The following is an 83,511-nucleotide window of genomic DNA, read 5'->3' as shown; positions in this document are numbered from 1 at the left end:
GCCCCGCACCGGCCGGGACCCCAAGCCCACGGCAACACGCCCCGAAAGCACTCACAGGCGAAAACCGAGTTGACCGACCCAAACCGACCAGGTGGCGACCACTTGGGGGTCAACAAGATCCGCGCCAGCACTGGGAAGGAGGGCCCTTATATATAGAACCGATCAAACCGATCATTTAACTACTACTACATAGGGGCCCTCTTAGTTTCCCCATGTCTGCTCTTTCTCTCCTATAGGGGTACCTCCCACTGGTCGGTTTGGTGGCCACATGCCCAAAACCCGCGCCAACACTGGGATGTAGCCGATTCAGGGCCGTGTCCACCGGTCGGTCCGTGTGGGTCATTTGAGACGATTCCGACCAAAAACGGGCGAAAATCGCTGTTCTTTCGATCAAAGCTGCCGCCGCCGAAAAATTCTGTACTCGCTACTCGCGCGCCAGGATGCGGTGGTTTGTCTCGCTACGGCCTTTGGAGTGCTGACCAGAGACAGCATCCAAGTGTTCGTACCGGCGCGGCCCGCTTCGAGACTTGGGAACCGACGAACCGTCCAGCTGCGGCATCGAAGGCCTGCGTCCAAAGGCTCTACACCGAACTCGTGGAGAAGAAGACCGCGGTCGTTTCACCATCGTCGATTCCAGAGCACGTGAGGAGGACCCAACTCGGTGCGTTTGAACTCCAAGCCTCGGGCTTGTCTTGCTCGGTCAACACCCGCCCGCTAGCTTGGCTCCATCGGCGATGTTGTGTGCCTGCTGCGCCAATTCCTCCGCCTTGGTCGGGGCTGAGCTCAAGGTCGCTGCGCCTTCGTCGAGGGCAGTCCGGCCATCCGAAGCGGCGGATGCGATGGCTGCGTCCGTCGCCACGCTAACTTGACCGCTCGGACTGTATCCAGGGTCGGCCGCTAACGCATTGGCTAGCGCGTCCTTACCCGCGGCGATGGCCGCGAGATCCTTTGAAAGGTTTTCCCGGTCCGTGGTCAGGCTCTGGAGATCTCTCGATACGGTGTCCGCGTCCCGGCCGACGGCAGCCGCGTCGCGGTCTGCGGCACTGGCATCGCGGCACGTGGCCCCGTACTGCCCTGCCGATGTGCCGGCTTCATTTTTTACTGTGTCGGCTTGCGTCTGGACGGCACTCACATCTTTTTGCGCTGACACGAGGTCCGAGGCGATGGTCTTGTCGTCACCGCGCACGGTCCTCGCATCGCCCTCAGCAGCACCAACCGCGGCTGTGAGCCGAGCGGCAGCCTGATCGACCGCGTGGTCTGCGTTCGACTTGGCCGCTGCCTGGGCGGCCTGGGCTGCGACTGCACTTGCCGCATCCACCGAAGCCTTGACCTGGTTGGCATGGTTGGTGGAGGCCTGACCCTGCAAAGTGGTGACTGCCTGGTTGTAGTCCGTTGCCGCGGCCGGCTTCATCGTCAGCGCACGCAAGGTTCCGTCGTTCAGTGGCAGTGAGAGCACAAGGTTGTCGCCTTGGATTCTGGCGGCAATGTTTGAAGACGACCCGAACAGCCCAGTGAAGGATAGCGTTGCGCTGTCACCGTCAATGGTTCCGGTGAAAGCTCCGTTGGACGTGGTCGCTGTTTCTGCGGCGCTGTTGGCCATGGCAACGATTGCCAGCGAGCCTTTCACGGTTGACGAGGTGCGGGTCCACTGGAGGAACATCGCCGTCACGGAATCCGTGTACTCCCAGCCTCCCTGGGGGTTCCTGTTCGGATCCTGCACAGTGGTTGCCGAGGTCGTTGAACCAGCCAAAGTAGGAACGACCGCTGCCACCCCAACCAGAACGGCGACTCCGAGAGCCGCGATGAGGACCACCCCGGCCCTGGTGAGGGTGGTGGGTCGACGAAGAACCCGGCCAGGCGGCGGCAGGAGCAGTCCTTGCGGTTCCAAGACGGAGAAGGCCGCGACCGCTTCCTGTTCGCCTTCAGCCGTTGACGGGAAATCAGCTATGCGCCTGCGCCAGAACCAGGTCTGCCTCCAGATACGGATCCTGCTGGCATCGCTGCCCATGATGTGGTGTGCTCCTGTGTAAGCAATCACCACGTCGTCACGTGTCCCCACGACACCACCCGTTCCAAGGTCAAGAAGGCAGCTGCCTCTGCGAACGGTCCATTGACGACCGGTCGACGCCTGATGTTATCGCGACGGATCGGCGCCGGACAGATTCGCGGCCTTGTGACGACAAAATGATCTGCGGGCAACGACGTAAGTTCTGCCGCAGACATGAGGCCCACGACCGAGCCTTTCGTGTCCAAGGCCTCCACCCACACCTTCATCAAGTATTGGCCAGAGTCCGACTGCTCTCCACCTCGGTCGGTTTCCATGGCCGGGGCGCTGCTGTTTCATTTCCGGCAGCGTTACGCTGACGCCATGAAGAACCGGACGCTGCCAGGACTGCTGCTTCTGATGCTGCTCCCGGCGTTGGTGCTCACAGCGTCCGGCTGCACCCCGGAAGTCTGTCCCGCCGTCGGCTTCGTCAACCTGGGGCCGGTCGAACTTGACCTCTCCGGACTCCCGGCCGGCACCAAGGTGTCCGCCTGCTTTGGAGTCAAGGACCGCTGCGACCCGGTGGCGGTCACCCGGGACAGCAACGGCCGGTGGATGGTTCCCCAGACGCCGCCGTTCGCCCAGCCGGATAACGCTGCGGTGCCTGTTCCCCGGATCCGCGTTGTCGCTGCCAAACCGGACCGTTCCATATCGGATCATCTGTACGAGATCGAACACACCGCGCCGCGCGGCGGCTGCGACAACTCCTATGACCTGATCCCGGTGAAGGTCCAATGATCCGAACAGCTCCATCCGCCAACTCCAAGTTTTCTCCAAGTCCACATTTGGACTTGGAGAACCGCGGTGGCTCCCCACCCTCGCGACTCACCAAACTGCCCGTCCCTCGCGCCGCCGCAGGCGGTGCGGTGTGCCGGCGATAGCCGTGTCTGCTGGTGGTCGTGTGTCGGCGAAGCCGAATGTAGGCATATTAAGAGGACTCGGGGCTTCGCCCCTGGCCCCTTCGCTTCACGGTCCGTCCACCGTGACGAGGGGCTGAATGTTTCTCTCCGTGAAGAGAACCTTCATGTTTCCTTGCGGCTGCGCCGCGGGCACCCGCTTCGCGGGCGCTGCGCGCTGCGCGCGCGGACGCCTGCGTGGCCAGCCGGGGTGCTTTTCTCCGGCCGCGGGCCTGTTCCTGGTTCGCTGCGCTCACTGCGTCGCCGGTCCGCTGGTGCGTGTCGGTGGCTGGTTGTGTTGACTCGGACGCTGCGCGTCCTTGATCGTCGCGTTCCTCTCATCGCTGGCTCTGCGTTCATTCGTTCCGGTGGCTCGCGGCTGCGCCGCGGGTGCGGGGGCCTCACCGGCGGTGTCTTGTCTTCTGGGCGGTGGCCCCGGCGGCGGGCGGGGACCGTCTCGGTGGCTTCTTGTGGGTCGGTCCGCTGGCGTCTCGCTTGGCTGGCAGGGCTTCGCCCTGGGGGAGCTGACTGGCCGCTGTTGCTGTCTGCTGGCGGTCCGCAAACTAGCGGCTGCGCCGCAGACGGCTTCATGATCCCGGGTAGCTGTCCGCTGACCGGGCCGCTGACGAATCGGTGACCTTGATGATGCGCCGGCGGTACGCGACAACAACCAGCTGCCTGGATGTTTACCGGCGCGAAGCGCCTGCCCTTGACAGCACCAACTCTCATGAAGAAGCCGCAGCTTCCCGGCGCGAAGCGCCTCCCCCTTCGACGCGCCCTGGTCAACCAGCAGGACCAAGCCAGCCAGCCGCAGACCGCCCCCGGCAGGGACATGCAGCCCAAAGGTTGGTGACATGCACGCAGCGTCCGCCAACGGCGTTAACGGCCCGCCGCAGGCGCGCACCACAGGACAGACAAGCGACGTTGTCTCCACCCACGGCACGGCCGCCGGCAGGCGTTAAAGGCCCGCCGCAGGCGCCACCCAGACCACACCAATCACATTGGTCACAACATCTGCCGACGCTGACCGATTTGGCATCCAGCCGCACACTGTAAGGATGGACAGGCTAGCCACGTTGAAGCCTGCAAAATGCCTGCCCCGAAACCACTAGTTGGAGAGGGGAGAAGAGGGCGCGGGACCTAAAACCGGGTTTCCGGTGTTAAGGGCCGTTTTTCCAGCATTTTCCGGGCTGCCCGATGCCCCGAATCGCCCATCTGGGGTTTGTGGGGCCGCCACCCCGAAATCTGCGCATGTTCACGGGCATGGAGAAGCTGATTTACCGTCTTGCGCGCGCCGGCGGCATCGAAACAAACCCCACAACCTACACTCAACGGGCCGGGACGTTCGCGTCCGCTGTCGCCAACACCGGCACTGCGACCCTGCTGACCCGCCGCGACGGAACCGGGCTGAACGGGTACCTGATCCTGCCGGGCAACGCCGCCGGGCACAAGGCCGAAATCCACCTCGCCCACACCGTCGGAGCGAAGCAAAAATGAGTCAGCCGTACACAGGATGGGTTTCCCGATTTGTTGTTGCCCTCTGTGAACCACTGCTCGATACCGAGGCGCGGCAGGAGATCGACGACCAGATCATCTCGCTGATCGCTGCCCGGCCCCAGTGGTGCGCCGCCTGGATTTCCGGTTTCCTCTCCGACATCGTCCGTTCCCTGGCCCCCGAGGATCCGTGGCGGAACCTCACCGTTTCCAAGGACAAGGCACTGCTGCCGGACGGCACCCCGTTCGGGTCCTGGGTGGACGCCACTGACCTGGTCCACGCCTCCACGATGGACAAGCGTTCGGACCTCGGTCTCGCCGCCCTGGTCAACCCCTTGGCTGACGAGTCCGCTACCTTGCTTGCGATCGCGGCGCAAGGCTGGCATCCGACACTGCACTGGCTCGAATCGAACCTGGTCCTCTCTGCGGAGCTGGACATCGAGCAGGCCCGGAACTATTTCAAGATCGCTGTGTCCGCGCTGCGCTGGGCCATTCACAGGCGCCGGCTCTTCCAAGGCATGGAAGACCAGTTCGTGCCCGTCACCGGTGACGCCTGGATCAACCGGGCCGAGCTGATCGTCGCCGGCAAGCCATGGGACGAGTCACGGACAGCACGCTACCTGCACAGCAATACGATCGAGGCCGGCAACTACAAGCAGCTCACCGGCAAGTAAACCGGTGAGCGGGGCTCCCGCGAATATGGGGTCCATGGGGCCCCAGACCTACCGCCGTGATCGTCGCCGTCGACGCGACGCTACCTGACGACCCCGACCAACACCACTCGGCCTACAGCTCCCGTGAGGCGGACGCCGGGCGATAGTTGATCGAGTGTAAACGCTGGCACCCTCGCATGGGCGAGATCGGCCTTTCAGAAGGCCCGCAACCTCGTCCCGAAGCCCCACCGGAACGCCCAGGGTCACGACTACCTGCTCCGCATCCGGCATGACCCAGCCGGATCGAAGTCGGGCTGCAACGGGATCTACTACCGCGCGGAAGACGTGCGTCTGATGGCCTACCCGGTTGCCTACACCCACGGCCAATTTCCTATGAGAGGCTGCAGGTACCCATTGCGTCCGACGACAACCCCAGCTTCACCCGGATCTTCTGGGATGCAACATGCGCGGTCTCCGGCGCGTTTGGGGACAGCCATCTGTTGTATGAGGCAACGAACTCAGTAGCCGTGGTCGCCTCCGCCAAGGCTGCAACCGGGCTTAGGTCCTCTGCATACAATCCGTCCACGAACGCCGTCACGTCCGCCTGAACGGTCTCCGGCCAATGAGCATCCTTGCTTGTCAGCTTGTCTATGGCTTCGTGGTAGCTGTCACGCAAGACGGCAGCCTTCGCCTTAGAAGACGGAAAATCGAACGGTTTCGCTTCGGCGACTTTCGAGAGGTCGTCGGTGACGGCATTGGTCTTGCAGACGACCGACAGATAGTAAGCCCCGGCGGCTTGATTACTCATCGCAGTCGAGGTGGGGGTTGGCGTCGGCGTTGGACTTGCTTGTGTTGCCGGGCTCGAGGTGACGGCAGCTGCTGATTGTCCTGCAGCCGGCGCCGCGCAGGCTGAAGCACTAAAGCAGAGACATACGGCAGCCACGACGGCAAGTCTTTTCAAGATTCCTCCACACGATTCGGGAGGCTCTTCGTAGTGCCTCGCTTGAGAATCATCCACCATGATGGGCATGTTTTGCGGCAACGAGCAGGAACGGTTTCATCTCCCCGCTTTCACCAACGGCAGTTCGTCCGAAGTAGCCCGGGGACATCGGTTTACGCTTCATGGTCCAGTCGCGTGGTTCGGCCATCCCCGCCAAGCCGAAATCTGTCTGTGACGGCCAAGCAGGGCACCTTTGCGCTTCTCCATGGCGGTAACACCCGACGGCAACTCCGGTGCGGCAGCAGCATTACTCCGGCCAACGGCCCGCGCGTCTCCGCCTACCCGAGTCCCCAAGCCAGTTGCGAAACACGGGTCAACGGGATTCGCCAGCTGCGGGGCGACGCACGCGGCCGCCAGATTGCTGGACCGCCTTGGTCTGGTTCCGAAGCCTCGCCCGAACACTTTCGCCCGGGCAGTTCACATCCCGCAGATCGATCCGAAGACCGGAAGGATCCTGAAGCCATGAGCCCACGTGCGTTCGACCTGGTCGGCACCATAACGGACGCGGCTGAGGTATTTCCGCGTCTCGAGGCGCTGGAGAAGATGGCCCAGACCCTGGAGGACGCCGGTTACGCCGACGCTGCCGTCGAAACACGTGAGTTCCAAGCCGAAGTGAAGGCCTTCGCCGATCTCACCAAGACACGTCTCAACCGGCTCCGCGGCGTCTGGTTTGCGGTCGAGATGACCGATGGAACCGGCACTCCACCTGCTGAACGCCGGACCAAGGAGGACGCTGCCGTCGATGCCTACCGGAACCTAGAAAGTGAAAGCTGAGCCCGCAGGGCGGGCAGCCGGCTCCTGTGATCCTACGATCAGAGCCACCTGACGATGTCGATGGCAACTGGGTAGCCAAGCTCTTCCAGACAGGCCAGCACAGTGCCCGGCTCACGCGACAGAAAATACCAAGGCGGACCACTGACCGGGATGATCCTGATGGCGTCGTGAGCGGCTAACCGGGTGCCGACGCGCTCGATCTTGGCGACCTCGGCCCGTTGCAGGGTCCATGGCCCGAAGAACCTCCCCAAGCCGTACGCGACGCTGAAGTTGAGAGCTTCGGGAGTGGGACTGAGCACCAGCATCCTGAACACCGGATGGACGGAAAGACCGCCCCAAATCGTCCCTTTGGAGCGCACTGTCCCGCCACCGTCGAAGTGCTCCTCCTCAAGGAACACCTCGGGCACTGGCCGCTCTTTCCTGAGCGAAGTGAAGGCCACGGCAACACCGACCAGGGCGAGCACCACCCCCGAGATGATGAATTGCATCCGGGACGGGGTCGCCGCTGCGGAAAAGACGGCCACAACCAGAAGGAACAGCTGCAGCGGGGTCGTTCTTATCGACGAGATCCCCCTGGTCCGGCGATACATGTTCAATGAGACCCCTGGCTTCTGGATGGTTAGCGCCAACCCTAAGGCGAAGCCGTCGTTCTGCATAGCCCGTCGGGGCCCCTCCGCGGTTCGGGCTTTTGACATATTCGCCCAAGGTTCACCAACGGTCGGCGCCGGGGAGCTTTCCTGTGTTTGCCCCACACATAGGGTCCATGGAACCCTTCCGTATCATCACGACCCCCGAAGATCTCGCCGCACTGAGCATCGACTCGATCGTCTCTGCGCCGCGCCTGCCGTCCTGTGCGTATCGCAAAGCGTGGGCTGGAATGACACCCAACGATGGAGGCAGCGACATCTACGTCGGGCTCGGGTCCACTCGCGAGTGGAACATCAACGAGACCTGGACGATCCTGACCATGCACTGTCGCGCCGACGCCCCCGAAGCGTGGGTGCTGTGGGATGCCGCGGCAACCGCGCCCGAGCCGTTGATGCCGAGCTCGTGGACGACCATCATTCCGGGCCGCAGCCCGGTCAAGAAGGCGCACACCGGCCTGGGCTACGCGAAAGCAGCGATCTCCCACCAGATGTACGGCGGCGTGGCCAGCGTGGACATGTCAATCCAGGAGTTGAACCCCGTCACGGGCAAGTTCGAAACCCTTTTCAGCATCCCTAAGGGGACCTTCAAGTCCCAGCTGCCCTGGTAGCGGAAAGAAGCCATGCAACCATCCCGCAGTGTCTGCTCCGAAGCGGACCTCGAAGCCGTCGCCACCAACTCGCTCGTCTGCCCGGCCCACTCCTTGACGACCATCTTCGAGAAAGCGGCATCCAACGAATGGGTCGAGCCCGGATCCGAGGAGACCTACACGACTTCCGCTGTCTGGGAGTTCATGACCGGCGCCTACGAACACCTCGTCCTCGATGAGGACCGCGAAGCGTGGGTGCTCATTGATGCCGCCGCCCCCAAGCTGGTGCGACCGCCCCGCCCCGAGTCCTCCCCTGACTACGCCACCAGGGTTTCGAACCGCACACCGGAGATCGTCACCCACGCGACCCTGGACGATGCGCGTGCCGCGATCGAGGAAGCTATCGGCGACGGTGTCACGGTCGGACCCACCAACATCTGGTGCCGTCAGCGGGATCAATGGTTTTTGTCTCCGATGACCTACATTGAGCCCGGCACTCCGGCGGCTGAGCTGCCCTGGACGCGCAATCCGAACCCCACAGCGGGCTGAGAGCCAAAAAACAAGTCGCCACATCATCCAGCTCGCAACCTGGGCGCCGAGCGATTTTGCTTCCACTGGTCGATATTCAGTTTTCGTCATGACTATTCGCCGCGAATTGTCATGCCCCGAGCAGATCCGTCAAAAATCCAACATTTCGTATGTCAATTTGGTCGTCGCCGAGTGGACATCCATTTCCTGTGGATCAGGCGTGCTGGCCGCGGTGGCTGGTCCGGTTGGAGTGGACGTCCGAAGTGCGGCAAAGCACGTGAAATTGCTTCCTCGGGTTGCTGGCGCGCTAGGGTTTGCAGCAGACAGGGTGGCATGGGCGACTTCATTCAATGACTGGCTGAATCGCCCCAATTGGGGAAGGGGATAGCAGATGAGTGAAACTCGACAACGAAGCGAACTCCGTTCCTGGCTACGCCTTTCACCGCTCGGCCTCTTCCTGATGCTCACTGCAGCCCTCAGGATTCTCGCGCAAACTTCTGCAAATCCTGATCGGGCGAGTCAAAACCTACTCATCTTCTCGACAGTTGTCCTCTGGACGGGTTGCCTCATGGTACTCGTGACGTGGACATTCTCACTCATGAAGCTTCGTGCCCGACGCCTCGTCATGCGGCTGCCGTTGGCTCACAAAGGGACTGCTTTCATCGCGAGAGTAGACTCGACGTTTCTGCGTGCACTTACACCCTATTCGACAAACGGGGAGCCTGTTTCAATCGCCCTCGCAAACCCGATCATTTTGATCTCAGCAAGCGGAATCTCTATTTGGAAGGGTGTCATAGCTCCCGTCGAAGTGGCTTCGGTACCTCGTGAATCGGTCGGACCAACGACGTTGCTGCAACGCCGACACTTAGGCAGGACAAGTTATCAACTCGAGACCCCTTTGCTCAATGAAGGCCCAGACCGATCACTGACGTGGCGGATCCAATCTCTCGGGTTAGTTGGTCTACAACCAGCGGGGATCAAAGCGAACGAAAAAGCGATCCGGACGCTGGAAGATCCACGGCCATCGTTTTAACCAGATCACCACCGCCACCGACGCGCCGGGCACCGCCACCACATACAGCTACGACAGTGCGGTCAACCAGCTGAGCGTCGCCATCCCGTTGACCGGCACCTCGTAGACCGCGACGACCAGCTCCGCGCACACCGACAACACCCATCCACATGTAACCTTTGGATTCTCGTCGCCTGTTAACTGCCCAGGCGATCCCGGTGCTCATCTGGTCGATAAGCTCCGCGAGGAGGACTCGCGCCGCCTCGCAGCGGGGCTTCCCGCCGAAGAGCTCGGCTATCCGGTACGGCATCAAAAGTAGGTAGCTCCCCGTCAGCACTGCCTCCCCCGGGTGAGCGCTCTTATGTTCGCCGTACACATGGGTTGCATGTCTGAGATCAAGCTGAAGCCGGTGACCCCCGGCAAACTAAACAAGCCGGCCTGGTACCGGACACGCACCGCCGAACTCGGACCGGACCGCAAAACCGGCGAAGGGTCGGCCTCCCTGACCAGCGCCGACGTCTACCTCGATGGTGAACGCATCGGTTCCGTCACGGGAACGCTCAAGCCCAACAGCACTGTCCGCGACTGGATCCCGGACCGGATCGGTGCCGGAATCAAGCAGCACGGCACGACCCGGTTCAACGCCGTCGACGCCCTGGTCCGAACCCATCTGACCGACCTCCAGCAGCACCCGATCGCCCATCTGTCCGCGGCCTAGGTATCCGTTCCGGAAGCCCTCTGCTATCCACTCAAAAGCAGTGCGGGCACAGTGCGGGCATAAGTCAGGCATGGATCTGGCATGAACCGGGTTTTCTGAGTATGCTTGGGACTTCGAGAGGAAGGTGAGGAAGATGTCGATTGCACCAGGAGGACCGAGGCATCGGGCCCAGTCCCTCTTTATGGAGACCTCCGAGGTGGTACAGGAACTCTGCGATGTCTTGACTTCCAAGCTCGTTGCGTCCCTCGCCGGCGTTCAGGATCCTGGCCAGGTCCGCAAATGGGCCCGGGGCGTCCTGGAACCGACCCAGCCTGCCCAGCAGCGTCTCCGGTTCGCCCATGACATCTTGAGTGAAATCGAAGGCGCCCAAGGGAAGAAGGTCGCCCAGGCATGGGCCCTTTCCATTAACCCCCGCCTCGGATACGAGTCCCCCATCAAGGCGATTCGCGAAGACCGGTTCCAGGAAACGGCGGCCGCCGCCAAGGCGCTGCTGGAAGACGCCTACGACGGATGAACCGACGACAATGCGCTCTGACGGGCCTCTCCATCATCGAGGGGCCCGTCGCCATGTACCGGGTCTCCGTCTGTAAGCCGGGGCGCGGCCCGCTGAACCCGAGAGAGCGTCCTGACGACCCGGTAGTTGACCGAAGGGACTGGAACCGGTTCGACACCCCGGGCCTGACCATCTACGGCGCCGACCAACGAGCCACCGCCTTCACCGAGTCCTTGGCGTTCAAGGCCCCCTCCGCGCAGGACTACTCCGGCCTCGCTGAAGAAGCGCGCTTCCTCGGTGTTGAACTCCCCGAGCTCCTCGACGACCTGCGTCTAGCCGGCTTGCCCGTCGACGGCATGGACCCGGACTGGCGGCTGGACCGGGAAATCTACCGGCTCGATTTCCCGACCCAGCCGTGGATCGACCTGACCCACCCCGACTCGGTCGTCGCCATCAAAGCCTCCGGCATTGCCGCAGCCGACCGGATGACAGTGGCCGACCTCACCGGGGATGACCGGGCGGTCACGACTTCGGTTGCACAGTGGATCAGGGCCCAGCGACTCGACGACGGCAGCCGGCCTGCCGGGTTGAGGTACCCGTCCAAGTTCGGTTTCTCCGACAATGACTTCTGCTACGCCGCCTTCATTGACGAACCGAACAATGGCTGCACGTGCAACGGAACGGAATTCTCGACGAATGACCCCGACCTAATCGAGGCAATCCGACGCACCGGAGTCCAAGTCAGCTGATCGGATCAGCCATCGAACCCCGGCGACGGGGAGCCTCCCCGTCCCTTCCGCACACATGAAGTCCATCAGACCCCGACCCTGAAGGACTCCTCGAGAAAGTCGTCTCTGGTCTCAAGGAACTCTCCGAGCTTCCGAAGTTCATAGGCGTACTGGCTGGCTGTTTCCGGTTCGAGATCCATGTTCCCTTCCCGGATGTACTCGGCCAGAAGACCGCTCGGGCGTAACTGATCGTCCAGAAGGACAGGTTGCTTGTCCTCAATGCCCAGCTTCTCTATCCGATGCCGACTAAGCCACGTGCCGTCAGGGAGAGGCCACTGCGCCGCCCCAGTGAGGTCTGCTTTGAAGATCCTCAGTGCGGGCTTCGAGGCGTTCGAAGAGGTCATGCCCAGAGCGTAGGGAGACCCTCTGACAATCTAGATGAGACAGGGCCGGTGTTCGCAGAAACGGATCATATGCGCGGAACGTCGGGCACCCAGGCATTGTCCGAAGCTTCTTCTGCCAGCGGGGATTCGCTGTTGGACGAGGAGTACCAGCTTTCTGCTGCCCGAACCCAAGACCCTGGGTAGATAGCAGGGTTCTGCAGGACGCGCTCTGTAACCCTTGCGTCCGCCGGCGACTCCACGTACCCGAGGCTGACCAGGCAATCCGGCCCCAAATTGGCCAAGGCTCCCAAAAGCGTCTCGTTACACGACCGAAGCAGACGGTCAGTGACCGCACGGGCGACACTCCAATGGTGAGGCGCCGACGATGACATGCCTAGGAGTTGCCCGTCCGTCAATGGTTCCAGTGGATCACGCCCCTCGTGCTCGGCTGCAAAATGAGAAACGACGAGCGCCAGCCGGTCTGTGTGCCGGGCCGCGGCGGCCAGGGCACTGCTCCCAAGCCGTCGCGGGATACGCGTTGCCCCGAGCCGGCTTGTTGACATGGCAAATGCATCAAAATCGTCGGACGATGCTGCGTCCAGAACCGCTGCAGCCTTGGCCATGTGTTCCAGCACGATGTCTTCCGTCGCTGTGGCCAGAAGGGCAAAAGCCCATGTCCTCCTCGAAAGCGAATCCTGGTACCGCTCGAAAGTGGTCTGCCACCAGTCTGCCGGCTGTCCCCTGCGGAGGTGCATGACGAGGGTGCCATAGTCTGTGACGGGGCCGAACGGTTGGCCCTCCTTATCGACTGATCCCTCCGCTCTCGTCGTCTGAGTCGCAGCGCCAATAATGGCTATGTCTGCTGCCAGCCAACATGGCCCGTGCAGCCGTGCCAGTTCTCGCGCTGCGTTCTGCCAGGGCTCCGTCGTGCCCTTTTGCCCCATCGACTGGGATCGCGCCGCCTGCTGGAGACGCTTGTATCCAGCATCCGCTTCGACGAGAGCCTTAAATACCTCCGACCGCGAGGACCGTTCCGGTTCGTTCGTCCAAAAATGGCCCGATGCAAAGGCGTACCCTTCCCGGCCCGCCTCAGCCAGCCGGATGAACCAAAAGGGCCGCATGCTGCGGAGCAGATTGCCAGCGTGGGTAGAGCTGGTTGTCTCCACTTCAGAACACCAGCCGTCAAGGACGGAGCGGAGCAGTTTGTTGTCCTGGGCGGTTCCCTTAGCAGGCGACGCCCCCGCCAGCATTGCCGATCGACAAGCGTTCGCGTCGATGAGCTGAAGGCGGTCGGTGGCAGGAGGAGTAATCTTCGGAACTCCGAACCTCCCGCCAAGGGCAAGCCAGGCAGACTCTAGTGGAGTACCCAGAGCAGCCGTAGCTCTGGTTAGCCACCACTCCGCAAACTCTTTGCCGCTGATAAGGGAATGCTGTCGTAGCATGTCGACCCGGGCTGAAGACATAACGGCGTCCGGTGCCCGTTCAATGTCAGTGAGCAGGGCCCGCTTCAGTTCATCCCTTCCAGAGGCGGCTGCTAAACGCGGAAGAACGTTGCTGCTTTCCCTCTGATTTGTGGCCAGCCTTACGGTGAGATCGTCGGTCAGTAGTCTCGCAACATCGCGTTGAACGGCTGTTTTGTTAGTGAATATTCCGTCACTCAGTATCGTCCACACTGCTACACGTTCCTGCAAAGGATGCCGGGCCTCGGCCAGGGCCTCGTCAAACCCGTATCTAAGGCTTGCAAGCTCATTTGGATTGGCGAAGCCGGCGTAGAACCTAGCTGTGTTCAGCCAGTAGTTCCTCTTGATTAGCTGCCGTAGGACGTCGGATTTCGATAGCGGCTCCTTACTATCGTCCCCAGCCCACTCGGCGAGGAATCTTGCTGCAAAGTATTCGCGGACAGGCTGCACCGCAAACTCAAAGGTTCCCTCGGACTTGCTGGTTAGTGCCCAAAAACGGTCTGTCACTGCCTGAAAGAGTTCTCCAGCACGCTCAACGGGCCCACCAGTTCGACGGAAGTATAAGTAGAGCGTGTCTTGGATCGCCTGCAGCGTCATTCGGTCAGCCCCGCGCTTCCCCTCCACCCCAGATTGCATATGCCACCCTAGGAAAGACGTTACCTCGATGACGTGGGGAACATGATCGCGTTGGATCTGCTGCCTGCTCACCTCCCTGTCCATGAAGGTGTCCATGTAATCGGAGTAAAGCGGTGTTCTGCTGATGGGTACGGCATCACCTTTTCTGCTGATCAGGAACAGCAGAATGGTCAATTGCATCGGGTTGTCAGCGAGTTGAGCTACATGATCGTAGGTCGTCCGCTCTTCGAATGTTCGTCTGAGTTTTGTCAGCGCCATTCCACGTATGCCATTTAAATCGGCCCAGCGGTTCACGAACTGACGCTGCAGAGTGACGTCCAGAGGGCACAGCTCAAGAGTTTGAAAAATCTCTTTGTCCGGCTCAGGAAGACTCGACGCATTGGGCCTTGCCGTAACCAGAATTTGAAAACGTCTCTTTGCTTCTGAGCGACCCATCCGTAGGGAGAATCGGTTAATCTCTTCAACCACGATTTTGCGAAGCCGCGGATCGGCGACCTCATCGAGACCGTCGAACACCAGAAGGCTTGGGTACCTATCCAGAAGACTTTGCAGGCGCTCCACCGTTACCTGTCGACCGCCACTGTGAAAAGTGCATAGCAAAACAAGGAACAGCTCCAGGGAACGGTGGTCCTTGCGACGGTCACGGGGCTTACGGTCCAGGTCCTCCTCGCCAAACGGGTCCCGTCCCGAAAGCCACATTGCATAGTCTGTGAGATCCAGGCGCAATGGAAGCTTCGGGTCTATTACCGTCGGCAAATCAGTCGCTGTTGCCGCAAGGTCCGGGGCAATTGCGGCTCGGTGGCTCTGGCAGAGGTACTGGCCCAGAGTAGACTTTCCCTGCCCTGGAACACCAAGGAGATAAGTTAAGGGAAACAGGGAATTGAGCATGTAGCTGACCGCACCGGTATTCTCGCTTACCCCCTCGTGGTCCGCGTAGAAACGCTCCTTTGAAGACCCCGGCTGCTGAATTCGCTTCGCTTTCACATCTATGAAGAGCTCAGTGATGTCCACCCGATCCATGTCGAGCTGCGAGAATTTGATTTTCGAGTCGTCTCCCCACTGCGAAGCTATTACCTTGAGAATCGTCTCACGCATCTCGTGAGCTGCCCCCTCCGCGCGGGCCGCGAATATGAGGTAGCGGATAGCCTCAGATCCCGCCAGCATCTCCTGGTACGACCACTTAATGGAGTCCGGAGCTGCATCGACTTCGGCGTCGATGTCTGCCTGCCACCAGCACTCAACAGGAATCCCGAATTCCTTCGTCAACTCATCCAGGGACACCTGCAGTTTTTGCATACTTCCGGTGTCGTTCCCGGTCGTCGTCCCCGCCACAGAGGTCATCAGGATGTAGCGAGAGATTCTCTTTTCGCGCACCAGTTTTTGGATCTTTTCCCGTTCGCCATCGATGGCGGACTTCAACCAAGTGTGAGGATTCTGCTGCACTTTGCTGGACCACTTGACTTGGTAAACGACGCTGCCATTCGAGATCGCATCGATACCGCCATCCGACATGCCGACGGGAAAGCACTGAACGGGGTCGTATTTGAGGCGAAGCAGAGCGCCGCAAAGTTGCTGGAAGGCCCCTTCGCTGAGCCGCGAGTACAAATACTTGAATGAGTTGCCTGGCTGCTCCGAGGCCGCCCGTTTAGTCCGCGGGGACCCCGGTTGAGGCTGCCGTTTTGGACTCCTGTTTGATGGGCGGGGGCCACCAGGCCTCGGTGCTACAGCGAATGGATTTGACGCCGGTCGCGGCCTGGGAAAGTTGCCTGAGTCCATGGGGACCAAATTGCCGTATTTCGAGCCGAACCTATCCTCACGCCGTACTCTGCATGAGACATCGGCTAGACCTTCGCAGAACGGAGGCTGTGGAGGGATCGATGCCGTCAATGAGGGACCGCAGCCCGATCCCGCGTTCCTGCATCTCCGCGACTGTATTGAGGACATCGATCAGGGAGCGGCCCAGGCGGTCGATCCGGTAGACGAGGATGGTATCCCCTTCGCGGGCGTAGCCCAGGAGCTTGCTCAGCGCCGGCCGTTCGCGTGCCGATTTCGTTCCGGATAGCTGGTCGAAGTAGATGCGCTCCTCCTTGACGCCGGCTTCGAGGAGCGCGTCGAATTGCATCTGGCCGTGCTGGTCGGTGGTCGACGTCCGGGCATATCCGAGTAGAAGTCCCATGCCCCGATGCTAGATCCGGGGGTGTGTCATTTTCCCTCGAGGGTTCGTGAGACAGCACAAGTGAGACAGACTTGGTGAGACACTTTTTGCCGGTATTTGGCTGGGTTCGGGTGGTTGAGAGCACGTTGCACCAAGCTAGAGTCTGTGAGACCTTAGTGTCGTCTCGCAGACATTCTTGGCGTACTCGGGTTTTGATCAGATAGAGATTTCATTACCGTGAGCTACTCCGACCAAGTCCTGATCGAAACGGAGAATAGCAACGCTTTGATCTGCTTGTATTCCTCCGAGTTGACGTAGTCGCGAGCTTCCTGCTCCGTCGCGAATCCATGCTGGGAATAGAGCCCCACAAAGACCCCATTCGTTGCACTCAGCAGGCTCGCGCCGACGCCTGCTTCCCCTTGGGCAGAGGGGCTGGCGGGTTGTTCGTCTGAGAGAAGCAGGTCGACACCGTAATTCATACCGGAGGGCAGCCCCAGGCCGCTGTAGAGCATGGCGACAAACGCGGTGTGGAAACCAGGCCCCTCCCCGGGAATGCCAGGAATGGTGACAGGGGTATTTTCTAGATATTGAACGAGGGCGGCGCCGCCGGCACCTTCTCTGTCAGAGCGGAAGTCGAACGTGACTTCCTCCTTCCCTTGGGGATTCAGGAAAGTTAGAGAGTCATCCGTGGTGCGCCCAAAACGCACCAGTGATGGTGTCCAGCCGTGAGGGTACCGCAGGCTGATTGACGCGCGCAACGGAGATAGTGTGGGCGCCCCTGGTTGGAGCAGGTATCCCGTGTGGAAGGTTCCGGAGTAAAGGTCTGTCGTCAATGGACCAAGAAAATCTTTGAGGGCTTGATCGCTAGGCTGGAATTCGAACTGCCGTGCAATGGGATCCAGTAACAGGTCGGTGAGCGCGTCGGCGACGGGAGCCAATACTTGGACGGCTGCGTAGATCTGCGCCCATACCAGGATGCCTTTTGCCACTCGATGAGCCGTATTCGCGATCTCGGTGAGGGTTGACGCAGGATTTCTGGTCGCCCAGTACTTCGCAGCTGCCTGAGCCACGGAATCGCTTTGGCCAGCAAGACAGGATGCGAGTGTTCCCATTAGCGCCGGGAGTTCAGAGACTACGGAGTTTACCGACGTGCTGGAGAGCGCCAGATCTCCTCCGGACGTATAGATGTCTGACGCGCACTGGGTCACGGCCGTTGTCGCCGTGACGAGGGAAAGCGCAGGAACTGCCGAAGCATCGCTCGATACCGCGTTGTAGAGCAGCCCGGCAAGAATGTACGGAACAGTTGTGTCAACCTCAATGAGCGGCTTGGTTCGATTCGAGTGCCAGAAGTTGAGCAAGTCCGACTTGTTGAAGCGGAACGCGAACTCACCGGTCGGCTGGATGAAGTACGTGTCCTGATTTGGAATCAGCGCGTCGGGACCGCTCAGCACCATCGTCGCCCACGTTTCGGGGGTGACACCTTGCCACAGGTCGCTCTGCGCCCAGACTGGCTTGATCGCTGTTGTGATGGAAGCCGCCGCGCCGCGGTTCAGCTTGAGCCGAATTTCCAGGTTGTCCGGGTTGGCGGGGTCAGACGTCGCGCACCAGAGTACGGGTCCGTTGATGTCGTTGTAGAACTGGACGGAGTTGTCATCCCACGTTGGCGGCGGACTCGGGCAGTCGGGCGCGGTCGTCCGGGCACCGATGAGTTTTCCGATTGTGTTGCTCACGATGTCGAAGAGACCGTAGGTGGAAAAGTGTGCCAGCTTTGCGCTGACGGTCTTTCGGTCCGAAGACAGAGAACTTGCCAAGGGAATCCAAGCGAGGTTGCGGGTGTCCCAGCTGGCGATGAACGCAGCTTTCTCGTTCGGCACGGCTTGGTCAAATGTGAACGTCAGCATGGCGCCGGCCGAGGGGAACGTGCCGGTCCGCATTTCGAGGTCCACGACCTTGTCCAAGGACGATTGGGGAGGGGCAGCGGCCGCCATGTCTGGAGTCTCGGGATGGTTCGTCGTTCCGGCGGAAAGTCCGGAACTTCCGGGAAAGCTCACCTGGGCCTCGGACTGGCTAGAAAGTGTTCCGGTGCTCGCGGCAGGTTTCTGCGGAGGAGACGCGGTGCAGGCCGTTAGCGCCGCCATGCTGACCACCGTTATCAGGCAAACAAGGCACATCCATCGACGGCCAAAGCACCGGATCCCCGCCAGGCGTGAAAACCGGCCGGGAAGCCTGTTGCTTCGGCTGTTCATGAGCACGGACGTGCAGATTGGTCCGGAGGTGTCGTATTGTCCAGGACTTTGACATATGCCTCATCGGCATATCGTGAAGCGGCGACGCATGCCTGCCCCAGCGTCTCGAACGGTCCTCCGTACACTGCGTAGATCATCGTTCCGGATGCGGACATGCGGTTAAGCGACGAGCAACTGCCAAGTGTTAGAAGGTATTTGGATCCGGGGTGGCTCGCCAAGTTGGCTTGGACGTCCTGGGCGTAGCTGGCAGGAACCACGGACGAGTGATAGATCACGATGAACTTTCCTGTGCAGTCGACGGGCCGCAACGGCGAGGTAATGCCCAGGTCTCCGGGTTGAACAACCGGAGCAGTAGACGTTTGCTGAACAGCCGGGGGTGTAGCTGTTGTTGTAGGGACGGTGGGCTGGACCGGCACCTGCTGTGTGGGGGTCGACTGCGGTATTGAGTTAGTCGCTTGCGGAGCCGCCGCCTGAACTGTGGTTTGCGGCGGGGTTCTGTCCGAGCCCGCGCCCATGGCGATGCCTAATAGGAGGAGCGCAAACGCGGCCCCGGCAGCGATCAGTCCACGAGATTTCCGGCTCATCCGGGAAAAGCTGAAGGCGCGCTTTTGCGGACCGTCCTGCGGCGGCCTCTTGCCCTTTGCATAGTCGAAGTAGTCGTCAACCTTGTTGAAATCAAGTTTCGGCTCACCGGAGTCGTAGCGTTGTCTTCCTACAGATTCAGTGAGTGCCTGCCGCCGGGCTTGATAGAAGGGAAGGTCCTCCGGATTTGTAGGTGCGTACAGACCTGAAGTCGCCGGCTGCGGGTAAGTGGCAGCCTTAGGTGACGGACCGTAGCCATTGGTGAATGGTTGGCTGTCCGTGCAACAGAAGACAAATATCACAACGTCACCGACCAGCGGGACGGCTCTGATAAGCAGCCACCAGCCCGACCGGCCGACGTCATGTAGCCGGCGGACCGACACCGCCAGAAGCGGCAATATACACCCCAGCATGAAGGCGGTGGCAAGGAACCTGATGATCTCCCAACCGGTGATTGAGAACAGAACACCCCAAGCCATCAGGGCAAGGAAGAAGGCGAGGCCCGAGAACCAGTACTCTGACCGTCTGGCTCGACCGGAGAAGGTGGCATATTTGGAAAGACAGGCAGAAACGGCCTCCAGAAATGTCATTTTCGTTCCTCCAAAAGAAAAGCGGTATCCAAGTTCGAGACCGATGCGTGCAACCCAGCGTTATCGGGATACCGGCTTTTTGTGGCTTGGCATGTTGTGGCCCAGGACTTTTGATCTGAAGGTGGCTGGTTCTAGCTGGTCGGCCGTTGTGGGATGCCGTAGGGGTGCGTTCTGGTCAGTGCGCAACCCAGAGGAACCATCCAGGAATCGCCATAGTGATGGGACTGTGAGGACGGTGCCTCATATTGATGTTGAAGCTGGATCCATTTATCGGACTGGTTGTCCTTCAGATGAGCAAAACGCTGGATCCGATCGGCACTTGCGTTTTTCGTCCAAAGGCCTGCAAGTTCCAAGGCCGCAAGGGGACCGTAAGTCGTTACGGATACTCTCAGAAGACGGTCTGGCAACTGAAGCACTGTCGCAGTGATGGTTGACGGACTCGAGAACGTTGGCCGCGAATTTGCCCCAGTTATCAACGTTAATAGGTGTAGATGTCGGATCTGTCCTGCAAGTACTTTGCCAGCCCTTTGGGTTCGAGCGTGCAGCTCGCTTAATCCAACAAGCGCGGCCCCCGTGATGCCGCCGAGAAGTATCAGTGACCCGTCCGCACGTGTGAATTTGGGTATTACATACACCATCCGTTCCGTGGTCAGAATCAGCTCTGCAGGGTCCGGCGATTGCCACATCGTGTTCCATTGCTCGGCACCGCTCGCGGCCTTCGCGTCCTCAGCCGCGATACTTGCGGCCGCGCCCGACCAAACAATCTGTTCCCCACCGGCAAGTTCAAGATGCCCGTCGATGCCAAAGCGCGGTACGACGTCAGGATCGTTGCTTGATGATCCGAAGAGACACAGGTCAATCATCTGTCTGCGCTCGTTGTCGTCAACCGGATTCCCGCTGATGCTCCGAGCGACTCGGTTTGCCAGGTTCCACAGTTCCCGACCGGCGCTTTTATCGCTCCCCTCCTGAAGCTTCTTCTTCGCGACAAGCTGCATGAACCCGGCGATGACTTTGTCCGTTGCGGTCGGCGCAACAAAGACGGCTTGGTAGGTTACTAGCGTGCGACGCCCGATTGCCTGAAAGGTCATGGTGCCCGAGCAGCCGTTGTCTCCAAGCCAAGCGAGGGACCGGGGTGCGTCCACTGTTGTCCAAGTGCATTTAACCCTGAGGCCTTCATCTTGAAGCCAGAACTCTCCCCCAAGGGCGGGCGGGGCTTGCACGAGGATGGTGTCCCATTCTTGAAGCCACCTGAGTTTGCCAGCTTCCACCCAGACGAGCGTGGGATCCGCCTCGATCTCGCGGGTGGCGTGTGCCGTCATCGAAATCATTCGGTGCTCCCCAAAAGCTCAGGCGGACAACTGCTGCCCCAGACCATACCGAGAGGATGACTGGCCGGCGCGAGTATTGGATACTTGGGTTTTCTGCTGATGGCAGGACGGGATGAAGTAGTTACCGGTGGAAACGTAGTTACCGGCCATTACCCGTGCTGGGATGCATGCGTGTAGACGGCAAGGGCAACGAGCTGACCGCCGCCGAGATGGCAAGCACCGGGGAATACACCGCAAATTATGGGTCCCCCATCTATCTCACAGACAGAGGCCCTATGCCCTCCCTGGACACGAAGGGTGATCTGCCACTGGCCATGGCCGAGACAATGCTTCGAATCCTCGTTGAGGAAGTCGAGGCACGCGGCATCACCGCCTATCTGACCACTCCTCCGCTGGGCTCCGAGTCAACGGAAGGGTGCCCGGAATGGGAGGGCTCTGAGGCGGGACTCGCAAGACTGGCTTTTGAAAGAGCCAATGTTGACCCGGACTGGTCATGAGGCAGATGTGGCGGCTACGTCGTTTTCCGGACTGGATAGCCGAGACGGTCCAGGCACTCCAAGACGCCATACGTGTGTTCGGTATAGAACGTCCACGGCATGTTTCCTTCCGCGAGGATGTTCACGCTCAAAGGGTCTCTGGCTTCACGCGCCGGAAGTTCAGGGTGGTCCGTAGCGTGCCTTGGGTCTGGTCTACGAGTTCCCAGCCGCCCTCTTTCTGGGTCTTGGCAATCGAGCGGTTCTCCATGCCGCGCATGGTCTGGACTGACTTGTACTCGTACTTAATGTCGTCCGACATGCGGCCCCCGACTCTTTATCTGAAGCGCCCTGGGTCTGATGGACATTCGTGTTATCCGTGCCCACCGCCAGTTCGCAGTTGGCTTGACCAGCATAGAACGTGTTCTCGCGCGCTTCGGGCGGGACTCGCCGAGCTGGCCTAGGCGCTGTATAACCGCCAGCAGAGAACCTCAGTCGGTAGCAGCCCCCGTGTATCGGCCCGCTTAAACCTCCAGCCAGCCCCGCCACGATCAGCGCTCGAAACGCGCCGGACAATGCGATCCCGAACTGAGCTTGGCAAAAATAGAAGGTTCAATCCACATGTCCACACCTGACCCGGCGGCTGCCCTGGTACCGGCACCCATCAAGCTTGCGGTCATGAACTCTTTGGCACGTAACCCAAAAACAGCGATGAAAAGGCCTCAAAGACTGGACCTGCGCATACACTTTCCGACATGCCGGTCTTCGATACTTCATTCGACTACAAATCCGACAAGCCTGCGAAGGCCAAACCCGACGCGGACAGGGACAGCCGGAGGCTACGGTCGGACCATGAGCTGCTGTGGACCAAGAAGCTGCGCTCTGGTGTCCTTTTCGCCCCGACCGCGCCGTCGGTTCGTCGGGACGGTTACCTCATCTTTACTGACACTTCTGGGGCAAGGCATTGGTATGGCAGCGACGCCATCACCGGTTCCTACACCATGTGGTTGAGGCCGCAGGCTCTGGTCAACGCTATCGCGGGGCTGAACGAGGACCAGCGGTCCCGCTACCTTGACCCGGCGTACACCATCGGCAGTTCGATGATTTGGCCCGTCAGGTCGAAGGACCGACCGACCATGAACCAAGCGCGAGGCTTCGGTTCCTCCGGTCGGCTGATTGGTGACCGCATGGACCTCACCCTTGAGTGCATCCGGCGTCACTACGCCGGAGAGCCAGAGAGCCCCCTCGCCAGTGTCCTCAACGCCTATGCGGACTTCTTCGCGCTCTTCGACGGGTTCGCAGAGTTCGTGGACTTCTTCCACCTGCAAGACCTCGTGACGCTCGACTATGACGAGGTCCGGTTCTACCTACCGTTCGACAATTTCGAACGTCTGGGGACGCCGGCCACAACCGATGAGTACGTGACGTACCGGGAGGCCACGCTGGAATTCATCGCGGGACGGCAGCACCGGATGGCCAAGTGGGTCATGGAGCACCACCCCGAGATCGAGGTCAGCGAGTAGCGCCATAGAGGTTCCGCCGATAAGCCACGGACGGCGTGCGGGCCGGATGTCCCAGGTGCGGGTGGTCCAGGCCTGGTCGGTGATGGTCGCGTACGCCAAAGCGCCGAACGAGTCAGGGTTCGAGCCTCAGATGAGTGCGTCCAGCTTCTCCCAGAACGCGGTGCGCAAGCCTTTGCGGACCGCTTGCAGGTCGGTCTTGTATTCGCCGATCCGCTGTGCGCAGTCTTTCAGGAGAACCCGGTCGATCTCCACGGGAAGGATGGGCCTGTCGGCGAGCAGTTCGTTCAGTTCGCCTTGGGTGACTGAGCCGTACCAGCTTGCCGCGACGCTCTCGCCGCCTGAATCGGGAACATCCGACACTTCGCAGGTCGTTCGGAAGTCCGAGGGGCGGCTTAGCATCTGAAGTATGCCAAATGCCGCACGCTCGGAATTGCTGTCTGACCGCGACCTCACACTGATGAGGCAGATCGTCGTCGGCATTGCGCCCATGGCGGAGGATTTGACGCACCTGTCAGTCGGGAGGGCTCCCGGGAACGGCTCGGTGGCCGCTCAGTTTTTGGAGGACACGGTGAATCAGCCGACTTCGGGAGGCAGTACGCACGTCCGCCACGCTCACCTCGCGATCGGCCTCTACGCCTTCGCTGCACTCGACCACATGCGGGCGTTCGTGCCGCTGCTCAAGACCAGGCGTCACATCATGCCGCTGGCAACCTTGACCCGAGGCTCGGTGGAGGCATTCGGCAAGGCAAACTACCTCCTTGCTGCCGAATCAGCCGGTGACCTCATTCGCAGGCACGCGGGTATGGCAACCCTCGAACTGGGCAATTCGGTGAAGCACAGCGAGTTCGCCTACTACGACGGAACGAAGGCGGACGGCAAAGATCACCTCCAAAAGGTAAACGACCTGGTGGTTCAACTGGGCCTCGACCAGCCGGACCGGGTAGGCCTGACGGCACTTGCCTCGGATTTGCTCAGCGAAAGTTCTCCCGGGGCGCCCGGCCGAGCATTTTACTCACAGCTCTCCGGGGTAGCACACGGGGAGACTGCCGGGGTCGCGATGTTCATCGAATCCGACCTAAATGAAGGGCTCGAGTTTGTTCACAGGCGAGATGTTCTTCTCCCATACGCGGGGATGCTCTTCTCCACTTGCAGGCTCGTCCTGGACAAGATGATCGACCATTTCGGAGTCGAGAAGGGGCACAGAAATCGCTGGCACGGTGTCACGGAGCGAGCCGAGCCTTGGATCATTGAGCTGCGCGACTCAGACCCAAACTTATAGGCCTCGCCTCCAAGCCGGTAGACCGTGGACCTCGTCACCCCCTAGAGGGCGCCGTCGCAGGCAGCGGAGCGCGAGTAGCTACTGGGGTTGCTAAGCACCTGGTGAAGGATCTCGACGGGCACGGCATATTTGCTGCCGTCGGCCGCGTAGGCGACCCCAACGAGCTGGCCGCTGTCGTTGATGACCGGGCTGCCGGAGCTGCCATGTTCGATCGGGGCGTCGTTGACCAGCATCGGCAAGGCCGACCAACCAACAGGGTCAGGTGCGTAGCCGAGGACTTTTCCGTGAGTGGTTGTCAGCGGCCCGCCGAGCGGAAATCCGACAACGGTGACCTTTGTGCCAGCTCCGGGGTTCGTTGGCGCCAAGGGGATGGTGGCAGGGAGTGCTTCTTTTGTCCAAACCAGTGCCAGGTCGGCGATGACGACCGCTCCGGTGGTGGCGACGTCGATGTCGTGCCCGTCGAAGGTGCTGACCTGCAGAAGGGCCGCGCCGCCGATCACGTGCCGGTTTGTCACGAAGACATGATCCGAGATGGCAAAGCCGGATCCGCTGGACACTCCCCCGCATCCGAGATTGCGCACTCGCAATGCCGCCCGCTCAAAGTCGGTGAACCCTGCCGGCGCAACAGATTCAGTGCTGTGCGTCGGCAGAACGGTGCTCGCGCCGTTTTCCGACTGGCTGCTTGAAGCTGCGCCCGGGCCAGGCGGAGGAGGGGTCAGCCCGCATCCGGCCAATACGAGGCAGGAGAATACCAAGCACCCGAGTATGAGGGCTTTTGGCGGCCGAGCTGGCATCAGCTTGTCAGCTTTCTGGAAAGCGCGTCGCTGTCCGCGCGGGCCTTATTGCAGTCGGTGTCCGCTTGACGGGCCGAGTTCAAGGCCGCAGCGTAGTCACTTGGCCGGTAGTTGGCCAGGTAAGAGCTGAAGATCTGCTGATCTCTGATGCAGGTATCCATCTCCCGGGTAACCTGTTGCGACATCGCGAGGAATGTGGCAAAGAGCGCAGCCTGGTCTCCGGCTTGGGCTTTCTCGTTTGATAAGGACCTTATTCGATCCGAGGCTGTGTTGTATTGGGTGGTCATGTCGCCGAGCTTGGTTTGCAGATCTCCGGCCTGCGTTTTGAGATCGTCGCGCTCCTTCGTCATGGCTGCCAGATCCCGGGCAGACTTGCTGGCGGTAGTCCGCCACTCCTGCGCGGAGTTATTGGAATAAGCGAAACCTACGGCCAGACCTCCGGCGATGAGAACCAGGATGACAGCCAACACAATGAAGGGCCAGATCCGGACGGGCCGGCGGAAGTCCGGTGCCGGGTGAACCGGCCACTCGTGCAGCTCGTCCAATGTTGACCCTCTTCATCCTGATTCGCTCTGGGCACAGGCTACACCGGGCGGAACACTATTTCCGCTGCGATGCACAGCGACATGCGGGGTAGACTCCCGGTTGGGGGCGCGCGGGGACGGCCTCCAGCGAGCGCGAGGGGGACGCCACATGGGCCAAGAAATACAGTCGCAGACCGACGAGTCCGAAGCAGAGCGGCTCGACATGCGGCCATCGCGGACAGCCGACGCGCCCGTCCTCACCCGCCACGGTGCGATGAGATCACGTCATTGGCGCTTCTGGTTGGGGCTCTTCGAGTTGCTCTCGGGATTGCTCACCGGTCAGGTCACCGTCACGAGCGCTGCGACCGGTATCGGACACTTACGGGACATGGCTGCTTCAGGGGTAGAACCCCCGGCAGAATGGATCGCCTACCTCTTCGCCGTTACCTTGGGCTTCGGCGCGGTATCTATCGCGGGCATTGTGATCGGGATCTGGAACCTCGCCGCCCTGAAAAGAACAGCCCGATCGCCACTGATCGCCGCCATCGTGGTCTCCGTGGCGTCAATCGTGCTGACAATGGTCTTCATCGACGGGCCCCTGTTTGATCCGGTGAAAATCGCTTGGTCCACGCTGCACGCAGTAGTCAGCCTCTGGACTGCCGGCATCCTTCGGCTCAAGAAAATACCAGCCCAGTAGAGCCAGGGTCGGCAATGGGACCTGACAAAGTTCGGTTCACGCTCATGGTCTGCCGCATACTTTCTTCAGCTGGCGGGAGTTCGATCGACGGTCGTGGATGCTTCCCCAGTACGATTCATCTATGGTCAACGCATGGACGTCTGTAGTGAGGCTACCCACCGAACTTCCCTTGTTGCCAGCCGCCCTGGGGGCGCAGTTCGAAGGAAGCGTCGACTCGGGGCGTTTCAAACTTCATCTACCCCTATTGAATGCCGAACAACCCCTTCCCGCACAGCCCTTGCTCGATCCCCTGGGAAGCCCGTTTACACAAACGCACGGCGGTCCCCGGGCATGGGGACACGGCGAGAGTTCGATGCCCGCATCAGTCGTTGAACCGGTAATCGGGAGGGTGTCGACAGTAGTCCTTGAAATTAATTCCGAAATTAGCCCGAACGAATTACAGGACTTCGCAGAAACCTTTGGGCAAGAATTCAACCACTGGTACGGCACCGCCATCTCTTGGATTGAGCTTTGGAACGACCTGAACCTAACAAACCTCCAGGAGTCCTATCCCGGCACGGCAGGCACGGTTGGCGCACCGGACGCCAGCGGTATCGCAACCGGATGGTCACCTGTTGAGAGAATGTATGTAACCCGGCTACCCGTGCAATCAGGGAAGAGACCCTAGCCCTCGCATTCGAGAAAGCCACCGCCGATGAACATCCCCCGGCTGAGTGGCTGCTCTACCTTCAGGGGGCCAAGACATTTGACGACAGACTGGCGATCATAGAGGCCGCGACCTCCGCTGAGGTTGCATTAACCGGGGCCATCCACCAGCGGTTGGCTCAACTGACGGCTGAAGCACGCGAACTCATCGTCGAGAACGCAAATGGTCTGTATGGAATGGTCAAGTTGCTGCAAAAGGTGGACGCCAAAAAGGACGGCCCCACGCTCGATAAGGTCGGCAAACAACCAGTAAAGCCGCGCAACAAGGCAGTTCACGCGGGGTGGCAGGATGCGGAGAAGTTTTCCCTGTTCCGTCGCCGGTCTTCATTAATGACAACCGTTGGGTTCAACCCCACAAACCCAGCAAACCCCACCTCCACGGTCGGCGGACTCCCTGCTGGAAGGACGTAGGCTTTGGAGCATGCTGGAGATCGAGCCCGGGGCGAAAGTCGTCGAAAGTACCTGCAACCATTGCGGGCAGCCAATGACCCGCGTGACGGGCTTCGTTTACCGGGACGGCGACGCCCACGCCGTCTTCTACGCCTCCTGCTACCACCACGACGGCGAACACGAAGTCTGGATCGACGCAGTGTTCTCCCCAACCTGGGACGAGGACGCCGACGACCGTTTCACCTTCGGCTGCCGAGTCGGTCCCATCGACGGCCAGGACGAACCGGCCGCCTCGCTCGTTGCCGCCGCCGCCGCTTGGGACGAATCCCCGCCGTTCGGCCACAAACTCTCACGCGACGAGGCACTCGTCCACCCCCGGCTCTGCGAGTTTTGGGAGCTGGTCGACCATCTCCTCATTCACAATGTTGTCGTCTCGACCCACATGTACGGAAGCGGAGCGGGGCTGGACATGATTGGGGACAGGAAGGCGTTGCCGGATGCCTGATTTGCAGACCATGGCCGAAGCTGCCGTCACCGACCTGAGCGAAGCGGTACGGACAGGTCTTGACGAAAACGACGGCGGTTTCGGGTGGTGGTCCGACTACAACATCAAACCGGGGGACAGATTCGACCTCTCGGACTACCTTGTCGGTGTCATCGAGGGCGTCCGCACGCATCTGCGTGTTGCGGACACCTACATGAGCGAACACCGGCATGAGCGAACACCGGCAAGAGCGAGCGAACGACGAGTTCCGGCTCAGGGCCTGGTCCCGAGCGAACCCGCGGGAACCAGTCTGGCGCGGCACGGCTCTGCCTGATACCGAGAGACGCGACGACCTCATGTCCGCTTATGTCTACGGGTTCTTCAACGCCGCCAGTTCCGTTCTGGACACCCTCGCCGGAACAGTGATCGGCGTCGCCGGCCTGAACCTCCCATTGGTCCGCGCAGATCTGTCCATGTTCGTCCCCATCACCTCAGATCCCGGCTACCCGACCGGGAAACGCTTGGTCAAGGCCCTGGCAGAAGACACGGGAGGACGGGAAGCCCAGTTAGTCCTGGTGCGGGCCTTCCGAACCTCGTTGCAGCGGGCAGGCCCGGCTGACTGGCACCGGTGGCTGAACCAGAAGCGCTCAACTCGCCCACCGGGGCGGTCGCCTGAAGATGGTCACCTTTGACCGCGAACCAGGAAGCCTGGACCGGCGCCGGAACATCGTCTTTGAACGCGATCCTGACCTGACCACGACCCAAAGTTTCCGAAGCCCGGACCTAGGCGTCATGTGGCTCCGCGAGGACCAAGAGACCACGATGAACGGCATCCTCGGCTCCCTTCAGGCTTCCGTCATTGGAACCCTCGCCCCGTCCCGGCTTCTATGGGACCGACGCCGAAACAATCCGGATTTGATTGCCCAGCCGGCAACACAATGGTCCGGACCAAGCAAAGCACTCAAGTTTCCCGGATACGACCCCCGCCCTGATCTCTTCAACAAGGTCGCGGCAATGGTAGTGCACCCGACAGTCGGAACCAGACTGTCGGCCTCGCAGGTGCTGCAGAACCCTTAGACAACAAATTCTCCAACTAACCATTCCATGCCGCGCATTCCGGTCGTGGTTCCGGTGAGCGGAGGTCCCTGTAGTCCGCCGAATCCACTGCCTTCCACCAAGAGATATTTTGTTTTCGTCAAGCCGATTCGCTGCATATTGTCATGCATCCAGGAATCCGTCAAAAATCCAGTTTTTCGTAAGTCAATTTGATATTCAGACCGACAGGAGCCTCCCCCGTCCCGCAAAGACGGGTAACGGTCCCTCTTGTCATCAACGATTCAAGGTCCGACTATCACCTTGGACCCAGTGTTGGGCCCGGTCTTTGCTGGGGTACACCGGATGTATGGGGAGTCAGCATGCGTGCTGTTCGGGTGGTTCTGTGCGGTCTTTTGAGCCTGGCCTTGCTGATTGCCGGTTTCACCCCTCCTGCTACGGCCGCCACGACGGCAACGATGAATGCATCAATCGCATTGCCCGCTCAGTCCGCACCGAAGGGTGTGCCAGCTGTCGTCGCGCCGGCCCGCGCTGATGTGAAAGCCACACAGACCGGCGGCAGAGTGGCACTCACCCCCGAACCCCTGTCCGGCAAGACACAAGCCAGTCCTTTGATGGTCCCGGCGTCATTCAGTTCGGGAGGCTGGTCGGTGACCCTTGTCTTTACCACGGGTGCCGATGGCCGCCTGGTAGCCACCTCGAGCAAGGATGTCGGTCCATCTCCCTACTATCTCCGGATCTACGACACGGTCACGGCTGGGGCGGTCGCAACCTGTGGGGGAGGAACAACATGTTCGGCTCCCCCGGGCTCTGGCGCCGGCCATGCCTTCGTCGCGACAATCTCATCGGGCATGGGTTCCTACCCTCCATCGGGGATAGTTGCGTCCTCGGATCCGGTTACCCCACCTCCATGGTCAATCACGCTAACCCAGTCCGAGACAACCCCCGCTGTCACGTTGACAGCGAGCTGGAACTATACGCTGACAAACACGCCTTATTACGTGCGCATCTATGATTCATCAACCGGATCACCTGTAGGCGTATGCGGCACCGGCACGCAGTGCACAGCCACGCCTGTCCCTTCCCCCGGCAGCCACTATGTGGCCTTCGCCGGCGATCCGGGATCCGGGTACCCCCCACCGTCGTACTTTGCAATCTCAAACGTCGTCACCCCGCCGCCATGGACGGTGGCGCTGTCGGTTTCCTCTACTCAGGCCACGGCTGCCGCGAACTATGACGTCGGTCCCACATCAGTTGCCATCCAAATTTATGACATCGACTCCGGATCTCGGGTCGGGGCCTGCTTCGGTGGCGCAATCTGCAACCAAACCATGTCGACTGCCGGGCACCGTTATATCGCGGCCGTCGGAAGCTATAGCTACACTTTTCCCCCGGCAACCGTGTGGGCGGTGTCAACTCAGGTGGGTTCGTCAGGTCCCACCGCACCATACGAAACGGCAGGAGGTTCCAATCCGGCTGAGATCCATTGCCCTCAGTGTGCTGCAGGTGATCCGGTGAACACTTCGAACGGGGAGTTCTTCGAAAACGCGACCGATGTTTCCGTTGCTGGCCGGGGTCCCGGTCTGGCCTTGAGTCGGACGTATTCATCCCAGCGCGCGCCCTTCGACGGCCCCCTGGGCTTCGGGTGGTCATTCGACTACAACATGTCCTTGGTTGTCAATTCCTCGGGGACGGTCGATGTCCATCAGGAGAACGGCTCGATGGTGACCCTCACCCCTGACTCGAACGGAATCTACCACGCGCCGGCACGCGTTGTGGCGTCCTTGGTCCACAATCAGGACGGGACGTGGACTTACACCCGACGCGCTAAGGACATCTTCACCTTCACGTCCGCCGGGCAGCTGAGCTCGCTCAGCGACCTGAACGGCAACACCACGACCTTGGCCCGCAACACGTCCGGGCAACTGACCACGGCCACGGACGGCGCCGGCCGGACCCTTAGTTTCGTCTACAACACCGGGGGCAGGATCGCGACCGTCACCGACCCTTCAGGACGGGTCTTCGCCTACCAGTACGACAGCGCCGGGAGGCTGACCTCCTCCACGGCCCCCGGCGGGGCTGTGACGGCGTACGGCTACGACGCCTCCAATCTCGTCACCTCTGTCACCGACCCCCGCGGCACAGCCACAGTCAACACCTACGACCAAGCGCACCGGGTCACCAAACAAACAACACCGGCAGGAGACCTCCTCCTCTCCTACGGGGTCGACGGCTCCGACGCCCAGACAACCATCACCTCCCCCGGCGGGCGTATCACCAAGGAAACCTACCGCTCCGGGCAGATGATCAAACGAATCAACGGCGCCGGCAGCGCCCAGCAGGCCACCTGGCTTTATGCCTATGACCAGAACACCTTCGGAACAACCAGCGTGACCGACCCGATCGGCCACGTCACCACCGCCACCTACGACGGCTCCGGGAACAGACTCACGACCACGGACCCTGCCAACCACCAGCAGTCCTGGACCTTCAACACGCTGAACCAGGTCACCACCGCAACCGACGCCGCAGGAACCGTCACCACCTACACCTACGACACCGCAGGCAACGCTCTGTCGGCATCCACCCCGCTGACGGGCACCTCCCAAACGGCCACCACCAGTTACGCCCACACCGACAGCACCCACCCCGGCGACGTTACCGCGATCACGGACCCTGCCGGGCACACGACCACCCTCACCCATTCCTCAACCGGTGCCGTGGCATCCAGCACGGACCCGCTGGGGAACACAACCTCGTTCACTTATGACGTTCTCGGTCGGCGCTTGACGGCCGTCAGCCCGCGTGGCAGCACCTCCACGAACAGCTACGACACCTCCGGGCATCTGGCCACAGTCACAGACCCGCTGAACCATACCACCAGCTACAACTACGATGCCGACGGGAACCTGACCGCCGTAACCGACGCCAATGGGCACGCCACCGTCACCGCCTACGACACCCTCAACCGCCCCACCACCGTGACCAACCCCGACAGCAGCGTCGCCACCGCCGCCTACGATGCCGACGGGCACCGAACCAGCCAGACCGACCCGTCAGGCCACGCAAACAGCTACACCTATGACGCACTGAGCCAGTTGACGTCGTCGACCGACCCGCTCAACAGGACCACGAGCTACGCCTACGACGCAGTCGGGCACCCTGTCACCGTGACTGACCCGGCGGGGCGCACCACGACGTACACATATGACTCTGCCGGGAACCGCACCGGGACCAGCTATTCCGGTGGCACCACGTCGAACGCCAGCCGCACGTACAGCGCCACCGGGCAACGAGTCACTATGACGGATGGTTCGGGCACCACGACCAACACCTTTGATTCCCTGAGTAGGCTCACCGCCTCCACCAACGGCGCCGGACAGGCCACCGGGTACACCTACGACCTCGCCGGACACCTCACCGCACTGATCTACCCGAATGGTCAAACCGTGACCCGAACATACGACGCCTCCGGGCGCCTCACCGGGCTGACGGACTGGCTCGGCCATACCACCACGTTCACGCCGGACGCGGACGGCAATATCACCTCTACTGTCTACGGAAACGGCATCACCGCGGCCTCAACTATCGACGCAGCCGGCCAACTCAGCGCTGTCACCGACACCGCTCCAGGAAACCTATCCCTGGCGTCGTTCAACTACACCCGCAACAACGATGGCAGTCTCGCAACAACAGCAACCACTGGAATCACCCAGTCAGCGGAAAGCTACAGTTACACCAGCCGCGAGCAGTTGGCCACAATCAATTCCAGCCCGTATACGTATGATGCCGCCGGAAACCCCACAGCCTTCGCTAACGGGGCAACCCTGACTTACAACGCCGCCAGTCAAGCCACTATCTACACACTGTCCGGAACCACTACCGCAATCACCTACGACACCCAGGGCAACCGGCTCACAGGCCCTGCCCCCGGTGGCGCTGGTGCCTCTTACACCTGGGACCAAGCCAATAGACTCACCGCCGCCAACGGAACCAACTACGCCTACAACGCCGACGGCCTCCGTACCGCCCGGACCCCCGCAACAGGCCCGGCACAGCATTACGCTTGGGACACCAGGGCCAGGGTTCCGTTGATGCTCACCGACGGAACCACCAGCTACCTCTACGACGACGCCGGCAACCCCGTCGAACACATCGACGTCACCGGATCCACCCTCTACTATCAGCACGACCAATACGGATCCACCAGACTCCTCACCGACGGAACAGGCACCGCAGCTGCGACCTACACTTACGACCCATACGGCAACCTCACCACCAAAACCGGAACGGCCGACACGCCCCTGCGCTGGAACGGTCAAGCCCAGGACACCGACACCGGCCTCTACTACCTCCGCGCCCGCTACTACGACCCGGTGACGGCGCAATTCCTTTGCGTTGATCCGATCCTGCGCGAAACCCAGACCCCATATTCATTCGGCGGAGGAAACCCACTAGTTCACGGTGATCCACTTGGCTTGGACTGGCAAAATGACACCGCGAACGTCCTTGACGGTGTTGCATTTGGTGCAACTCTTGTCGGCGGCGCCGCGAATCTCGCAACGTTTGGCTGCATACTCGCTGCAGACGCCTATTGCGCCAGCGTTGCGGCCGCCGTCGGCGACTTGACCTCCTACGTATCACTGGGAGCAGATGTAAGTAGGATGATGCTGAGAGGCAAACCAGAACCAGACATAATAGCCCTCGACGTAGTGTCACTATTCACAATGGGAGGAGGACAGGCGGTCAGCAGCGCCTACAGATTCGCTAAGCTCGACCGGGCCAGCCGTAAAATGCTCACGGCCGGCATCAATTTCTTCGGCGGAGTTGCCGGTATTGGAGGCGTGGCGCAAACCTATACGCAATGGCTCTCGGGTGAGCGGGAAAAACAGCCCGGTGAATGGGTGTATTGTCCGCTTCGCGATGGACCGGCAGGATCAGGAGGACCGCTGGCATGACCACCAGACGAGCACCCAAGCCAACGACCAGCAGGAACACGTGGCAAGCCATGTACTCGATGTTCGGGCCGTTTGCGGTCGCCAACTTCATATTGTTCCTCGTCCTAATTCTGTACGTCGTATTCCAACCCAAAGCCAGCGATCCGAGCACGTATTGGGCTATCGCATTAATGGCGGTCTTGATGCTAGTGGCTGGGGGCCTGATGGTGAATGGAATGCTTCGACTGAAGCTGGTCCGCAAATCGCACAAAGAGGACCGGCAACGCATCGCCGCTGGGCTTCCGTTGGAACCCGAACGCGACGATGACTGAAAACCCAGGTGATCCATACGTCTTTAGAGGTGGCTTGTCGATCCCCGGTCGGTTCAGGATCCGAGGACCGTACGTCATACTCACCATGAGTGCCTCGCAGCTTGAGTTTCGACCCAGATCCCGTTGGTGGGCGCACCGCTTCGGCCCTTGCGGCTCGAGCGTTCCGCCGTCCGCGAGATCTATCCGGGGCGTCCTCATTTCATCTTTTCCTGGACGCCCGTGAACTTCCTCGCCAAGGAGAACATACCGTGGACATTTCTGGCCGAATGGCCGGAGGGCGTCCTTGGAGCCGCGGAAGAGCTCGGCTACCCGGTCCGATATAAGGACCAGATCCGGTGACGGCGCCTTCACCGACGAATAGCCTCCGCCACGACGGCTAAGTGCAGGACATTCGCGGCCTGGGCCGCTATTGCCTCGCTCAAGAGGTACCCATTCACCGAACCGTGAGAACACGAAACTCACATCCTCCGGCGCTGCAGCCAGCACGGTCTGCCGCCGGGTAGGGTTGCTTTTCGGTACTCCGCTCCAAGGGCCGGGCAGCACTCGTGTCTAGGAATTCGCGCCTTCAGGTGGGACGGGAGCGAGTTCGGCAATCGTGGAAAGAGATATACCGTGAATGAAGTCCAAGCAGTAGCACACCGGATGCTGATCGCCGGACACAGGTCGCGTATTCGCTGCATTGTGGGCCTGGGCATCGGTCTTCTCATCGCGGTGTTGGGGGGCATCGCGACCTCGCCCTTCGTGTTCTGGTTCGGCGGGATCTTCGCGGTGATTTCCGGAATCATGTTTGGGCGAGCGAACGGCCGCATCCGACAGGCCGAGCTTGAGGTCGCCAAAGCAAAGCAAGACAGCCTCAGCTGACTCTCAGGGCGAACACCTAAGGAAACCGCCAGATTTGGGTCTCTAATCGAGGTGTCTGCTGGCTTGAGTAAACGAAGATCCTTAACCGACCTTCTGACCATCCCTGAGCATTTCACTTTTGCCGACGTGCCGACACTCAACGGCATGGGATTCATCTACATGGTCATGGCCGTGCTTTGGCTTTGCATGGCGGTCTTTGCAATGTAGACGTCGATGGCCGGACCCGTGCGGAACGTCATTCGTCATGCCTGCGCGCCACCCCAGCCCAGACACCTACTTCTATGTCAGGCTGTCGTCGTCCGGCTCCACCTCGAGGGCGATCGACTGGTCATGGCCGAGGTTGTTCAGAATCGTCAAGATGATTGCGGCGAGCAGAAGGACCGGTGGCCATTAACCGAGCGGGCTACCTGTGAACGAAATGAATGACGTGACGTCCGTCCGGCATCAGAGTAGGTAGTTCGCTTTCAAGGCTCCGACACACCCGTGGATTCCCGGCCTGCAGGCATGCTTCCACGCCATATCGTAGGCTCGCCTGACATCATTCCAGGAGAAAGAACAGACCTCATGAGCAGTGTTCCTCCACCTCCCGAAAAGCGCTGGCCGTCCGACGCTCCGCAGATACCTAATCCATACGCGCCAGTCCAGCCACGCGCTCCGTTCAGCAAGGCGGCAATAGCGGGTTTCATCATCAGCTGCGTCGGGCTTTTCGTCTTTGCCATGGTGGGCCCGCTCGGGACCGCCATCTCAGGCCTTGGCTTCCGGCGGGCCAGAGAGCGCGGGTTGCGTGGTCGCGGGCTCGCCATCGCGGGCATGATCATCGGTGTCGCCGATTTTGCGTTCTATCTCATCGCCCGGGACCTCCTTCATCCGTGATGCACAGCTGGCCAGGTGGCCCTATTTGCCCGCACCCTGCCCGCAGGGTTTGTGTACCCGTGGCCAGTCCTTCGGCTGCATGAAGTCCACGAAGCTCTGTGAGGTCGCCGAAGGCGTTGAGACCCGGGGCGAGTAGGCTGCCCGGCGCGCCGGGCGCTGCGAAGTTCAGGCAACAGGATAGAAAAGATGGGCGGGAGTTACCGGCTTCCGCCCGTCGTCCCCTTTCCGGAGGACGGACTTCCGAGCCGCTGAACACTTGAGGGTCATGAACTTCCGCAATCGCCTCGCCCTGCCCGCCGCGTTCCTCTTTGCTGCATTGGTCCTCGCCGGATGTCAGCAGGGAACCCACCCCGCCGATGCGATGACCAAGGCCGCGTCGCCGGCCGTTCCCCAGGCAGTGGCGCCCGTTCCCGGGGGCGCCCCCTCGGGTGCAGCGGCTGCAGCCGTGAGGTCCATCCACTCCCCCGGCATGGTCGCTACCGACGAGCAGCTTGCTGCCGGACAGTGTTCCGCCAAAGTGGTCGACGCCGCCACGGGCGAGTACCTGCCGGACCCGGCCTGCACTCCCGGGGCAACAGATCCCGCGGTTACCCAAGAGAACCTCGATTCGACGATCTGCATGAGCGGCTATACGGCCACGGTGCGCCCGCCCGCTTCGAATACGGACAAGGTGAAGGCCGAGAGCCTGCGCGAATACGGCCAGACTGCCGCGAAGACCACGGAATACGACCATCTCATCAGCCTTGAGCTCGGCGGCACCAACTCCGTGTCGAATCTGTGGCCTGAGAACCATCGGGAATTCTTCAAAGGTGTTCCGTCAAGGACAGATTGGAAATTGGCTGTGAGATGCCATTCGCACGGTGAAGACGTCGTTTGACTGGACTCAAGCCATGGCTCCAGTGGATTGCACCCAAGGCTTATTGAGAGGAAAAGCTGGGTGAATGCCCATATGGCTTGCATCAGATGCAATAACTGAATCAGCCTTAGCCCTTGGCATGGACTTGACTTCTTGCGTTTAATGCACGATCGTGCATCGTATGCAAGATGTTTTGAGGTTGGATGCGCTCGATAGTGCATTGCTTGCCGCGACGGCCCGAGAGACCCGTAAGCTACTGTCGGCCGGGGCCCTGCTGCTGCGGCCGGAGGAGACTGTCCTTGAATCGTGTCTGGGTGGTTGGATCATGCAAATGGAGTCGCGGAATCTGACGCAGAAATGGATCGATCACTCCTATAGGACAGTTGTGCGGTTCTCGCGGTACACCAACGATTACCCCTGGAACTGGGGGCCAGGAGATCTGGAGAGTTGGTCATCGGAATTGTTGGGACGTCTGAGGCCCAAAACAGTACGCGGGATGCAGAACCATGTCGGCCGCTTCCTTGACTACATGACCGATCCCGCCTACGGATGGGCTGCCGTCTGCGAGCACTATTTTGGCACGCACCCGGTGCAGATCTGTTCGGACTGGAACACGGTGGGCCAGCACGCGTTCGGCGATGACCCCCGGCCGCGGCCATTTACCAGGGACGAGCTAAGCCGCTTCTTTGACTTCTGCGACTCCCGCGTTGAGAAAGCACGGAAGGAAGGAACAAAGGGGGCGCTGGCAGCTGCCAGAGACTCGGCGATGTTCAAGGTCCAGTACGCATGGGGACTGCGCCGCCGGGAAGTGTGCCGGCTTGAGGTGGCCAGCGTCTCGGAGAACCCGAGACAACCGCAGTTCGGCAGCATCGGGATACTGGACGTGCGCTGGGGCAAAGGCAGCAAAGGGCGTGGTCCCAAGCAACGGACGGTCCTCACAGTCATGCCTTGGTCCGCGAGGGTACTCGCCCAATACATCGAGCTCGTTCGGCCCTGTTACCGCCCGGGACCTGAACTATGGGTCTCCGAACGCGGGCGGCGTATATCGGAGACCTCATATAACGACAGATTCGCGGAGTACCGCGACGAGCTCGGCCTTGATCCCGAGCTGGTCCCGCACGGTCTCCGCCGGGCTTACGTCACGCACCTACTCGAAGACGGTTGGGATCTGCGGTTCGTCCAGACACAGGTCGGTCACGCCCACGCCAGCACCACGACTGCGTACTCCCACGTCAGCAACGACTTCATGGCCAGTACTCTGAATAGCGCACTCATGGACGGTGCACCTGAGGGCCTGTGGAAGACCGGAGGAACGCTATGACACTCGAACGACGACCGACCGCCAAAGGCCGCCCGCCTGCCACGCGCCCGGCCGGATTTCACTGGAAACTGGCGCAGCTGGTAGAGGACCGAGGCATTAAAGCAAGCGTCGAACTTGGCCCTCTGTTGGCGCAACGAGGCATCGTGCTCTCCGACGCGCAGGTCTATCGGCTCATCCATCACACCCCGGAGCGACTAAGCCTGAAGGCCCTCTCCGCATTGTGCGACATCTTCGGATGCACCCCGAATGACCTCATTGTGCCGTTTGTTGAGGGCATCAGTCAGCTTCGCCCCGCCGCCGGAGACCCCGCCCGGAGAAAGAAAGTTGTCCCGGCCGCAGGACGACAATCGGACTTGCCGGATTCATTCGCGCCCGAAAAGGCCGACCTCAGCCACACCAGGAAACCGCGGTGACCACGAAATACACCCCGCCTGAACACCCCTGCGGGCATTGCGGCCGAATCGGTTTGATCAGTCGCCATGACACCGCGCCGAACGGGGACCAGATCCCGGTCTGCGCAGGGTGCTACCAGCGCCCTCAAGGGAATTGCGCAACTTGCGGCATGAGCGGTGCCCTCTTCGGCACCATGGAAAGGGTCCCGCTACTCTGTGGCCGGTGCTGGCACGGCATCACTGGTCAGTGTGCGTCGTGCGGCACGAACGGTGTTCTGGTGCAGAATGCAGGTGGACCACCGAGGTTGTGCTCTTCGTGTTGGCGCTCTCGGCCCTGTGGATACTGCGGCCAGGACCGCAGACCGCATGCCTTTGAGAACAGTCTCGAAGGACAGATCCGAATCTGCCAGAAATGCTATACCCGCCCCCGAGGGACATGTTCTCAATGCCGGTCCGAAGGAGCCCTTTACGGACAAATCCTCGGGGTGCCGCCTGTCTGCGGTTTCTGCTGGCACGCCGTCGAAGGCACATGCTCCTCGTGCGGAGTTCATGACTTCCTGGTCCCGACCGGCGACGACCTCCCCGGGAGCTGCTTTACTTGCCACCGCCGCCCGGGCCGCGCGTGCGGTAGCTGCCTCAGCGAGGGCCGCCGAATTAAGCGCATCCGGCAGGGAGAGGAGCCGGATCTTTGCGACCGGTGCTGGAGGGGGCCAATACAGACTTGCAGTATGTGCGGCCTACCCAGACGGTGTCCGACCGGCCAGAAGAGCGGCAATCCTGTCTGCGCGATCTGCGTTCCGCGGAGACCTCAGCCGTGCGGAGACTGCTCTCGAGAGGAGATGCCATACGCCGTCATCGGACGCGTGATCCTGTGCTGGCGCTGCCATCGCAACCGGAGCGCGCCAACAGAGAGCGCGTCAGCACTCGATGCGCATGGCGGTCCAGAACGGCGGGCCTACGATCTCCGCCGGCCCGCAGGGTGGAAACGGGACTACGGTTGCCACACCTGCGGGGCGACCTCGACCCGCTACCTTTACGGCCGTTGCGGTCCATGCGTCATCGGTGCCATATTTGATCATTTCACCCCGGATTCGGAAGCGGCCACGAAGCTCGATCCCCTGCGAGAGGCCCTCCTGATCGGACCACGTCCGTGGACCGTCGTCGACTGGCTCAAGAACAACCCCGAACTGCTGATCGGCATGGGCACCGGGACGATACCCATTGACCATGCGGCCTTGGACGCACTGCCCACCAGCCGCACCACCGAGACCATCCGGGGCAGGCTTGTCGCCACAGGCTGCCTCCCCAAACGCAACAACTACGCTGCCGCCTTCGAGAATTGGCTGCCGCCATTCCTCGCAAAGGTAGAGCCAGCTCCGCACCGACTTGTCCTCCAGGAGTACAGCATGTGGCGCTTGCTTCCTCGCATGCGACAGCCCAAAGACAGCCGACCGCAGACATACTCGACATTTCAGCTCGCTAAAAGCCGCGTCCGTGCAGCCCTTCGCTTCCTTGACTGGCTCACCACAGACGAACTCACCCTCCCAAACGCGTCCCAAGTACACGTTGACGAATTCCTTGCCACAAATCCACAACTTATCCCAACTCTCGAACCCTTCATCCTTTGGGCCTCCCAGAGCCGAAGGAGCCCCAAGCTCGAGTGCAAGTACAATCGAAACCGGCTCCCGAAGTCGGTCATGAACACCGAGCAACGTTGGGCCCTACTGGGCCGCTTCCTGCAGGACGAAACACTGGACCTTGCCGACAGGACCATGGGCGCCCTGGTCCTCACCTACGCCCTGCCGCTGACCACTGTCCTGAGCATTCGGGCCGAGGATCTGACCATCGACAACTCCAACCCCGAGCAAATGAACATCACCCTGCGCGTCCGCTCAGGTGAGCTGCAGATCGCGCCCGGTCTCGACAGGCTCCTGGCCAAGCAGCTGAGCAACAACGTTCCCCGCATTGGCCCTGCCATCGTGACAGGCACGTGGCTATTCCCCGGAGCCAAGGCAGGAGAGCCACTCAGCCAAGCACGTGCCGCCAAAAGACTACGGGAGCTTGGACTCCACCCCGGCCCAGGGAGATATCGGGCTCTCCTACACCTGGCCGCTCGAGTTGAAGCCCCTCTCCTCGCGCAGGCCCTGGGTATCAGCGCGGCAACGGCAGTCCGATGGGCCGAACTAGCGGGGCGTCCATACAGCGGCTACGTGTCCGCCATCAGCCGTTAGGCGGCAAGTCGCAGTCATAGAGGTCCGCTCGCGCCTCTCAGCGGCAGCCGCTTCCTTCCCAAGCGCTGCATCGGGCCGTCGGCTTAGGGCTTGGTGGTCGAATGGCAGCTACCGGACTTGCGGAGCTGAAGCGAGCTCCAAGGCCTGGCTTCCTGTAATGGTTCCTGCGAGAAAAGACATCCTTCGCGGGGGTGGTGCCCAAAGCCAGGGGATATCCGTGTGAGCATTACTCCATGACAGGAACAGTTGGGGAAACAGACGCTTGGCTGAGTGATGATCCGATCGATGCAGACAGCCCTGATCAGGACCTGCTAGGCAGAAACAGCTTCGCAGCGTCTTCCGTAGCTATGCTTAACCGCCTCAGAGCACAGAGTGATTCTTCAGTTGTGGCGTTGATCGGGCCATGGGGCGCAGGGAAATCCAGTGTCCTGAACATGATTCGAAGCGGACTGACCGAGGAGAACGATGGCGCGGGTGACAACTGGATCGCGGTCGACTTCAATCCCTGGAATTACCAGGACCTGCCGTCCCTTCAATCTGGGTTCTTCACTGAACTCCAGGCCGCCCTACCACCCGGATCTGCCTGGTCGAAGGCGCGTGATTCTCTCGCGAAAATAGGGCGGAGAGTGGCCCCGGTGGGGACCTTGGGCTCCCTAATCGGCCTTGACGCATCGAAGATCATCGAAACTGCGGCTAACTTGATCGCAGGAGACGAGAGTCTATCTGCTGCCCGCCGGGAGGCAGAGGAGGCTCTCCGAGTTGCCGGACGCCCCGTCCTCATGATCGTCGACGACCTGGACCGGCTGGCGCCGGAGGAACTCTTGCTCGTGTTCAAACTCATCCGTCTTACCGGACGGCTGCCTCACATTTACTACCTTGTCTCCTACGACGAAGACACTCTTCTCGACGCTCTAAGCCGTACCGGACTGGTCGGCAAAGAAGATGCTAGAAGAGCCGTCGACTACCTTGAAAAAATTGTCCAGGTTCGCCTCGATCTTCCGCCACTGCGGGAGCACCAAATATCTACTTGGGTCGACAGCGCGTTGAACGGGTTCGCAAAGCGGTTTCAAGTCAGCCTAGGTGCCGAGGACACCACCCGTTTCGGCCGCGCCTATCATGGCCACATTCGAGAGAGGCTCAACACTCCTCGATCCATCAAACGCTACTTCAGTCAGGTGGAAGCATTATTCGAGCCCGTGAAAAGCGAGGTAGACGCCGTCGACTTCCTGCTGATCACGTGGTTACGAACCGCCGAACCTCTCGTCTATGAACTCATCTCGGCCAGAAGGGCGGAGCTACTGGGAACTAGTTCGGCTTGGAATGTCCAGTCCATGCTTCAAAAAGAAGGGCCGGCACAAAAGAAGGAACTATGGCGCGAGCGGCTGGAAGCGGCCCGGGTGACTAAGGCGAACCTGGCTGGCGTCGCTGACGTTCTAAGCCAGCTTTTCCCACGGTTCGAGGACGCCTGGCAACAGATTACTCCGGACAGCCGATCACGTAGCGCAACTCCTGGGCGTGTGGCGCACCCTGACTACTTCGATCGTTTCTTCGCCTTCGGAGTTCCTCCTGAGGACATCCCGGACGCCGTGGTTGAACTAGCCTTCCACCAGATTGCTTCCCAATCTGAGGGTCCGGAGAGATGCCGCGTCGAGGCCGAGTTCGCTACGAAGACATCGATGATTGTCGGTAAGATCGAAAGCCTTGCCGACATTCATAAGGCAAATCTTCCATCGCTTCTTGGATGGTTCACACACAGATACCACGAATTGGACGATGAACTTTCGTTTATCACTCCCCGCCACCACGTTCGATGGGCAACGCAACGCATTTTTCTCAATCTAGAAAGTGCTGAGGCTCTGGCTGCAATCGAGGCAGCCTCGGAAGTGGACGAGGGCCTGTCCCTAGCGGCGAACTGGATGAACGCGGCATCCAAGGAAGAGCAATTCAATCAGACGGCAGCTTCGTCCCGGGCACCCGCCCGGGAACGGTTTGTCCAACTTATCAAAAAGGCCTTGGACGACCATCGCGATACGAGCCCATTGGAGATACCCGACCATATCTGGCATCTACTGTGGGAATGGCGCAGATTGGAGGAGGCAGAAGCTGGAAGGTGGCTCCGTTCAATCGTTGACGAGGGCACTTGGCCCGTCCTCGACGTCGTCGCCCGACTTGTCGGTGCGCAGGCTCCGTTGGGCGTGCCTAATCCTGTTTGGACCTTGGATGCCCTTGATGTTGAAGCAGTTGACGACCTGATTGGACTGGACTTCGCCTTCAACTCCCTAACTGCTGACTTAGATCGATGCGACGGGCCTCCCCCGGCGCCGCGCACGGTCATAGCGACACCAGAATCACGCCGAACCTTCGCATTAGCTGTCCTGCGGCAAGAGCGTGACCGGCGTGCGTTAGGTCCGTCAAACGGATGATCGATATGGCCAGCCTGCTTGACGAGCGGAATAGCGAAAGAGCAGGTCGGCCTCCGCTTCAAGCGTGATTGCAGTGTCACGTCTCTTGAACAAGGGGTATTCAGTCGCCAGCCCGCTTCGCTCGTACCCACAATTCGCTCGCCGGACTAAGGCTGGGAGCCCGCTTCAACTCCGGAGGGAGGAACAACAAGCCGGTAGTAGCCTTCAACTCAACCGGCGCAGAGTCTTTCTTCATTCAGCGGTCCCAAAGGCAGTAGCGATGGCCTCTATGTTCGCCGACGACCTCGTGGGCTTCGCCGTGCCTCAGTAACCGCGGATGGCGAGAGGCTCAATGCGCAGCGGCAGTCTGCCCGGCCATACAAGCACACCATTTCCTTCTCGGGAGTACTCCATGTCGAGGACATCCACCCTAGTAGTGGTTCCGTCACGGTGGGGCACCCGGTGGGTGCTTCGTTGGTGCCAGTGCCCGCAGAAAAGATGCGGCACGGCGAGCGTGTTGACAACCTCGCCGATGAGGAGGCGGGTTCTTTCCGCCTTTGAGCCCAGCTCGGCCCCGACTTCAAAATGGCTCTTAAGAGAGACTCCCGATGGTGCGTCGTGGGTGATGAGGATGTCCAATGGCCCGCCGGCTATGAGCGTTCTTGCTTCTTCCGGTGTGGGTTCCTCATCGGCCCACCAGTCTTTGCCTTCGGTCCGGTGCTCGTAGTCCACGCTGAAGGCCCCGCCTAGGGCGCCGACGACGAGGCCGTCGACCTGCGTGCGGCCACCCCGCGGCAACACGCGGATGTTGGAGCGCACGAACGCTGTCCCGTCCGCGTCGACGGGAAGTTCGTTAAGGGTCTTCCAGTTGTCGTGGTTCCCCCCGGAAACAACAAGGTTGGCCCCGAGGCCGACAAGGTATCTGTTCAGATTGTCCTCGTAGCGTCCGCGCTTCCGCCCGGGCCAGTCCAAGCCGAAGTCGCCGACGTGGAACATCGTGATTGCACCTTCGCGGGCCGCGGACCGGATTGCGGTCAGCGCCCACCCCGCGTTCCCGTGCCAGTCACCGAAAATTGCGATCGGTCTTGGATCCAACATTTAACCAGCATACGGACGCCGGTCTGGATTGCCTCAGGTGTGGCTAGGACAGCGCCTCTCAGGCATTGGGTTGCTTGGGGTCGCGGCGCCACGTTTAAGCCGGACAGGAGAATGGCGAAACCCAAGCGGCCCGATGTTCAACCGATGCGGTGGAAAGAACGTCTGGGTTGCATGGACGACGATGCCCCGGGGGGGCGATCTTCCTTGGGCTCGCGAGGAAACCGATGGGGCGACCCGGTGGGGGTTCTGCGACCACGGCATCATGACGGGCAGCGAATCGCAACTGATCACAGGACTCCGGGCTCGTCACGGAAATACGTGAAGAAGCTCGTCCCGGATGCTTGCGGGAAGGGCCGAGAAAGCCCGCCGCTGGCTGACAACCTGTGCGGTGCTCATCTCGGCCCTGATGCCCTTAGTGGTCAGAATTATTGACCACTACTGGCGTTAGTGACGCTCCACATCCGAAGGGTCGATTGGTTAGGAGGCCGGTCGGCCCTTCTACATCACATACTAAACGGCGTGCAGCTCCCGGCCAAGAGCAGGCGTGAGTTGAAGACCCAGGAAAACCCGAGTCGGCACGTCATCGTTGCCGCGGGATGAACCCCACGCCCAGACGAGCAAAAGGCTCGACGGGCCGCGTTACATGCTCTCCAGATCCCGGACATGGACCCAAATGCCCAGGCGGGAGAACTCAGCCGGGGTGCCGGACTTGATTCTGGCCAGCCACCGCCCCGTGGCGTTCGGCAGGACAGTGACAACCCATTCCTCCGCCAAGGGTTTCGGTTGGGTCCAGGGAGGCTTAGAGATTCCGAGTCGATCGCATTCGCGGCCAATGACCGCGGCAAGCAGGGTGTCCCACCGCAGGGATCCGGTGGAGCCCGGAGCTATCAGGAAATCCTCATGATTCGATGGTGACGTCTGACGGAAGTCGGCGATGGCGGTGACCATGGTCCGGAAGGCGAAATCAACGTCGCCGTTCGCCAACTCGCGACTGATGATCTCGGCAGTCCTCCGCGAGCTCAGCCGGTGTTCGTCCGTCATGGCCATGATCACACGATAACCAAGACCGACCCCCGTCCGCAGTATGGAGTCCCCATTTGTAGCCGCTGCGGTTGCGGCGCGGGATTAGCCAGGACTCCGGCATCTTTACAGCATTTCGCCCGATGAGGTCTCGGATTCCGGTGCCGGAGGCGCGACCTGAATGTGCCGGAGGTCATCCGTCGTCTCGTCGGTGAGGTTCTTTACGTCGCGTTCATAGTCCGCGTCGACGGTGGCCCGGATGCGATGCACGTTGTCCCTGGTCAGGAATGGCTTTTCCTCCACTGATCTTCCCTCCCTTCATCGGAATATGCCTCGTCTAATGATCCGAAGCTGCCCAGGGGCAAATGGTGGGGACCATCACTGTTGGTGAGATGGTCCAGGGGCCCGCGGGCCTGGACGGAATGTCGCGAATCCCTGAAGCCGCGGCAGCAAATATCCGGAGTCATTGGGACGAACATCCGGCCTGCCATTGCATGGTTATCCCGGCCGCCGGAGGTATCGACGACAGCGTCTTCCATGGCGACTAGCCTAGACCCGATCACTGGTGGGTTGCTTCCGGGCTCCCGCGGTCCGGCTTTGTTCCACCGAACGCCATCGCAGCTGATAGGTCAATTGTGCAAAGGTGCTTTGCACAATTGGCGACCGCTGTCGGGGTTCTCAGTGATGACATTGGTGTGTGGAGTTTTCCAATCAGCGAAGGCTGCCCTGCGGATGCCGTCCCTCGGGGGCGGGATGGCTACGACACTTCCACCGACCAACTGCTTCTCCACACGATCCAGCGCGAGGAAGCTTTCGGGGCCTTCCGTTCAACCTGTGTACCTGTGCCCGAACGTTCCCTGATCGACCATCTGCGCACCGACGCCTTTGACCGGATGCTCCGGCAGATGGCGACAAAGCTCACCACGGTAGGTGCCGAGGCCGTATGGCTCTGGCACGGATCACGCGTAAGGATCTCGTGGACAGCTTCAGACACTCCATCGGGCAGTACACCGCGGAGTATCGTGGTGCGCATGGAAGCCGTGACGAGGGAAATAAGCACCCGCGGGCTTCGAAGCCACCTGGCCGACGTGGTGGGACGGGTCAGCTACGGAGGTGAGCGAATCGGCGTGACCCGCAACGGCCGTTTGGTCGCCGTCGTGATCAGCGTCGGCGATGCCGAGGCGCTGGAGACGTACGAGACCGCCCAGGACACCGCCGCAGCCAAGGCTTGGGTTGAGGCCGGTCGGCCCTCGCGCCCGGCCGGTGAGCTAAGGAAGGAGCTTGGCATTTGAGCCAGCGAGCCTTCACACCGTACCGGGCGCTGACACCGCCAACGTCATTGAGGCAATGGCCGCATCGGGCAGACCGTCCAGGCCCGGAGTGAACGGCTGGCAGCGTTCATCCGGTGCGGCAATTTCAGCCGCCGCTGCCCTCACTTTGATGGGCGGATCCACTCCTGTCGCTGTTGGACCTTTTATACGCCTTTATACCTTTCATACCTTTTATATTCTTTATACTTCCGGGGCCCTTGACGGCGAGTGAAAGCAAGCCTCATGGACGATCGCCCGGGCGGAAACGATCCCGGGCCAATCGACAGGTGCGCCGCTAGGGGTTGCGCCGGTAACGCTTCTTTACGCCACGAGCCTGAGTGGTCGTTCGCCCAGCTGGACGGCGATTTCCTGCCCCCAGGATGCAGTGAGGCGGTCTTCTTCCATGCCGTCTCCGAAGACCACGAGTTGGTCGGAGGCCACGGTGATCCGCAAGGTCTCGCCCGCCTCCAGGGCACCTTCGGTCAGGGAGACTCCCGTGATCGGGGAGGGCCAGGCTTCGCGGACGAACCACGCGAGCCGGGGATCCGCCGGGGCGGGCAAGGTGCGTCCTCCGCGTTCGAGGGCGATGGACGCGCACCAGCCCGTGGCGCCCGTTCCGGTGGAGACGATCAGCCCGGAGGAGGACTGGCGTTCTGTCTGGCCGTCCGGGGTCGTGAGCCGGTACCGGGCCGATTGGTGCGAGGCGTGGCCGATGAAGATCTCGTTGAGTCCGGAGAGTTCCTGGCCGTCGTCGAGCCGTGCCGTCACGGTGGACAGTTCCTGGCAGGGCAGTTGCTTCACGGGGCCGGCCGGGGCGGCGTCCTGTATCAGTTTCGCTGCTGCGTCGGGGGTGTGCCGGACCAGGACACCCGGGATGATCCCCGGCTCCGGGTTGATTCCGATCACCGGCTGGCCGTTGAGGTATTTGGCCGTGTTGGCCACGAGCCCGTCCTGGCCGACGACGGCGATGATGTCCTCGGCGGTGAACAGGAAGCGGCTGAGGTCCGCCCGTTCAACGTCGGCGTGTCGCCATTCGGCGGGGACCGCGGTGCGGGTGGTTGCCAGGGCCGTAGTGGACCGGTCGTGGTGGTATTGGACTTCCTGGATGGTGCGGCCTCTGGTGCGGAGGAAGAATTCGGCTTGACCGCGGGTGGCGTGCCGGTCCAGGAGTTCCTGCAGTTCGGTGCGCCGGTGGACGATGACGAGGCGGGGGTTGGCCACGGCGGGAGCCTACTTCCCGGCCCGGCCGGTGGTGCCGGCCGCCGTCCCGGCCGCGGCGGGGACAGCGCTGCTTGCCGGGCTCTGGATTAGTCCGGCGAGGGCGCCGCTGAGCAGGTCGGGGGTGATGGTGAGGTTGCCGATGTTGGGCAGGGATCCGGCTGCCTCGCGCAGGGCCAGCGCGAGCAGGGTGGCTTGTTCCATGCCCCGGTAGACCTCCATGGTGGCTGCCTCGCGTGCGGCGTTTGCCTCGCCCACGAGGCGGATCTGGTTGGCTTCGGCGGAGGCGTTGATGCCTTGGCGTTCAGCGGAGGCCTGGGCCTGGATGAGGCTTGCGGCGGCCTTTTCCTCGGCTTCCCGCCGTGCGTTGGCGCCTTCCTGGGCGACGAGGTGTTCCCGGCGGGTGGCGAGTTCGATCTGGCTGGCCATTTCGTTTTCGGAGATGGTCCGTTCGCGCTCGACGGCGACGGCCCGGCGTTCGTACACGGCCCGGTCTGCTTCGGCCTGGAGCTGTTCGCGGACCGGCGTCTGGAGGGCCCGTTCGACGTCGGACTCCGGCCGGACCGCCAGGACCTGCACGCCGAGGATCTCGATGCCGGTGGACGCCAGCCGGGCGTCCACCCGGAGGGCGTCGGTCAGGACGGTGCGGAGCTGGCTGACGCCGCGCTCGAGAGCCTGGGCGAGGGTGGTGGTGGCGATCTGGTCGATGGCGTGGCTCTGGCACAACTGGCCGATGATCGTGGCGACCTGCTCCTTTCCGGTCGCCTGCACCGTGCCAGCTGAGGGGTCGGCGGGTTGGACGGCGAAGTCGAGCCGGGTGGACACGGCGACGGGGTCGATGAAGCGGTAGGTCACGTTGGCCTGGACGCTCACATCCTGGTGGTCGCGGGTGATGGCGTGGAAGAGCGTGGGCAGTTCCTGATCATCGACGGGAATCTCGCTGAGCACAGAGTTCACCGGCCGGTACCAGAACGCCTGGCCCACCCCCTGGTGCCTGACGGCGCCTTTTTGCAGGTGCACGACGTAGCCGGTGGGGCTGCCCAGGAAGTGGCTGATCCAGGGGTAGCGCGTGATGCTGGCCATGGGACTCTCCTAACCATTCAAAATGTTATCGTCAGTCTGACGATAACAAGACGATAGGCTCGCCTCCGAGTTATTGTCAAGGTGACGATAACTACCTAGGATGGGGTCATGCCTAAGTCCTACCCGGCGCCCGCCCGCTTCCCGGTGACCGTCGACGTCATCGCCCTTACCGTCTCCGAGGACGTCCTGAAGGTGCTGCTGATCACCCGTCTCATCAAGCCCTTCCGTGGCGCACTCGCCCTGCCGGGCGGGTTCGTGCTGGCCGGAGAGGACCTGCTGACGGCGGCGGGACGTGAACTGGCGGAGGAAACCGGTGTCGAGCAGATCCCGGGCCATCTAGAGCAACTGGGGAGTTATGGTCCGCAGGGGCGGGACCCGCGCGGGGACGTGCTCACCGTGGCGCACCTGCTCCTCGCACCCAACTTCCCCGTTTTGTCCGCCGGGAGCGACGCCGAACACGCCGCCTGGTACCCTGTGAGCCAGGTTCTGGATGGTGAATTTCAGCTCGCTTTCGACCACGAGCGCATCCTTGCCGACGCCCTGGAACGGGCGAAATCAAAGCTCGAGTACTCGCCCCTCGGGGCGGCGTTCTGTGGCGAGGAATTCACCATCGCCCAGCTCCGCGCCGTGTATGAAGCCGTATGGGGGACGCGCCTGGACCCCCGGAACTTCCACCGCAAAGCCACCGGAACCCCAGGTTTCCTCGAAAATACCGGAAGGATGACGACGGGCGATGCAAGCCGTCCGGCGACGCTCTACCGGGTGGCACCCGCAGCGCGTCCTTCGGTGGGTCAGCCAGTACGGGCCGTGCTCAATCCGCCACTAATGCGGCCTCCGGGTGACGCCGAGTTCAGTCTTCCTTGAACACTATCGAGCATTGTCGGCGGCAAGCCCAATGTGTCAGGACCGGAAGCTTCCCGTCACTAGAGCCTCGATGGCTTGACGACCTAAAACTAGCGTCGGGCACTTCAGGCTGGACGGAGCAATGGGAAATCAGCGTCTCGGCAACATCTCCAACACGGCCGAACAAACCGCCGATCCACGACCCCGATGAAGAGGGCCTTGGCGAAAAAGACCCAGAGGAAAGCCCGGACGGATTGATTTCCGGACGTGCTTACGCAAAAGGGCTGGAAGGACCCCTGCCAAAAAGGAGAGAGACGAGCCCTGGCGATCTCCCCTTTTCGAGATCGAGGCGTACTTCGGCTCGGGACGGCCCAAGGCGATCCCCCGCAGCAGCGCAGGTATGAATTGCCGCCGCGGATTCGTCTGGTCACGTCAGTCTACGGGCGCCGAAAAAGTCCTCTGCTATGACGTCGCCGTTGCGAAATGCGTGGGGAGATCGCCCAAGCCGGGCTCAGGGCGGAGGAAGCCTTGAGCGCAGGGATCCCGGAATGGCCGGCGGATTTGGGGACAAGGCCACGGACGGGCGGCCTTGGAACGTCGGGGGGACGAAGCGTCCATTGTGGCCAGCCGACCCGGACGGGTTGCGCCAAATGCAAGAACTCGCAGTGGCTGACTCCTGCCCGACAATCGGCGGGGACCTGACTAGTCCATGAATACGACGCCGTGTCTCTCAAGTCACGCCTGTGTGAAATGGCCACGAGGTCCTGCAGAGTCGCGTCAGTCGAGCAGGATGTGCGCGGATGGTACCGACTTCCTCGGCTTGAGGTAAGTTCCATTCAAGCGTTGTAGTTTCCGGGGCGTGCATCACCCGGGTGCCAGACCACGGGCGATGCACGTCTCAGAAGGCCACGGACAGTCCGCGGTTGACCGCTGTTGTCAGCGGGCTGCGGTGCCCTCTGTGTAGTCGTCGTCGCTTTGGACCCAGGAGAACAGCCTGCGGAGCTCGCGGCCGGTGGCCTCGATCGGGTGTGACTCGGCTTTCTTGCGCAGAGCTTCGAACTCCGGGGCGCCGGCGTCCTGGTCGTCGATGAAGCGCGTAGCGAATACGCCGTTCTTGATGTCGGCGAGAACGGCCTTCATGTTTTCCTTGACGTTCGGTGTGATGATGCGGGGGCCGGAGAGATAGTCGCCGTACTCGGCGGTGTCGGACACGCTCCAGCGCTGTTTCGCGATGCCGCCTTCGACCATCAGGTCAACGATCAGCTTGAGCTCGTGCAAGACCTCGAAGTAGGCGATTTCCGGCTTGTACCCGGCCTCGGTCAGGGTCTCGAAGCCATATTGGATCAGTTGGGCGGTTCCGCCGCAAAGTACTACTTGCTCGCCGAAGAGATCCGTTTCGGTCTCTTCGGCGAACGTGGTCTCAATGACTCCCGCGCGGGTGCCGCCGATTGCTTTGGCGTATGAAAGGGCCAGGTCACGGGCGTTGCCGGAGGCGTTTTGCTCGACTGCGATCAGGTCGGGCACACCGCGGCCCGCTTCGAATTCGCGGCGCACGATGTGTCCCGGGCCTTTTGGGGCGACCAGGGCGACGTCGACGTCGGATGGCGGCTGGATGTAGCCGTAGCGGATGTTGAAGCCATGAGCGAAGAACAGGGCATCGCCGGCCTTCAGGTTCGGAGCAATGTCATCTGCGTAGACGAAGCGTTGGACCTGGTCGGGGACGAGGATCATGATGACGTCCGCCTCGGCAGCGGCGTCGGCCACGGTGAGGACCCTCAGTCCTTCCGCTTCAGCCTTGGATTTGGATTTGGAGCTTTCTTTGAGGCCGACGCGGACGTCCACACCGGAGTCGCGAAGGTTCAAGGCGTGGGCGTGGCCTTGGGAACCGTAGCCGATGACGGCCACCTTGCGGCCGTGGATGATCGAGAGGTCGGTGTCCTCGTCGTAGAACAATTTGCTCATGGTCGGCTTCCTACTGTGATTGTGGTCGGGGCGGGTCTGGCCGCTGGCGGGTATGGAGTCGGAGTGACCGGATCCTTCGTGGCTGAGGTGTTTCGGTCGTATTCGCGTACGTAGTCGACGCAGAAACCGATGACGCGTTGTACCCAGATTTTGCCCATGTCCGTTGATGATTCGCTGAAGTCTCCGGTGACTCCGGTTGGGCAGATTTCGGAGAAGTCCCAGAAGATTTCTCCGGGCAGGTCGTTCGGGGGGATGAGGGCCTGGGTGTAGCTGGATGGTTGCCACCCTCCGAGCTTTGTCAGTGCGGGCGTGGGGAGGCGGTCGAGTCTGACTTCGTCGGGGAAGAGCTCCATCATGGCCGACATTTCCGGTTCTGCGCCGTGTCCGTAGACCTTGTCCGGGTTCTTGTAGGCGTCCCTCATGAGGGAATAGCCGAGACCCCACGGGTAGAGCCTTCCGACAGGCGTACCGAACCGGTCCCGGAGAATGTATGCCGCCTCCGCGGTGGCCCCGAGATTTCCGCCGTTGCCGTCCACCAACACGAGTCGTTTGAATCCGTGGCGGGCGAGTTCGGACCCGATGGAAACAACCACATCCGTCAACAATCCTTGAGGAAGGCTGATGGTGCCTGCGTAGCCTCGCAGGTTGTGTGAGTGGCCGTAGGGAATGGTCGGGGCAACAACGGCTCCTGTTGCGGAGGAGATTTGCCGTGCGACATAGTCGGCGATGAGAGCGTCTTCGTCCAACGGGAGGTGCGGACCGTGCTGTTCAATGGCTCCGATTGGCAGCAGGACCACAGGGTTTTCCTTGGCTGCTTCAGCTGCTTCGGTCCAGCTCATTGCCCCGAGCAGGCGAGGTCCATCCGGGCCGGGGCGTTCCGTGACCAGGCGGGAAGGCGATGGAGTCATTTGCCGTGCCCTTCCAGGAAGAAGCGGCGGTGTTCGAGGACGGGAACCACTCTTCGTACTTCCGCGAGCCGTTCTGCCGACAACAGGTGGGTAGCCAGTCCGGGCTGCGGTCCGGCGTCGGCCTTGACGACGCCGGCGGGGTCCACGATGACCGACCGGCCTACGCAGACGGGGCCGGTTTGTCCGGCAGCGGCTACGTAGACGGTGTTTTCGATTGCCCGCGCCCGGAGGAGGGTTGACCAGTGTTCTTCCTTCAGCGGCCCGGCAACCCAGGCCGCGGGTATCACGATCACTTCCGTACCGACGTCGACGAGCCTGCGGGCGGACTCAGGGAACCTGAGGTCGTAGCAGGTCATGAGCCCGAAGGTTGTGCCACCGATGGAGAAAGTGGTTGGTCCGTCCAGTTCCCCGGCCTGCACTGAATCGGACTCCCGGTAGCCGAAGGCGTCGTAGAGGTGGATCTTGCGGTAGGTACCCTGCAGCGCCCCGTCCGGATTCACTACCAGGACGGTGTTGTGGACCTTGCGTGTGGCGTGGATGCTTTCGGTCATGCCGGCGACCACCCACAGACGGTTGGTCCGGGCGGCCGCCTGAAGGAAGCGGGTGAATTCGCCGTCGAGGTCTTCGGAGAACGGGTAGAGATCCACTGAGGAATCGGGGTGGCTGTACATGGCGTTTTCCGGCAGGACAACGAGGTCGGATCCTTCGGACGCTGCTTCGGCGATGAGGGCCGCGATGTTTTTGCGGTTCTGGGCTTTGTCGGTGCCGGCGCTGAATTGCGCGACTGCTACTTTCGGGGACATGTTCATTCTTTCGGAAGAGGGGTTCGCTAGCGCAGGACTCGACGAAGGCCAACGAGCCGTTCCACTACGATCACGATGACGATGCTCAAGACGATCAGCATGGTCGAGACGGCGGCGAGGAGTGGGTCGGTCCTGGTTTGTACGTAGTCGAACATTGCGATGGGCAGCGTCTTGACCCTGCTGGACACCAGGAACAGGCTCACGACGGCCTCATCGAAGGTGAGCAGGAAGGCCAGGACAAATCCCGACAACACTCCGGGGAGTATCAGGGGCAGTGTCACCGTGCGAAAGACGACGGCGGGCGACGCTCCCAGCGTTTGGGCTGCTTCTTCGCACCGTGCGTCCATCGTCGTCAGGCTCAGCAAGGTAGTCCGGATAACGTAAGGGATGACCAGGCCTGCGTTGGCAAGAATCAGGCCCTGGTACGTTCCCTTGAGCCCCAGCGGACTGAAGACGAGCAACAGGCCGAGCCCGACGACGATCGCGGGGACGAGCAGTGGTGCCAGGAAGATGCTTTCAACCGCCTGGCGTCCGCGGAACTTGCCGCGTGACAGGGCCACCGCGGCCGGTATGGAAACCGCGGCCGAAAGGACGGATGAGCCCGTGGCGACCAAAACGCTGACTTGCAGGGCACTTGCGAAGCCTCCGCCGTTGGCGAACAGGGCCTGGTACCACTTCAGGCTCCATCTGCTGGGCGGAAATTGAAGGAAATCGTCGGCGGAGAACGAAATGATGACCGTGATGATGATGGGGGCCAGCAGAAACAGGAACAGCAGTGTGACACCGAGGCGGACAGGCCACCGGCCAAGGACACTTGTTGTCATGAGGAACGGCTCCAATCCAAGCGGTTCATGATGCGCTGGTAGCCCACCAGCACGCCGGCAAAGAGGGTCATGAGAATAAAGGAAATAGCGGCAGCCAGCGGCCAGTTCAATGAGTTCACAGCCTGATCGAAGATCTCGGTGGCCATGGTAAAGACCCTTCCCCCACCCACGAGCGCCGGGGTGACGAAGGAGCTGATAGTCAGGACGAAGACCAGCAGGCATCCCGTAAGGATCCCGGGCAAGGTGAGGGGCAGGACCACGCGGAAGAAGGTGCGGACAGGACTTCCTCCCAATGTCGCCGATGCCTCCATTGCGGTGTCGTTGAGCCTGGAAGAACCCGTGACAACGCTGAGGATCATGTAGGGCATGAGGATCTCAACCAGGGCGATGATGACACCTACCTCGTTGTTCGCGAGCTTGATTGGTTCGGAGATAACGCCGGTCCCCAAAAGTACTTCGTTGACGATGCCTTGGTCCCCGAGAATGGCCATCCAGCCGAAGGTACGGACCACTGCGCTGGTCAGAAGCGGAGCCAGGGCGAGCACCAGAAGGGCGCTCTTCCACCGGGATTGTGTGCGGAGAAGAAAGAGCGCAAGCGGGAATCCAAGGATGAAAGCCCCGGCCGTCACCGCGACACCAAGGTACAGGGTTCGTCCGATGAGGCCCAGGTTGAACGTGCTGTTGAAGAATCCGGCGTAGGAATCAAACGCGAAGCCGTCATGAATGATGCCCCCGGCCTCGGACTGATTGAAGGACATTCTCAGCAGCCAAGCGAGCGGGACCCCGAAGATGACACCGATGAGAAGCAGGCCGGGAGCGAGCTTCAAGGTTGTTGACCAGATTGGGGCCAGCCCGCGGGAGGCCCTACCCGGAGCGGCCACGACGGGCCGGTTCAGTTCCTTAGTAGACATGGTCTGCAGCCACTCCGAGGTGCGGGGACAGGACCCGGTTGGCGATCGTCACATCCGGGAGGGGAGTTCCTTCGTCCAGCTTGCGGATGAGGATGTTCTCTTTGGCATCGGATTCGAGCGCCTCGTCGATGATGATTTCGGCGTCCGATGCCGGGAGTGCGAGCACTCCGTTGTCGTCCGCGAGGATGATGTCGCCGGCGCAGACTGCCACGCCGCCGATGCTGACCGGGACGTTGACCCCGCCCTGGTTCACGCCAATAAGCTTTGTCGTGAGCACGCTTGTTCCCCGTGCGAAGACTGGGAGTCCGATACGGGCGACTTCGTTGAGATCAGTCATAACACCGTCAATAACGATGGCGGACCCTCCCGCGACTTTGACCGCATGGGCGACGACCTCCCCGACCGGCGCGTGCCTGCGGTCACCGCCTGTGGAAACGACCAGTACGTCGCCCGGTTCAAGGAGGGCTACTGCCCTGTGCATGAGGGACGAATCCAGCCCGGGGATCTGGACAGTTACTGCCCGTCCCAGAATCTTGCTGCCGGGAAGGTGCGACCGGATTTCGGGTTCCACGAAACCGCGTTCGTGGAAATGGCCAAGGGTCGGGTAACTGACTCGCGCCAATTTTGACTTCAGCTCCGGGGTGATCTGTGCGCCATTCGGGCGTTCGATGATTGGCATGGGGAATTCCTCGTTCTGTTCTCGGGGCCGTTGTCAGGCGGCGATGAAGTGGACGTTGTCGGTGGCTGCCGTCACTGCAGCCACCGAACCGACTGCGAGGGTCGGCGAACCGTCTGCCCGCATCTGAACCTTCAGGAGGTTTTGTCCGGTCTGGATTTCGTACTGGATGGTGTCGCCGAAATAGGTTGCCGAACGCACATCTCCCCTGATGCCGTCAGGAGAATCCGAGGCGCTGCGTGCCTTCAGCTGGTGCGGCCGGATCATCGCCGTGGAAGTGCCGGCGGGCTCTCCGGAGATACGGGGGACGCTGAGGTGGCCCGCTCCGGGCACCTCGATCAGATGCCGCCCGGCACTACTGGATACGCGGACTCTGTCGATCAGATTGGCTTGGCCCACGAACTCGGCGACGAAACGCGTGGCGGGGCGTTCAAAGATGTCGCTCGGCGTGCCGAACTGCTCTAGAACACCCTCGGACATGACGGCGATCTTGTCCGCCATGGTCAGCGCCTCGTCCTGGTCGTGGGTCACGAAAACCGAGGTGATGCCCATCTTGCGTTGAATGCTCCGGATCTCTGTGCGCATGGCGTCCCGGAGCTTGGCGTCAAGGTTGGACAAGGGCTCATCCATCAGGAAAAGCTGGGGATTTACGACAATTGCCCGGGCCAGCGCGACGCGCTGTTGCTGGCCGCCGGACAGCGCGGTCACCCTCCTGTCGGCCAGGTGACCCAACCTGACCAGGTCGAGCACGTTCTGCACTCGAAGCGCGATTTCCGTTTTCGGAACGTGTCGCATCTTCAGCCCGTAGGCCACGTTCGACTTCACGTCCAGGTGAGGAAACAGCGCGTAGTTTTGAAAGACCATGCCGATGGAGCGCTTGTGCACCGGCGTCTTGGTGATGTCTTTGCCCTGTACGTGAATGGAACCCGAGGTCGGCTCAATAAGCCCGGCAATCATGCGCAGGGTTGTTGTCTTGCCGCATCCGGACGGTCCAAGGAGAGCGAGGAAATCGCCCTCATCGACTTTGAGCGACACGCGGTCGACGGCGGCCACGGGGGTGTTCCTGTACTTCTTTGTCAGGGCACTGATGCTCAGGTAGCCCGCCCGGGTGTCAGGGTTTTCAGAAGTCATTACTTTGCCGCCACAACTTCGGTCTTGAGCCGGGTGGCCCAGGAATCGCGCTGCTTGACCACGACATCCCAGTCAAGAGGAATGACACGGGAGGATTTGGCGGGGTCAGCGGCCGGAATCTTCGCAAGGAGGTCGGCCGGGAGCTGGACCTTCGTGTTGGTCGGAGCATAGGCCATGAGTTTGGCGAAGCTGCCCTGAGCTTCGGTGCCAAGAGCGTAGTTGATGAAGGCAGCCGCGGCCTTGGGGTTAGGCGACCCTTTCACCTGGTTGAGGGTGTTGACCTGCAGGACGGTCCCTTCCTTGGGCAGGACAGCTTTCATGGCACCGTTGGATTGGTCGGCGAAGAGCTGCGATCGGGCATTCCAGCCCACCCCGTAGGACGCGCTCCCGTTCTGCACCATGGTGTACGGGTCAGGCTGCGGATTCCACGTCTCCACGCGGGACGAAAGTTTGGCCAGCTTGGCAATTCCCTGATCGACCGACTTCTTGTAGTCGCCGCCCTCCATCTGGGTGGTGATGACGGTGAGCCCCACCGTGCTGGTCAAATCAGGCGGTCCGATGATGGCGGTCTTGCCGTTGGCCGCCGGGTCTTCCCAGAGGGCGTTCCACGACTCGGGTGCGCTCTTCACGGCCTTGGTGTTATACATCAGCGCGACGCTGTCGAACGTGACGCCAGCGCCGAAGTCTCCATTGATGCGGGCCTTCGGATCGAGGTCTTTCAGGTTGGGAACGGCTGCGGGGTCCAGCGCCTGGAAGATCCCTTCGGCGTTGGCCGTGCGCGCGACCGCCAGATCCAAAAGCGATACATCGACGCTGGGATTGTTCTTATCGGCCCGAAGGGCCGCGAGTGATTCGGCGCTGGTGCGGGCCTGGACAAAGGAGATCTTCAGATTCGGGTGAAGCTTCTCAAATGGCTCCACGACGGACTTGACGTAGTTGTCCTGGAACACACCCGGATAGACGCTGAACACCAGCTCACCGGAAACATCGTCTCCGTTCGCCGGCTGGGTGGATGCAGATCCGCCGCAGGCCGTGAGAGCCAGGGCTGGCAGTGCGAGCAAGGCGGCGCCCTTGAAGAGACGCCATCTGGGTGAAGTCAATTTGTGCTCCTGTGGGTAAAAGTTGGGTTGACTGAAACTGCCCGAATTCGTGGAGTTTTGTGGAATTTATTGTCTAACTGTGGACACCTGCGTGTCAAGGGTTACATCCTTGTGTGACTTCGGCCATGCTCCAACGGATGCCCGTCACTGCCTCAAAGCGGCGGTCACTTCGCACTCACACCACGGAAATCAGGCGGTGACAAGGCGACGGCTTCATCTACGGATCCTGCACAGAGAGCCGGCATTCCCCATCGCCGCATTGCCGATTCCGACGCAAAAAGCGCCCATAATCCACACGAATCGGTCATTACTAGTCAAATCTGGGCGTTTCGGGCTTGCGGGACACACTTGCTGTGGACATACTGATTGACATGAACCCACGGAAACCCTCGGAAACGGGCAACAATGCTAGTTGCTGAAAGACATCGTCGGATCGTGTACAAGCTCCATGGCACCGGAGTAGTCAGCACAGAGGATCTGGCCCAGTCATTGTCTGTCTCCAACGAGACGATTCGACGGGATCTTGCCGTATTGGAAAAGCGTGGCCTGCTATCGCGCGTCCACGGGGGTGCGACATCTCCTCTTCCTCTGCCGCCTGGGGAGGAGCCACCATTTGCTGAACGCGCCAACGTGGCAAGCGAGGCGAAGGAAAGAATCGGCAAAGCCGCTGCCTTGCTGCTTGAGCCGGGGCAGTTCGTAGTCCTGGACGTCGGAACAACCGCGCTCAGCGTGGCGAGGGCAATTCCCAGCGATTTTCGCGGCACAGTAGCGACCAATTCACTCCTGGTGGCCATTGAACTATCGAACCATCCAAACTTGGTGGTCCACGTGGCCGGGGGCCGGCTGCGGGGCGGAGATATGGCGCTCTCCAACTCCAATGCCCAAAACTTTTTCAGAGACCTGCACCCGGACATCGCTTTCCTTGGATCCGGTGGAATCGACGCAGAGGCTGGACTAACCGACTACTACCTTGAAGAAGCAGCTGCCCGGAAAGTCATCATTCAAAATTCCGCTGTTTCGTATGTCTTGGCGGACTCATCAAAATTTGGACGGGTAGCACGTCACCGCGTCGCGGGACTCCAGGAGCTCACCGGGCTAATCACCGACTCCGAACCACCGGCCACTATCCGTGAAGCACTCGAAAAGAGCGGCGGCGTAACGATCATCGCGTAACTCTCTACACCCGACGTGCACGCGCTCCTTCTTCGCCGCGTCCCACCGCATGTCTTTGATCTGCACCGAGACCCCGAATATCTTGCGCAGCCGGTCGAGATGCTTCGCGATCGCCAGGGCATCGTCGCGGTCCAGCACCCCGTCGTCGTACCACGCCATGATGGCCGGGTCCCCGGCCACCAGGTGCGGATCATGGTGGGAGTTCTTCGTCTTGTTGGCATCCGACGATGCCAGGTAAACCATGAGCCACCCATGCGCGAACCGCGGGTGATGTTCGGAATCATCGGGTACATCAGCCCGTCAATCGCGTCATCGATCCGCATGGCCACGGAACGCAGGTGCTTCAGCGCTTCGCGGGCTCGGCCGGGAACTCGCTCGTGGCGTTAGCCTGCCGTGCAAGCTGGTTGATGTTGTTCGAGGAACGGGCCAACAAATCGTGAAGGGACATCAGTTCCGCAGCAATCGCACGGCGTTCCGTCGGCGAATCAGAATGCACCGACGGAACGCCGAAGAAACCGGGACCATCTCCCGCTCAGCCATGGCCACCATCGCCGCTTCCTCCTCAACGGTGACCCACACGTCACGGCGCTTCTTCGTCCCCGCCGGGGTGTTCTCACGGCGCCGCCGCGAGAGCCCGAAAGCCCGCCCCAATATTGACGGTCGTCAGACAATAGCCACTGCTCCGCCCCTGGACAATCAAGGGGCGCGATCTCCGACTGCGGAGTTGCACTAGCGGGTCACACACTGGACTTACACGCCGCCGGCGGCGCCAAACGCAGGCGAAGAAGCGCGACGGCGGAAATGAGGAACCACGCGATATTCGTGACCACAGAGGGCCATGCTTCGTGGAACGCGCCGTTGACAATGAAGGCGCAAGCGCCGAGTAGATTTGCCGTCTGGAAGCGTCTGCCGGCCTTCAACCAACCCATGGAAACGGTCAGGTGTGCACTGAGTATTGCAGCCGCTCCTGCCCAGCCGGCGACTTCCCACAGCAGTTCCACGGTGTCCTTTCAGAAGTGATCCCCAGCTGTTAGCGCTCGGAAGTATTGTCAAACTTGGATGGGTACAAAATGAACACAACGTTCGTTCACGCGGCCCGCCATGTCTCTCTTCGACATCCACGCCACGGTCCCGTATCCCGGCGCCTCGGGTGGATGCCCAACTGTTCCCCACCCCGCCTGAACAACCCGACCGAGTGAGAATCGGGCCCCTGGATTTCGGATCAAGAACCGCCGCAACTCCCAAGTGGTCAACTGCTGGGCCGTCTCACCAATCCACTGCGATGTACTTGGCCTCGGTGAACTCCAGCATGCCGTGGTGGGCGCCTTCGCGCCCCAGGCCCGATTGTTTGACGCCACCAAACGGTGCGGCCGGGTCGGATACCAGGCCGCGGTTGACGGCGACCATACCGCTTTCAAGTTTCTCGGCTACCCGCAGCCCGTTGGCTAGATCACCGCTGTACACGTAGGCGCTCAGCCCGTACTCTGTATCGTTGGCCGCGGCGATCGCGTCAGCGGTGTCCTCGAACGGGATCAGGGCGGCCACCGGCCCGAAGATCTCTTCGCTGACCAGCCGGGACTCGCGCGGAACGTTGGCGAGAACCGTTGGCAGGCAGTAGGAGCCGGCGCGTTCAGGAGCAGAGCCGCCGACCAGCAGCTGCGCGCCACGGTCGCACGCGTCGTCGATGAGGTCGATGACCTTGTTGACGCTCGGATGGTCCACGAGCGGGCCGCACTGGGTCTGGTCGTCGGTACCCGGCCCCACCACCAGGCTGGCGAACCGGTCTGCGATCATTCTGGCGAACCGGTCGTGCAACGACGAGTGCACGTAAATGCGGTTGGCTGCAGTGCAGGCCTGGCCGCCGTTGCGCATCTTGGCCACCATCACGCCCTCAAGTGCCTTGTCCAGATCGGCGTCGGCCAACACAATGAATGGCGCGTTGCCACCCAGCTCCATCGAGCATTTGATCACCTGGTCGGCGGCCTCGTGCAGCAACACCCTCCCGACCTCGGTAGATCCGGTGAAGGACAACTTGCGCACCCGAGGATCGTGCAGCAGTTTGTTGACCACCAGCGAGGTGCTGCTCGTAGTGATGACATTGACCACGCCGCCGGGTACCCCGGCTTCGGCCAGGATCTCGGCGATCGCATAGGCGGTCAGCGGGGTCGCGGTAGCCGGTTTGAGTACCGTCGTGCACCCGGCGGCCAGGGCGGGGGCGATCTTGCGGGTGGCCATGGCGGCTGGGAAGTTCCAGGGCGTCACCAGCAGGCATACACCGATCGGTTGGTGCTGCACAATGATCCGATTCGCTCCGGCGGGAGCCAGTGAAACCTCTCCGAGAATCCGAACCGCTTCCTCGGAATACCAGCGGAAGAACTCGGCCGCATAGCCGATCTCGCTACGGGCGTCGGCTATCGACTTGCCGTTCTCCAACGAGATCAGATACGCGAGTTCCTCAGCGCGCTCGGTCATCAGCTCGAACGCACGACGCAGGATCTCGGCGCGCTGCCGCGGCGGCACCGCCGACCAGGATTCCAGTACGCCCGCGGCGGCATCTACGGCGGAGGCGGCGTCCTCGGGAGACGCATCGGCAACGGTGGTGATCACCGTGTCGTCGGACGGATTGACCACGTCGATGCGCTTGGCCCGGCCGCCGGGCAGCCAGGAGCCACCGATGAAGAGGTCGTTGTGGTAAAGGGTTTCGGTGATGGCCAAAGGTTCTCCTAGTTCTTGTCGGGCCTGGAATCAGGCATCGTGCGGTCGCCCCGGAAAGCGTTCGTCATGATGGTGAGCATCGCGGCCTGATCGAGCTGTCGGGGGTTGTTGTCGACCAGCCGTTTGGCCAATAGCCCCTGCTCGGCGATCGCCGGCAGGTCTCCTTCCTTCACGCCAAGCTCGGCGATCGTCGGCACCGCGAGCCCATCGACGATGGCGTCTAGCGCTTCGATCGCCGACACGGCGTCAGTCCAGTAGTCAACACCGGAGGCAACGCCGAGCGAGGCGCCGATGGCGGCGAATTCACTGACCCGGGCCGGAAGGTTGTAGCGGGTCACGTACGGCAGCAGCGCGCCCACGCCGAATCCGTGTGGTGTGTGAGTGGCGGCCCCGATCGGGTACTGCAGGGCGTGTGCCGCCGACGTCCCACCAGTGCCTATCGCCACACCGCCGAGGAAGGACGCGAGCATCACGTCGCGGCGTGCATCGCCGTTCGACGGCTCCAGCTGGGCGGTCAACAGACTTCGCCCCATCAGCGAAAGCCCTTCCAAGGCAGCGGAATCGCTAAACATCGATTTCCCGATGAAGACCCGTTCCGAGCTAAGCTCTGCGGTCGGCGTGCGTCTCACAGCGGTGTACGACTCGACCAGGTGCACGACGGCATCGATTCCGGATGCGGCGGTGAGCGCCGCTGGGCACGAGTACGTTAGCTCGGGATCGCAAATAGCTGCTTGCGGCACAAGATGCGGGCTCGAGATGCCGACCTTCATGGCTCGATTCGGATCGGCGATGACGGCCACAGGCGTGGCCTCCGAACCCGTGCCCGCGGTCGTCGGGACGGCGATGACCGGCAGTATGGGACCAGGCACGGCGTTTTCTCCGTAGTAGTCGGAAGGCTGGCCGCCGTGGGACAGCAGTAGTGCCACGACCTTCGCCATGTCGATGCAGCTGCCGCCACCGAACCCGATCACCGCGTCGATCGGAGTATGGGCCAGACCAGCGACGCATTCGACCACCCCCGGCAGCGGAAGCTCGGGTTCCGTCCGGTCGAAAACGTGCACGGATACGCCAGCGGCGTTGAGGCTGACGGTAAGTTCGGCGAGTTCGGGCGATGTCCCAAGCCGGGCGTCCGTGCAGATCAGCGCATTGCGCCCGTAACCGGCCGTGATGGAGCCGAGCGCTCGGCGCTGGCCGGCACCGAACAAGACGGTTCGCGGTAGGCGCAACAGTCCGCAGGACGTTCCGGACGTATCGGGGCCGATACCCGCTCCGTGTGGAGAGTCTATGGTCGCGGTGAAGTTCATGTGGTGCCTTTCGTGTCAAAAGTTCAGCGGCAGCGTGCAGATCTCATCCCAGAGGGCACCGGGCAGCGCGATGCCCTCTGTAGCGGCGCGGTCGCGGCGGACATCCGAGGAATCCCCGGGAGCCCGAACGGGGTTAGCCGGATCGACCGGCGGCGATGTGCGCACGGCAGCCAGGTATTCAGAAACCGCATCCCCGAAACCGGCTTCGGCCACGATAAACACATCACCCTTATTGGACGGGTGGATCGAGTCGAGCGTGCCGACGACGTCGCGACCCAGTGCAGCCCCGGTGAGTGCAGTGACCAGCACCTCAAATGCAAGCCCTAAGCCATAGCCTTTGGCGCCGCCGAACGGGGCGATCGATCCACGCTTGGCGCGCTCGGCGTCGACGGTTTCCTCACCGTCCTCGTCGAGGGCCCAACCCGGTTCCAGCTGCGCTTTGCGGTTGGCGTGGTCGTGGATCTTGCCCATCGACACCAGTGAGGTGGCCATGTCGAACACCAGGGCCCGCGGTTGCGCCGGCACTCCGATCGCAATCGGGTTGGACCCGACCATTGCGATCCGCCCGCCGTAGGGGTGCATAAGCGCCTCGCTGGTGGTCATCGCGATACACACCTGGCCACGGTCCGCAATTTTTCGGGCATACCACGCCAGCATGCCCAGATGGTTGCACGAATGCACAGCAGCCGCCGCCACGCCCGCACTGTTCGAGCAACGCTCCGAAATTACTTCCAGGGCATGGACTCCCACCACGGGGCCGAGACCGTTCTGGCCGTCGACTGACGCCAGCGCATCCCCGCGCCAATTAATCCGTCCGGTGGCAACCGGGTCAGCGACCCGGTTGCGGATCCGGTCGATTACCCTCGGCAGGCGCAAGAGACCGTGGGACGGCAGCCCTCGGGCCTCCGCGTCGATGAGCAGATCGGCCTGCAGGTGTGCGTTCTCCGCGGGAACCCCCACCGCAAGCAGCGCCTGTACCGCGGCCTGCATCGCGTCGTCGAGACTGACCCGTACAGATTCAATTGCAATCAAGTTTCTCCTCGCCTTCCACTAGGAGGCCGGGACGAGGGGTTCTCCCGTCGCCCCGGCCTCTGCCACTTAGCTCAATCAAATGCCTTTACGGAGCCGACGCCTCGACCGTCTAAGATGCTCTTTCATGCGTGCTCGCGCTCCCTTGGCCTCGATGGCGCCATGACGGCAGAACGTTTATTGAGCGCCTCTTCGCCCGAGATTGGCTCCCGAGGTTACGGAATTCCGGCTCTTCCACCCTTGAACCGAACCTGTCACCTCACCGTCCCGCCGGATCCTCTCCGCTTAGCTGGGCGCTGAGCAAGGTGCCGCCCTCCCACCGGCTAGCGCCCTGCTGGTAGTAGGCACCCACGATCTCGTCTACGGAAAGCGCGGCAAGCTCATCCACCGGGGACTCGAATAGACGCAGCTCGGCATCAGCAGCCCACGGACGGCCGCTCTCCAGCTCGACCTCACTGTGTACGACGAGCTCGTCGAGGCTGTCGGGCCCACCCATTTCAATGGACCTGAGCAAGCGGCTGTGCAGCAATGGTCGACTAGTTACCGACGGGCCGCGGTCAACCTGCTCGCGCAAAGTGAATCGGGCCTCTGCCAGTCGATGGTCGGCGACGGCCAGGCTTGCGCCGAAGCGACCACCCGGCTCCACGCGCGGCGCCGGCCCAAACGGGAACGGTCGGGTCATGCGGACCGAACCAATCTTCTTCGGATACCCCATGTGAATGCCGCGACCGAGGGAGAAATCGCGGGTTACCCAAACGTAGGCGATCCGCGTGTAGAGAACCCCCCGATACCGTGCCTTGACTGCTAGCAAAGCCTCCCCGTACTGGGACCGGATCGGGTCGAGCAGTTCTTCCCCTCCTTCAGAGCAGGACTGGACATCGGTGAAGACCATTGCCACAAGACCGGGGTCGTCCTCATCCAAGGCCAACTGCTCGGGCAGCAAAGCACGAACATTGTCGGGATTTGTACGGTACTCTACAGTCGCCGCGGTGGCTGAGTAATACCAAGGCGGCGCGGGGATCAGACTCGCACGTCCCTTCGGAGAACGCGGAAATAGAAAGCCATTGGGCTCGGTCATGATGGGTTCCTCTTTCAGGTGGTGCGCTGCCGCTGTGTCAGGAGGGGCAGCGCAATCATGTTGTCAATTGCTTCGGCGGTCGGCGCTTACTCGCTGACCAGTTCCTTGGTCCGGCCTTGGGCGGCATTAAAAAGTGGTGTGTCGGGGGTTCCCGTGGTCCGCAGAGTGATGACGTTCTGGGCTTGGATGCGGACGTATTCGGCATGGCTCCGTTCAGAGAGGAATGCCACGTGGGGGGTCACGAGGATCTTGGGGTGGCCGATGAGTGGATGTCCCTGTGGTGCAGGCTCGGTTTCGAGGACGTCCAGGGCGGCACCCCGGAGGTGGCCGCTGTCGATGGCGTCCCGCAGGGCGGAGCTGTCGACAAGTTTTCCCCTGCTGACGTTGACCAGGACACTGCCGGGACGCATCGTGGCTAGTGCTTCGGCGTCGATGAGGTGGTGGGTGGCCTCGGTGAGTGGGACGTGGAGCGAGACGACTGTCGATGTGCTGAGAACCTCTTGGAGGCTCGTGCGCCGTATCCCGTCACGTTCGAGGCTGGCGGTGGTCTGGGCTGTTTCGGGCAGATATGGATCGTAGGCGATGACTTCGCCGAACAAAGGGCTGGCGATCGCGCCGACGCGGCTTCCGATTCTCCCGAGTCCGATGAGCCCGAGGCGCTGTTCGCTCAGCCGAGGAATAGCAGCCTCAGGCCGGGCCAGCCAGTCTCCCCGGGTGACATTGTCGTGGAAAAAGGGCAATTCCCGAACCATGCTGAGGGCCATAGCTAGGGCGTGGGTTGCGACTTCTTCAGCCGAGACTCCGGGAAGCGCGGTAACCCATATCCCTCGCTCTCGGGCCGCGTTGATGTCGACCTGGTCGGTGCCCATGGAGCAGAGGGAGATGATCTTCAGATCCGGCAGGGCGTCCATCATCGCGGCGGTCAGGCGGGCGTAGCTGATCAGGAGGGCTTCGGCTCCTTGGGCTCCTTGGATGATCTTTTCGGGGTCTTCGGTCGCGAGGTATTCGACCCGGTAGCCGTTCTCCTCGAGGAGGGCGACGCCCGCGGAGAATTCCATGTCCTCCAGGTCTGTGTAAACCGCCAGAGGGCGTGTATCAATGGACATGGCTGAGGAATCTCCTAGTGCGCTCGTGTTGGGGGTTGTCGAAGAATTCGTCGGGGGGCGCCGCTTCAACGATGACGCCCTCGTCGAAGAGGGTGACTTCGTCCGCCACCCGGCGTGCGAAGCTGACCTCGTGGGTCACGACGATCATCGTCATACCGTCGTGGGCGAGGTCTTCCATAACTTTGAGTACCTCGCCGACAAGCTCGGGATCGAGAGCCGAGGTCGGTTCGTCGAAGAGGAGGACGGCCGGGTTCATGACGAGCGCGCGGGCGATCGCGACGCGCTGCTGTTGCCCTCCCGAAAGCTCCGACGGGTAGTGCCCGGCACGGTGCTCGAGGCCTACGCGGTCGAGCATGGCCATCGCGAGTTCTTCGGCCTCCTTGTGGTGGACGGCCTTGACGGCAGTGAGGCTGAGCGCGACATTGCGCACCGCGCTCAGATGCGGGAAGAGGTTGAACCGTTGGAACACCGTCCCGATCGACTGCCGCTCGCGGGCGAGGACCCGTTCGGGCTGGGCGTGACCGCGGGCGTTGGGACCTCCGATGGGATTGCCATCCAGCAGGATGCTGCCGCTGTCTGCCGGCTCGAGCAGCGCCATGAGCCGGAGCATCGTCGATTTGCCCGAGCCGGACGGGCCGAGCACTGCTTTGACCTGCCCCCGGCCGATGCTGAAATCAACGCTCTTGAGCACGGACTGGCCGTGATAGGCCTTGGCCAGCTCTCGGACCTCGAGCAAAGGACCACGAGAAGTGGTGGCACTCATGCGTTCGCTCCTTTCTTGACGGTTTCCTCGACCGCGGGCTTGCCCACCCGTTCCTCAACCGCAGGCTTGCCCACCCGGGCGGGGGCCTTCCGCGACGTCCAGAGAAACTTCTTCTCGGCGGCACCCTGGATGAGGGTTAGGACCGAGACGATGATCAGGTAGTAGACGATGGCGACCGTGTAGTACTCGGCGTAGCGGAACGTGACGTTGACCGCAATTTGGGCCGTGGTGAGCAGTTCTTGGAGTGAGATCACGGAGGCCAGCGAGGATAGCTTTATGAGTCCGATGAACTCGTTTCCTGTCGGAGGGAGCGCGATGCGCACGACCTGCGGGAGGATGACCTTGGTCATCACCTTGGACGGGGACATCCCGAGAGCCCTTGCCGCAAGGTACTGCCCCTCATCGACGCTCAGGAGCGCCGAGCGGATGATTTCGGCCATGAACGCAGCCTCGACGATGCCGAGACCGACGAACGCCGCGAGGAACGGCGAGAACCACTCCTGGCGCAGTACCGGGAAGAGTTGCGGCAACGCATTCCAGATGATGAGCAGCACAAGGAGGGCCGGGATCGCCCGGAATAACCAGATGTACGCCGACGCGGCGGCTTGCGCCCACCGCTTGCCCGAGGTCTTCCCGAGGGCCAGCGTGAAGCCGATGAGCGTGGCGAGGATAAGGGAGAGCACCCCGACACCGACGGAAAGCAGGGCGCCCTTGGCGAAGTCGGGGCTTGTGAGCTGTTGGAGGAGTATTCCGACGTCGAATTCCATGGTATTTCTCCTTCTGGGCCAGCGTCAGCCGACGTCAACCATGGACTTGTCGAGCTTGTACTGCTCGGCGATCTTGGCAAGGGTCCCGTCCGCGCGCAGGGCCTTGATGGCCTCGGCTACGGGCGCCGTAAGCGTGTCGCCCTTGCGGGTGTACATGCCGGTATTGATGTCCTGCGGGTAGCCGCCGCGGACTGCCACGAGCTTGCCTTGGTTCTGTGACGCTATGTATGCGGCGTCAACGTCAGTTTCGACGAGCGCGTCCGCCCTGCCGTTGAGCACGGAGAGGACGCTCTCGGAAACCTTGGGGTACTCAAGGAGCTTGGGTGCGGCTTTGCCCAATGCCGCACAATCAGGTGCAAGAGACTTGACCCTCCCAGCATTCGCGGTTGAGGCCTGGGCGGTTACGGACAGTCCGCAAAGATCGGTGGGCTTCGTGAACTCATTCTGCTTGGCTGTGCTCGTGACGATCATGGGGCCGGTTTTCGTCACAGCAGCGGCGTCGAACGTGGCGAGGCGGGTCTCATTGATGTATAGGCCGCTGAGGAGGACATCGCAGCGCTTGCCTTGAAGGCCAGGCAGGAGGCCGTCGAACGCGCTCACCGCAAACTTAGCCTCAAGGCCCCAACGCTTGGCAAGGGCGCGCGAGACGTCGGCGTCAAAGCCAATGACGTCACCGCTCGAGCCGTTCTCGTAGTAGTCCATCGGTGGAGACTCCGGGTCTGTGCAGACTGTGAGCTTGCCCGCCTCGATCAGCCCGGAAGGAGCGGTTCCCCCGGACGAAACCGATGACGCCGTGGACGGGCCAGAACACCCAGCTAGGGCAATGAGGGTCGCGGCAGCTGCACCCGCGACGACGGAAAGAGGTAAACGCATTGTGGACTCCAATTGAGGGGGCTCGAACAGCGAGCCGAGAACGTTGGGCCGAAGTGGCGATAATCACACGATAGCGGGACCAACCCACTCGAGCAAGCAGTTTTCCAGTATTTATGTTTATAAACTGCATATATGACTCCAAAATGAGGACTAAGGATCAAAATCATCACTGATTGGTGCCATCCAATGCAGTCCTGCATATACTGGGTAAGAACCAAAGGAGGACCGTGACTAACGAGACCATCGACGAGGGCATTTTCCTTGCACTTCAGCAGGACGGCCGCGCTTCTTTCAGCGACCTTGCCCGGCGGCTGGGTATCCCGCGGGCGGTGGTTGCCGCCAGATTCGGAGAGCTGACCGCCTTCGGTGGCCTCAGGATCGCAGCCGCCGTGCACCCTCGCGTGCTTGGGTTCGATGCAATGGCCCGGCTCGCCGTCGAAACTTCACTCCCCACAGCGGAAGTAGCCGCGCCAATCAAGGACATGGGCGGCTGTCACTTCCTGTCCCTCGCGACCGGCCGCGCCGGCATAGTCGCAGAGTTCACACTTCCTTCCATCGCGGACCTCTACGAACGGATCGATCAGATCCGACGACTGCCAGGGGTCGAAAGAGTCGACACCCATATTTACCGCGAAATTGCCAAGAGCCAGCTCATCAGCACCGCTCCCCCCGCACCAGGCATCACGATCGATCAGACGGACCTCGGACTCATCGCGATCCTCCAGGAGGACGGCCGAGCCGGATTCAACGCGCTCGGAAACGCTGTCGGGCTTTCAACCAACGGTGCGCGTACCCGCGTCATGCGCCTGATCAGCTCGAACGTCATTCGCATCGCTGCCACCAGGCTGCGCACCGGCTCCCTCGCGGTAGGGTTCGGAATCAGGACATCCGGGCTACACGACGACGCTGTCGCCTTCTTCTCAGCACTTCCGGGAGCCGAATTCGTCGCCACATGCATCGGACGGTACGACTTCATAGCCACCGTCGTACTCGAAACAGCCTCCCAGTCGCTCAACGTGCGCGACGACGCTTTGCGCCTCCCGTCCGTGCGCTCGGTCGATTCGTGGGTGCACACATCCATCATCCATGAGCGCTACGAGCGCACCTTCGAGCCCCAGACCCAGAGTGATACCACTCTGACCGACGGCCAGCACGCATGACCAAACCCGGACGATCAACCCTCCGCCGCGCTGCCACCTGGCCATCCTCTCCGCCGTTCTTGGCCCCTCGCTGGGAGCCATCCGTGCCAGTCTGAGGTGGATGCCGTCCCATCCCTTGCTTGCCCAGTTCGGCAGGACCGACCAGGGAACGCCGTCGGGGGCGTACACATCCAGTCGTACCTGTCACCCGCCCTGTTGCCATCCGCAACGTCCCGGTTACTTGCGTCTTTCGTGTGTCTCCCCGTAGGGGACATCTCCGCTGACAGTGACGGTGTAGCTGGTGTAGCTGTGCTGGGTGACGAGGATTCCGTGGCGGTACTCCTTCATGGCGTGTTCGCGGGCGATCTCGACTGCGGTGTTCAAGTCATTTTCGATGCTGTCCGGGTCGTGTGCACTGATTTCCAGGACGAGGTCCGAGTGGTGCTTGATCATGAGGTCTCTTTCTCTGCGGTTGTCGGGTTCACCGTGGGCAAAATCTGCCGTTTCGGCGAAGCGCGAGCCGGCTCAACGTGGTCATTTGTGGCACTCCGCCCGTCCCACGGTCCCGCAATCGACGTCAACCGTCGCCCTCACGGTTGCGGTTGGGAAGTCAGGGCGGAAGCCGCCAGAGATAGGTCGCTGGCCGAGTCCGTATGGAAGGTAGCGCAACCATATGGAACACCGGCTGATTTCAGACGACTCAATTTGGCAGGCCCCACGTTTTGTGTCTTCCATGTCGCCGCATGGTTATGGAATTCGATTTCGGAAGCGAGAAGCGGTGAGCCCTTTCAGGGCCAGCGCGACGAGCCTGCGGTTCGCATTCGCCCTGAGACGGCTTTGCGGGTGAGCGGCGAGGGAAAGAAGGAACAACGGTGCAACCCTGAGGAGGCGCCCGGGTGGCGTGCCAGACGGCGGCTGACCAGGGAGGCCATGGTGTCTCCCTTGGTCAGCACGCTGTCCAGCTCGAAGAGGGTGATGTCAACCATCACTCTCGTCACGGATTCGTCTATTGCAGGATGGCGTCTGCTTCGATTTCGACCAGTAAGTCGTCGGCGGCGAGGGCGCCGACCTCAACCACAGCTGTCACGGGACGGATGTCGCCGAAGATTTGACCGTGGACGGCGCCGACGGCGTCGAAGTCTTCGATGTTGGTCAGATAGATCCTGGTACGGACGACGTCCGCGAACGAGCCGCCGGCCTCGATGAGGGCGGTTTCGATGCGGTCGAAGATTTCGCGGGCCTGGGCGGCAGCGTCGTTTCCGCCGACTGCTCCGTTGCTGGAGCCCGCGGTGGTTCCGGCTACGACGATCTGGTTTCCGACGCGGACTGCGCGGGAGTAGCCGAGGATTGGTTCGCGGGCGGATCCGGACGAGATGTTCTGGCGCTGGTTCATGCTTTCTCCTGATTGAGGGTTTGCCCGGCGGGCGCCGGACATGGTCCAGCCGTGCCCCCACGAGTGGGGCACGGCGCCGGCGAGGGCCGGTGGCTAGTTGGCGAGGCCGATGGTGACGGCGCCGTCGTTCCAGTTGATCTGGCTGAGGAGGCTGGACGGGACGCGGAAAACCCGGCCGGGTGCTGCGGGCCACCAAAGCCGCTTTCGGGCAATGACGGTGCCGTTTTGGCGCAGGACTACTTCGGGGAACGGGACGTACGTATCGCTCCAGAGCAGAAGCCGACGGCGGGGCGGTGCGGGGTCGTGCTGGCGCAGAAGGGCTGGCGCCACCCACCTGAACGGGGCATCGGCCGTGAGACTTAGCGGTGCGCCGGCTGGCCGGTCGCCCCTGAGGTAGTTGACGACGTGCTCGGCTACGGCCGCGCCGTCGAGGGCCGCGACGTCGGCGGTATCCACCGGGTGCAGCATGTTGCCGATGGCAAAGATGCCGGGTTTGTTGGTCCGCAGTGCCGCGTCCACGACGGGTGATTTGCTGACCGGGTCGATGTCGACGCCGGCCGCCCGGGCGAGTTCGTTGTCCGGGATCCAGTCGCCGGTGAGGATGACGGTGTCGCAGTCGACGATCCGTCGTTCGCCGGTGTCGATGTTCTCGATCTCCACACCTTGGACGTTCGGTTTTCCGATGATCCGTGTGACCCTTGTTCGTGTGGCCACTTTGGTGCCGAAGAACAGCTTCCCCGGTCCGCTGAATAGCCGGTAGGCGTCGGCCTTCGGGTATTCGGTGGTCATCAATACCGTCTTGCACTTGACGTGCTTGAGGCTCATGGCAGCTGACCAGCTGACCAGTTCGGCACCGACGATGACAGCCCGTTGGCCGACCTTGCCGTGCTTAAGGTGGACGATGTTCTGCAGGTGCCCGGTGGTGTAAATGCCCTTGCCACGGTCCCCTGGAATGAGCCGGGCGGGGCGGGGCCGTTCCCTGGCGCCGGTGGCGAGAATGACTACCTTCGCATCGACCCGCACCCGGCCGTCAGGCATCGTGACGTTGACGGACCGCTCACCTGCCCAGTCCGTGACCGTGGCGTTGGTGAGGATCTTCGCGCCGGCGGCGGTGGCCTGCTCCCGCAGGATCCGGGCGTATTTGGGGCCGTCGATGAACTTGCCCATGTCACGGATTCCGTAGCCAGGGTGGTCGCTGTGCCGCGGGATGCCGCCAGCGACACCTTCCCGTTCAAGGACGAGGACTTCGCCGCTCACCCGCGGAGCCAGTTCGGCTGCAGCCCGCAGCCCGGACGGTCCGGCGCCGATGATCAGGACGGTCGGGGTCAGGACCGTTCCGTTGGTGCTCACTTGGTGACCTCCATGCTGGCAACCTTTGCCTTCGGGTTAACGGGGACATTGGCGCTCTTGCCGCGGGATTCGAGCAGCTCGGTTACTTCCGCGCCGCAGAAGAAGCCCTGACACCGGCCGTTCTGGGCGCGGGTCCGGCGACGGAGTCCGTCCAGTGTGCACGGCGGGATCGGGGAACTGAAGGCGTCGCGGATTTCACCGGCGGTGACACGTTCGCAGAAGCACACGATCTTCCCGTACGCAGGATCTTCCGCGATCCTCGCTGCGTCCTGATAGGGGCGGATGAAAGCTTCGCCGATGTTGGGCATGTGCGGTGGTTCGGGCAAGTTGTCCCGCTCCACCAGCTGGATGGCGCCTGATGCCCTGAGGAGTTCGTCGACGTACTCGGCAACGGCGATGCCGGAGGTCAGGCCGGTGGATCGGATGCCGCCGGCGATCACGTACCGCTGTTCGGTGTCGACTTCGATGAGGTAGTCGGGGTAATCGCTGGCTGCGCGAAGTCCGGCGTAGGTGGCCGTCACTTCTTCTTCGAGGAGTTTGGGCATGATCTTTTCCCCCTTGCCCTTCAGGAAGGCGAAGCCGCGCTCGGACGTTCCCGTGTCGGTGCGGTCCTTGAGGTCCTCGGCTGTGGGGCCCAGCATCACGTTGCCGTAAATCGTGGGGCTAACCAGCACACCCTTGCCCAATGCCGTTGGCACCGGGAGCACGATCTTGTCCACGAGGGGCCGTGCCTGCTTGTCGTACACCAGCAGCTCGCCGCGTCGGGGGGTCAGGTGGATGCGGTCGTAGCCGAAGAGCTGGTCGATCGTGTCCCCGCCCAGTCCGGCGGCGTTGATGACCCAGCGGGCGCTGATCCGGTCGATGCTTGTGTAAAGGTGCGTGACGCCGTCGACCCGCTCGATGCTCACGACGCGGCGTCGGAGCAGGAGCTCCGTTCCGCGCTGGACGGCGTCGGTGGCCAGGGCAAGGTTGGTAGTCCAGGTGCAGATGATGGACTCGTCCGGGACGGAGAGCCCGGCCAGGGCGCCCTCGCCCAGGTGAGGCAGAATCCGGTAGATTTCCGCCGCGTCGATGATCTCGGTCTTGGCGTATCCGTTTTGCTCGGCCTTTACCTTCAGTCCGGGCAGGGCGTCGCGCTGCTCGTCGTCCCACGCCACAAGGATGGCGCCGGTGTGTTCGACCGGAATTCCTGTCTGCTTGGCGTAGTCGGAGAGCAAGTGGTACCCCTCGTGCACCATCCTCGACTCAAGGGTTCCGGGCTTTGCGTCGAATCCTGTGTGCAGGATCGCGGTGTTGGCCTTGCTCGTCCCGTCCCCCACGTCTTCGCGTGCGTCGAGGAGCGCGACGCTGAGCCGGTACCCGGCCAGCTTCCGTGCGATTGCTGAGCCCACGATGCCGGCGCCGATCACGGCGACATCGTAGGTTTTGCTGTGGGTGTTGCTCATATGGGTGTTCTCCTTCGTCACCGGGTTGCCTCGACGGCGGTTGCCCACCGCGCGCGGAACTCGGCTGCTTGGTCTGCCGACCACTTCGGTTCATAGACAGTGCTGGGGCTCCAGGGAACGACGGCGTCCTGGAGCGGGAGGGATGGTTCAAGGGCCACTCTGGCCAGGGCTGCCGCGCCCAATGGCGTGGCGTGCTGGGAGGGGTACACGTCGATTTCCATCTGCATGAGATCGGCGACTGCCTGCATCAGAACACGGCTTTGCGTCAGCCCGCCGTCGGCCCGCAGCCGCTGGAGTGGCTGGCCGATGTCTGAAGCGACGAGGGAGCCCAGCTCGGCGACTTGCGCGGCGATACCCTGCAGGACAGCGAGCACGATGTGTTCCGGCCCGGTGGACAGGGTCATTCCCGTGAGGGAGGCTTTGGCTTCCGGGCTCCACCATGGGGCGGCCAGGCCGGCGAAAGCAGGGACGCTGAGCACGCCGCCGGAGTCGGTGGCGGCTACGACGTCGAGCTCTGAGGCTGACTTGATGAAGCCCATTCCTTGGAGCCACCTGACGGCCGACGCTGCGGTGTACACCTGCCCGTCAAAGCAGTAGGTGGGTTTGTCTTTGACAGTCCAGGCGACCGACGCGGCGAGCCCGGCCGTCGAGCGTGTTGCCGACGTTCCGGTGTTCGCCAGCAGGAACGCCCCCGTGCCGAAGGTGCACTTCGCTTCGCCGGCTTCGAGGCAATTCTCGGCCAGGAGGGCCGCCTGCTGATCCACAATGAGACCGCCGACGGCCATCATCCCGCCGAAGGCACTCGTTGAGCCTGCGATCGCGTCGGACGGCAGAATCCTGGGGAGCTTTTCGTCGCCGAGTTCGAACAAATCCAGCAGTTCATGATCCCATTCCGTACTGTCCAGACTGGTCGTGAGGGACCGGCTGGCTGTGCTGACGTCGGTGACGAATTCCCCGGTCAGCTGGTGGATAAGCCAGCTGTCGGAGGTGGTCACCACACCGTCCCGGGTGACGTTCTTCCGGATCCAGGCCTGTTTGGGGGCAGAGAAGTACGGGTCGAGGACGAGTCCGGTGCGGCTTGCGAATTCGTCCCGATGGTCAGCGAGGCCGGCGCAGATGCTTTCGGCGCGCCGATCCTGCCACACGATCATGTTGGATAGGGGCTTGCCCGTCGCCGGGTCCCAAGCCAGGACGGTTTCGCCTTGGTTGGCGATGGTGACGATATCGATCAAAGCACCGGACTGCGCGACGGCAGCCCTTCCGGTTTCGAGGACGGAATCGAGCAGTTCCTGTGGGTCCTGCTCGACGCCGCTGCCGGGCAGGTAGTGCGGCCGGACTGCTTGTTCGGCCAGGCCTTGGATTTTGCCGCCGCCGTCGACGACGACGGCTTTGGTTCCGGACGTGCCCTGGTCGATGGATAGAACGGTGGTCACTTGCGATGGGCCCTTTCGGAATGTTTGACGTCGGCGTCCAGCTCGGCATCGATCGAGTGCAGATCGGGCATGGCGAGTCCGGACGGACCGCCCCGGCGGATCAGCAGGAAGACCAGGTAGACAGCACCGATGGCCACCATGATGGCCACGTACAGCCAAGAGTTGATGAAGGATGCATCCCTGAAAACAGACAGCATGAAGATCAACCACACGGCGGCGAGGATGATGACTGGTACCTCGAACTTGCCCAAGGTGAATCCCTTGCTCGAGGGAAGGCTCTTGCGCTTGACGATATACAGAAGGACCGTAGCCGCATAGATGACCGCGGGCAGCAGGGTCGCGGCACCGAAGAGGCTGAAAAGCGCGTCGGTCTGGAAGGCGAAGAGGCCCAGGATCAGCTCACCAAGAACAAACATGAGCCCGGTTGCCGCCGTCGGGGTCCCGAAACGCGGTGACACCTTGCGCCACACCGCGTGGCCCGGGAAGCGGTCGTCGCGGGACATGGCCCACACGAGCCGGACTCCGGTCATGAGGATCACCATGCCGCAGGCAAAGATTGCGACGACGACCATCACCAGCAGCGCGGTGCCTACGACCGGTCCGAGAACACGGTTGATGACGTCGGCAACGGGAGTTCCGGACCCTGCCAGGGTTGCGGGATCGCCGGCCAGCATGGTGATCGCCAGGAGGAAGAGGAAGCCCAGGATGCCGGAAGCGAGCACGGCTTGCCACATGGCGCGGGGCACCACCCTGGCAGGGTCCTTGGTTTCTTCGGCGAGGTTGGCGGCGGATTCGAATCCCACGATCGTGAACGCGCCCAGCAAAGTCCCCATCATCCAAGGCCCTACGTGGAGCAAGGACCCGACACTGAAGTAATCCTGCGCCGGGAGGGAACCCGTGGAGAACAGATTGCCCACGTTCAGTTCCTTGGCCACTGCGCCGACGACGATGAGCAGCACGACAAGCATGATCATGCCGATGAGTTCGGCCGAGACGGCGAAGTTGTTCACCCTCTCTGTCCACCGCGTGGAAAACGCAACCAACACGGCCTGCAGGGCCAGCACAATGCTGGTGATCAGCCAGGCGTTCGCAGGGGTTCCCTCGTAGCCGAGGAGAACAGGCAGGACCGTTGACGCGATGGTGTAGTCGACCGCGACCACCACGATTGCGAGGAACGTGAAGGAGATCCAGCCCATGATCCAACCCAGCACCGGGTTGGCCAAGCGCGACATCCACTGGTACGAGTAGCCGGTCACCGGGATGCGGGCGGCCAACGAACCGAAGATCAGCGCGACCATGAGTTGACCGACCGTGACGATCGGCCAGGTCCAGATACCCGCCGGCCCGGAGCTGTTGAGGACCGCGCCATAGGTAGTGAAAATACCCGTGGCTATGGAAACGAACGCGAAAGCGACAGCAAAAGAGGCGAATTTGCCCGTTCCGCGCTTCATTTCCTGCTTGTAGCCGTACTCTTCCACGTCTGTATCCGTGCCCGGCACGATACTGCCTGCCGCTAAGGGGTTGTGTGTCATTGGAGCGAATGTCCTTCGATGAGTGCCCGCCGGAGCGTCGTTGCTGGGTCAGGCCGGGCGCGGGGTGTTGGTTCGTTGGAAATTGGTTGTTCCGTGGTGCCTCATGTTCATGGCGACATGACAGCGGCCGGGTACGGCCTACGGGGCGGGGGACCCACGTGCATTGGAATCGCATCCATCCGTTCTGTGGATTTATGCGGATTCATAAGGAAAAGTATGGATCTGCGAGACCCGTGCGTCAAGGGGTAATTGTTGCGGGCGTCGCAATCGCTCAGCTTTTCCTTAGTTTTATGCGGATCTGTGGCAAAAATCGACCACACACATGTCCACATAATTCCACGATTGCCTCCTCGAAATCCGAACGAAGAGCGCAAGCGAGCGACCCTTGGAGGCTTACTTCTTCCCGGGCGGAGGGTCTTGGGTGAGGCCTAACATTTGCTCGGCTTAAACACAGATACCCCGCACTTTCGTACGGGGCATCTTCATGTGCAGTCGGAGCGGGCCCGGATCGGCCGGATTCGAGTGGCCGCGGGGTCGGCCGGAACTATTCGGAGAACTCCCCCGGGCTGCCGCCCTGGAAGACTTCAAGTCCTGCGTCTTTCAGAGCCTTGATGCGGGCACTACTGGCCTTGCTATCGGTGACTACCCCTCGAATTTCGTCCAGGTCGCAGACATGTCGGACAGCAACGCGTCCCAGCTTGTCGCCGACAGCCAGGACGTAGGTCTTCGCGGACTTTTCAATCATCAGTTGCTTGATTGCCACGTCCTCAGATGAATAGTCGGTGAGGCCTGCCCGGACATCCAGTCCTCCGGCGCCCAGGAATGCCCAGTTAGCGTTGAAGCTTCGGACCTGGGCAAGGGCGTCCGGGCCGTATGTTGTCATCTCCCCAGCGCGCACACGACCGCCAAGCACATACAGTTCGACCTGCGGACGGTCACTGAGGATGGATCCCACCACCAGGCTATTAGTGATGACGATTCCGTGGAACGTTGGGGAGAGTGCCCTCGCCGCGGCTTCCACCGTTGTGCCGACATCGAGAAAGATCGTGTCGGCATCCTCGACCAGCGCAGCAGCTGCCGCTCCGATCTCTTCCTTCTCCCGCGGGTTTTCCATAGAGCGATTTGCCCTGTCGGGTTCGCTATCTGTCACTTTGACGGGAGGCATGGCCCCGCCGTGGATGCGTTTGAGCTCCCCGGAGCGCTCCAGGGCCATGAGGTCCCTGCGCACGGTTTCTCCGGACACAGACATCATGGATGCAATGTCGGCGGGCCTCAGGAATTCCCCTTCGCTCACGAGTTCAAGGATTCTTCGGCGCCTGACCTCGGGCGGCTCCTTCATTGGACTAACCATCGCCTTCAGCGCCCTCTACTCATTGGGTCCTGCCCGGCTTCGCCGGTGCACCGGTGCATCGGCTGGGGCCAGCTTTGGCTTAGCCAAAGCTGTTATTCAGGATGCATTTCTGTGTGCATCATACGAATTTGCAACAATTTCCACAACATGCCAACCGGACGCTTCCGAGGAGTATCAACCGCGGCCCACTCCCACGTCGGTCCTCCGGACGGCACGTGCGACAGGGTGGTAGTGAGGCGACCGTTCCAGTCAAGACTGGTTTCCTTGGCAGATTCACTTGTCGCCTCGCTCCGCTGCGTTCCTTCCCCTTCCCCAAGGTGGATGGGCTTTCATCCACCTTCGCAGGGCAAGGGCCAGGCGAAAAAGCTCCTCCGATGCGTAATGCTGGGCATCCCAGGAGGCGTAGAGAACGATGGTCACGGGCATGGCACCCGCGAAGGCCGGCACTGCTCGGAGATTGAATCGGACTGGTTCGGTCACAAGAGCAAATCCATGCCCGTTTGCGGCCAGGGCCTGCGCGATGGTTCCAGTAGATGCCTCCCTCACCAACGGGGTGGGGGCGAATTCAGCCATGGCACTCGTGACCGCTATCTGAACCCCGCTGCGCGGCACGATGATCCAGTCGTCTTTCAGTCGCTCAAGGTCGCCCCGCGAGTAATCGGGAAAAGGGCTTCCACTGGTAAACGGGGCTTGGACCATGATGGGTATCGTGGCAACGGCGAGCTGGCTCCGATGGCTCGGCGGCACCAGGGAACTCACAGCCATATCCACTTCGCGATCGAGCAGTTCGTCCACGCCGCTCGCCGGAAGCACTTCCAAATCCACAATCGGCGGATTGGTGTCGGCCATGAAAGGCGCCAGGACATCCTGGGCAGTCGAGTGAGGGCACGCAATCCGGAACGCGGATCGTCCATGGAATCTTGACTGCATTATCGCTTCGGCTCGCTCGAAGCGGGAAAGCACGTCGTCGCCGAGCTCGAGCAAGGTCTGACCCGCGGAGGTCGTCGCCATCCCTGTCGGAGTGCGGTGGAACAGCCGCACGGCCAGCTCGGCCTCCAGTCGGCTGATCTGTTTGGACAGCGCCGGTTGGGTGACGGACATCGCGGCAGCGGCTGCACTGACTGATCCAAGCCGGGCGACGGTGTTGAAGCACTCCAGAGCCCTCCGATCCATTCCTGAAGGTTATAGGAGGGGCGACAAAAAGTCATTAGACAGTTTGGTGGCTCAGGGCGAGGATTGATCTCAACCCAAAAATCACACTTCCGGTCACAAATGCAGAATATCTGTCGGAAGTCATCAAACAATCCTCAGGACGGTGACAAGGGTGGCACTAGAACTTCCCTCCGGACGGCGCATGGCCGTCAACATCGGGGTCGACTTTGATGCACACGCAACATGGATGGGAACATTCGGGCAGACGAGCCCCGGTTACCTCTCGCGTGGCGAATACGATGCGCTCGTTGGCCTTCCGCGGCTGCTCCAGGCGCTTCGCGAGAACGATGTTATCGGAAACTTCTTCACCCCGACCCACACCATGGCTACTTTCCCTGCTGCGTTCGAGACGGTCCTGGACAGCGGTCATGAAATCTCCGCGCACGGTTGCTGGCACGAGCCGATCATGAAAATCAGCCCCGCCGAGGAGCGACATTTGCTCGAACTGCAGATCCAGCAGCATGAGAAGCACGTCGGCAAGCGCCCGCAGGGCTATCGCTCGCCCGCCTGGGACTTCACTGACCAGACCCTGGGCCTGCTCGAAGAGTTCGGATTCGAGTGGGACTCCTCGCTCATGGGACGCGACTTTGAGCCATACCGGCCGCGACCGGTCACGATAGACCGCGAGAACGGCAACGCGTTCGGCGCCCCCAGCAGGATCCTCGAGTTCCCCGTGTCGTGGCACCTGGACGACTGGCCCGCGACAGAGCACGTCCCGGGAGTTAGCCAAGGCTTCGAGCCACCGGAGACGATCCATGCCCGTTGGAAGGCGCATATCGACTTCGCGTACACCCGCGTTCCAAACGCGCTCGTATCAATCACCGTCCATCCGCAGGCCATCGGCCGACCGAACTACCTGCTCATGTTCGAGCAATTCCTGCGCTACGTCGCAGAACTGGACGGAACGTGGTTCACGAACCTCAGCGCGCTCATGCCTTATTGGACCGATTAAGCGAACACCCCATCACAAAGAAGGAATGCAATGAAGCTCAGCCCTCGTATCAAGAAGCGGACCCTCGGAGCCGCCGCCGCGGCCTTCGCCATCGTGCTGCCCTTGGCGGCATGCAGCACCGGAGCAACACCCAGCGGGAGCGGGTCCACAGGAAACGGCAACAAGTTAAAGATCGGCGTCTTTATCCCGGCCAACAGCAACGCTTACCTCCAGTCCGAGGAGAAGGCCGCAAAAGAGGTAGGGAACGACCTCGGCGTAGACGTCACCGTTGTGACCTCGAACTGGAAGGCACAGGACCAGAACACGGCATTCCAGCTCGCGCAACAGCGAAAGACCTACGACGGGTGGGTCGTCAATGCGATCTCCCCGTCCGACCAGTGCAACGGGATCAAGCAGGCTGCAAATAGCGGCATCCCGATCATCATTGCGATCACCGCAATCTGCGGAGACACCGGGTACACTCCGGGAACCGTGGGGTTCGTGGGCGAACAGAACAAGACCGGATACACGAAGTGGTTCGACACCATCTTCCAGGACACGCCGCCCGGGCCAGTCTCGTTGATCACCGGGCCCAAGCTCGACTTCGTAACGGACACAACAACAGCCGCTGCCAAGGATGGTTTTGCCGCCCATCCGAACTTCAAACTCACCTCAATCGAGAACACCGACTATTCGACTGACGCGGCCTATAAGGCGGCGCAAACGTTCCTCAATGCCAACAATGGCCTCAAAGCCATCGCGAGTAACTACTCCGGAATGACCCGGGGCGTCGTCCAGGCAGTCAAACAGGCCGGCAAGAGCGACAGCGTCCTCATCTACGACAGCAACGGCGACAGTTGGACCAAGGACCAAGTGGGTGCGGGCACTATCAAGGCGGCTCTGCCGGGCATGCCTTACACCAACATCAAGCTCTCAATACAACTGCTGGTCGACAAAATCAAAGGCAAGAATGTCGCGAACGTGACGAACCCGCTGGACACTCTCACCTTCCCCGGCGCGCCGTTGATTACCAAGGACAACGTCAATCAGTGGAACCCCGAGTACTGATGTCAACGGTGGTGGGCGCCGATCATCCCGGCGCCCACCCCGAAGATCTTCTTGAAGGAAATCACCCATGAGTGAAGCAATCAGCTGCACGTCCGTCACCAAACACTACGGGCAATCCAAAGTCGTGGATGACGTGTCGGTCAACGTGCAGGAAGGTACAGTGCATGCGCTGGTCGGCGCCAACGGCGCCGGAAAATCGACACTCCTGGGCATCATGAGCGGACGGACCCCTGCGAGCTCCGGAACTGTGAAGGTCTTCGGACACGAGCTGCGAGGCGGCAGCCCCGTGGAGGCCCGCCGAGCCGGCCTCGTCGCCGTCTACCAGGAGCTGACGGTGCTTCCGGCGATGACCACCACCGAGAACGTCTTCCTAGGTCAGGACCTCACTAGCGGCGGATGGCTCAAGAAACGCAGCATGAAACGCCGTTTCAAAGAACTTTGCCGCGAGTTCGGTGTGAACTTCGACCCCGACATGCTCGCTCGCAACCTAACAGTCGCGAACGCGCAGGTCATCGAGATCCTGCGGGCAATCCAGTCGGGCGCCAAAGCCATCCTGTTCGACGAGCCCACAGCAGCCCTGTCGGAACGGGAACGGCGCTACTTCCTCGACCTTGTCCGCGAGCTGAAGCGCCGCGGAATCACGATGGTACTGGTAACGCACAATCTCGGAGAAGTGCTCGAGGTCAGCGACCACATTACGGTCATGACCAACGGGAGGAAGACCGCAGAAGCCCCGGTATCGGAATGGACGCGTCCCGCACTCGTCGAGGCCATGACCGGAGTCCGGGCAGCCGAACGCGAACCACGACGCGGCTCGAACATCGGCGAGGTCCTCCTCCAGGCCCGCTCCGTCACCCTCCCGGGAGCGATCGACGACGTGTCAATCGAGGCAAGGGCAGGGGAAATCGTCGGACTCGCGGGCCTCGTCGGATCCGGGCGTACAAGCCTGCTCAGATCGCTCGCCGGCGCCGAATCCGCGAGCTCGGGCGAGCTCACCGTCAACGGACTGCCGGCACGCTGGCCCCGCCATGTCCGAACGGCGCTCGGACTCGGGATCGGTCTGATCCCCGAGGAACGCAAGACAGACGGGCTCCTGCTTCGAATGTCCGTGCCGGACAACGTGACCCTCGCCAGCCTGGGATCAGTCGGAAAGTTCGGATTCGTCAGCGGGCGCAAGCAGATGGACGCGGCCAAATCTCTGTTGACCACGCTGTCCCTGAGCCGTGAGGTCGGGCAGTATCCGGTCGGCTCGCTCAGCGGCGGCAACCAGCAGAAGGTCGCAGTAGCGAAGTGGCTGCACCGAGATCCCGCAGTGCTTCTCGTCGACGAACCGACCAGGGGCATCGACGTCGGCGCAAAAGCCGAAGTGCTCGACGCGCTCCGGCGGGCGGCGGACAACGGCAAGGCCGTGATCATGACGAGCTCCGAAATCGAAGAAGTCCTCGAGATCAGCGACCGGGTAATCGTCATGGCCCAAGGTCGGGCAGTCGCCGAAATCGATCTCCACACAAACAACCCAACACCGGGCGACATCCTCCACATCGCCTTCGGCGTCAAAGGACAACCGTGATAAACACCAAAGAACTCGAGGCTGATATCGAGCCCGGGACAGTCACCAAACCCAACTGGCACTCTCCGGAACGCCTCCTTGAATACTCGATGCTCGGGGTACTCGCGTTGCTCATCGTGGCGGCCACCATCATCTACCCCCGTTTCCTGGAACCGGGCAACCTGGCGATTGTCCTGTCCCAGTACGCTCCGCTCGGCATCGTGGCGGTCGGCATGACACTAGTGATCATCGCTGGCGGCTTCGACCTCTCGGTCGGCGCCATCTTTGCCTCTGCCGCGACAATCGCCGCAGCCCTCGCACCCCAGATCGGG

At 61.7% G+C, this 83,511-nt stretch carries 82 protein-coding genes and 2 pseudogenes (1 of these 84 cut by a window edge); 38 read left to right on the top strand and 46 right to left on the bottom strand.

The window, feature by feature from the left end; genetic code table 11:
• Positions 1-700 precede the first annotated feature (700 nt).
• The gene (locus AC3WJU_RS06130) at positions 701-2,059 is read right to left on the bottom strand and encodes a hypothetical protein (RefSeq protein ID WP_492259437.1); all 1,359 of its coding nucleotides are present in this window, start codon (positions 2,057-2,059) and stop codon (positions 701-703) included.
• A 309-nt stretch (positions 2,060-2,368) separates the two neighbouring features.
• Between AC3WJU_RS06130 and AC3WJU_RS06125 the strand changes: the two genes are divergently transcribed.
• The 4 genes from AC3WJU_RS06125 (at position 2,369) to AC3WJU_RS06110 (ending at position 5,108) form a co-directional block, all read left to right on the top strand.
• The gene (locus AC3WJU_RS06125; protein WP_492259436.1) at positions 2,369-2,782 is read left to right on the top strand and encodes a hypothetical protein; all 414 of its coding nucleotides are present in this window, start codon (positions 2,369-2,371) and stop codon (positions 2,780-2,782) included.
• A gap of 867 nt (positions 2,783-3,649) precedes the next feature.
• On the top strand, positions 3,650-3,793 hold the full coding sequence (locus AC3WJU_RS06120; protein WP_492259435.1) for a hypothetical protein: 144 nt from the start codon (positions 3,650-3,652) through the stop codon (positions 3,791-3,793).
• Positions 3,794-4,203: 410 nt separating this feature from the next.
• Entirely contained in the window at positions 4,204-4,437 is a 234-nt protein-coding gene (locus AC3WJU_RS06115) for a hypothetical protein (RefSeq protein WP_492259434.1), read from the top strand.
• Positions 4,434-5,108, top strand: coding sequence for a hypothetical protein (locus AC3WJU_RS06110; RefSeq protein WP_492259433.1), 675 nt, complete (start codon positions 4,434-4,436; stop codon positions 5,106-5,108). The genes AC3WJU_RS06115 and AC3WJU_RS06110 overlap by 4 nt, the downstream gene beginning before the upstream one ends.
• A 370-nt stretch (positions 5,109-5,478) precedes the next feature.
• Here the strand turns inward: AC3WJU_RS06110 and AC3WJU_RS06105 are convergent, their stop codons facing one another.
• Entirely contained in the window at positions 5,479-5,895 is a 417-nt protein-coding gene (locus AC3WJU_RS06105; protein ID WP_492259432.1) for a hypothetical protein, read from the bottom strand.
• Positions 5,896-6,549: 654 nt separating this feature from the next.
• Here AC3WJU_RS06105 and AC3WJU_RS06100 point away from each other — a divergent pair.
• Positions 6,550-6,861 (top strand): hypothetical protein, encoded by a 312-nt coding sequence (locus tag AC3WJU_RS06100; protein WP_492259431.1) that lies wholly within the window; start codon positions 6,550-6,552, stop codon positions 6,859-6,861.
• A 38-nt stretch (positions 6,862-6,899) separates the two neighbouring features.
• Here AC3WJU_RS06100 and AC3WJU_RS06095 read toward each other — a convergent pair whose 3' ends face one another.
• Entirely contained in the window at positions 6,900-7,517 is a 618-nt protein-coding gene (locus AC3WJU_RS06095; RefSeq protein ID WP_492259430.1) for a hypothetical protein, read from the bottom strand.
• A 107-nt stretch (positions 7,518-7,624) separates the two neighbouring features.
• Here AC3WJU_RS06095 and AC3WJU_RS06090 point away from each other — a divergent pair, with 107 nt between their 5' ends.
• The 6 genes from AC3WJU_RS06090 to AC3WJU_RS06065 all read left to right on the top strand — a co-directional run bounded on the left by AC3WJU_RS06090 (position 7,625) and on the right by AC3WJU_RS06065 (position 11,595).
• On the top strand, positions 7,625-8,116 hold the full coding sequence (locus AC3WJU_RS06090; protein ID WP_492259429.1) for a hypothetical protein: 492 nt from the start codon (positions 7,625-7,627) through the stop codon (positions 8,114-8,116).
• Positions 8,117-8,128: 12 nt separating this feature from the next.
• Complete coding sequence (locus tag AC3WJU_RS06085) at positions 8,129-8,644, top strand: hypothetical protein (protein WP_492259428.1); 516 nt, start codon at positions 8,129-8,131, stop codon at positions 8,642-8,644.
• A 935-nt stretch (positions 8,645-9,579) separates the two neighbouring features.
• Complete coding sequence (locus AC3WJU_RS06080) at positions 9,580-9,762, top strand: hypothetical protein (RefSeq protein WP_492259427.1); 183 nt, start codon at positions 9,580-9,582, stop codon at positions 9,760-9,762.
• 258 nt (positions 9,763-10,020) lie between these two features.
• Entirely contained in the window at positions 10,021-10,353 is a 333-nt protein-coding gene (locus tag AC3WJU_RS06075) for a hypothetical protein (protein WP_492259426.1), read from the top strand.
• Positions 10,354-10,486: 133 nt separating this feature from the next.
• Entirely contained in the window at positions 10,487-10,867 is a 381-nt protein-coding gene (locus AC3WJU_RS06070; protein ID WP_492259425.1) for a hypothetical protein, read from the top strand.
• Entirely contained in the window at positions 10,864-11,595 is a 732-nt protein-coding gene (locus AC3WJU_RS06065) for an RES family NAD+ phosphorylase (RefSeq protein WP_492259424.1), read from the top strand. The genes AC3WJU_RS06070 and AC3WJU_RS06065 overlap by 4 nt, the downstream gene beginning before the upstream one ends.
• A 65-nt stretch (positions 11,596-11,660) precedes the next feature.
• Here the strand turns inward: AC3WJU_RS06065 and AC3WJU_RS06060 are convergent, their stop codons facing one another.
• The 6 genes from AC3WJU_RS06060 to AC3WJU_RS06035 all read right to left on the bottom strand — a co-directional run bounded on the left by AC3WJU_RS06060 (position 11,661) and on the right by AC3WJU_RS06035 (position 20,954).
• Positions 11,661-11,978 carry a hypothetical protein gene (locus AC3WJU_RS06060; RefSeq protein WP_492259423.1) on the bottom strand — a complete coding sequence of 106 codons (318 nt, stop codon included), beginning with the start codon at positions 11,976-11,978 and terminating at the stop codon, positions 11,661-11,663.
• Between the two features lie 65 nt (positions 11,979-12,043).
• Positions 12,044-15,472, bottom strand: coding sequence for an NACHT domain-containing protein (locus AC3WJU_RS06055; protein ID WP_492259422.1), 3,429 nt, complete (start codon positions 15,470-15,472; stop codon positions 12,044-12,046).
• 394 nt (positions 15,473-15,866) lie between these two features.
• Positions 15,867-16,229, bottom strand: a complete 363-nt coding sequence (locus tag AC3WJU_RS06050) for a recombinase family protein (protein WP_492259421.1) — start codon at positions 16,227-16,229, stop codon at positions 15,867-15,869.
• 221 nt (positions 16,230-16,450) lie between these two features.
• Complete coding sequence (locus tag AC3WJU_RS06045) at positions 16,451-18,196, bottom strand: hypothetical protein (protein WP_492259420.1); 1,746 nt, start codon at positions 18,194-18,196, stop codon at positions 16,451-16,453.
• 254 nt (positions 18,197-18,450) lie between these two features.
• Positions 18,451-19,626, bottom strand: coding sequence for a DUF805 domain-containing protein (locus AC3WJU_RS06040; RefSeq protein WP_492259419.1), 1,176 nt, complete (start codon positions 19,624-19,626; stop codon positions 18,451-18,453).
• 131 nt (positions 19,627-19,757) lie between these two features.
• A complete protein-coding gene (locus AC3WJU_RS06035; protein WP_492259418.1) occupies positions 19,758-20,954 on the bottom strand; it encodes an SRPBCC family protein in 1,197 nt (398 codons plus the stop codon).
• A 167-nt stretch (positions 20,955-21,121) separates the two neighbouring features.
• Between AC3WJU_RS06035 and AC3WJU_RS06030 the strand changes: the two genes are divergently transcribed.
• The gene (locus AC3WJU_RS06030) at positions 21,122-21,451 is read left to right on the top strand and encodes a hypothetical protein (protein WP_492259417.1); all 330 of its coding nucleotides are present in this window, start codon (positions 21,122-21,124) and stop codon (positions 21,449-21,451) included.
• A 127-nt stretch (positions 21,452-21,578) separates the two neighbouring features.
• Here AC3WJU_RS06030 and AC3WJU_RS06025 read toward each other — a convergent pair whose 3' ends face one another.
• Positions 21,579-21,749 (bottom strand): hypothetical protein, encoded by a 171-nt coding sequence (locus tag AC3WJU_RS06025; RefSeq protein WP_492259416.1) that lies wholly within the window; start codon positions 21,747-21,749, stop codon positions 21,579-21,581.
• A 433-nt stretch (positions 21,750-22,182) separates the two neighbouring features.
• Here AC3WJU_RS06025 and AC3WJU_RS06020 point away from each other — a divergent pair, with 433 nt between their 5' ends.
• Positions 22,183-22,950 (top strand): DUF6994 family protein, encoded by a 768-nt coding sequence (locus AC3WJU_RS06020; RefSeq protein ID WP_492259415.1) that lies wholly within the window; start codon positions 22,183-22,185, stop codon positions 22,948-22,950.
• Positions 22,951-23,076: 126 nt separating this feature from the next.
• Here the strand turns inward: AC3WJU_RS06020 and AC3WJU_RS06015 are convergent, their stop codons facing one another.
• Positions 23,077-23,310 carry a hypothetical protein gene (locus AC3WJU_RS06015; RefSeq protein ID WP_492259414.1) on the bottom strand — a complete coding sequence of 78 codons (234 nt, stop codon included), beginning with the start codon at positions 23,308-23,310 and terminating at the stop codon, positions 23,077-23,079.
• Positions 23,311-23,356: 46 nt separating this feature from the next.
• Here AC3WJU_RS06015 and AC3WJU_RS06010 point away from each other — a divergent pair, with 46 nt between their 5' ends.
• Positions 23,357-24,229 carry a hypothetical protein gene (locus tag AC3WJU_RS06010; protein WP_492259413.1) on the top strand — a complete coding sequence of 291 codons (873 nt, stop codon included), beginning with the start codon at positions 23,357-23,359 and terminating at the stop codon, positions 24,227-24,229.
• Positions 24,230-24,270: 41 nt separating this feature from the next.
• Here AC3WJU_RS06010 and AC3WJU_RS06005 read toward each other — a convergent pair whose 3' ends face one another.
• Together AC3WJU_RS06005 and AC3WJU_RS06000 are read right to left on the bottom strand one after the other, a co-directional pair.
• A complete protein-coding gene (locus AC3WJU_RS06005) occupies positions 24,271-25,023 on the bottom strand; it encodes a S1 family peptidase (protein ID WP_492259412.1) in 753 nt (250 codons plus the stop codon).
• Positions 25,023-25,568, bottom strand: coding sequence for a hypothetical protein (locus tag AC3WJU_RS06000; protein WP_492259411.1), 546 nt, complete (start codon positions 25,566-25,568; stop codon positions 25,023-25,025). The genes AC3WJU_RS06005 and AC3WJU_RS06000 overlap by 1 nt, the downstream gene beginning before the upstream one ends.
• Before the next feature lie 148 nt (positions 25,569-25,716).
• Here AC3WJU_RS06000 and AC3WJU_RS05995 point away from each other — a divergent pair, with 148 nt between their 5' ends.
• The 16 genes from AC3WJU_RS05995 to AC3WJU_RS05920 all read left to right on the top strand — a co-directional run bounded on the left by AC3WJU_RS05995 (position 25,717) and on the right by AC3WJU_RS05920 (position 43,102).
• Positions 25,717-26,244: a hypothetical protein gene (locus AC3WJU_RS05995; RefSeq protein WP_492259410.1), complete on the top strand. Its 528-nt coding sequence runs from the start codon at positions 25,717-25,719 to the stop codon at positions 26,242-26,244.
• 819 nt (positions 26,245-27,063) lie between these two features.
• Entirely contained in the window at positions 27,064-27,360 is a 297-nt protein-coding gene (locus AC3WJU_RS05990) for a hypothetical protein (protein WP_492259409.1), read from the top strand.
• A gap of 10 nt (positions 27,361-27,370) precedes the next feature.
• Positions 27,371-27,844 carry a hypothetical protein gene (locus AC3WJU_RS05985; RefSeq protein ID WP_492259408.1) on the top strand — a complete coding sequence of 158 codons (474 nt, stop codon included), beginning with the start codon at positions 27,371-27,373 and terminating at the stop codon, positions 27,842-27,844.
• Entirely contained in the window at positions 27,837-28,157 is a 321-nt protein-coding gene (locus AC3WJU_RS05980) for a hypothetical protein (RefSeq protein WP_492259407.1), read from the top strand. Before AC3WJU_RS05985 ends, AC3WJU_RS05980 begins: the two co-directional genes overlap by 8 nt.
• 22 nt (positions 28,158-28,179) lie before the next feature.
• Positions 28,180-28,515 carry a hypothetical protein gene (locus tag AC3WJU_RS05975; RefSeq protein WP_492259406.1) on the top strand — a complete coding sequence of 112 codons (336 nt, stop codon included), beginning with the start codon at positions 28,180-28,182 and terminating at the stop codon, positions 28,513-28,515.
• On the top strand, positions 28,502-28,900 hold the full coding sequence (locus AC3WJU_RS05970; protein WP_492259405.1) for a hypothetical protein: 399 nt from the start codon (positions 28,502-28,504) through the stop codon (positions 28,898-28,900). Before AC3WJU_RS05975 ends, AC3WJU_RS05970 begins: the two co-directional genes overlap by 14 nt.
• A gap of 1,490 nt (positions 28,901-30,390) precedes the next feature.
• Positions 30,391-33,834 carry an RHS repeat-associated core domain-containing protein gene (locus tag AC3WJU_RS05965; RefSeq protein ID WP_492259404.1) on the top strand — a complete coding sequence of 1,148 codons (3,444 nt, stop codon included), beginning with the start codon at positions 30,391-30,393 and terminating at the stop codon, positions 33,832-33,834.
• On the top strand, positions 33,831-34,145 hold the full coding sequence (locus AC3WJU_RS05960) for a hypothetical protein (RefSeq protein WP_492259403.1): 315 nt from the start codon (positions 33,831-33,833) through the stop codon (positions 34,143-34,145). Before AC3WJU_RS05965 ends, AC3WJU_RS05960 begins: the two co-directional genes overlap by 4 nt.
• A 126-nt stretch (positions 34,146-34,271) precedes the next feature.
• Complete coding sequence (locus AC3WJU_RS05955; protein ID WP_492259402.1) at positions 34,272-34,484, top strand: hypothetical protein; 213 nt, start codon at positions 34,272-34,274, stop codon at positions 34,482-34,484.
• A 273-nt stretch (positions 34,485-34,757) separates the two neighbouring features.
• Entirely contained in the window at positions 34,758-35,006 is a 249-nt protein-coding gene (locus AC3WJU_RS05950) for a hypothetical protein (protein ID WP_492259401.1), read from the top strand.
• Positions 35,007-35,570: 564 nt separating this feature from the next.
• The gene (locus tag AC3WJU_RS05945) at positions 35,571-35,879 is read left to right on the top strand and encodes a DUF4190 domain-containing protein (protein ID WP_492259400.1); all 309 of its coding nucleotides are present in this window, start codon (positions 35,571-35,573) and stop codon (positions 35,877-35,879) included.
• 265 nt (positions 35,880-36,144) lie between these two features.
• Complete coding sequence (locus tag AC3WJU_RS05940) at positions 36,145-36,756, top strand: hypothetical protein (RefSeq protein WP_492259399.1); 612 nt, start codon at positions 36,145-36,147, stop codon at positions 36,754-36,756.
• A gap of 475 nt (positions 36,757-37,231) precedes the next feature.
• Entirely contained in the window at positions 37,232-38,056 is an 825-nt protein-coding gene (locus AC3WJU_RS05935; RefSeq protein ID WP_492259398.1) for a tyrosine-type recombinase/integrase, read from the top strand.
• Positions 38,053-38,469 (top strand): helix-turn-helix domain-containing protein, encoded by a 417-nt coding sequence (locus AC3WJU_RS05930; protein WP_492259397.1) that lies wholly within the window; start codon positions 38,053-38,055, stop codon positions 38,467-38,469. The genes AC3WJU_RS05935 and AC3WJU_RS05930 overlap by 4 nt, the downstream gene beginning before the upstream one ends.
• 818 nt (positions 38,470-39,287) lie before the next feature.
• On the top strand, positions 39,288-40,679 hold the full coding sequence (locus AC3WJU_RS05925; protein ID WP_492259396.1) for a hypothetical protein: 1,392 nt from the start codon (positions 39,288-39,290) through the stop codon (positions 40,677-40,679).
• Positions 40,680-40,912: 233 nt separating this feature from the next.
• Positions 40,913-43,102 carry a KAP family P-loop NTPase fold protein gene (locus AC3WJU_RS05920; protein WP_492259395.1) on the top strand — a complete coding sequence of 730 codons (2,190 nt, stop codon included), beginning with the start codon at positions 40,913-40,915 and terminating at the stop codon, positions 43,100-43,102.
• 303 nt (positions 43,103-43,405) lie between these two features.
• Here AC3WJU_RS05920 and AC3WJU_RS05915 read toward each other — a convergent pair whose 3' ends face one another.
• The 3 genes from AC3WJU_RS05915 to AC3WJU_RS05905 all read right to left on the bottom strand — a co-directional run bounded on the left by AC3WJU_RS05915 (position 43,406) and on the right by AC3WJU_RS05905 (position 45,502).
• On the bottom strand, positions 43,406-44,179 hold the full coding sequence (locus tag AC3WJU_RS05915; RefSeq protein WP_492259394.1) for a metallophosphoesterase family protein: 774 nt from the start codon (positions 44,177-44,179) through the stop codon (positions 43,406-43,408).
• A 639-nt stretch (positions 44,180-44,818) separates the two neighbouring features.
• Positions 44,819-45,226, bottom strand: coding sequence for a hypothetical protein (locus AC3WJU_RS05910; protein ID WP_492259393.1), 408 nt, complete (start codon positions 45,224-45,226; stop codon positions 44,819-44,821).
• A gap of 99 nt (positions 45,227-45,325) precedes the next feature.
• The gene (locus AC3WJU_RS05905; protein ID WP_492259392.1) at positions 45,326-45,502 is read right to left on the bottom strand and encodes a hypothetical protein; all 177 of its coding nucleotides are present in this window, start codon (positions 45,500-45,502) and stop codon (positions 45,326-45,328) included.
• Positions 45,503-46,041: 539 nt separating this feature from the next.
• Here AC3WJU_RS05905 and AC3WJU_RS05900 point away from each other — a divergent pair.
• The gene (locus AC3WJU_RS05900; protein WP_492259391.1) at positions 46,042-46,491 is read left to right on the top strand and encodes a type II toxin-antitoxin system Phd/YefM family antitoxin; all 450 of its coding nucleotides are present in this window, start codon (positions 46,042-46,044) and stop codon (positions 46,489-46,491) included.
• 339 nt (positions 46,492-46,830) lie between these two features.
• Here AC3WJU_RS05900 and AC3WJU_RS05895 read toward each other — a convergent pair whose 3' ends face one another.
• Positions 46,831-47,730 (bottom strand): diacylglycerol kinase catalytic domain-containing protein, encoded by a 900-nt coding sequence (locus AC3WJU_RS05895; protein ID WP_492259390.1) that lies wholly within the window; start codon positions 47,728-47,730, stop codon positions 46,831-46,833.
• Positions 47,731-47,739: 9 nt separating this feature from the next.
• Positions 47,740-48,810: an SPFH domain-containing protein gene (locus AC3WJU_RS05890; protein ID WP_492259389.1), complete on the bottom strand. Its 1,071-nt coding sequence runs from the start codon at positions 48,808-48,810 to the stop codon at positions 47,740-47,742.
• A gap of 108 nt (positions 48,811-48,918) precedes the next feature.
• Here AC3WJU_RS05890 and AC3WJU_RS05885 point away from each other — a divergent pair, with 108 nt between their 5' ends.
• Entirely contained in the window at positions 48,919-49,674 is a 756-nt protein-coding gene (locus AC3WJU_RS05885) for an NUDIX hydrolase (protein ID WP_492259388.1), read from the top strand.
• Between the two features lie 915 nt (positions 49,675-50,589).
• Here AC3WJU_RS05885 and ilvC read toward each other — a convergent pair.
• Genes ilvC through AC3WJU_RS05845 form a run of 8 tightly spaced genes read right to left on the bottom strand, consistent with a single transcriptional unit; the run spans position 50,590 to position 57,968 of the window.
• On the bottom strand, positions 50,590-51,615 hold the full coding sequence (gene ilvC, locus AC3WJU_RS05880) for a ketol-acid reductoisomerase (RefSeq protein ID WP_492259387.1): 1,026 nt from the start codon (positions 51,613-51,615) through the stop codon (positions 50,590-50,592).
• On the bottom strand, positions 51,612-52,523 hold the full coding sequence (locus AC3WJU_RS05875) for a creatininase family protein (protein WP_492259386.1): 912 nt from the start codon (positions 52,521-52,523) through the stop codon (positions 51,612-51,614). The genes ilvC and AC3WJU_RS05875 overlap by 4 nt, the downstream gene beginning before the upstream one ends.
• On the bottom strand, positions 52,520-53,326 hold the full coding sequence (locus tag AC3WJU_RS05870; protein WP_492259385.1) for a carbon-nitrogen hydrolase family protein: 807 nt from the start codon (positions 53,324-53,326) through the stop codon (positions 52,520-52,522). Before AC3WJU_RS05870 ends, AC3WJU_RS05875 begins: the two co-directional genes overlap by 4 nt.
• Positions 53,327-53,352: 26 nt before the next feature.
• Complete coding sequence (locus AC3WJU_RS05865; RefSeq protein WP_492259384.1) at positions 53,353-54,150, bottom strand: ABC transporter permease; 798 nt, start codon at positions 54,148-54,150, stop codon at positions 53,353-53,355.
• Positions 54,147-55,061 (bottom strand): ABC transporter permease, encoded by a 915-nt coding sequence (locus AC3WJU_RS05860; protein WP_492259383.1) that lies wholly within the window; start codon positions 55,059-55,061, stop codon positions 54,147-54,149. The genes AC3WJU_RS05865 and AC3WJU_RS05860 overlap by 4 nt, the downstream gene beginning before the upstream one ends.
• On the bottom strand, positions 55,051-55,740 hold the full coding sequence (locus tag AC3WJU_RS05855; protein ID WP_306961655.1) for an RraA family protein: 690 nt from the start codon (positions 55,738-55,740) through the stop codon (positions 55,051-55,053). Before AC3WJU_RS05855 ends, AC3WJU_RS05860 begins: the two co-directional genes overlap by 11 nt.
• 33 nt (positions 55,741-55,773) lie before the next feature.
• On the bottom strand, positions 55,774-56,868 hold the full coding sequence (locus AC3WJU_RS05850) for an ABC transporter ATP-binding protein (RefSeq protein WP_492259382.1): 1,095 nt from the start codon (positions 56,866-56,868) through the stop codon (positions 55,774-55,776).
• Positions 56,868-57,968, bottom strand: coding sequence for an ABC transporter substrate-binding protein (locus AC3WJU_RS05845; protein WP_492259381.1), 1,101 nt, complete (start codon positions 57,966-57,968; stop codon positions 56,868-56,870). Before AC3WJU_RS05845 ends, AC3WJU_RS05850 begins: the two co-directional genes overlap by 1 nt.
• 405 nt (positions 57,969-58,373) lie before the next feature.
• On the opposite strand from AC3WJU_RS05845, the gene AC3WJU_RS05840 reads away from it, so the two are divergent.
• Entirely contained in the window at positions 58,374-59,141 is a 768-nt protein-coding gene (locus AC3WJU_RS05840; RefSeq protein WP_492259380.1) for a DeoR/GlpR family DNA-binding transcription regulator, read from the top strand.
• Here AC3WJU_RS05840 and AC3WJU_RS05835 read toward each other — a convergent pair.
• The 11 genes and pseudogenes from AC3WJU_RS05835 to AC3WJU_RS05785 all read right to left on the bottom strand — a co-directional run.
• Positions 59,142-59,425 (bottom strand): annotated as a pseudogene (locus AC3WJU_RS05835) (relaxase/mobilization nuclease domain-containing protein); the annotation flags it as partial. It abuts the gene before it with no gap.
• Between the two features lie 59 nt (positions 59,426-59,484).
• Positions 59,485-59,589, bottom strand: a complete 105-nt coding sequence (gene mobC, locus AC3WJU_RS05830; protein WP_461835480.1) for a plasmid mobilization relaxosome protein MobC — start codon at positions 59,587-59,589, stop codon at positions 59,485-59,487.
• 325 nt (positions 59,590-59,914) lie between these two features.
• Positions 59,915-60,142 (bottom strand): annotated as a pseudogene (locus AC3WJU_RS05825) (CBU_0592 family membrane protein); the annotation flags it as partial.
• Positions 60,143-60,407: 265 nt separating this feature from the next.
• Complete coding sequence (locus tag AC3WJU_RS05820; protein WP_461835479.1) at positions 60,408-61,856, bottom strand: NAD-dependent succinate-semialdehyde dehydrogenase; 1,449 nt, start codon at positions 61,854-61,856, stop codon at positions 60,408-60,410.
• Positions 61,857-61,864: 8 nt separating this feature from the next.
• Positions 61,865-63,160 (bottom strand): iron-containing alcohol dehydrogenase, encoded by a 1,296-nt coding sequence (locus AC3WJU_RS05815; RefSeq protein WP_461835478.1) that lies wholly within the window; start codon positions 63,158-63,160, stop codon positions 61,865-61,867.
• Between the two features lie 15 nt (positions 63,161-63,175).
• Complete coding sequence (locus AC3WJU_RS05810) at positions 63,176-64,192, bottom strand: Ldh family oxidoreductase (RefSeq protein ID WP_461835477.1); 1,017 nt, start codon at positions 64,190-64,192, stop codon at positions 63,176-63,178.
• 256 nt (positions 64,193-64,448) lie between these two features.
• On the bottom strand, positions 64,449-65,267 hold the full coding sequence (locus AC3WJU_RS05805; RefSeq protein ID WP_461835476.1) for an acetoacetate decarboxylase family protein: 819 nt from the start codon (positions 65,265-65,267) through the stop codon (positions 64,449-64,451).
• A gap of 86 nt (positions 65,268-65,353) precedes the next feature.
• Positions 65,354-66,373, bottom strand: coding sequence for a C-terminal binding protein (locus AC3WJU_RS05800; protein WP_461835475.1), 1,020 nt, complete (start codon positions 66,371-66,373; stop codon positions 65,354-65,356).
• On the bottom strand, positions 66,363-67,136 hold the full coding sequence (locus AC3WJU_RS05795; RefSeq protein ID WP_461835474.1) for an amino acid ABC transporter ATP-binding protein: 774 nt from the start codon (positions 67,134-67,136) through the stop codon (positions 66,363-66,365). The genes AC3WJU_RS05800 and AC3WJU_RS05795 overlap by 11 nt, the downstream gene beginning before the upstream one ends.
• Positions 67,133-67,903: an amino acid ABC transporter permease gene (locus AC3WJU_RS05790; RefSeq protein WP_461835473.1), complete on the bottom strand. Its 771-nt coding sequence runs from the start codon at positions 67,901-67,903 to the stop codon at positions 67,133-67,135. The genes AC3WJU_RS05795 and AC3WJU_RS05790 overlap by 4 nt, the downstream gene beginning before the upstream one ends.
• A gap of 24 nt (positions 67,904-67,927) precedes the next feature.
• Positions 67,928-68,776 (bottom strand): transporter substrate-binding domain-containing protein, encoded by an 849-nt coding sequence (locus AC3WJU_RS05785; RefSeq protein ID WP_492259379.1) that lies wholly within the window; start codon positions 68,774-68,776, stop codon positions 67,928-67,930.
• Between the two features lie 227 nt (positions 68,777-69,003).
• On the opposite strand from AC3WJU_RS05785, the gene AC3WJU_RS05780 reads away from it, so the two are divergent.
• Entirely contained in the window at positions 69,004-69,936 is a 933-nt protein-coding gene (locus AC3WJU_RS05780; RefSeq protein ID WP_461835471.1) for an Lrp/AsnC family transcriptional regulator, read from the top strand.
• A 216-nt stretch (positions 69,937-70,152) separates the two neighbouring features.
• Here the strand turns inward: AC3WJU_RS05780 and AC3WJU_RS05775 are convergent, their stop codons facing one another.
• The 9 genes from AC3WJU_RS05775 to AC3WJU_RS05735 all read right to left on the bottom strand — a co-directional run bounded on the left by AC3WJU_RS05775 (position 70,153) and on the right by AC3WJU_RS05735 (position 79,592).
• The gene (locus AC3WJU_RS05775) at positions 70,153-70,368 is read right to left on the bottom strand and encodes a hypothetical protein (RefSeq protein ID WP_461835470.1); all 216 of its coding nucleotides are present in this window, start codon (positions 70,366-70,368) and stop codon (positions 70,153-70,155) included.
• A gap of 335 nt (positions 70,369-70,703) precedes the next feature.
• The gene (locus AC3WJU_RS05770; protein ID WP_461835469.1) at positions 70,704-70,901 is read right to left on the bottom strand and encodes a hypothetical protein; all 198 of its coding nucleotides are present in this window, start codon (positions 70,899-70,901) and stop codon (positions 70,704-70,706) included.
• 20 nt (positions 70,902-70,921) lie between these two features.
• Positions 70,922-71,308 (bottom strand): RidA family protein, encoded by a 387-nt coding sequence (locus AC3WJU_RS05765; protein ID WP_492259378.1) that lies wholly within the window; start codon positions 71,306-71,308, stop codon positions 70,922-70,924.
• Positions 71,309-71,401: 93 nt separating this feature from the next.
• Positions 71,402-72,658 (bottom strand): NAD(P)/FAD-dependent oxidoreductase, encoded by a 1,257-nt coding sequence (locus tag AC3WJU_RS05760; protein ID WP_492259377.1) that lies wholly within the window; start codon positions 72,656-72,658, stop codon positions 71,402-71,404.
• Entirely contained in the window at positions 72,655-74,103 is a 1,449-nt protein-coding gene (locus AC3WJU_RS05755) for an NAD(P)/FAD-dependent oxidoreductase (RefSeq protein WP_492259376.1), read from the bottom strand. Before AC3WJU_RS05755 ends, AC3WJU_RS05760 begins: the two co-directional genes overlap by 4 nt.
• A gap of 17 nt (positions 74,104-74,120) precedes the next feature.
• Positions 74,121-75,536 carry an FGGY family carbohydrate kinase gene (locus AC3WJU_RS05750; RefSeq protein ID WP_492259375.1) on the bottom strand — a complete coding sequence of 472 codons (1,416 nt, stop codon included), beginning with the start codon at positions 75,534-75,536 and terminating at the stop codon, positions 74,121-74,123.
• Positions 75,533-77,068, bottom strand: coding sequence for an amino acid permease (locus AC3WJU_RS05745; protein WP_492259374.1), 1,536 nt, complete (start codon positions 77,066-77,068; stop codon positions 75,533-75,535). Before AC3WJU_RS05745 ends, AC3WJU_RS05750 begins: the two co-directional genes overlap by 4 nt.
• A 544-nt stretch (positions 77,069-77,612) precedes the next feature.
• Entirely contained in the window at positions 77,613-78,407 is a 795-nt protein-coding gene (locus tag AC3WJU_RS05740) for a DeoR/GlpR family DNA-binding transcription regulator (RefSeq protein ID WP_492259373.1), read from the bottom strand.
• Between the two features lie 285 nt (positions 78,408-78,692).
• Positions 78,693-79,592 carry a LysR family transcriptional regulator gene (locus tag AC3WJU_RS05735; RefSeq protein ID WP_492259372.1) on the bottom strand — a complete coding sequence of 300 codons (900 nt, stop codon included), beginning with the start codon at positions 79,590-79,592 and terminating at the stop codon, positions 78,693-78,695.
• 151 nt (positions 79,593-79,743) lie between these two features.
• On the opposite strand from AC3WJU_RS05735, the gene AC3WJU_RS05730 reads away from it, so the two are divergent.
• The 4 genes from AC3WJU_RS05730 to AC3WJU_RS05715 form a co-directional block, all read left to right on the top strand.
• The gene (locus AC3WJU_RS05730; RefSeq protein WP_492259371.1) at positions 79,744-80,583 is read left to right on the top strand and encodes a polysaccharide deacetylase family protein; all 840 of its coding nucleotides are present in this window, start codon (positions 79,744-79,746) and stop codon (positions 80,581-80,583) included.
• A 30-nt stretch (positions 80,584-80,613) separates the two neighbouring features.
• The gene (locus tag AC3WJU_RS05725) at positions 80,614-81,630 is read left to right on the top strand and encodes a sugar ABC transporter substrate-binding protein (protein ID WP_492259370.1); all 1,017 of its coding nucleotides are present in this window, start codon (positions 80,614-80,616) and stop codon (positions 81,628-81,630) included.
• A gap of 67 nt (positions 81,631-81,697) precedes the next feature.
• The gene (locus AC3WJU_RS05720) at positions 81,698-83,200 is read left to right on the top strand and encodes a sugar ABC transporter ATP-binding protein (protein ID WP_492259369.1); all 1,503 of its coding nucleotides are present in this window, start codon (positions 81,698-81,700) and stop codon (positions 83,198-83,200) included.
• Positions 83,197-83,511, top strand: the 5' end (the start) of a protein-coding gene (locus tag AC3WJU_RS05715; RefSeq protein ID WP_492259368.1) for an ABC transporter permease. The gene runs 678 nt beyond the window's last position; the window shows 315 of its 993 coding nt (coding positions 1-315); its start codon is at positions 83,197-83,199; its stop codon lies off the right edge, out of view. Before AC3WJU_RS05720 ends, AC3WJU_RS05715 begins: the two co-directional genes overlap by 4 nt.

The organism is Arthrobacter sp. FW306-1B-F12A (assembly GCF_058781865.1).
Note: the sequence above shows the minus strand (reverse complement) of the source record. Positions and strands in the feature narration are given on the sequence as shown.

Excerpts from the sequence above, each read along its gene's own strand:
- AC3WJU_RS06125 (WP_492259436.1), top strand. The coding sequence starts at position 2,369 with ATGAAGAACCGGACGCTGCCAGGACTGCTGCTTCTGATGCTGCTCCCG.
- AC3WJU_RS06115 (WP_492259434.1), top strand. The coding sequence starts at position 4,204 with ATGGAGAAGCTGATTTACCGTCTTGCGCGCGCCGGCGGCATCGAAACA.
- AC3WJU_RS06110 (WP_492259433.1), top strand. The coding sequence starts at position 4,434 with ATGAGTCAGCCGTACACAGGATGGGTTTCCCGATTTGTTGTTGCCCTC.
- AC3WJU_RS06105 (WP_492259432.1), bottom strand. The coding sequence starts at position 5,895 with ATGAGTAATCAAGCCGCCGGGGCTTACTATCTGTCGGTCGTCTGCAAG.
- AC3WJU_RS06100 (WP_492259431.1), top strand. The coding sequence starts at position 6,550 with ATGAGCCCACGTGCGTTCGACCTGGTCGGCACCATAACGGACGCGGCT.
- AC3WJU_RS06095 (WP_492259430.1), bottom strand. The coding sequence starts at position 7,517 with ATGCAGAACGACGGCTTCGCCTTAGGGTTGGCGCTAACCATCCAGAAG.
- AC3WJU_RS06090 (WP_492259429.1), top strand. The coding sequence starts at position 7,625 with ATGGAACCCTTCCGTATCATCACGACCCCCGAAGATCTCGCCGCACTG.
- AC3WJU_RS06085 (WP_492259428.1), top strand. The coding sequence starts at position 8,129 with ATGCAACCATCCCGCAGTGTCTGCTCCGAAGCGGACCTCGAAGCCGTC.
- AC3WJU_RS06075 (WP_492259426.1), top strand. The coding sequence starts at position 10,021 with ATGTCTGAGATCAAGCTGAAGCCGGTGACCCCCGGCAAACTAAACAAG.
- AC3WJU_RS06070 (WP_492259425.1), top strand. The coding sequence starts at position 10,487 with ATGTCGATTGCACCAGGAGGACCGAGGCATCGGGCCCAGTCCCTCTTT.
- AC3WJU_RS06065 (WP_492259424.1), top strand. The coding sequence starts at position 10,864 with ATGAACCGACGACAATGCGCTCTGACGGGCCTCTCCATCATCGAGGGG.
- AC3WJU_RS06060 (WP_492259423.1), bottom strand. The coding sequence starts at position 11,978 with ATGACCTCTTCGAACGCCTCGAAGCCCGCACTGAGGATCTTCAAAGCA.
- AC3WJU_RS06050 (WP_492259421.1), bottom strand. The coding sequence starts at position 16,229 with ATGGGACTTCTACTCGGATATGCCCGGACGTCGACCACCGACCAGCAC.
- AC3WJU_RS06045 (WP_492259420.1), bottom strand. The coding sequence starts at position 18,196 with ATGGCGGCCGCTGCCCCTCCCCAATCGTCCTTGGACAAGGTCGTGGAC.
- AC3WJU_RS06040 (WP_492259419.1), bottom strand. The coding sequence starts at position 19,626 with ATGACATTTCTGGAGGCCGTTTCTGCCTGTCTTTCCAAATATGCCACC.
- AC3WJU_RS06035 (WP_492259418.1), bottom strand. The coding sequence starts at position 20,954 with ATGATTTCGATGACGGCACACGCCACCCGCGAGATCGAGGCGGATCCC.
- AC3WJU_RS06030 (WP_492259417.1), top strand. The coding sequence starts at position 21,122 with ATGCGTGTAGACGGCAAGGGCAACGAGCTGACCGCCGCCGAGATGGCA.
- AC3WJU_RS06025 (WP_492259416.1), bottom strand. The coding sequence starts at position 21,749 with ATGTCGGACGACATTAAGTACGAGTACAAGTCAGTCCAGACCATGCGC.
- AC3WJU_RS06020 (WP_492259415.1), top strand. The coding sequence starts at position 22,183 with ATGCCGGTCTTCGATACTTCATTCGACTACAAATCCGACAAGCCTGCG.
- AC3WJU_RS06010 (WP_492259413.1), top strand. The coding sequence starts at position 23,357 with ATGCCAAATGCCGCACGCTCGGAATTGCTGTCTGACCGCGACCTCACA.
- AC3WJU_RS06005 (WP_492259412.1), bottom strand. The coding sequence starts at position 25,023 with ATGCCAGCTCGGCCGCCAAAAGCCCTCATACTCGGGTGCTTGGTATTC.
- AC3WJU_RS05995 (WP_492259410.1), top strand. The coding sequence starts at position 25,717 with ATGGGCCAAGAAATACAGTCGCAGACCGACGAGTCCGAAGCAGAGCGG.
- AC3WJU_RS05985 (WP_492259408.1), top strand. The coding sequence starts at position 27,371 with ATGCTGGAGATCGAGCCCGGGGCGAAAGTCGTCGAAAGTACCTGCAAC.
- AC3WJU_RS05980 (WP_492259407.1), top strand. The coding sequence starts at position 27,837 with ATGCCTGATTTGCAGACCATGGCCGAAGCTGCCGTCACCGACCTGAGC.
- AC3WJU_RS05975 (WP_492259406.1), top strand. The coding sequence starts at position 28,180 with ATGTCCGCTTATGTCTACGGGTTCTTCAACGCCGCCAGTTCCGTTCTG.
- AC3WJU_RS05970 (WP_492259405.1), top strand. The coding sequence starts at position 28,502 with ATGGTCACCTTTGACCGCGAACCAGGAAGCCTGGACCGGCGCCGGAAC.
- AC3WJU_RS05960 (WP_492259403.1), top strand. The coding sequence starts at position 33,831 with ATGACCACCAGACGAGCACCCAAGCCAACGACCAGCAGGAACACGTGG.
- AC3WJU_RS05945 (WP_492259400.1), top strand. The coding sequence starts at position 35,571 with ATGAGCAGTGTTCCTCCACCTCCCGAAAAGCGCTGGCCGTCCGACGCT.
- AC3WJU_RS05940 (WP_492259399.1), top strand. The coding sequence starts at position 36,145 with ATGAACTTCCGCAATCGCCTCGCCCTGCCCGCCGCGTTCCTCTTTGCT.
- AC3WJU_RS05935 (WP_492259398.1), top strand. The coding sequence starts at position 37,232 with ATGCAGAACCATGTCGGCCGCTTCCTTGACTACATGACCGATCCCGCC.
- AC3WJU_RS05930 (WP_492259397.1), top strand. The coding sequence starts at position 38,053 with ATGACACTCGAACGACGACCGACCGCCAAAGGCCGCCCGCCTGCCACG.
- AC3WJU_RS05925 (WP_492259396.1), top strand. The coding sequence starts at position 39,288 with ATGCCATACGCCGTCATCGGACGCGTGATCCTGTGCTGGCGCTGCCAT.
- AC3WJU_RS05920 (WP_492259395.1), top strand. The coding sequence starts at position 40,913 with ATGACAGGAACAGTTGGGGAAACAGACGCTTGGCTGAGTGATGATCCG.
- AC3WJU_RS05915 (WP_492259394.1), bottom strand. The coding sequence starts at position 44,179 with ATGTTGGATCCAAGACCGATCGCAATTTTCGGTGACTGGCACGGGAAC.
- AC3WJU_RS05910 (WP_492259393.1), bottom strand. The coding sequence starts at position 45,226 with ATGGCCATGACGGACGAACACCGGCTGAGCTCGCGGAGGACTGCCGAG.
- AC3WJU_RS05890 (WP_492259389.1), bottom strand. The coding sequence starts at position 48,810 with ATGGCCAGCATCACGCGCTACCCCTGGATCAGCCACTTCCTGGGCAGC.
- AC3WJU_RS05885 (WP_492259388.1), top strand. The coding sequence starts at position 48,919 with ATGCCTAAGTCCTACCCGGCGCCCGCCCGCTTCCCGGTGACCGTCGAC.
- ilvC (WP_492259387.1), bottom strand. The coding sequence starts at position 51,615 with ATGAGCAAATTGTTCTACGACGAGGACACCGACCTCTCGATCATCCAC.
- AC3WJU_RS05875 (WP_492259386.1), bottom strand. The coding sequence starts at position 52,523 with ATGACTCCATCGCCTTCCCGCCTGGTCACGGAACGCCCCGGCCCGGAT.
- AC3WJU_RS05870 (WP_492259385.1), bottom strand. The coding sequence starts at position 53,326 with ATGTCCCCGAAAGTAGCAGTCGCGCAATTCAGCGCCGGCACCGACAAA.
- AC3WJU_RS05865 (WP_492259384.1), bottom strand. The coding sequence starts at position 54,150 with ATGACAACAAGTGTCCTTGGCCGGTGGCCTGTCCGCCTCGGTGTCACA.
- AC3WJU_RS05860 (WP_492259383.1), bottom strand. The coding sequence starts at position 55,061 with ATGTCTACTAAGGAACTGAACCGGCCCGTCGTGGCCGCTCCGGGTAGG.
- AC3WJU_RS05855 (WP_306961655.1), bottom strand. The coding sequence starts at position 55,740 with ATGCCAATCATCGAACGCCCGAATGGCGCACAGATCACCCCGGAGCTG.
- AC3WJU_RS05850 (WP_492259382.1), bottom strand. The coding sequence starts at position 56,868 with ATGACTTCTGAAAACCCTGACACCCGGGCGGGCTACCTGAGCATCAGT.
- AC3WJU_RS05840 (WP_492259380.1), top strand. The coding sequence starts at position 58,374 with ATGCTAGTTGCTGAAAGACATCGTCGGATCGTGTACAAGCTCCATGGC.
- mobC (WP_461835480.1), bottom strand. The coding sequence starts at position 59,589 with ATGTCCCTTCACGATTTGTTGGCCCGTTCCTCGAACAACATCAACCAG.
- AC3WJU_RS05815 (WP_461835478.1), bottom strand. The coding sequence starts at position 63,160 with ATGAACTTCACCGCGACCATAGACTCTCCACACGGAGCGGGTATCGGC.
- AC3WJU_RS05805 (WP_461835476.1), bottom strand. The coding sequence starts at position 65,267 with ATGACCGAGCCCAATGGCTTTCTATTTCCGCGTTCTCCGAAGGGACGT.
- AC3WJU_RS05800 (WP_461835475.1), bottom strand. The coding sequence starts at position 66,373 with ATGTCCATTGATACACGCCCTCTGGCGGTTTACACAGACCTGGAGGAC.
- AC3WJU_RS05795 (WP_461835474.1), bottom strand. The coding sequence starts at position 67,136 with ATGAGTGCCACCACTTCTCGTGGTCCTTTGCTCGAGGTCCGAGAGCTG.
- AC3WJU_RS05790 (WP_461835473.1), bottom strand. The coding sequence starts at position 67,903 with ATGGAATTCGACGTCGGAATACTCCTCCAACAGCTCACAAGCCCCGAC.
- AC3WJU_RS05785 (WP_492259379.1), bottom strand. The coding sequence starts at position 68,776 with ATGCGTTTACCTCTTTCCGTCGTCGCGGGTGCAGCTGCCGCGACCCTC.
- AC3WJU_RS05775 (WP_461835470.1), bottom strand. The coding sequence starts at position 70,368 with ATGATCAAGCACCACTCGGACCTCGTCCTGGAAATCAGTGCACACGAC.
- AC3WJU_RS05770 (WP_461835469.1), bottom strand. The coding sequence starts at position 70,901 with ATGGTTGACATCACCCTCTTCGAGCTGGACAGCGTGCTGACCAAGGGA.
- AC3WJU_RS05765 (WP_492259378.1), bottom strand. The coding sequence starts at position 71,308 with ATGAACCAGCGCCAGAACATCTCGTCCGGATCCGCCCGCGAACCAATC.
- AC3WJU_RS05755 (WP_492259376.1), bottom strand. The coding sequence starts at position 74,103 with ATGAGCAACACCCACAGCAAAACCTACGATGTCGCCGTGATCGGCGCC.
- AC3WJU_RS05745 (WP_492259374.1), bottom strand. The coding sequence starts at position 77,068 with ATGACACACAACCCCTTAGCGGCAGGCAGTATCGTGCCGGGCACGGAT.
- AC3WJU_RS05740 (WP_492259373.1), bottom strand. The coding sequence starts at position 78,407 with ATGAAGGAGCCGCCCGAGGTCAGGCGCCGAAGAATCCTTGAACTCGTG.
- AC3WJU_RS05735 (WP_492259372.1), bottom strand. The coding sequence starts at position 79,592 with ATGGATCGGAGGGCTCTGGAGTGCTTCAACACCGTCGCCCGGCTTGGA.
- AC3WJU_RS05725 (WP_492259370.1), top strand. The coding sequence starts at position 80,614 with ATGAAGCTCAGCCCTCGTATCAAGAAGCGGACCCTCGGAGCCGCCGCC.
- AC3WJU_RS05720 (WP_492259369.1), top strand. The coding sequence starts at position 81,698 with ATGAGTGAAGCAATCAGCTGCACGTCCGTCACCAAACACTACGGGCAA.